Consider the following 102,046-nt stretch of genomic DNA (forward strand, 5'->3'; position numbering starts at 1 on the left):
TTCACGGGGAAGAACGGCACGTTCCATTCGACGCAGGCGCTGGCCTACGGCACCAAGGTCGTGGGCGGCGTGGCACCGGGCAAGGGCGGGCAGACGCATCTGGACCTGCCGGTGTTCGACACGGTGGCCGAGGCGCGCGAGGCGACGGGCGCGGACGCGTCGGTGGTCTACGTGCCGCCGGCGGGGGCTGCGGACGCGATCCTCGAGGCGATCGCGGCGGAGATCCCGCTTGTGGTGTGCATCACCGAGGGCGTGCCGGTGCTGGACATGGTGCGGGTGAAGCGGGCGCTTGAGGGGTCGAAGACCCGTCTGATCGGGCCGAACTGCCCGGGCGTGGTGACGGCGGGGGAGTCGAAGATCGGCATCATGCCGGGCAACATCTTCACCCGCGGGACGGTGGGCGTGGTGTCGCGGTCGGGGACGCTGACCTATGAGGCGGTGTTCCAGACGACGCAGGAGGGCCTCGGCCAGACCACGGCGGTGGGGATCGGCGGCGACCCGGTGAAGGGCACGGAGTTCATCGACGTGCTTGAGATGTTCCTGGCCGACGACCGCACGGAGCAGATCGTGATGATCGGCGAGATCGGCGGATCGGCGGAGGAGGACGCGGCGCAGTTCCTGAAGGACGAGGCGAAGCGGGGCCGGAAGAAGCCGACGGTGGGCTTCATCGCCGGCCGCACGGCGCCCCCCGGCCGCCGCATGGGCCACGCCGGCGCGATCATCTCCGGCGGCAAGGGCGGAGCCGAAGACAAGATCGCCGCCATGGAGGACGCCGGCGTCCGCGTCTCCCCATCCCCCGCACGACTCGGAAAAACCCTCGTCGAACTCATCAGGGGCGAGGGCGGCGCGCCGAAGAAGGTGGCCGGCGCTTCGCTCTGAGCCTTCGGGACAGGCGATGATGGAAACTGGGGACGGCCGATCAGGGCCGTCCCTTTTCGCATTCTGATTGAGTAGAATGCCAGCTCGCCGCCGGACGCGACGCGAAATTGTCGCACAGGCGCTAAAACCGCATGCGGGACAGGCTGTTCCCGCAGCGCCGTCCGAAAGGCGCGTATGATGGCCGCGCTGGCGTCTGGTATTGCGCGGACCACGCACCGACCGTTGTGAGGAGACTTCGCCCGTGAAAGCACCGCTGCGCTGGCCTGCGCCGGACGAGCCGGCGTCCGATCTGGTGCTGGAGCGCTTCGCGCCGGAGCAGACCTTCAAGGCCAAGGTCTACGCCGCGCTGAAGCAGGCGATCCTCAACATGGACATCTACTCCACGCCGGAGCCGACCTGGATCGACGAGCGCCAGCTCTCCGAGCGCCTGGGCGTCAGCCGCACGCCGGTGCGCGAGGCGGTGGCGATGCTGGAGCAGGAGGGCTTCGTCAAGTCCATGCCGCGCCGCGGCATCATGGTGCTGAAGAAGACCAAGCGCGAAGTGGTGGAGATGATCCAGGCCTGGGCGGCGCTGGAGGCCATGGCCGCCCGCCTCGTGGTCGAGAACGCCTCCGACGCCGACATCAAGAAGCTGCGCACGCTGTTCGAGAAGTTCGACGAGGGCCACAAGCCGTCCGACTTCGTGCACGAGTATTCCGACGCCAACATCCGCTTCCACCAGACCATCATCCGCCTCAGCGGCTCCCGCACGCTGGCGGAGATGACGGCCAACCTTCTGGTCCACGTGCGCGGCCTGCGCCAGCTCACCATCGGCCGCGACGACCGCGCCAGCCGCTCGATCGTGGAGCACCTCGCCATCATCGAGGCGCTGGAGAAGCGCGACCGCGACCTCGCCGAACGCCACGCGCTGGACCACACGCTCGGCCTCGCCGTCTACGTGGAAGAGCACGGCGACATCTTCGACTGACGGAAGGACGCTGGGCCTGCCGCGCGTCGGAAGCCGCGTCAAATCTAAACCCGTCATGCCCGCCTTCGCGGGCATCCACGACTTCATCTTTGACGGACGCCCGAACACCCAAGTCGTGGATGCCCGAGGCAAGCTCGGGCATGACGGTAGAGTCGGACTTCGGACGCCGCGGCGCTCAGTCGTCGCCGCGCACCCGGCCGCGCAGCGATTTCGCGGTGGACTGCTTGCCCTTGGAGGTCAGGCGCCGCTCCACCGAAGCCCGCGTCGGGCGGGTGGCGCGCCGCCGCTCGGGGCGGACGCTCGCCTCGCGGATCATCTCCACCAGACGCGCCACCGCCTCCTCCCGGTTGCGGGCCTGGCTGCGGTGGCTCTGGGCGGTGAGCACGATCACGCCGTCGAGCGTCAGCCGCGCGCCCGCGAGCTTCATCAGCCTTATCGCCACGTCGTTCGGCAGCGAGCGCGACCGGCGGGCGTCGAAGCGGATCTGCACCGCGGACGAGGTCTTGTTGACGTGCTGGCCGCCGGGACCGGAGGCGCGCACGAAGCTTTCCTCGATCTCGTCCTCGTGGATCGCCAGCGTGGGCGTGATCTCGATCATCGACGGCGGGTCCGGGACCAGGGGAGCGCGAGGGTTATCGGGCGGCGCGCCGCAAAATGACGTCGGGGCGCCGCCGGGTCAAATCCCGGCGACGCCCCGCGCCTTCTGGAGGTCCTGACGCTCAGAGGATGAAGTCGCTCTGGGTCAGGGTGTGGACGCCCGCCAGTTCGATCACGAAGTCCGCCGCGCCGTCCGCATCCACGAAGCCCTGCACGAAGGTCTTGCCCTGGGCCTGATCGGCGAAGACGCGGATCTGGCCGGTGGGATCGGCGTCGGGGAGCTGCACCAGCCGGAAGGCCTGATCGCCGGAAAGCCCCGTGTCGGCGTCGATCCCCGACAGGTCGATTGTGTCGAAGCCGCGGAAAAAGTCGGTGATGCGGTCGCTGGCGCCGATCTCCACGCCGCTGTCGGAGGCGGACGTGAACACGAAGGTGTCCGAACCGCGGCCGCCGGTCAGCGTGTCGGCGCCCTGGCCGCCGATCAGCCGGTCGTTCCCGGTCCCGCCGTTCAGCGCGTCGGCGCCGAGCCCGCCGTCAAGCAGGTCGTCGCCGCTGTCGCCGAACAGGGCGTCGGCGCCGCCGAAGGCGAACAGCTGGTCGTTTCCAGAGCCGCCATGCATCTCGTCGGCGCTGGCGAAGGCGGTGGGACGGCTCGCCACCTGGAAGTCCATCAGCACGTCGTCGCCCGCGCCGCCGTAATAGACGTCCGCGCCGGTCCCGCCTTCCAGCCGGTCGCGGCCGTCGCCGCCCAGCAGGCGATCATCGCCGGACCCGCCGATCAGGTGGTCGTCGTTGTCGCCGCCGTCGAGCACGTCGTCGCCGCCGCCGCCGTTCAGCGTGTCCTCGTTGCGGCCGCCCAGCAGCCGGTTCGCGTTGCGGTCGCCGATGAGGTGGTCCGCGCCGGACCCGCCGGTGACGTTCTCGATGTTGGCGTAGGTGTCGCCCTGGGCGTTGTTGAAGGCGCCGCGGCCGGTGGCGAGGTTCACCTCCACGCCGAGCGCGGTGTTGAACGCCAGCGTGTCCACGCCCGTCCCGCCGTCGATGCGGTCCGCGCCCGCGCCGCCGTCGAGCACGTCGTTCCCTGCGCCGCCGGTGAGGATGTCGACGCCGATCCCGCCGTCCAGCGTGTCGAGGCCCGCGCCGCCCTCGAGCGTGTCGTCGCCCGCTTCGCCGATCAGGGTGTCGTCGCCGTCGCCGCCGAGCAGGCGGTCGTCGTCGCCCTGACCGTTGAGCGTGTCGTCGCCGGCGTCGCCCTGCAGGATGTCGTCCTGGGCGCCGCCGAGCAGCGTGTCGTTCCCGGCGCCGCCGGAGAGGAAGTCCTCGCCCAGGCCGCCATAGAGCGTGTCGCGCCCGTTTTCGCCGTAGAGCCGGTCGTCGCCGTTCTCGCCGCGGATCGTGTCGTTGCCGTCGCGACCGTAAAGCCGGTTGGCGCCGGCGTTTCCGCGGATCGTGTCGGCGTAGCCGGAGCCGACCACGTTCTCGATGCTGACGTAGCGGTCGCCGAAGGAGTGGCTGTTGGAGGCGCCGCCGCCGCGGCCGGTGGTGAGGTCCACGCTCACCGCCGTCGGGCTGGCGGAGTAGCCGACGAAATCGTCGCCCGAACCGCCGTTGATGTAATCCTTGCCCTCGCCGCCGCCGATGGTGTCGTTCCCGCCCTCGCCGTAGAAGCGGTCGTCGCCGGAGCCGATCACGGCGGTGGCGCGGTCGTAGATGACGTCGTCGCCTTCGCCCGCGAACACGGTGTCGTTTCCGCCGCGCACGGTGATGACGTCGTCGCCGCCGAGCGCGGACAGGGTGTCGCCGAGCAGGCTGTGGGCGCCGAAGGGGCCGTTGTCGTTGAACGCGCGGTTGGACAGGTTGCCCTTGGGGTCGATGATGTCGGCCATGGTCGTTGCTCCCGTTCAGCGGCGAGGGGGACCATCCCGCCCCGTCCGCGGAGCGTTCGCCGTCGCGGCGTCCGCTCTCGATGCAGCGACTTTCCGGGGTTTGGCCCGCGGCCGCCGTTCCCTGGGGAACACCGGCGGCGAGGCGGAGGATTTTTTCGCGCGGCCCGATGGCGGACACGAAAAGGCCGCGCCCCCGGAGGGACGCGGCCGTGATCGTCAGGTCTGCGGCCGACGCCGCTCAGCGCCTGTTCGGGACCTGTCGCAGAGCGCGCGTCAGGAGCCCGTCATGCCCGAGACCGCTCGCGGTCCTTGCTGCGCTCATCGCTCCCCCTCACCTAGATGACGCAGTCATCCCACCTCTCCCCGCCGGGGAGAGGTGCGCAAGCGGCGCCGTTCTCCACCTCTCCCCAGCGGGGAGAGGTGGCCCGAAGAGCCGGGTGAAGGGGAGGCTGACGTCACGATCAGCCTGTTCCGCCGAAAGCCGCCGGGCCGGACGGGCGTGAGCCCGCCTCAAGCATGACGCCAGGCGCGAAGGTCCAGACGGGCGTTCAGCGCACCAGGAAGTTGCGGAACTGCCAGGGGTCGCTCTCGTCCAGATCCTCGGGGAACAGGCCGGGGCGGTTATGAAGCGGGGTCCAGTCGGTGTAGTAGCCCTTCACCGGCCCGAGATAGGGGCCCTGGATCTCGAGGCAGCGCTTGAAGTCCATCTCGTCGGTCTCGACGATGCCTTCGTTCGGGTTCTCCAGCGCCCAGACCATGCCGGCGAGCACGGCGGACGTGACCTGAAGGCCGGTGGCGCTCTGGTAGGGCGCGAGGCTGCGCGCCTCCTCCAGCGAGAGCTGCGAGCCGAACCAGTAGGCGCCCTTGGCGTGGCCGTAGAGCAGCACGCCCAGCTCGTCGACGCCCTCCTCGAGCTCGTCCTCGTCGAGAACGTGCAGGGTCTTCTGCACCTCGCCCTCGGCGCCGAACAGCTCGTGCCAGGACAGCACCGCCACGTCCGCCGGGTGGTAGGCGTAGTGGCAGGTCGGGCGGTAGACCGCCCTGCCGTCCTCGTGGACGGTGAAGTAGTCGGCGATCGAGATCGATTCGTTGTGGGTGACGAGGTAGCCGTACTGCGGCCCCGGCGTCGGGCACCAGGTGCGCACCTGGGTGGCGGCGCCCGGCTGCATCAGATAGATCGCCGCCGCGTTCGGGTCGTCGTGCTCCCGGGCGGTGTCCGGCTTCCAGGTCTCGTGGGTGCCCCAGCCGAGCTCCGCCGGCTGCAGGCCCTCGGAGATGAAGCCCTCCACCGACCAGGTGTTCAGGAACACGCCGCGGGGCTTGGGCTGCTTGGTGAGCTGGGTGTCGCGCTCGGCGATGTGGACGCCCTTGACGCCGATCTGGCGCAGCAGGGCGGCCCACTCCTCGCGGGTGGTCGGCTCGGGGGTGTTCAGGTTCAGGTCGGCGGCCACGTTCAGCGCGGCCTGCTTGACGAAGAACGACACCATGCCGGGATTGGCGCCGCAGGTGGAGACGGCGGTGGTGAGGCCCTTGGGCGAGCGCCGGCGCAGATCGAGCGTCATGTTGCGCAGCGCGTAGTTGGAGCGCTCCGACGGGCCTTTGGTCTTGTCGAAATAGAAGCCGAGCCACGGCTCGTTGACCGTGTCGATGTAGAGCGCGCCCAGCTCCTGGCACAGCGCGATCAGGTCCGCCGAGCCGGTGTCGACCGACAGGTTGACGCAGAAGGCCTGGCCGCCGCCCTTGGTCAACAGCGGCGTCAGCAGCTCGCGATAGTTTTCCTTGGTGACGTGCTTCTGGATCAGCTCGTAGCCGTGCGCGTCCAGGATGTGCTTGTTGTGATCGCTCGGGTCGATGAAGAAGAACCGTTCGCGGTCGAACTCGAAATGGCGTTCGATCAGGGGCAGCGTTCCGCGACCGATCGAGCCGAATCCGATCATCACGATCGGGCCGTCAATCTTCGCGTACACCGGATGATCCGTCATTTCGTCTCCGCTCCTCTCGCAACGGCGCCGCACGTTGCGGCGCACACGACCGATTAAGCCGATCGGAGCCGGAGAATCAACAGAACGGACGACGCGCCGATGACGGCGTGAGAATCAGGCCAGTTCGGCCTCGATCTCGCTGCGGCTCGGCACCATCACCTGGGCCTCGCCGTCGAGCACCACCTTGTCGCCCACCGAGCAGGTGCAGAAGAACGTGGCGCGCTGGCGGCCGGGATCGAGCGCGGTGATCTCCACCTGGGTCACCACCACGTCGCCGAGGCGCACAGGCGCGCGGAACTTCATGGTCTGGGACAGGTAGACGGCGCCCGGCCCGGGCAGCTTGGTGCCGAGCACGGCCGAGATCAGGCTCGCGGTGTAGAGGCCGTGGGCGATGCGGCCGCCGAAGCGGGTGTTCGCGGCGTAAGCCTCGGACAGATGGATCGGGTTCGTGTCGCCGGTCAGATGAGCGAAAGTCCTGACGCCCTCCTCCGACACCTCGTGCCGGATTTCGGCGGTCTGGCCGATGACGAGATCTTCGAACGCGATCTGGTCGACGTGGTCGACCGAAGGATCCGTCGGCTGGAAGGCGGCGTTCATGGGAGCCCGTGAGGCTGATTGCGAAAGCCGCGGCACTCTGCGGCGGCCTTCGCTGCGGTGCAACGCGCCTTTCGGATGACGACGGGCGGCGAAGAGAGCGCTCCGGCGCGCCGTCCTCTCCGTGGCGCTAAACCGAAAATCAACCCTGCAACGGTAGACAGGAAAGGATCGGCCGTCCGCCTTCGGGCGCGGAGCCGACATCGGGAAGGACGGGGAGCCCGCTGACGCGCAACCCCAGACAACGAGGAAGCGTTCGCCATGGCGATCGACCCCACCATGCCGGTGCTTATCGTCGACGATTACAAGACGATGCTGCGCATCATCCGGAACCTGCTGAAGCAGATCGGCTTCGAGGACGTGGACGAGGCGGCGGACGGCTCCGAGGCGCTCGGCAAGATGCGCGACAAGCGCTACGGCCTCGTCATCTCCGACTGGAACATGGAGCCCATGACCGGCATCGAGCTTCTGCGCGAGGTGCGCGCGGACGAAAAGCTCAACCGCACGCCCTTCATCATGGTCACGGCGGAATCGAAGACCGAGAACGTGATCGCGGCCAAGAAGGCGGGCGTGAACAACTACATCGTCAAGCCGTTCAACGCCGAGACGCTGAAGGCCAAGATCGACGCGGTGTTCGGAGAATGAGCCCGGCCTCGCGAACGTCCGAGACGGAAGCGGAACGGCAGTTCGCGCGCATGCGCGCCTATCTGGACGCCACCCGCGCCGCCGACGGCGCGACCTCGTTCCGGGACGTGGTGGCGCTGGCGGAGATCACCGCCGCCTCCATGCAGGCGTTCTTCGCCTCAATCGACGCCGCCATCTACCGTGAACTGCGCGACATCGCGGACTACATCGGCAAGATGCGGGCCGAGATCACGGCGCTCGAGCCGAGCGACCTGAAGGCCAACCGGCTGCCGAAAGCCGGCGAGGACCTCTGGGCCATCGTGGGCGCGACCGAGGACGCCACCAACCAGATCATGGAATGCGCCGAAGACATCCTCTCGGCCGTGAACCGCGACGACGACACCCTGCGCGAGGTCGCCAACGCCAAGGTGATGGCGATCTTCGAGGCCTGCTCGTTCCAGGACATCACCGGCCAGCGCATCGCGCGCGTGATCGAGACGCTGCAGCACATCGAGCAGCGGGTCGGGCGCTTCGCCGCCGCGGTCGAGCCCAACGCCGATACGCCGGGCGGCGGCGATTCGGTCGACCAGCGCGAGGCCCGGGCGCGCGAACTGCTGCTGCACGGCCCCCAATCGGCGGGCGAGGCCATCCGTCAGGACGAGGTGGACGCGCTGCTGCGCTCCTGACCGGCGCGCGTGGCGCGTTCACATGAAAGGGCCGGCCCGGATGACGACCGGGCCGGCCCTTTCCATTTCAGCCGTCGCTCGCCTTAGCGGACGTTGATGGTCAGGCCCGGCTGCTGGTGGCGCGGACGGTCATAGGCGCGGTAATGACGCCGGTCGTCGCGGTAGACGCGGCGATCGTCACGGTACACGCGGCGCTCCACCACGCGGGGTCGGGTGCATTCGCGGGTGCGGGTGATGCGCGTCACGCCGTTGCTGCGCACGCGGCGCTCCACGGTGCGGCAGGCGGCCGGCGCGGCGGCGTCGGTTACGGTCAGCACGCTGCGGGTCACGGGCGCCGCGCTCGCGGGGGCGGCGGCGAAAGCGGCCATGGCGACGCCAAAGGCCAGACCGAGAGGGGCGATGAAACGGCGCATGATTGGTTTCCTCGTTGTCGTTGGTCTTGTTCCGGACCGGACAGTGCGGCCCGTTCTTGAAGGTCAGTGTGCCCCGTCCTGCATGACGTGGTCCTGAAGCGTCGGTTCACGCCGTGTTCATCGCGCGAGCGGGGCTTCCGGTTCCATGAGGCCGCCTCCGCCATTGGACGCTGCGCCTGCGCAGGGACCCGGCGCGGGCCTTTTCTCCGGCCCGCGAACATGATCCGCTGCGCCCATGACGCGCCCTGACCCCGTCTCCGTTTCGCCCGCCGCTTCGAAGCCGCGCATCCACGCCGACGACGCGCTGGGGGGCGCCGCCCGCGCCACCATCGGCGACGGCCACGGCGACGCGCCGGACGACCGGGTGGCGCTGTGGGCCCGGCGGACCGGGCGGGGGCTGGCGCTGGCGGCGACCGCGGGCCTCGCGCTCTGGGCGCTGATCGATCTGACGACGGGGGGAGCGGGGCGATGACCATCGACTGGGGACGCGCCGCGGCGCCGGATCTCGCCGAACTGGAGCGGCTGGCCGACGAGGCCTTCGCCCGGCTGCCGGAGGAGTTCCGCGCGCTCGCCAGCGGCGTGGTGGTGCGGGTGGACGACTTTCCGACCGAAGACGTGCTGAAGGAGCTGGAGGCGGAGAGCGAGTTCGACCTGCTCGGCCTGTTCACCGGGATCGGCCTCGCGCAGGGCGAGGCCGCGCCGCGCACCGGGCAGTTCCCGAACGTGATCCATCTCTACCGCCGGCCGATCCTCGACTACTGGGCGGAGCATGACGAGACGCTGGGCGCCATCGTCACCCATGTGCTGGTGCATGAGATCGGCCATCATTTCGGCCTGTCCGACGACGACATGGAGGCGATCGAGGCGCTGGCGGACGCGGAGGCCGCGCCGGCTTGACCGTCGCCGCCGCCGTTCCCATCTCGCATGCCGAGGGAGCCCGACCGCATGAACGATCTCAGGTCCCAGCTCCGCCGGGTGCGGAGCGAGTTCTGGCCCAAGGCGAAGCGGCTGCTGCGTTCGCTGCCGTTCGCGGAGGATCTGCTTGCAGCCTACTACTGCGCTCTGGACGAGGAGACGCCGTCGACCGTGCGGCTGACGCTTCTGGGCGCGCTGATCTATTTCATCACGCCCATCGACCTGATCCCCGACTTCATCCCCTTCGCGGGCTTCACCGACGACGCCAGCGTGATCGCCGCGGCGATCGCGGCGGTCAGCCTCAACATCCGCGACCGGCACCGGGAGGCCGCGCGACAGGCCATGCAGGACCCGGACGCCGCGGCCGACGGCGCCTGACGGCTCGTTCGTAGCAGAGCGCGGCCGCGCGGCTCACTCCGCCGCGTCGCGCCGCAGCGGGTTGGGCAGGGTCTCGGCGGCGGGCGCGGGCCCCAGCTCCATCTGCTCCAGCCGCGCGCCGCGCCGCGCGATCTTCTCCGCCGAGATCGCGATCTGGTCGAGGTCGCCGGACGCCTGCCCGAAGTGCTGCTTCAGCTTGTCCACCCGCTCCGCCAGACGGCGCATGTCGTCCAGCAGGCGGCCCACCTCCGCCTGCAGCAGATGGGCCTGATCGCGCAGCGCCGCGTCACGGGTCAGCCCCTGCACCACCTGCACCGCGAGCGTCAGCAGCGAGGGCGACACGATCAGCACCCGCGCCCGGTGCGCCCGTTGCACCACGTCGTCGAAGCTCTCGGCGAGCTGGGCGTGGATCTGCTCGGAGGGCACGAACAGCAGCGCCACGTCCTGGGTCTCGCCGGCGATCAGATACTTCTCCGCCACGTCCGCGATGTGGCGGCCCACGTCCTGCCGCACCCGCGTCTCCGCGGCCTTGGTCGCCTCGGGATTTTCGGCCAGTCGCAGCCGCTCGAAGCCCTCCAGCGGGAACTTGGCGTCCACGGCCAGCCCGCGCCGGTCGCCGGGCAGGCGAATCAGCGCGTCCGGCCGCACGCCGGTGGAGAGGCGGGCCTGGAAGGCGTAGGCCTGCGGCGGCAGCGCGTCGCGCAGGATCGCCTCCATCCGCCCCTGACCGAAGGCGCCCCGCGCCGGCTTGTTGGCGAGAATGGCGCGCAGGTCCGTCACCTGGCCCGCCAGCGCGCCGATCTGGGCGCCGGCGGCGTCGATCACCGCGAGCCGGGCCTCCAGCCGCTGCAGCTGCTCCGCGGTGGCCTGTCCGCTGGCGTTGAGGCCTTCGCCCACCCGCGCGCCCACCGCGTCCAGCCGCTCCGCCACGCCGCGGGCGAGATTGGCCTGCCGCGCCCCGAGCGCCGAGGCGAAGGCTTGCAGCCGGCCGGTGGCCTCCGCCTGCAGCCTCTCGAGATTCTCAAGCCGCATCTCGGCGTCCTCCGCCTCGCGCCGTCGGGCGGCGCCGGAGCGGGCCACCGCGACCAGCAGCAGCAGGAGCGCCGCCACCGCCGCGGCGCCGAGCCCGGCCAGAGCCTCGCCGAGCGTGACCATATGTTCGCCGATGCGCAGAAGCGGTTCGTTCATGGGACAGAGCCGGACCAGAAAACGCCACACGCGCCCAAGCGGACGCAAGACCGATCATGTTCAAGAACAAATAAAGAACATGTTGACGCTTGCACCGCAAGGGCCTATTCGCCCCCGATCTTCCGTCGTTTTCCAGCGCCTGTGGTCCCCATGTCCGTCGCGCCGCTCGTCTATCTGCCCGATCCCAAGCTCCGTCTCGTGAGCGCGCCGGTGGAGCGCGTGGACGACGAGACGCGCGCGCTGATCGAGACCATGTTCGAGACCATGTACGACAGCGCCGGCATCGGCCTCGCCGCGATCCAGATCGGGGTCGCGAAGCGGGTGGTGACCATCGACCTCGCGGGCAAGGACGAGGAGCCGGCCCCGCTGGCCTTCGTCAATCCCGAGATCGTGGCGTCGTCCGAGGAGACGCAGGTCTATGACGAGGGCTGCCTCTCGATCCCGGACTACTATGAGGAGGTGGAGCGCCCGGCCAAGGTGACCGTGCGCTATCTCGACCGGGACGGCGCGGCGCAGGAGATGGCCTGCGAAGGCCTGCTCGCCATCTGCATCCAGCACGAGATCGATCATCTGAACGGCGTGCTGTTCATCGACCACATCTCGAAGCTGAAGCGCGACCGGGTGGTCAAGAAGTTCGAGAAGGCGCGCGCCATCGGCCAGCTGCCGTCCTTCCCGCGGCGCGACCGGCGGGGCGGCGACGAGGCGGTCGAGGCCTGATCCGGCCGCCCGCAGGACGGCGAGGACGCCCATGCGCCTGATCTTCATGGGAACGCCCGACTTCGCGGTCCCCACCCTTTCCGAACTTGTGGGTCAGGGCCACGACGTGGCCGCGGTCTACACCCGCGCGCCGCAGCCGGCCGGGCGCGGCATGGAGCTGCGCAAGAGCCCGGTCCACGCTCTGGCCGAAGGCTTCGGTCTGCCGGTGCGCACGCCCGCCTCGCTGAAGACGGCGGACGCGCTGGCCGAACTCGCCGCCTTCGAGGCGGAGGCCGCGGTGGTGGTGGCCTATGGGCTGATCCTGCCGCAGGCGGCGCTCGACCTGTTTCCGCTGGGCGCGCTCAACCTGCATCCCTCGCTGCTGCCGCGCTGGCGCGGCGCGGCCCCGCTGCAGCGCACGGTGATGGCCGGCGACGCCGAGACCGGGGTCATGGCCATGCGCATGGAGGCGGGGCTCGACACCGGCCCGGTCGGCATGGCCGAGCGGGTGACGCTCGGGCCGGACGAGACCGCGGGCGAGCTGCACGACCGGCTGAGCCGTCTCGGCGCCGACCTCATGGGCCGCGCGGTGGCCGCGCTCGGCCGCGGCGGCCTCGCCTTCCGGCCGCAAGGCGAGGAGGGCGTGACCTACGCCGCCAAGATCGACAAGGCGGAGGCGCGGATCGACTGGTCGCGGCCCGCGCGTCAGGTCCACGACCACATCCGCGGCCTGTCGCCGTTTCCGGGCGCGTGGTTCGAATTCGAGGGGCCGCGCGGCCCGGAGCGGGTCAAGGTCCTGCGCTCCACGCTCGGCGAAGGACGCGGCGCGCCGGGCGAGGCGCTGGACGACCGGCTGACCGTCGCCTGCGGCGACGGCGCGGTGCGGCTGGTGACGCTGCAGCGCGCCGGCAAGGGCGCGACCGACGCCGCGGCCTTCCTCAACGGCGCCCGGCTGGGGCCCGGAACGCGGCTCGGCTGATGCCGCGCTACCGCCTGCTGGTCGAATATGACGGCGCGCCCTTCGCCGGCTGGCAGCGGCAGGCCAACGGCCCCTCGGTGCAGGGCGCGCTGGAGGCGGCGGCCTTCGCCTTCTCCGGCGAGACCGTGGCGGTGAAGGGCGCCGGGCGCACCGACGCCGGCGTGCATGCGAGCGGGCAGGTGGCCCATCTCGATCTCGCCCGCGACTGGCGCGCCGACACGGTGCGCGACGCCATCAACGCCCACCTGAGGCCGCAGCCGGTGGCGGTGCTGGAGGCGGCCTGCGCGCCGCACGACTTCGACGCCCGCTTCTCCGCGCTCCGGCGGCATTACGTCTACCGGCTGGTGGACCGCCGGGCGCCGCTGGCGCTGGAGCTCGGCCGGGCGTGGCGCATTCCCCGGCCGCTCGACGTGGCGGCCATGGACGCGGCCGCCAAGCGCCTGCTCGGCCGGCACGACTTCTCCACCTTCCGCGCCTCGGAGTGCCAGGCGGCGAGCCCGGTGCGCACGCTCGACCGGCTGGACGTGACGCGGGAGGAGGGCGGCGTCGTCGCGGTGCGCACCAACGCCCGCTCGTTCCTGCACAATCAGGTGCGGTCGATGGTGGGGTCGCTGGTTCAGGTCGGGATCGGCCGCTGGAGCGCCGACGATCTGGCCGCGGCGCTCGCCAAGGCCGACCGCCGGGCCTGCGGGCCCATGGCCCCGCCCGACGGCCTGTTCCTGACGCAGGTGGACTACCCGGCCTGACGCCCCTGGGCCGCTCCGCTCACTTGCACTCGCGGTCGATGCGGTCAAGCGCGGCGGAGATGCCGGACAGGGAGTAGGTGTCGGTGGTGACGTTGCCGCGGACGGAGGTGGACTTCAGGGTCATGGCGCCCGAGGCGCCCCGCATGGCGCGCACGAGCTTCGCCTCCTCTTCCACGGACTGGGCGAAGGCGCCGTCGTCCTTGGCGTAGAGCGCGAATTGCCCGGCCCGGGGAACGGTCACGTCCACGGCGCTGCCCGCCTTCGCCGGGAAGCCGATGATGACGCTGACCTCGTTGCGCACGTTCTCGCGGGGCCGGTTGGAGATGAACAGATACGCCGGATCGCGGTTGAGGCCGGACGGCTTGCGCGCCGACGGCTGGGACAGCGCATAGCAGACCTTGCCGCTCTTGGCGGGCGCCGAATAGGCGGTCCAGGCGTTGTACTTGCCGAGCTCCACCGGCTGCGCGGCCGGAGCGCCCTGCGCCAGCGCGCCCGACGAGGCGCCGCCGAGAGCAAGGGCGATCGTGGCGAACAGGGCGGAGCGCAGGGGCAGGGTCATCGGGCGTCGCTTTCAGTCTGTCCGCCGAGGGGCGCGGCGGTTGAATGTCGAACGTGCGGGCGCGGGAGCGCGCCGCGGCGGTCAAAGCGGAACCTACGGCAAAAGTTTATAAAATTTGATCATTTCCGGGAGCTTAAGATCACGCCATGGTCAGGGATTGGTGAGCCGCGCCGAAAGCGCGTATGAAGGGGGCGCGACGTTGCGCCTGATGACGCGCGGAGAGGCATGAGCCATGGGCGGGTGCGGGTGGACCTGACGGGGCCTGAACGGATGGCGGAGCTCGTTCGCCAGGTCGCCTGCGCGCAGGACCGCGCCGCCTTTGAGGAACTGTTCGACCATTACGCGCCGCGCCTCGCCTCCTATCTGCAGCGCCTCGGCGCCGACGAGGCCGTGGCCGAAGAGGTGACGCAGGACGCCATGCTGGCGCTGTGGCGCAAGGCGGCGCTGTTCGATCCCGCGAAGTCCTCGGTCGGCACCTGGCTGTTCCGCATCGCCCGCAACCGCCGCATCGACCTGCTGCGCCGCGGCGGCGGCGTGGCGGCGCCTGTGGACGAGGCGGTGCAGCTCGCCTGCGACGCGCCGGGACCGGACGCCGAGATCGTCCGCCGGGAGCGCGACCTGCTCGTGCGGCGCGCCATGACCGATCTGCCGGCCGACCAGCAGAGCCTTGTCCAGCTCGCCTTTTTCGAGGGCCTGTCGCACAGCGAGATCGCCGCCGCGCAGGGCCTGCCGCTCGGCACCGTCAAGTCCCGCATCCGGCTCGCCTTCGGCCGCCTGCGACGTCGGCTCGGGACCGACGGCATCGCCGACGCCAACTGACGGGAAACCCCATGAAAGCCGTCCTGTGCTCCGAGCTGTCGGGGCCCGCAGCGCTGACCTTCGCCGACCTGCCCGCGCCGGAGCCCGGCCCCGGCGAGGTGGTGGTGGACGTGGCTTACGCGGCGCTGAACTTTTTCGACACGCTGATCACCGCCGGCCGCTACCAGACGAAGCCCGCGCTGCCGTTCTCCCCCGGCGGCGAGATGTCGGGCGTGGTGGCGAAGGTCGGTCCCGGCGTCGCGGACGTCCGGCCGGGCGACCGGGTCGCGGCCTATCTCGGCTACGGCGCCTGCCGGGAGCAGGTCGTGGTCCGCGCCGAGGCGCTGACGCCCGTGCCGGACGGCCTGCCGCTCCACAAGGCGGCGGGGATCATCATCACCTACGGCACCACGCTGCACGCGCTCGCCGACCGGGGCGACCTGAAGCCCGGCGAGACGCTGGCGGTGCTGGGCGCGAGCGGCGGCGTCGGGCTCGCCGCCGTCGAGATCGGCGCTCTGCTGGGCGCCCGGGTCATCGCCTGCGCCTCCTCCGCCGACAAGCTGGCCTTCGCCCGCGAGCGCGGCGCGCACGACGGGATCGACTACGCGCGCGAGGACCTGAAGACCCGGCTGAAGGAGCTGACCGACGGCCGGGGCGTGGACGTGGTCTACGACCCCGTCGGCGGCGAGGCCACGGAGGCGGCGGTGCGGGCGCTGGCCTGGCGCGGGCGGCTGCTGGTGATCGGCTTCGCGGCGGGCGACATCCCGAAGTTGCCGCTCAACCTGCCGATGCTGAAGGGCGCGGACGTTCGAGGCGTGTTCTGGGGCGCCCACACCGAGAAGGAGCCCGAGGCCCACCGGGCCGAGCTCGCCCGCATCTTCGCCTGGGCGGCGGAGGGCGCGATCTCCGCCCATGTGGACGCGGTGCTGCCGCTCAGCGAAACCGCGGACGCCATCGGCCGCATCGCCCGCCGCGAGGTCCGGGGGAAGATCCTGGTCCGGACCTGAGAGCCGCGCGCAGGCTCGAACCCGCCGTCGTCCCGAGCGTGTCCGGGCGCTCCGATCCAAAGGTCGCCGGTCGCCCTGGCGCCGCGGAGCCGGGAGCGGGGGCTTCGGACGCGGACGGACGTTCGCGCCGTCAGCCCCGGCGGGCGCCCCAGAGCGAAAGCCCGGCCAGCGCCGCGGCGATCAGGGCGTTGTAGCCTGCGAGCGACAGGCCGAGGAACCGCCAGGCGGCGCTGTCGCAGGGCACGATCCGTGTGCCGCGCATGCTCTCCATCAGGCCGCCCACGGAGGACGGCGCGGCGTTCGCCCCGGCGCAGCTCGCCGGGCCCGGCCAGAAGCTCCACTCCACGCCGGCGTGGTAGAGGCCCAGTCCTGCGCCCACGGCGAACAGCAGCGCGGTCAGGCCGAGCGCCGCGCGCGCCGCGCCGGGGTGGCCCGCCTTCGCCAGCAGCGCCGCGGCCAGCGCCAGCGGCAGGCCGAGGTAATAGGGCCAGCGCTGCCACAGGCAGAGCATGCAGGGCACGTAGCCGAACCCGTGTTCGAACGCCAAAGCTCCGCCGATGGCGGCGGCGCCGGTGACGGCGACGGCGAGCGCGAGGACGGCGAGGCGGGGACGGGCGGGGGAGAAAGCGGCGGTCATGGCCTCTGTCATGACGTATCCGCGCGGTCCTGTCTTCCCCAACCGCGCCCCGCGCGGCGAGCCGGCCTGCGAGGACGCGATGCTCCCGGTTGCGCCCTGCGTTTATGCAACGGCGTCGTGCAACGAAACATTGACCGAACCGTTCAGTCAGCGTTGCCGGCCGCGTGGCGAATGTGGTAATGAGAGGGTGTGACCGAACCGTTCGGTCATTTGCGCGTTGTGTCTCCGATCCGAACTCATCCGTTGAGGAGAGGCGAAGCCGTCATGGCTCAGTCTCCGCTGTCCAGCCGAGAGCCGTCGGGCTCCGTGGCGCGTCTCGCGCCGCGGCGGGCCGCGGACGATCGCGCCCCGGGGACGGTCGCGCCAGCCGAGGAGGCGCGGGAGACGCAGGCGCCCGCGGCCGAGGCCCCGGCCCGCAAGGGCGGCGCGTCGGGCGGGTCGCGCAAGAGGCTCATTCTGACGGCGGTCGCGGCCCTCGCGCTCGGGCTCGGCGTCTGGCAGGGCGCGTCCTACTGGATGACGGGCCGCTTCATGGTCGAGACCGACGACGCCTATGTGGGCGCGGACATGGCGCTCATGTCGCCGAAGATTTCCGGCTATGTGGCCGAGGTCGCGGTCGAGGCCAACGCCCGGGTGGCGGCGGGGCAGCCGCTGGTGCGGCTCGACGACGGCGACGCCCGGCTCGCGGTGGAGGCCGCCGACGCCCGCATCGCCACCCAGGCCGCCTCGCTCGCCCGCTTCGACAGGCAGATCGCGGCGTCCGACGCGCAGATCCTGCAGGCGAGGGCGCAGCAGGCCTCCGCCGGCGCCGACCGCGCCCGCGCGGCCTCCGACTACGACCGCGCCCAGCAGCTCGCGAAATCGAGCTATGGCAGCCGGCAGACGCTGGATCAGGCCAAGGCCGACCGCGACCGCACCGTGGCGGCGGTGGATGCGGCCGACGCCGGCGTCGTGGCGGCGGAGGCCAACCGCGCGGTGCTCGAGGCCCAGAAGGGCGAAGCGGAGCGTCAGCTCGGCGAACTGCGCGTCGCCCGCGCCCAGGCCCAGCGCGATCTGGACGCCGCCGTGATCCGCGCGCCGTTCGAGGGCGTGGTGGGCAACCGCTCGGTCCAGGCGGGCGATTACGTCACGCCGGGCAAGCGCCTGCTCGCCGTCATTCCGCTCGACCGCGTCTATGTGGACGCGAACTTCAAGGAGACCCAGCTTGGAGACATCGCCGTCGGCCAGCGGGTGACGCTCGCCGTCGACGCCTATCCCGAACACGACGCCCATGGCGTGGTGGACAGTCTGGCGCCCGCCTCCGGCGCGGTGTTCAGCCTGCTCCCGCCCGAGAACGCCACGGGCAACTTCACCAAGATCGTCCAGCGCGTGCCCGTGCGCGTCCGCATCGATCCCGACGACGTGCGCAAGGGCCGGCTCCGGCCGGGCCTGTCCGTCGTGGCGACGGTGGACATCCGCACCACGCCCTCGACCCCCGAGCTCAGCGCTTCTTCCCCCGCGAAGCGCTGACAGGCCCCCGCGTCCGGAACCGGGCCCATGAGCGACGACGCCGTCCCCCCCGGCGACGACAGGCGAGCCGACACGCACCGCGTCCCCCGCGCGTCGGCTTCCTCTGCGCTTCCGGCTCCGGACGCGGGACTGGCCTCCTCCGAACCCGAGGTCACGCCGCGCCGCCTGATCGGCTTCTTCGCGCTGATCTTCGGCATGTTCATGGCGATCCTCGACATCCAGATCGTGTCGTCGTCGCTGGCCGAGATTCAGGCCGGCCTGTCCGCCAGCCCGGACGAGATCTCCTGGGTCCAGACCAGCTACCTGATCGCCGAAGTGATCATGATCCCGCTGTCCGGCTATCTCGGCCGGGCGCTGTCCACGCGGGTGCTGTTCTCGCTGTCGGCGGCGGGCTTCACGCTGGCGAGCGCGCTCTGCGCCACCGCCACCACCCTGCCGGAGATGATCGTCTACCGCGCGCTGCAGGGCTTCATCGGCGGCGGCATGATCCCGACCGCCTTCGCCGCGGCCTACGCCATCTTCCCGAAGCGCATGCAGCCCATGATCATGGCGCTGGTGGGCCTGACCGTGACGCTCGCGCCCACCATCGGCCCGACGGTGGGCGGCTACATCACCCAGCTGATGTCGTGGCACTGGCTGTTTCTGGTCAACGTCGTGCCAGGGATCATCGCCACCGTCATCGCCTGGACCATGGTGGACTTCGACCGGCCGGACCACAGCCTGCTGCGCCGCCTCGACTATGTGGCGCTGATCGCGCTGGCCGCCTTCCTCGGCGGGCTCGAGTACGTGCTGGAGGAGGGCGCAAAGGACGACTGGTTCCAGGACGAGGCCATCCGCTGGCTGAGCGCGGTGTCGCTGGTCGGCGGCGTCGCCTTCTTCTGGCGCTGCTTCACGGTGGAGGAGCCGCTGGTCGATCTCGGCGCCTACCGCGACCGCAACTTCGCGGTCGGCTCCGCGCTCACCTTCGTGCTCGGCGTCGGGCTCTACGGCCTGACCTATCTCTACCCCGTGTTCCTCGGCCGGGTGCGCGGCTACGACTCGCTGCAGATCGGCGAGACGGTGTTCGTCACCGGCCTGTTCATGTTCGCGGCCGCGCCGCCGGTCGGCATCCTGTCCCGCAGGATCGATCCGCGCTGGCTGATCGGGCTCGGCTTCTGCGGTTTCGCGCTGTCCTGCCTCGAGCTGACGTGGCTCACCAAGGACTGGGCCTTCGGCGAGCTGTTCTGGCCCCAGGCGCTGCGGGGCGTGTCGCTGATGATGTGCATGGCGCCCATCAACCTGCTGGCGCTCGGCACCCTGCCGCCGGACAAGCTGAAGAACGCCAGCGGCCTGTTCAACCTGATGCGGAACCTCGGCGGCGCCTTCGGCCTCGCCTTCATCAACACCTTCCTGAACGACCGGCAGGACCTGCACATGGCGCGGCTCAGGGAGAGCGTGGTCTGGGGCCGGCAGGCGGCGGAGGAGACGATAACCTCCATGACGCAGGCCTTCTCCGCCCGGCTCGGCTCCGACGCGGAGCTCGCGGCGGTGAAGCAGATCGCGCTGAGCGTGCGCCGGGAGGGGCTGGTGCTCGCCTTCTCGGACCTGTTCCTGGCGCTCGGCCTGCTGTTCGCGGCGCTGGTGATCCTGACGCCGCTGCTGAGGCGCCCCGCCGCGGACGGCGGGGCCGCGCCGGGGCACTGACGGCGCCGTTCAGCTCCAGGCGTGCAGCGGCGGGTTGACGCCGTTCAGCGCGTGGTTGCCCACGATGGCGTATTTCCAGCGCACCGGATCGTGCAGCGTGTGGGTGCGGGCGTTGCGCCACAGCCGGTCCAGATTGTGCTCGGCGAGCGTGGAGCGGGTTCCGGCCAGCTCGAATAGCCGGTTGGCGGCGAGCAGCGCGATCTCGGTGGAGAGCACCTTGGCCTCCGCCGTGGCGATCTGGGCTTCGGCCACCGTCTCGGCCGTCGGGTCCGCGACCGCCCGGTCGATGGCGCGCCCGGCCGCCTCCTGCAGCGCCTGCGCCGCGCGCAGCCGGATCTTGAGGTCGCCGACGGCGTGGATCACGTAAGGGTCGTCCGAGGCCCGCTCCTGCCCGCTGTCCACCCAGGCGCGGGATCTGGAGCGGATGAAGCGGATGGTCTCGTCCAGCGTGTTGCGGGCGATGCCAACGTCCACCGCCACCTGGATGATCTGGAAGATGGCGCCGTCCGCGGTCGGGCGGTCGTAGCCCCTGTAGCCGGGCGCGAGATGGGTCTTGGGCACGCGGACCTTGTCGAGGATCACCGTCCCCGACAGCGTGCCGCGCTGGCCGAAGGCGGACCAGTCGTCGATCACGGTCAGGCCCGGCGCGTCCCGCTCCGCGATGGCGTACCAGGCCCGGCCCTCGCCATCGAGCGCCACGATCGGCACGTAATGGGCGAGCAGCGCGCCGGAGGCGTAGAACTTGCGGCCGGTGACGAGAACGTGGTCGCCCTCGTCGGTGAAGGTGGTTTCGAAATCCGCCGCGCGCTTGGAATTGAACTCCGAGAAGGCGTTGCCGAAGCGGGCGCCCCTCAGGATCTCGCCGAACAGCAGCGCCTGCTGCGCCTCGTCCGAGACCGTGCGGATCGCCGCCACCACGCCGAGATGGTTCTGGGCGATCTGGCCCACCGAGCTGTCCGCCGCCGAGATGATCTCGATCGCCTTGGCGAGGGTGGCGTAGGACACCTCCGGGCCGCCGAAGGCTTTCGGCACGTTGATGGACCACAGCCCGCTCTGGGAGAACAGGTCAAGCTCGGCCAGCGGCCAGACCCGGTTGCGGTCGCGCTCGCTGGCGCCCGGCGCGATCTCGGCGGCGACGCGTTCGGCGACCGCAAGGGCCTCGGCGTCGTCGCGGATCACATGGGCCGGCGCCGCGGGGCGCTTGGGGCCGGGAACGCCCTGGGGCTCGGCGCCCACGAGGGACAGTTTGGCGGTGCTCATGGAAAACCTCCTCAGGCGGCGGCGGAGACGGGGCGGCGCGCGGCTTCAAGCTCGCGCACCAGCGGGATGACCTCGCGGCCGAAGAACTCGACCTCCTCCTGGAAGTGCAGGAAGCCCAGCAGCACGAGGTCCACGCCCGCCTGCTTCAGGTCGAGGATGCGTTCGGCGATCTGGCGCGGCGTGCCGATCAGGTTGGTCTTGAAGCCGTCGTTGTACTGCACGAGGTCCTCGAACGAGGACTTGGCCCAGTTGCCTTCGCCTTCGGGCGAGGCGGCGCCGGCGTTCTTCACCTCGTGGCCGAAGGCCTTCACGGCCTCCGGGTTGGCGTTGGCGACGATGGCGTCCACCACGCCGCGCGCCTCTTCCTCCGTGCCGCGGGCGACGGCGAAGGCGTTGACGCCGATCTTCACCCGCCGGCCCAGCTCCGCGGCTTTGGCCTGCACGTCGTCCACCTGCTTGGCGACGTTCTCCGGGGTGTTGCCGTTGGTGAAGTACCAGTCGGACACCCGTGCGGCCATGTCGCGCGCGGCGCGGGACGAACCGCCCTGGAAGATCTCCGGCTGCGGATCGAGCGGCTTGGGCTTCAGCGCGTAGTCGCGGAACCGGTAGAAGTCGCCGTTGAAGGTGAACGTGTCCTCGGTCCAGATGCCGCGAAGCGCGCGGATGAACTCCTCCGAGCGGCGGTAGCGCTCGTCATGGTCGAGCCAGGGCTCGCCGATGGCGGCGAATTCGCCCCGGAACCAGCCGGACACCACGTTGACCGCGATGCGGCCGCCGGTGAGGTGGTTGATGGTGGCGAGCTGCTTGGCGGCGAGCGTCGGGTTCCAGGGCCCAGGCAGCAGCGCGGCGATGACGGTGAGCTTTTCGGTGGCGGCGGCCAGCGCGTGCGAGAACGCCACGCTCTCGTGCTGGTTCTCCGCGCCGTAGCCGGCGGTGAAGCGGATCTGGGTCAGGGCGTAGTCGAAGCCGGCCTTCTCCGCGATCTGCGCCAGCGTGCGGTTGTAGTCGATGCTCCAGTCGGTGCGCTGCTCGATGTTGGAGATCACCAGCCCGCCGGACACGTTGGGGACCCAGTAGGCGAAGCGGATCGGTTCGTCAGGGCGCGGGGGCTGTCGGGTGTCGGCCATGGGCGGCCTCCTTGCGTTCGTTCGGACAGGAAAGGTCAGGCGTTGGGGAAGAGCTGCGCCGCCCGCGCCGGCACGGGCGAGCGCGCCAGCGCCTCCACGGCCTCGCCGATCAGAAGGTCGGCGCGGGCGCGGACCAGCGGGTCGGCGATGTGGCCGTCGCGATGCTGGCTTTCGGCGACGTAGAGGCCGGTGGGCAGGGTGCGAGCGCCGAAGAAGCCGAACAGCGGCCGGAACTGGTGCTCCACGACGAGCGCGTGCCGGTCGCCGCCGCCGGTGGCGATCAGCCCGACCGGGACGCCCGCGAGCGCCCGGTGGTCGATCAGGTCGATGAAATGCTTGAACAGGCCGCTGTAGGAGGCCTTGTAGACCGGGGAGGCCGCGAGGATGAGATCGGCCGCCTCGATCTCCCGCAGGCGCTGCTCCAGCGCCGGCGAGGCGTCGCTCCGGGCGCGCGCCAGCCCCAGATCGCCGGCCAGCTCGCCCACGTCGATCAGCGTCACCCGACCGCCGGCGCGCTGCACGATGGCCTGCACCAGCTCCTCGAGCAGCACGCGGGTGCGGGACTGCGCCGACGGGCTGCCGCTGAGGGCGACGATGCGCGGCGCGGTCATCGGAATCCCCGGGAGTTGAGAGGCGTGCGCAAGGGCGGCATAGGGGCGCTCCTCATAAAAATATATAATCTAGTGAATTACTCAAATGTGTTGTGGTCGAGCTGTCAACAGCCTTCATGGGCTCGCGACGAAAGTCGCAAATGGCGCGCCTGCCTGCCCGCAGGGACGCCTTTGGCGTTGACAGCGCGCCGCGCCGGGTCTTCACCTCCCCCTCCTATCTGCAGACGCGAGGGGCCCTTGGGCGAAGCCACGATCGAGCGGACGGTGCATGAGACGGCGCGGCGCGAGGCCGACGCGCCGCGCAGCCTCGTCGCGCGCCTCGACCGGCCGCTGACGCTCGAATCCGGGGCCGTGCTCGGCGGCGTCCGGGTCGCCTACCAGACCTATGGCGCACTGAACGCCGAGCGCTCCAACGCGGTGCTGATCTGCCACGCGCTCACCGGCGACCAGCATGTGGCGAACGTGCATCCGGTCACCGGCAAGCCGGGCTGGTGGTCCACCATGGTGGGCCCCGGCCGGCCGATCGACACCGAGCGCTTCTTCGTCATCTGCTCCAACGTGCTCGGCGGCTGCATGGGCACCACCGGCCCGGCCTCGCTCAATCCCGAGACCGGCGAGCCCTATGGGCTCGACCTGCCGCTGGTGACGATCCGCGACATGGTGGCGGCGCAGGCGGCGCTGGTCGACCATCTGGGCGTGCGCGACCTGTTCGCGGTGGTCGGCGGCTCCATGGGCGGCATGCAGGTGCTGGAATGGGCGGCGAGCCACGGCGACCGGGTGTTCGCGGCGCTGCCCATCGCCACCGCGGCCAAGCATTCGGCCCAGAACATCGCCTTCCACGAGGTGGGCCGGCAGGCGGTCACCGCCGATCCGGACTGGCGGGAGGGGCGCTACCTCGTCGAAGGCGCGATCCCGCGCAAGGGCCTCGCGGTGGCCCGCATGGCCGCGCACATCACCTATCTGTCGGAGCCGGCGCTGCAGACCAAGTTCGGCCGCAACCTGCAGGACCGGGCCGCGCGCACCTTCGGCTTCGATGCCGACTTCCAGATCGAAAGCTATCTGCGCCACCAGGGCCAGAGCTTCGTGGAGCGGTTCGACGCCAACTCCTATCTCTACGTCACCCGCGCCATGGACTATTTCGACCTCGCCGCCGACCACGGCGGCGTGCTGGCCAAGGCGTTCCAGCGTTCGAAGACGCGGTTCTGCGTGGTCTCCTTCACCTCCGACTGGCTGTTCCCCACCGAGGACTCCCGCCAGATCGTGCATGCGCTCAACGCTGCGGCGGCCAACGTCTCCTTCGTGGAGATCGAGACCGACAAGGGCCACGACGCCTTCCTGCTCGACGTGCCGGAGCTGATCGCCACCACGAAGGGCTTCATCGACAGCGCGGCGCGGGCGCGCGGGCTGCCGCCCGCGTGACGCTTCGCCATCATGGCGCCGCGTCCCGCGGCCTAAGGTTCAGGGCATGACATCCAAAGACGCGCCTAAGCCCCACGCCCACCCGCTGCTGAAGCTCGCGCTCGAGCTCGGGCCGCTGGTGGTGTTCTTCCTCGCCAACAGCCGCACCGACCTGTTCACCGCCACCGCGGCGTTCATGGCGGCGACGGTGGCGGCGCTCGGCGTGTCCTGGGTCCTGCTCCGGCGCGTGCCGGTGATGCCGCTGGTCTCGGGCGCGGTGGTGCTGGTGTTCGGCGGGCTGACGCTGGCGCTGCAGGACGAGCTGTTCATCAAGCTCAAGCCCACCATCGTGAACCTGCTGTTCGCGGCCGCGCTGTTCGGCGGGCTCGCCTTCGGCCGGCCGCTGCTGGCGGTCGCCTTCGACCAGGCGTTCCAGCTCACCCATGAGGGCTGGATGAAGCTGACCTGGCGCTGGGCCGTGTTCTTCGTGTTCCTCGCCGTGCTGAACGAGGTGGTGTGGCGCACCCAGACCACCGATTTCTGGGTGGCGTTCAAGGTCTGGGGCGTGATGCCCATCACCATGATCTTCGCCATGGCCCAGGCCCCGATCCTGCAGCGCTACGCCCTGCCGCAGCGGGACGCCGCCGCCAAGTAAGACCCCCCTCCACGCGCGGCGCCCCCCCCCCCCCGCCGAGGCCCCCTGCCGGCGGTGGGAAACCGCCGGGCGCGCCGTCACGCCGCTGTCGCGCGGCTGGCGCGACGCCGATTCGGGTGGCACCATGGTGTGCATTGCACCGTGGCGTCGGCGTCGAAAGGCGGGGTCTATGGGAGTGATCGGTCCGCTTCGCAGCATATTCCGCCGCGCGCGCCGCCGACCTTCGCCCCGAACTCCCGCTCTCGCGCCGATCGTCATGCGCCGCCTAGCGGCCGCCGTGATGGCGCTCGCCTGCGTTGCGCCCGCCGCCCGGGCCGCGCAGGGCGATGCGCCGGTGGACCTTGAGCTCGTGCTGGCGGTGGACGTCTCCTACTCCATGGACGTGGAGGAGCAGCAGATCCAGCGCGACGGCTACGCCGCCGCCATCGTCTCCCGGCCGGTGCTCGACGCCATCGGGCAGGGTCTGATCGGCCGCATCGCCGTCGCCTATGTGGAATGGGCCGGCGCGGACGACCAGCGCGCCATCGTGCCCTGGCGGCTGATCGACGGTCCCGACAGCGCCCGGGCCTTCGCCGCCGAACTCGCCGCCCAGCCGCTCAGGCGCTCGTTCCGCACCTCGCTGTCCGGCGCGCTCAGCCATGGGGTCCGCCTGTTCGAGAACAACGGCTACGACGGCCTGCGCAAGGTGATCGACATCTCCGGCGACGGCCCCAACAACCAGGGCGCGCCGGTGGAGGCGGCCCGGGACGAGGCGGTGGAGCGGGGCGTGGTGGTCAACGGCCTGCCGCTGATGCTGAAGCGCCAGACGTTCGGCTTCGTCGACCCGACCGAACTCGACGTCTACTACCGCGACTGCGTGGTGGGCGGCCCCGGATCGTTCGTGCTGCCGGTGCGCGCGGTGGAGCAGTTTCCCGAGGCGGTGCGCACCAAGCTGGTGATGGAGATCGCCGGGCGCGCGCCAGATCCCGACCCGGGCCCGGCGCCGGAGCGTCCGGTGACGCGGCCCGCCTCCGCCGACGCGCCGCACGGCGTCTGCTCCGACGGCGAGCGGCTGTGGCGCGAACGCTTCGGCGAATGATGCGGCGAAAAATCCACACAAAACCACATTAGTTGTGGTTCAACGTTGACATGAATGTCGGGCTTGGGCCTGATGCGGGCGTTCAATCCGCGCCACGCCCCAAGGACCGCCCGATGGCCGATTTCCCCACCCAGGCCCAGATCGTCATCGTCGGCGGCGGCATCATCGGCTGCTCCACCGCCTACCACCTCGCCAGGCTCGGCTTCAAAGACACGGTTCTGCTCGAGAAGCACAAGCTGACCTCGGGCTCCACCTTCCACGCCGCCGGCCTCGTGGGGCAGCTGCGCTCCAACGCCAACATCACCCAGCTGCTGGGCGAGAGCGTGAAGCTCTACCGCACGCTGGAGGAGGAGACCGGGCTCGCCACCGGCTGGAAGATGAACGGCGGCCTGCGCCTCGCCTGCACCGAGGAGCGCTGGACCGAGGTGAAGCGGCAGGCCACCACCGCGCGCTCCTTCGGGCTGGAGATGCACCTGCTGTCGCCGAAGGAGGCGCAGGAGCTGTGGCCGCTGATGGACGTCTCCGACGTCATCGGCGCGGCCTTCCTGCCCACTGACGGCCAGGCCAACCCCTCCGACATCACCGGATCGCTCGCCAAGGGCGCGCGCATGAACGGCGCCCGCATCCTTGAGGACACCACGGTCACGGGCTTCCGCATCGAGAACGGCCGGGTCGTCGCGGTGGAGACCGACCGCGGCCCGATCGCCTGCGAGATCGTGGTCAATTGCGCCGGTCAGTGGGCCCGCGAGGTGGGCGCCATGGCGGGCGTGAACGTGCCGCTGGTGTCGGTGGAGCACCAGTACATGGTGACCGAGCGCATCGAGGGCGTGACCTCGACCCTGCCGACGCTGCGCGATCCTGACCGCCTCACCTACTACAAGGAGGAGGTGGGCGGCCTCGTCATGGGCGGCTACGAGCCGAATCCCATCGGCTGGGCGCGGGACGGCATCCCCGCCGGGTTCAACTTCCAGCTGCTGCCGTCGAACTTCGACCATTTCGAGCCGCTGATGGAGCTGGCGCTCGGCCGCGTGCCGGCGCTGCAGACCGCGGGCGTGAAAGAGCTGATCAACGGCCCCGAGAGCTTCACCCCGGACGGCAACTTCATCCTTGGCCAGGCGCCGGAGCTGACCGGCTTCTACGTGGGCGCGGGCTTCAACGCCTTCGGCATCGCCTCCGGCGGCGGCGCGGGCAAGGCGCTGGCGGAATGGATCGCGGGCGGGCGGCCGCCTTACGACCTGTCGCCGGTGGACATCCTGCGCTTCGGGAAGAACGCCTCCGACGTGGAATGGGTGCGCGCCCGCACGCTGGAGGCCTATGGCAAGCACTACACCATCGCCTGGCCGCACGAGGAGCACGACAGCGGCCGGCCGCTGCGGCGTTCGCCGCTCTACGACCGGCTGGCGGCGAAGCGCGCCGTGTTCGGCGAGAAGCTGGGCTGGGAGCGGCCCAACTGGTTCGCGGGCGAAGACGAGGAGCCGCGCGACCGCTACACCTTCGGCCGGCCGAACTGGACCGGCGCGGTGGCGCGGGAGCACGCGGCCGCGCGCGAGGCCGTGGCGCTGTTCGACCAGAGCTCCTTCGCCAAGTTCCTGCTGACGGGCAGGGACGCGGAGGACGCCATCTCCTGGCTCAGCGCCGCCGATATGCGCCGCCCCGTGGGCTCCGTGCTCTACGCCCCGATGCTGAACCCCAGGGGCGGCGTCGAATGCGACCTCACCGTGGCGCGGCTTTCCCCCACCGACTACTACCTGATCGCCGGCACGGGCGCGGCCACCCGCGACTTCGACTGGATCCGCCGCAACCTGCCCAAGGGGCTCGACGCCAGCCTGGTGGACGTGACCTCGGCCTATGCGGTGCTGGCGCTGATGGGCCCCAACGCCCGCAGGCTGCTGGAGCGCGTGACCCGGGACGACGTCTCCGACGCCGCCTTCCCCTTCGCCGCATGGCGCAGGCTGAACCTCGCCGGCGCGCCTGTGACGGCGCTGCGCATGACCTTCGTGGGCGAACTCGGCTACGAGCTGCACGTCCCGGTGGAGTTCGGCGCCGCGCTCTACGACGCCCTGACCGCGGCCGGCGCCGATCTCGGCCTGACCGATGCCGGCTACCGCGCCATCGAGACGCTGCGGCTGGAGAAGGGCTACTGGGCGACCGGCGCCGAGGTCGGCCCCGACCACTCCCCGTTCGAGGCCGGGATCGGCTGGGCGCTGAAGCTCGACGGACCCGAGCCGTTCCTGGGCCGCGAAGCGGCGGAGGCGCAGGCCGCCGCGCCGTTGAAGAAGCGGCTCGCGGGCTTCACCGTGGACGATCCCGACGTGGTGCTGCTCGGCCGCGAGACCATCTACCGCAACGGCGAGCGGGTGGGGTGGCTGTCCTCCGGCGGCTTCGGCCACACCCTCGGCAAGCCCATCGGCTACGGCTACGTGCGCCGGGAGGGCGTGGACGAGGCGTTCGTGCTTTCGGGCGACTACGAGCTGGACGTAGCGACCGTGCGGGTTCCGGCCAGGGTCCATCTCGGCGCGCTGTACGATCCGGAGATGGCGCGTATCCTCGCCTGAGACGGCGGACAGCGAAGCGGGTGGGACGGGGGACGCGGCGATGGGGGGCTTGCGCGCATGACGGAGGGGGCGGCGCTCGACCGCGTCCGCGGGCTCGCCTTCTGGCGGGGCCCCGTGGACCCGCAGCCGCTCGGCGGCGGCATCACCAACGCCAATTTCGTGGTGGAGGACGCAGGCCGCAAATATGTGGTGCGGCTCGGCGACGACATTCCGCTCCACAACGTCATGCGCTTCAACGAGCTCGCCGCCTCGAAGGCCGCGGAGGAGGCCGGCGTTTCGCCTGCGGTGCGCCACGCGGAGCCCGGCCTGATCGTCATCGACCACATCGACGGCCGAACGTTTGGCGAAGCGGACGTGCGCGCCGAACTGCCGCGGGTGGCGGCGCTGATCCGCACCGCCCATCGCGAGGTGACGCGGCGCATCCACGGGCCGGCGCTCGGCTTCTGGACCTTCCACATCCTGCGAAGCTACCTGCAGGCGCTGCGGGACGGCGGCTGCCGGCTCACGGCCGACCTGCCGGCTTACGCCGCCCTGGCCGAGCGCCTGGAGACCGCGCTGGGTCCGACCGAAATCGTCTACGGCCACAACGATCTTCTGCCCGGCAATTTTCTCGACGACGGCGCGCGGCTGTGGCTGATCGACTGGGACTACGGCGGCTTCAACACGCCGCTGTTCGACCTCGGCAACCTCGCCTCCAACAACGGCTTCGACGCCGGCCAGCGCGACGCGCTGCTGGAGATCTATTACGGTCGCGCGCCCGACGACGCCCTGCGGCTGCGGCTTCAGGCCATGGAGGCGGCCTCGCTGCTGCGCGAGGCGCTGTGGAGCCTGGTGTCGGAGATCCACTCCAGAATCGACTTCGACTACCGCGCCTACACCGCGGAGAACCTCGCCCGGCTCGCCCGCGCCGTCGCCCGCTTCGACGAGATGGCGGGCTGAGGGGCGGGGCATGACGTCACGCCGCCCGGGCTTCGCGCGCGGGCGAAGACCGATAGGCCAGCGCCTCCGCCAGATGGGCGCGGCCCACGGATTCGGCGCCGTCGAGATCGGCGATGGTGCGGGCCACCCGCAGCACCCGGTGGTAGCCGCGGGCGGAGAGCTTGAGCGCGTCGGCGGCGTCCTGCAGCAGGCGACGGCCGGCGGCGTCGGTCCGCGCGATCTCCTCCAGCGCCGCGACGCCCACGTGGGCGTTGAGCGCCGACCCCGCGAGACCGAGCCCCGCGGCCCGACGGTCCTGCACCGCGCGGGCGGCCGCCACACGGGCCGCCACCGCCGCGCTGTCCTCGCTCGCCGGCGGCGCCATCAGGTCGGCGGCGGTGACCGCCGGCACGTCGAGCCGGAGATCGATGCGGTCCAGCAGCGGGCCGGAGATGCGGGACTGGTACTCCTCGGCGCAGCGGGGGCCGCGCCGGCAGGCGTGCCCGCCCTCGCCCCCGCCGCAGCGGCAGGGGTTCATGGCGGCGACGAGCTGGAACCGGGCGGGATAGGCGATGCGGTGGTTGGCGCGGGCGATCACCGCCTCGCCGGTCTCCAGCGGCTGGCGCAGCGCGTCGAGCGCCTGGGCGGAGAACTCCGGCAGCTCGTCCAGAAACAGCACGCCGTTGTGCGCCAGCGCGATCTCGCCGGGGCGGGGCCTTGCGCCGCCGCCCACCAGCGCCGCCATGGAGGCGGAATGGTGCGGCGCCCGGAACGGCCGCCGGTTGGTGAGCCGCCCGCCCGCGAGCTCCCCCGCCACCGAGCGGATCATCGCCACCTCCAGCAGCTCCCGCGGCGCGAGCGGCGGCAGCAGCGAGGGCAGCCGGCTCGCCAGCATGGACTTGCCCGCGCCCGGAGGCCCGGCGAGCAGCATGTTGTAGCCGGTATCATTTTGGCCATACAATCCTCCAAAGGCTTACCGACTTCGGGGATTCGCGGCCCATGCGTCCGGCTACTCGCGTTGAAAATCTTCCTACCGGCAGGCCGGTGCATCTAGCTTATCTAAGGGTATCGTCCGAGGAGCAGGCCGCCGGCCACGGTCCCGCTCGACAGCGCGATCTTAACCAGAGCTGGTTCGCTCGAGCCGGTCTGGCGATCGACGGAGTCTTCGAGGACATCGGCTACTCGGCCTTCTCCGGCGAGCACCTCCGATCGGGCCAGCTAGGTCGTATCGTCGCTGCGATCGAGGATGGCCGCATCGGCTTAGGCAGCACGATCGCGATGGAAAATCTGGATCGCCTGAGCCGCCAGAGCGCGCTTGAAGCCATCGAGCTCTATAGCCGGATCGTGCGCCGCGGCGTCGCGATCGTCACGAGCGCCGACGGGTTCCGCTACGCCGATAACGGGACCGCGGAAGAAAAAATGGTTAGCGTTATCATGAGCCTGATCCATTTTACGCGCGGCCACTCTGAGAGCTCGGTCAAAAGCGTCCGCGTCTCGAAAGCCTGGGCGTCTAAGGCCGAAAAATCCCGTGATAGCCTCACACCGCACGGGCAGCGCTGCCCCGCTTGGCTGCGTCTCTCGGCCGACCGGAAAAGCTACGAGTTAGTTCCCGGCCGGAAGGCGGTGATCGCTGACATATTTCAGTGGACGATCGACGGACTGGGCAGGCGCGCGATCACCAAGCGCCTGATCTCGACAGGGGTGGCGCCGTGGTCGCAAACCTCGGCGAAGCGGCAAAGGCCGGTCTGGAATGACAGCTACATCTCCAAGATTTTGACCGGCCGCGAGGTGCTTGGGGAGTATATCCCGACGAGCGGCGGCGCTGACTTGGAGCCCATCAGGGGCTACTACCCCGCCGCGATCGATCAGGCGACCCATCGGCGCGCCCAGAATGCGATGGCGTCGCGGCGCGGGAGCGGCGGCCGCAAAGGCGCAATGACTAACCTTTTGCAGGGCTTCTGCAAGTGCGCCACCTGCGGCCAGGGCATGACGATTATCGACAAGGGCGCCCGGTCGTCCGGCTTGAAGCTCGTCTGCCGCCGCGCCATCCTCGGCGACTGCAATAACGCCTTGCGCTACGACTATCTCCGCGCCGAAGCGGCAGTGATTTTCGGGCTTTCGACCGCATCCGACGACCTAATCGCCAAGGCCGCCAAGCGCTCCGACGAGGCGCATCGTGAGCGTGCGGATCGCGAGGCCGAGCTCGAGACCGTGACGTCAGCGATCCAGCGGCTTGTTCGCCGGATGGCCGAAATCGACGACCCCGCCTTGACGGGGATGCTCGCCGAATATCGCAAGAGCGCCACTTCCCTCGAAGCGACGATCGAGGGGCTGAGCGAGCGGATACGGGCCACCGACATCCACTCGGATTCGGATGGCGCCCCAGCAGCCACGATCGCTTTCTACAACCGTCTCGACGAGATCCCGGAAGATCAGCTGCCGGCCGCGCGGCAGAAGGTCAACCAGCAGCTGCGGGAACACATCTCCAAGGTCTCCTTCGACGAAGCCGGCCACGGGGTTATCCGCTTCAGAGAGGGTGACGGCGTCTCGGAATTTTGGCAAAGCGCTTGGAAACTTAGGGGCAATCGCGGGTCGTTCACGAGCCGGCTTGGCCCCGATGGCATCCAGCTGCGGGCCTTTCAGGCCCAGGTGACAATCAAAGACCACCCAGAATCTCGCGAAGTTCACCCAGAGAAATCGCGATGACTGGGTGAACTTCGGTGTGAACTTCGTCACGGCGAGGGTGATCTTCGGGCATTTTGGGCGCAATCGACGCAATCTCCGCCGCTCCGTGCGTCATATCTGATACATCTCTGGCGATTTCGGGCCGTTTTGCGTCATATCTGACACATCGGGGGGCACGAAAAAGGGGCCAAACGGCCCCTAAATCGGTTTCCCCCACATGCCCAGCGAGTTCATTCCATGAGTTGCGGATAACTCATGGGCGCGTAGTCGGCGGCTCGCCAGACGAAGCGGCGGCCTTCTCCGCCTTGCGACGAGCTTGTGAAATCGCGGTGGTCGAGACCCCATAGCGCGCCGCAACAACGCCCTGCGTCGCGCCATTGAGCTCGATGGCGAGCTCCGGCCACTCGGGCAGCTTGCGCTTGCCGGTCCTCTTCGGCGTCGCCGGGATGGAGTGCGCGACGCAGATCGCTGCGACCTTCCACTCCGCCATGCTCAGCAGCCCGGCGATCTCGGCGCGCGTGCTGCCGACTTCAGCGAGCGCGCGGATCCGACGGACGGTGTCGTCGGTCACGTCGCCCTCCAGCTAATGCTTTGCGAGACAGTTCCAGGATGGTCGCGCTTGTATTGATCGCTGATGACTTCGAAGAGCTCCCGGACGCCGGGGGCGAGATGGCTGACAACCCAGTTTCTCGCGCTCCAGCGAGGGTCATTTGACGGTCGCAGCTGCGCCTCCAAGGCTTCCACCCGAGCTTTGAGGTCGTCGAGTTCTGCCATCACGCACCCACCAAGAAGTCTGAGATCACATCCGCATCGTCATCGCGGTCGCGGCTGAGCTCAGCAAGCGTCGGCGTCGCAATCGCCGGCTAGTGCACGTCCCCGGTCCACCCCATGCCCGTCAGCCGGCGATAGACCGGCCGCAGGCGATCAGCGACGTCCGCCCGGCAGTATGTCGCCACGTCATCGAGCCGGCCCTCGCGGACGGGCGTTCGCAGCAGAGGCAGCGCCGGCCACCGAGCTCGTAGTAGGCGACGACCTCGATGACGCGAGCGACATCCGGCTTCACCGCGACCGGCGCGGCCACGGGCGACGGGCGTTCTGCGACGCGCAGCCACGCGGCGATCGCGGCCACGAAAGCGGCGAAGCCGATGCCAAGCCATGCGGCGGCGGGGATCATGCGGCCCTCGCTTGCTTGAGGGCACCGGCCAGGCGGAGCCGGTAGCCCCACGCCTCCTGGAGCGCTTCCGACGGCCAGCGGAGATCGATCTCGCCCAGCTCATCCGCGACCGAGCGAATGATCGCGCCTTCGGCGATCTCAGAGGCGGCGTTGACGTGCCCGGCGATGGCCTCCTCGACGAGCTCGAGCCAGCCGATGTGGGCGCTGATCCGGACCGCCGCGCCGATGCCCTCGGGGCGCTCGACGTCGGCCGGGATCAGCATGCGCTGCATCTCGGGATTGCGGTGGTCGCGAATGACGCGCATCGGCGTGACGCCGGCGGTCGCGCTCCAGAGATCGATGATGACGAGGTCGACCCTATTCACGACGCGGACCCCTCACCGGGCGCCTGGATCAGCGCGCCGACGGTCATCAGGCGGCGCGCGAGATCAGCCTTGCCAGTTATCTGCATCACGCGGACCAGCCGGCCGACCTCGATGAGCGCGAGGCCCATGTCGCCGTCGGTCGCGGGCGCTGCCAACACGTTGCGGAGGCTCTCGAGCTTCGCCAGCTCCTCTTCGTGGCGGCGGCGTGAAAGCGTCATGACGTCGTCGATCACCCGCTCCGCGCCCTGCAGCTGCGCGGCGGCCGCCTTGCGCGCGGCATCGGCGGCGGCGCGGTCCTCGTCCTCGATCGAGGCCATGAGGAGGCGCATGTATTCCGCCTCGTCGCTGTAATCCTGGCTGTAGTTCACTTGCCGCCCCGCTTGGCCTTGAGGGCGGAAACGCGCGCCTCGAGCTCGCGCTGATTGGCTGCGCCGTCGCGTTTGACGGATGGCGTCGCCATGCCGGCCTCGATCGCGGCCGCGAGGTAGGGGTCATCGCCGGCCCGCTTGAGAAGCTCTGCGTTGGCGGCCATCTCGGCGGCGGTAGTGGTGGGAACGGCCGGCTTGACCATAATGACAGGCGGGGGCTCGGCGCGCGCGCGGCTGCGGAGATCGAGACCGCGGATCGGCTCGTCGCCATATCCGGCGTCAGGGGCCGCACCCTTGAAAGGGTCAGTCCACCCGTCATCGACCACAGCTTCCGCGCCCGTGGCGAGATCGTAGGGGTCGCTCTCGGTCGTGTCGATGGACCGGATCAGCGCGACTTCGCCGTCGCTGTCGTCGGCGTCGAAAGCGTCACCGGCCTCGTCGGCGCCGGCGACACGCATCAGACGGCGCATGAGCAGCGACACGTCGGCTTCGAGAGCCCGCAGACGCTTGATGGGGGCGTCTCCGTTCGCGATCAGGCTCATGCCGGCGGCCTCGAGATCGGCCAGCGCCTGCTCCAGCGAGGGGACAGTCACCTGCGTAGCCCGCTCCTCCGCCGCGACCGGAAGCATAGCCGCGACCACCGGGGCCGAGGGCTGGGCATTGGGGACGCCGGGGCGGCGGGGAGCGGGCATCTGGGAATCCCTGGGACGATCGTTGACGCTCAACGATGAGTCCGGCTCGTCTTGGTGTCAACGGCTCGAAGCCTGTCAACATTGTAATGGCGATCCGGTTGCATCGATCTCAGCCCGATAGAATCGGCACGAGAGGCCCGAAAATTTATTTTCGGCGACATCGTTTCAGGGCTGCAACCAAAGTTTATTGTCGTCCTGTCAACATTGACATGGACCGCGTGCGATCCCTTATCGGAATACGCTGATCCTCAAATACAAGGATTGCTAGTTGCTTTCGCCGCTCGCGAGTAAGATGAAGGCCTCGATCCGGCGCACATGGCGCCAGGGGGCTTGGAGACGGACGAAATGGGAAAGTTGGTATCTCTCCTCGCGGCGGCATTTCGGGCCGTCACGAGCGCTCTAATCGGCTCGTGGGTGCTCGTCCGCGAGGCCGGAAAGCGTATTTTGCGGTGGGTGCCGGGCGCGGCTCAGCCGCCGATGCCTGTCGCGCCCACACCGGTCGCGGAGCCGGAGGCGGAGGAGGTCGCGGACGGGCTGAAGAGATGGTGCCGCGAGCGCCTCGCCGGCGCGGAACCCCGCCTGCCGCGCGGCGTCACGCCGGAGGTCGCCCGCTGGGCGGCGCGGCTGATCGCGGACGAGCTGGCGCTGGTGAGCCGGGCATCGCCGTCGGCGATCTCCGCTCACCTCGGTGGTGGCCGGCAGCTCGGCATGGTGCGGCCGCTGCTGACCGTCGTCGAGAGCTCGGAGGCCGAGAGGCTGGCGGCGCGTGAGGCTCGGAAGCGCGAAATGCGGGCGGCGATCGATCGCTCGGCGGCCGCAGATCTTCGGCGCCGGGCGCGGTGGGCGGAGCTCGACGGCGAGGCGGCCGAGGCCCCGCGACTGGCGATTTAGGCCCGGCCTTCGGCGACCAGCTCGCGCAAGAGCTCGATCTCCTCGCCCATCGCGGCCATGTCCGCCTCATAGGCCGCCCGGTCACCACGCCGGGCGGCCCTTTCATTTTCGAGGGCTCGCTGCAACTGCGCGATCACGCTGTTAGCCTCACGCGTGACCTCGGCGATCCGGTCATTCGCGGTGCGCAGCGTGATCGCTTCGGTCAGGCTCAGCATGTCAGTCTCCATGGGGCCGCGGAATCTCGGCCGACTCCCCACCTTAGCCCGCCACTCCCTGCGTCGGGATTGCGGAAATCGTTCAATTTCTAACGACCCGTTGCTTTTCTCGCGCCTGGATAGGGCATGACCGGCGCCGCGGTCGTGGCCCTCTGCGCTGCCTGCGCCAGACCGGCGGCGCGCGCCTGCGCATCGGCGATGATCCTAGCTGCCTCGGCCTTTGCCTCTTCCCGGATCGCCTGCGCCTCCAGCAGCGCTTTCGCCGCCTTCAGCCTGTCGTCGACGGCGTCATCGCGGTCTCGCTTACGCGCTGTTTCGAAACCCGCCGCCCGACGCACCGGATGGACCGGCTTGGCCGACGCTCCCGACCCGAGAGTGCGCTTCACCCGCACCCGCTTGTCCCCGACGGCCTTGAAGTCGACGAGCGTCGCCTCCTCGACGGCGTGGGTCACGACCCCGCCCGGGATCTGCCGGTATTGAAAGCGGAAATCGCTATCGAGCTCCGGGTCGGTGAGGTCCTTGATGGACCGGTCGAGGTAGTCCCGCTTGAACAGGTTGAAATCCATCTCCGCGATGGTCTCCCCCCAAGCCTTGAGTTTGCCGTCCTCGAACTTGAAGCGAGACCGGGGCATGTCGGTCTTCTTCACGCCGACGGCCCTCCGCTTCTTTAGGTCGGCCAGGTGCGCGACCAGCAGCGCGACCGCCACCTGTCGCCGCTGCGCTAGGAAGACGTTGGCGGGGATCTCGAGCTCCAGGCCAGGCACGCAGGCGGCGATTGGCCTCAGCAGCGAGGTCACATTGGCGACGACCTTTCCGCCTTTCCTCCTGATGGACCCGGGCTCATAGAAAGCGAAGTCGAACAGCCGCCCGCCGTTCAGCTCTTTTATCTCCGACCAGATCACCGCGCGCTCGACGATATCCCGCAGCGCCTTCGCACAGTCATCGAGCCTGACCCCGGACCGGGCCTCCAGCAGGTCCTTCTCGAACCGGGCGACCACCCGCCGCCGGCCATCAATGATCTCGCTCGCCGGCTCCACCGACCCGATGCACGACACCAGCGCCCATGCGAGCCGCTGGTCGCGGCCGCTAAGGGACGGCAGCATAACCCGGTCCGCGACCTCCAGCGGCAGCGGGACGGACTTCGAGACAAGCTGCTTGAGACGACCCAAAACGCCCTCCTGAGGGCCTCCACCAGCGTCCCAAAATACGCTCAAACGGCGAAAACGGCAAATCCCCTCAATTTGCAGCGCCCAAAGCCCACTTTTTGCCAAACCGCAGAGCTAAACCCGGCCCATATATAATATATAGATAACTCTTAGGGATCGTCCCGGCTTCCTGCGCTGCGGGGTTTCGCGCGCTGAACGCCTTCGTTATCGCTCCGCCGCTGGGCGGGCCTTCGGTGGGGTTTCGCGAAGGGAAATCATCGGTGGCGCCACAGAGCTCCGTCAAGGGTTTCGAGCAGTACGGCCTCCGCTGCCGCTCCCGGCCTTTTCATCGTCTGGGTGACGCTCAGAAATTGCCCGCTGACAGCTGATTTTCTTTTGGATGCTGAAGGCGTCGTCTCCGGCCTGACGGCCGGAGAGAAGTGCCCCCGCTGTCTTCCCTTAAGGGATTGCAGGGCCACCGATGAAGGCTTGAAGGGCTTTCCCTTCCGCCGACGGGTTAGCATCTCTCCGCGCGGCCGATGCCCCGCCAGACCCTTCGGAATTGAGCGTCTCACCGCGCGCCGGCGGCTGTGGCGCGCCCCGTGACGCGTCACGATTTGTGGCTTGCTACGCCGGCCTGCAGACTGCCTGGATGAGCAAGGAAGCTATCCAGCGCTGGAAGGACCACCAGGAGCGCGACCGCGTCCGCTCGCTAGCCTACCGGCGGAACGCTCTGCAGATCGGACGACCTCTTCCCGCCGCCGTCGACCGCGCCATCGCCGAGGCCGTCGCAAAGGTCTGGGGCGACCGCATCGCCACCATCGCCGGCAACGATCGAAGTGAAGGCGTCCGCCGCAAGGCCTCCATGGAGCCGATCAGCGCCCACAAGATCGCAGAGGCGGCGGTCGAGATCCTCGCCGAGAAGCAGCGCCGAAAGCTCGGTTCGGTCGTCGACCTAACCGTCATCGGCCGCGCCGTAATGGCCCGCCTCAGGCCCCCGCTGCCGCGTGCGCCGCGCGTCGTGTAACACCTTTCCGGAGGATGTCGTCACACGATGCGACACGTGGCGACATCCGAAGAAGTAACGGGGGCGCGGGTCGAACGAACCCCTAAAGAAACGGCGTCCAATCCCGGTTTTCCGCGCCCTGACTCTTGTCAGTTACAGGCGGCGCACGTAAGATTCAGATGCTCGCCTTGGATGGCCAGCAAAGAGCCCCGCGCGCTCGGCCACAAAGCGCGGACTACTGCAGTCCCGCCGCCCGAAAGGGCGCGCGGGGCTCTGCATTTTAGGGCCATGCATTTCACTCTAGACGCTCGCTGCAATGGCTGAGCTTCTGGATGCATGCCCGGTAAAAGCCTCATCCAGGTCGATAAGCGCGCAGCGGACAAGCTCCACGCCGACATCACGAAATTTGCGGACAATCGCATCCGCCGCGCCCACGCGTTCGCCCTGAACAAGGCCGCGATCGAGCTCCAGAAGGAGCAGCGCGCGGCGGTCAAGCAGCACCTGGATCGCCCGACGCCCTTTTTCCTGAAGGGCGCATCGCTCATGACCAATATCGACCTCGACGGCAACGCGCCCCTTGAGATCGAGATCGAGCCGTCCGAGGCCGTCAACCCGCGCCTCAAGTACCAGATCCTCGGCGGCGATCGTGAGGCTGGCGACGTCGGACCGGCCAACACCCACGTGCCGATCCCGAACTGGAACGCCTTGCAGTCGTCGGTTGCTCGTGGAGCCGGCGTACGCATCACCAAGAACGCCTACGGCAACATGCCGAAGACGGCCTACGGGCGCGTCATGGCGGCGATCACCCGCGACAAGAAGAAGTCCCCGAAGAAGCGCTCAGCCCGCCTGTTCATGGGCGTCATCGAGGGTGTGTACGGCATATGGGCGCTGCCGAAGTACCAGCGCAACGACGCCGAGCATGACCGCGGGCGATCTCGACGAGATGGTCAACACGCGCTTCAACGCACTCAACGCCTCGCTCGCCCAGCTGAATCAGAAGGTTTTGCTGGTCAAAGCGATGGTCGACACGCACGAGACCAAGATCGCGGAGCTCGACGGCAAATCGGCCGACCTGCAGACGAGCGTCGACGGCGTCAGCGTGCAGATCGATGCGGTCCGCGAGGACCTTGAGACGCTGACCGACCGGGTCGACGGCATCGGGATCCCGACGTCGTCGCAGATCCAGGTCAATGTCCACGGCGTGGCTCAGTCGCTGCAAGCCTTCGTCGACACGACTGTCGACGCGGTGGAGGAGGTCGACCAGACCCCTCCGCTTGCTTCGGAGATCGAGTACACGCCCACAGACACGGTCGCGGACGCGCTGGATTCGCTCGGGTCGCGGGTGACAGCCCTCGAGAACGCCGGCGGGAGCGGTGGCGGAGGGACCGGTGGTGGCGGCGCCGACGAGCGGAACGCGGACGCGATCCCGATGTTCGAGGGCGCGGCGGAGACGGTGTCTGACGCCATCACCGACCTCCTCAACCGAGACGGCGAGCAGACCGTCGCTCGGACCGCCTTGGCCGACCGCGTCACGACGCTGGAGCAGGCGCCGCCCCCGCAGGTTTCGGCCGACGACGTGCTGATGCCGGTCAGCAACTCACCCGTCTCCAGCGAGATCACCGCGATCGGCGCGCCCCTCGATGCCCTGGCTCCGCAGATCGCCCAGATCGGCAGCGACGTCAGCTCGAACACCACGGCGATCACGGACATCTACGCCCAGATCGGCATCATCGCCAATCAGATGTCCAATGTCATGGATAGGCTCAATACGCTGGAAGCATCCTGATCGCGGCCAAGTCCAAGAGAAAGTTACTAGTGGGAAGTCATCGCACTAGTACCTTAAAATATATTTTGACGCTCGCTGTATCGCCTTCGACCGTCAATCCAACGCACTTCGATGCTGGATTGATATGGCCCAGGCGTATCCTGACTACGAGAAAGACAGAGCGGAACTTATGATGTCGGTCGCCAATGTCATTGCGGCGCGCCGCATGTCACTCGACGACGTCAAGGAGGCATTTAAGGTCAACGGTGCTCAGGCCTGCGACCTAAAATGCGCCAACGCGAATACGACGATGGCCGTCAAGAAGCTCCAGTGGATCGCCTACCGGCTGCACATCGATTCCAGCCAGCATCTCAAAATGCCCTCAGCGCGCCAGATGAAAGAGCGCCTGCGGGCCGCCTAACCCGTCCACTCGGCGGCGATCTCCTGCAACTGGTCGTCGTCGAGCGGGATCTCGCAAGGCGCGATGCTCGGACCGTCAATCCAAGTCGCGATCACAGTCGGCTTCGCAACCTCGGCCTCGGACGTGCCGCCGGTCTCACACTGAGCGCCCATCTCGAGGACCAAGGGCTCCACCGCATCGTCGGCGGCCGCCTGCGAAGCCTCGATCGCGATCCGATCAAGCTCTTCAGCCGGATAGCCTGTGATCCGCTTGATCGCGGCGTCGTCCGCGAGGTGCGAGAAGACGGTCGGGTCGAGGTCCGGGACATGGCGGTAGGCCTGTAGGCGCCACTCAGCGAAAAGCTCCTTCTTGGCCTTCTCAATGATCGCTTTGGTCGGAATGGCGACCTTCTTGTCGGCCTTCTCCTTCGCCCGGAGCTCGGCGACGCGCTGTTCGATCATCAGCTGTGCGGCCGGCTCAATCGCATCGTCTTCGGCATCGATAGGAGCCTGCGCGGACGTGATCTCCCCGGCGATGCGGCGCGCCTCGGCCGGTCCGGCGTGCTTGACCATATCGGCGTCATGGAAAATCTCGTCCACGATGACTGACGACGGCAGGGCGGAGCCGAGGTAGAGGACGAACGGCGGCGGCGTGTCCCCGTGTCGGTACACATTTCTCGGGCGTCCGACGCCCTGAATGATCTCCTCGTCGCGCCAGCCCTGGTCAACGAAGCGGCCGAAGCCCGCGGGCATCTCGGGCACCTGGCGGATGACATCGTGGCCATTGCGGAGATGGACGACGCGATCGGTCTTGCGCCGGAACAGCTCGACCGGCTCACCCTTGTCGTCGAATTCGAGGCCCGTTCCGAAGCGGTCGAAGGGCTGCTCTGGCTCGTCGCTGTCGTAGCTGAATGCGGCCCCGATCGCGTCGTCCGTCGAGATCGGGAACTGCGAACGACCGATGATCACGACACCGGCGTGATCCTTCGCACCGTCGCGGCCGCGGACGTCGCCGAAATACATCCAGTCCGCGTTGCTCGGCGCCAGCCAAGCCTGCCGGATGATCGGCTGTGCCTTCTTGGTCGTGATGAACAGCACGCGGCCGGGCGCGCCGAAGTCGGCCGCCATCGTAATGTTGAGGCGGAGGCGAGCGACGTTCGCCTCTTTGGCCGCAATCTGTGCCGGGGTGTCCTCGGCTCGCGGGATCAGCTGGTAGTCGCTGTAGCTGCGATCGAAGCAAGCCGCGACCACCTGATGCGGGATTGCATCCACTGTGATCGGCCGGACCTTGCGGCCGAACGCCTTCTCGACGAGCTGTATGTTGGCGCTGGCGTCGAGAAGGAGGGTCGGCACGCTTCCGAAGTTCATCTTCAGCCGCTTTGAAATCCGCAGGTGCGTGTACCGCGGCCCAGTGTATGCGCGTGGGCGGTGTCCCGGCTTGGTGGCAGCCTTCTGCGCCTCGGCGGCGTCCCAGTTGCGCTTCGCCCAAAACTGAGCGCCGTTCGGGTCGCGGAGCTGGAGGCGGGCGTCCACCGTGCCGCGTGCGCCGGCCCGGGGCTCGAAGCTGCGGACGGTCTCGACCTTCTCCTTATAGTCCATCATTTCGGCTGCGGGGATGTCCCGCGCCAGTGCGACGTGGTTTTCGGCGCGCACGAGGTCGACCTTCCAGAGCTCGCGCGCGATGCGATCCTTTGCGATCTGATCCATGCGATCGAGGATAACCGAGATCAGCTGCCGTTCTGCCGTGACGCCGGCGGTCTGCTTCGGGCGGCTGTCGAGCATGGCCCTGAGCTCCTCGATCGGCATGTTCGGACGGAGCTTGCTCTCGCCATTGTGCGCCCGCGAAACACAAGCCTTCGCTGCGAGGACGTAGGCGCGACCGCTCACACGGTCCTGGTCCCTATAGTCGACCAGCATTGCGGCCGGGTCGCGGCCGGCCTCGAGCGCATCGATCACCATACGCCAAAGCGCGCGGCGCAGTTCTGCGACGCCGACCTCGTTGATCGGAGACCGAGCTGGCTTCTCGCCTTTACGAGGCTTCCGCCAGCCGAGCTCTTTCTTGAGCTCATCGGTGACGCGGCCGTCGCGAATCTCCAGCAAATCCTCGATTTTTGCCGTGTACTCGCGCGCCAAGCCGAGAGTCGGATCCTCGTCGACGATGAGGGCCACGCAGCCCTGCTTCATCCACCGAGGGGTCGAAGGCAGCGTCAGATAAGGAGCCACGACCAGGAGGATCTGGCAGTGCGCGAAGATCGCCTCCTGGTTCTTGAACGTACACTCTCCGCGCGCCCAAACATCACAGCGACGCTTGCCGCCGGGGGCGGTCTCGTCATCCTGCTCGCACAGCGCTACGGACGACATTCCAACGTCAGCCAGACGCTGAAATTCCTTGGCGTAGTGGCAGGTCTTGCAGCGGGACTTGCCCTCCGCCAGTCCGATCCGCACCTTGTCGGAGGGCCCGGTGGGGATCGGGCTGTCAGCCGTCAGAATCTCAACGCCGGGCAGGCCTTCGATCATCGCGCGTCGGCCCGCCTTCGTCGCCTTCTCCGCGGCCTCGTGCATCAAGCGATGGGTCTTGACCGAGAAGATGAGGCGCTCGCTCGCCGGCAGCTTTCGCGCCGGGGCCTGCATGATCGAGGTGAGTTCGGAGACCACGCCAGTGGTCTTGCCGGAGCCCGGCATCAGGCAGAGCGCCTCCATGTGCTCTGCAGCCGAAGGCCCCTGTAGCTCCACGCCCTCGGACGCAAGCTCCTTCTCGCGCCGATGAGCTTCGATGGCGGCCATGAGATAGCGGGCCGCGGTGATCGAGGCTGCGGCGACGTCGGTGTGGATCTTGCGGCGGTCGACCGGCAGCGCGCGCGCCGCCATGTCCTTGAGGACGTCCACGGCCTCCTTTTTCGGATAGGTGAACTGCGCCTCGCCGGTTTTGGTGTTGTAGCGCGGCTCGAACTTGGCGGGGCCGATCAGGCCGGCGAGTCGAGAGCCCTCCATGCGGTCGAAGACACCGCCCGTCTTTTCAGGCGCCGGGGGCGGAGGCGGCAGGATTTCGACGCCGCCTGAGCGGTCGCGGCGGACGCGGCTGTTCGCCGTCATCTCGCCGCGCTCCATCATCGGGCAGACGCGCGCCAGGCGCATGCTGATCTCGCGCAGCAGGAAGCCGTCGGTCCAACGGCCGCTGCGCTCGGCTTTCGCGCAGAACGCGTCGAACACGATGCGCGCGAGCTCGGCGTAGTCGTTGTCGGAATAGCGCTGGCTGTCGTTGGCGCGAACGGTCTCCCAGACGAGCTTCGTGAGAAACTTCTCGCGCCCGTCGGTGATCAGATTCGAGCGTGGATCTTCGTACCAGTCCTTAGTCGTGGCCGGCAGATCCGGGACCACCTTCGTGCCCGTCTTCGACGAGATAGCCGTGAGGCCGAGCGTGTAGTGCTTCGCCGGCGGGTTGAAGATCAGGTTCAGCTCGGCGAGCTTGCGCTCGAACTTCCCGAGCTCCTCCTCAGTGGTGACCGGGAGCTCCATCGGCGAGATCTGGCAGGGGTGCTCAAGCCACTGGAAGCGTGAGCCGCTCGAATGGTGGCGGCCGTAAAATGTGACGGTCGACGCTTTCGCCAGGATCTCGACCATGTGCTCGGAGGCGACGGCTGGGTCGCCGTCCTTCGACAGCACGTGCGAGCGCTTGTTGAAGCTCGCTTCGCGATCAAGCCGGTAGAACAGCATGATCTTCGGCGCGTTGCCGATGCGCCGGTAGTCGGTGTGCCCGAGTGTGCGGGTGATCAAGTTCTCGATCTCGACCGAGAGGCGCTCATCGGTGACGTCGACGTCGATGGCGATCGCGTTGCCCGATGACGGCCCCATGATAGCGGCGACGTTGTGGGTGCTGGCGTGCCAGCACCACTTATTCATCAGCTCGTCGGCCGGGCGCTCGGTCTGATATTTGGACCAGGCAATGACCTCGCCCTCGATGCGCGCCGGCATGCGGCGGCCGGTCCGCTCCTGCGGGTAGACCGACCAGTCGCGCTTGTGCAGCTCCGGGGCGTAGATCTGGAAAAAGGATTCGCCGAACTGCTCGGAAGTGACGACGAATTCCTCGCCGGTCTCCTCGAAGCGCTGGGCGAAATACTCGCGGAGGTCCATCAGCGCGCCTCACCGGCGGCGGACAGAATCCGATCGTGAGCGGACGCACGAATGCGCTCCGCGAAAACCCTGATCCCCATGGGAAGGTCGCTCAAGCACTTTGGATGGCACAATCGGCAGGGGCCACCCCGCCGACCCACGTAGAGTCCCACCGAACCGCGCGCGCCACAAGAAAAATCTCATCGGCGCGGAAAGAAAGTCCGCGCGAGGATTCAGAGTCCTGGGACTTTCAAACTAATCATGGCCGCAAAAATCGGCTGGAGGCCCTGCGGCTGTTGAGGGTGAGGCAACAAATAGCAAGATACAACTTGCAACTTGTTGCCCTAAAAATCTTCAAACCGCCTGCAATCAGGTACAGCTATCCCTCAAACGGCGTGATCGTAGAAGGCGAAAAGTTGTCGAATAAATCGCTATCCCTCGTTTAACCCTAGTGCGATGTAGAGACCGGTGGGAGAATCCCTCTAGTGCGATGCAATTCGCGTTCGCGTAAGGGTTTCTACGCATGCCGATCAACGGGAAGTTCGTTTCCGACCGGTCCCGCACTGAGAAGGAAGAGCGCCTCGAGAGGATCCGCTTTATGGCGGAGAAGTTCGACCTCTCAGGCGGAGACATCATCTACTCCGGACGCCGGTATCCGGACAAAAAGTTCCAGGAGCTGATGTCCCGGCGCTGGGAGGGCCTTGGCGGCGAGAAGGCGTTTTTGATCGAGGACGCCGTCCTGATATCCATCGGCACCTACCCCGAGTTCCCTCGCCTCGAATGGCCGGAGAACATCGACCCATACCGGGCTCGAGGCCCGCGTGGGGCCACCGCCTTCGCCACGGCGGCGTGACGTGCATCCTCGCTCGCAGAAATCTCGACATCATCATCTAGGCGCAGCTGCACGGGACGCTGGTCGACGACCGTGTGAAGGAGCCCTGGTATAGGGATTTCCGCAGGCGCTTCGTCGAGGCCAAGAAGGGCTGGCAGGAGCGGAAACGGCTGAAGGATCTGGCGGAAGCCGAGCCCTACAGCGAGACGCTCGACGCGGTCTAATCACCTTTCGGGGTCGGACATCCGCTCTTGGTGTTCCCACTCCATGTCCTCGTGCCAGGCCTTGTTCTGCGCGTACTCCGCATACTCGGCTGCGCCCATGGTCTCTGGCGAAGGATCCGGTAGCTCAGGCTCGTCGTTCGGTTCGGCTCCCTCTCGGTAGAACTCCTCGAGCTTAAGCAGCGCCAGGCCGAGCTCGTTCAATTCCCCCCGGAATGTGTGCACCGTGACCTCGGCGTCCGCCTCATGCGGGAACAGGTGGTAGGCGAACTTCGCCCACGGAAAGAGATCAAGCACCGTCGAGAGGGATCGCGCCGGCATGTAAAAGTCGATGACGTTCTCGCCGTCGTCATCGGCGTCGTTGGGGTCGATGAAGGTCATCTTCGCGCCGCGGATGTTGAGGCTCTTGTTCACCCAGTCGTCGACGACGAGGAACACCTCACCGTTCTCGCTTGTGCGGCGTATGAGATCCGCGTCGACTGCGAGCCGCTGTTCTCGCCGGCTGCGCGGGTCCGAGGGGTCGAGACATCGCTCGATCGCCGTCCCTGAGGCCGCTGTCAGAACCTGTCGCCGCGGTATGTCGACCGTCCACGAGCCGTCGTCCTTCACCACCGCATGATGACGCTCGACGCGTCGCCATATCGTCAGTCCGGTGGTCGGATCGTGCAGGACCAGCAGGACCGGAAGCGAGTGGTTCGACCAATACTCCAGGTGCCTGGCCGACCCGCGGAAGACGACCCGATCTCCGTCAGGGCGAAAGAACGACGGTCCGGATTTGATCTGAAGGCCGACCAGCTTTCCCGTCGGCTGGTCGCCATCCATGATCTCGACGTGCGCATCGATGCCGAAATCGCTCGCGTGCTGCTCTCTGAACAGCCAGCCCATCTCGAGAAAGATCGCCTCAACGGCGTTTACGCCCCTGCGGCTGGTGTTGTCGGTCGTCACGCCGCCTCTTCCAGTCCGTCCTTCCGAGGCCCACGCGCGACGATCGTCAGCGCATCATCCGGCAGCGGCCGCTGCAGGGCCTTTGCCTCGAACCAGTCCGCCCGCAGCCAGACATCGATCTCCTCGGTGGTCGTGAGGATGACGGGCATGGCCTTTAAGTGGACTGGCATCACGGGGTGTCTGTCGACGCGGATCTCGGGCAGCATCATCCAGCGATTGTAGGCAACCGGCAGCTTTGCCTACAACAGGCGATGGGGTGGCGATCACAGCACAACCGCGAGCTGGCGGACGAGGGAGACCGGCTCGCCTGATGGCTTGCCAATTAGGCATATCGCACCTCCATAATTGCCAGCGCTCGGACCCTCCCTTATCGTGAACGGATGGAAGAAGCCGTTGATTCTCGCTTACTCGATGAAGGCTCGGAGAGCCCAAAAGACCTGAGTGCAAGGTCTTTGAAGAAGGCTGTCGAGAAAAAATCTAAACTAAGTGTGGTCTCTCTATTTGCCGGGATCGGTGGTTTCGACATAGCTTTTGAGTCTGCTGGAGCGGAAGTGCTCTTGCAGTGTGAGAGCGATAAGTATTGCCAGGCTGTTTTGAGGCGCCATTGGCCTGCAGCAGTTTTGGCTTCTGACATCCGATCACTCGACGCGTCATCGATCCCTGACGCCGATATTTGGACAGCTGGCTTTCCCTGTCAGGACGTGTCCCTCGCGCGCGGAAATCACGGCCGAAATGGCCTGACAGGAAATCACACCAGCTTATTTTTCGAACTTATGGCTCTCGTGGAGCTGAGAAGTCCAAAGATCATCGTTCTAGAGAATGTCGTTGGGCTACTTAATTCCCATCAGGGTCGGGACTTCGCAATCATCCTGCGCGAACTGACCAGTCGCGGTTATGCGGTCGCTTGGCGTGTATTGAACGCGAGGTATTTTGGCGCTCCGCAGTCTCGATCACGGGTTTTCCTGTGCGCTTGGCTGGGCGATCCAAGGCGTGCGGCGCTGTCTCTCTTCGAACCAGCTGCAAGTGCGAAGCTCGAACGAGAGCGTGCCGGATTTCTGGCTCCGAGCACCCATCACACGGGGGCGATCGTCCCTGAAGTTGCCTACTGTTTGGCGGCCACCTCAGGGCGCCACACAGGCAACGACTGGTCGCGATCGTATGTGTCATACAAGGACGGCGTTCGCCGACCGACACCGACCGAAAGTGAGCGCCTTCAGGGCTTTCCAACCAATTGGACTGTCCCGAATAGCGATTTCAGACCTCCAGCTCGCGGCTTGGATTCAGAACGATATCGAGCCATCGGGAATGCCGTGGCTGTTCCAGTCGTTCGTTGGATAGCCGACCGGATCAAGGCGGTCGAGCGCATGCGGACGTCGAAGTCCGTTGGGAATCGTTTCCCCAAAGAAGTCTTGGACGTATGTCCTGAGCTAAGGGTCGATGGTCGACTGGTCGACTTTGCTGAGATTCACAGCAAGATCGCCGTAGGCGGCTTCAGCTATCGTTGGAAGAATGGCGGATGTGCTTGGGGCGACGAGATCGTCGAAGGTAACGCCTCTCCCGCACCAGCTAATATTATACCGTCTAAGTTTGTTGATTTACTCGACCCAGACACGCCTGACACGAAATATTTTCTCACTGCGAATGCTGCAGTTGGAATTATTCGGCGTGCAGACGTGGTGGGCCGAACGTTGTTTCCGCCTATGCGCGCTGCTTTAGAAGCAATGGTCAAGAACCCCACTGAGGTCGTCGCGTCGGTGACGGCAGAGAATGCCTGGAGAGACAAGGGTGCCAAGTCCAGCGTTCGTCCGACTGGGGCCAACAAGCGCGGAAAAATCGAGACAACTCGCGCAAGCGCCCGCCGGGCCCTACGCCGCGCAGATTGATCTAACCTGCGCGCAGGTTCCAACCGATTTCGATGCAGGCTCAGAGCTTTGGCTTTGGCTCGGAAGCGATAACAATAAGGGATCTCCAACCGAGTGGGATCAGGGGATCCGCGCGCTCGCGACGTGCAAGTCGAAGTCTCAAATTGAAGGAACTCGGTCGTTCGAGCTTGAGTTAGATAATGTCTACTTGCTGCCGCGGAGCGTTGCGAAGACAGAGCTTCTTGGCGCGTCGCCCGAAACGTATGCTAGATCATTGGCAGAAGCTGCCATTGTTGGATTGAATAACTATTCGTCGCAGGTCGTACAGCTTCTGTCAGACGACGAATTCGCCACTATCGGCGCTTTGATCGCTCACCTTCTGCCGGAAACGAAAGAGGCGATAGCCGCACGCGTCCCGGGAGCGAGCGAAATATCCTTGTTTCCACGACCGGACGGCGAAGGAGCAAGCGCCGCTGACGCAGAAGCGGGCGGATCATTCACGGTGTCTGCGCCGCCGCCGCTTGAGTCTTTATTGGACGACGATGATCCAGTCCTGGTTGAGATCCGCCGCCTGCTTGAGGAAGACGGCGTCGGCGGCGTACTTTTAGTCGGGCCGCCTGGCACGGGTAAGTCTTGGTACGCTCGGCAGGCCGCCATCAAAATGGTCGAGGGCAACTCGTCCCGGATGCGCGAAGTGCAGTTTCATCCTTCATATCAGTATGAGGATTTTGTCGAAGGCTACGTGCCGGACGCCGACCGCGGCTTTCGCCTTGTGGACAAACACCTTCTGCAGATCGCCACGATGGCTCGATCTGTAGAAGGACCCGTCGTCATGGTCATCGACGAATTCAGCAGAACTGATCCTGCGCGCGTTCTTGGCGAGACCATGACGTACATGGAAACCTCACTTCGCGGCGTCGAGTTTAGCCTCCCATCTGGTCGAAAAGCGACGATCCCCGCCAATCTCGTTTTCCTCGCGACAATGAATCCAGAGGATAGGTCGGTTGATGAGATCGACGACGCCATGGATAGAAGATGGGCGAAAGTCCGCCTGCGCCCCGATGCAGACAAGTTACGCGGGTTTCTCGTGGCGAATGGGGTGCCTGGTCCGGTAGCAGGCCCCATCATCGCGATGTTCAACAATCTCCAAAGCCACATCGAGATCGGGCACGCGTTTTTTCGAACCGTCCACGATGCGGCGTCGATGACGAGGCTTTGGGAAAGCCAGCTCCAATATGTCGTGAGAAAGAAATTCCGCTTCGATCCAGATACTTTGCGCGAAATTGAAGCGTTGTGGGCTGAATGTCAGACCGCCATTTCGCCAGCTCTCGCTGATGGCGAAGCAGCGGCTGCGCCAAGCCCTGAGGCCTGATGCCGCCGGCTGCAGCCGTTCCCACCATGCCTGATCGAGGTGACAAGGTCGTCCTCGAGATGGCCTCTCGGCAGTCGATCAATCTCGACATCAAGGCGCTACTCGAGCGCGGCAAACTCGATATCTACCCGCATGTAGAAGAGCGCGGGCTGCTCTTCATCAACATTCGCCGCGATAAGATGGTGCTGTCAGCCGGCGCATATATTGGTCTCATTCCGCTGACACCAACGCTATCGATTGACGTCAAGCCCAAGCTTCCAGTCGGCAACCTAGCTCGGGTTTTAGATGTCGCTCAAGGTTCTCTGATCTCCATCCCAGGCGTGGATCGCCTATACCTTGCCAGTGAGCAAGCCAACAATAGCGTTCTGGAGTTCCTTTGTGCAAATCTATTGGATGCTTTGCGTCCGATCGAAGCCAATGGCCTTCTTAAAGAGTACGTTCGCTCAAGCTCGGTCACTAGTCATCCGAGAGGTCGGATCAATATCAGCGAGACTTTAAGCTCTTGCTGGAGCAGGGGTCAGATCCATCGGGTTAGCTCCCAGCATTTTGGCCAAACATCGAACATATCTGCTAACCGTATTATCAAATCTGCTCTTCAGCATGTGTTGGCTCGACTGAGAAGGGCTGCGGATCGCTCTCGAGAACTCACGCGGCTCGGCAATCTCGCAATCTATAATTTCCCGAAATCTATAGATCCGGCGACTGGTGGCGATTTCGCGCGATGTAAGAATATTATTTCAAATCGTTCGCTTCCTCCTGTTAGGGCATATTATTATAGAGCGATCGAAATAGCATTGATGATACTCTCAAATGGAGGCGTATCGCTTCAAGATCGCGGCAGTGACATCCTTCTGGAGTCGTTTATCCTAAATTTTGAGATCTTGTTTGAAGACTATCTCAGGCGCGTTTTGCAAAACAGACGCGTCAGAGACATCGTTGTTCGGGATGGTAATAACGAAGGAAAGAAGCCGCTTTTTGATGATGCGAGACAGCCTCCAGCTCAGCCTGATATCGTCCTCTACTCACCATCTGACCGGAAAAAATTGATAGCGGAAGTCAAATATAAAGATAAACCGTCGAGAGAAGACATTAATCAAGCGGTGACTTATGCCGTCTCCTATCGCACGGATCGAGCGATCTTAGTTCATCAAAGCCGTCCCGATGGACCCAAGGGTTTGCGGCACATCGGAACGACAAATGGCATCAGCATCGATGCATATGCCTTCGATCTGGCCAATGCAGACTTTCAACAGGAAGAACGGCTTTTCGCAGATCGTCTTTTCGGGCTGATGGTCTGATTTGGAACGCGGTCATCCTGATCTGGTGGCTGGCCTGACGCGGCCGCGCGCGTAGCCGGTCGAGACCCGCGCCGACAGCCGCGCGACCTCCTCCTCGAGCGCGGCGTTCGCAACGAGTAGCGCCCGCACCGCGGCCCATGCATCACCGTCACAGGCCTCGACGGCCTGATCGGTGGCGAGGTCGAGCGCAGAGCCCTCGGGGCTTAGAGTTTCAGCGGCTTCCGCCATCGCGCACGCTCCTCGTAATGCCGTTTCCGCAGGCCTAATGCGATTTCCGCAGATCCGATCATGCCGCGAGTCGGCTTGACGCGGCTAGTCCATGTTCGACATTTGTTCTCATGACTGCTGTGGAGACGATAGGCGACGCGCTGAGCGCCGGATGGCGGGTTCGGGCGCGGTGCGTTGGCGGGCTCGTGGACTACAAGACGAGCACCCGGAAGTGCGACATCTTCGAGGAACTCAGCCTGCGCGACCTTGCGTGGACGCGCGGATTATCGTGCTCTCTCAGCAACTTAGAGTCACGGCTCAAGTGCCCGCGCTGCGGCAACAGGCGGATATCGCTGGTCTTCGAGCCGCCGGCGCCCCCGCAGGCCAACGCCGTCCGGACGCCGGTCTTCGGAAGATAAGCGACCTTATTTTCCAGTTCGTGACATCGATGGGGTGGGCTGAATATGTTCTAGATCACATAATGACTGGTTATGTGATCTAGAACATATCGGCGGCTGAAATAGGAAAATATCAAAAAGTGCTATTATCTAGGGTCAGGGCAGAAATGTTGTAACAACAGGTTTGGTTGTTATCGCAGGTTATTAACGTCCGCTAACCATATGACGCACCAACACTGTTGTAACAACAAGGTTGGTTGTTATGGGGGATGTAGGATCAGCGTCCAAGCTCGACGGCGAAGCCGGGGTCATGGTCCGGGTTCTCGACTTCGACCCACTCGCGCTTGGTGCCCTTTTCCTTCGTGACCACGTAGCCCCTGGGATTCGCGACGATCCGGGTCTCACCGATCCGGTAATCCTGCTGCCGATGGACATGCCCGTGCACCCAGAGGGACGGGCGGTGGCGCTCAATAAAATCGCTTAGATCTGAGGCGTAGGAGCCATCGAGGGGCTCCGTCGACCGGCCCTCGAGCAGCGATCTCGGGTGCGGAGCGTGATGCGTCACGACCACCGTCGGGCCGTCGAAGGGCGTCTCCAGGATCTCGCCGAGGCGCTCGAGATGCCGGCGGTGGGTCGCGAGATGGTCTGACGTCCGCCACTTGGTGTAGCCGCCTGATTTGATCTTGATGACCTTGTGGTCGGTCATGTGCGCGGCTGCGGCAGCGCGCGATCGCTTCGCATCGCCGAAGACCTCGTAGTCCGACCAGAGCGTGGCGCCGACGAAGCGCACGCCGCCGATCACCACGGCCTCACCATCGATCAGCAGGTGGATGCCGAGCTGCGCCGCGAGCGCCCGGGCTTTCGGCTCGTCTCCGTCGATCGTGCAGGTGTGGTCACCCCAAGTCCTGTTGGCATACCAGTCGTGATTCCCGGGCACGTAGATCAGCTCCATGCCGCGCTGCCGGACCTGCTCCGCCATCCATGGCAAGCCATGATCAAGCCGAGAGCACGTGTCGCCGGCGACGATCACCACCCGGCAGTCGGGCGCGACCGCTGGCGTGTAGGGGTGCACGTCCATGTGCAGGTCGCTGAGGATGCCGATCTTCATGACCGAGATGGAACGCCATGATCCAGCAAGCGACAAACGGCAAGACTTTTCATTAGCCGGCGAAAGTCATTTAGATGCGTTCACGCGTTTTCGATGAAGCGCCGGCAACTCATGGTGTCACAGTCAATCGGAAAATCTGCGACACGCTGACTCACACTTCGACCACGAGAGCCGGATCGAACGACGGATTCTCGTCGCCGCTGTAGCCGCGCGCATTGCAGATCACGCGGGTCGGCCGGCCATCGAGAGGATGGAGCTCGTAGTCGAAGCTCGCGTGCGTGTGCCCGTGGATCCAGAGCGCCGGCTGTCCGCGATCGATCAGCGAGCTCAGGTCCGACACGAATGCCGGCGTCAGCGTGTCCTCGCGCCAGCGCTCCGCAACCGACATCGGATGCGGCGCGTGATGGGTGACGACGACCGTCGAACCAGCGTGCGGCGCGCGTAGCTGGGCGTCGAGCCATGAGACCGAAGCCTCGTGGAGCGCGAGCGCGTCCCGAGGCTCGAAATGGCGCACGACGAAGCCTGGGCCGTCAGGGTCCACCCAGATCTGCCGGTGATCGGAAAAACGCGCCGCCGCCGTCCGCATCGCATCGTGCTGCCGGGCGCGCTCGCCGTGAGCCTGGAGCATGTAGTCGGTCCACAGCGTGCAGCCGAGGAAGCGAACGCCGCCGATCGCCGCCGCGCTGTCGTCGAGGAGGTGGAGGCCTGGGACGAGCGCTGCCTGGGCCCGGGCGACCCGGTGCCCCTGGATGATGTACTCGCCGTAGAACTCGTGATTGCCGAGCGCGTAGACGACCGGCATCCGGGGCGCGATGGTCGCCGCGAGCCAGCCGATCGCGTCCTCGACGCCCTCGCAGAGATCGCCGGCGACGACCGCGACATCAGCATCCGGGATCGCGAACGGCAGATGCCCGGCGCGCGCTTGGAGCGTCGAGAGGTGCAGGTCGGAGAGGATCCAGAGCCTCACGCAGACCCCTCTATCATCGCGACGCACGCCTCCCAGGTCTCGCGGGCGTAATCGGCCGCCTGCGCGAGCGCCTCGTCCCAGCCGCCGACATCTCGGAGCACGGAGATCTGGTGAAACAGACCCCGTGCACGGTCATGCTCACCGGCGCACTCGAGCTCGATGACAGCCCGCGCGATCTGCCTACAGCTGCGCGTGCGGATGATGGACGCCAACAGGGCGCGATCGACGAGGCCGCGTTTCGCTAGGTCGCCCAGCGCGATCGCGAGGGAGACCACCGCGGCGGAGTGCTCGACGGCCATCACGCGCGCCCCATCAGCCGGTCGCGGCCGTCGATCATGACCTCGAGCGCGCGGCGCAGTCTCCTCAAAGAGCCGCCGGGCCAGGCCGACTTCAGGATCTCAAGCTCGTCAGCCGCGAGGTCATCGATCCAGCGCTCATCGAGACCGCGGTCGGACGCGATCTCGTCGAGGATGCGGCGCGAGAGGTCGCCGACATGAGCCCAGGTCGGGTCCGGCACCTGCACGACACGCATCCTGTCCCGGAGCGGCGCCGGCACGTCCTCAAGCCGGTTTGCTGTCGCGATCCAGCAGACGTGGGACAGATCGCACTCGACCTCGAGCGCCAGGTCGCGATAGCGCGCCGCGGTGCCGCGCTCGAGAAAACCGAGCAGGCCGTCAGCGAGGCTGCCATTGCGCCGGTCGGTGTCGATCTTGTCGAGTTCGTCGAGGACGACCAGCGGGTTTGCCTTGGCGCACGAGCGCACGAGATCGAGCGCGACCGACGGCCGGGCGCTGTGCCACTGCGCGCTGGTGCCCATGCCCGAGCTGTCCGCGATGCCGCCGGCGTTATAGATGACGGCGGGCAAACCGATGGTCTCCGCCACGGCCCAGGCGAGCGAGGTCTTTCCGCAGCCGGGCGACCCGATCAGCAGCGTCGGTCGGATCCATGCCGCGGGGCTCGCGGGCAGGTCGCGCAGGAGCTTGCTGATCGCGGCGGCGGCGTGCGGGAAGCGTAGCTGAAGGGAGATCTGATGAGCGATCGGATCGCCTCGATCGATCAGCGGCAACGCCCTGCCGGCGATGGTCTCGAATGATCGCCAGATCTCTCGGCGAGCGCCGGTCGCATTCGCGGGCGCCGCCGGGACCACCACCGCCACATGCTGAGGCCGGACGGCCGCGCGGATGACCTCGGCACGATCCTCGGCGAGCGCCATCATCGCGTCGGACAGCGCGTCATCGTCAGGGTGCGTGGGATCGAGCTCTTCCTCGATCGGTGCGTCGAGGATGTCCATCGCGCGATCGAGCTGATTGACCTGCGCCGCGAGCCGGTTGAGGGCGTTCTGACCCTCGCGGAGGACCTCGCCGGGGTGCTCGAAGCCCATGAAATACTTACGGCACATCAGCCCGTGTGCGAAGGCGCGATACTCGCCCTCGGTGTAAGAGCCGGCCGGCCTGACGATCAGATTATGGATGAGATCCTGGCGGCCGCCCTTGCCCAGCGCGCACAGGTAGAGCCGGCAGCGCCAGACGCCGTCGTCGAGCTGCCGCCCGAGATCGGGGTCGGTCGCGGACGTCTCGGCCTCGACCCGCTTGAGCTGCTCGATGGCGCTCACGAGCAAGCCGGGAGACGTCGAGATCGAGATGAGGTGGATGACGTCGCGGAGCTCCCCATCCAGCATCTCGGGCTCAGCCAGAAGCGTCTTGGCCCAGGTCGTCATGTCGATGACGAGATTGCCGCTGCGGAAGGGGGAGCCGCGCAGGAGCTCGTCGAGCCGCGGGAGGCGGCCGTCGAGGATTTCGCGCTCAGCCCGGCGGCGAGCGGCAGCGTGCTGGATGGCCTCCTGGGGAGGGGTCTTTCGGGATGACATGGAGCTCTCTCGCGATGGGCGTCGCGCTCGCCGCGATGGGCGGGAGCGCTGAGAGACATGTAACCGGAGGGGAGTCTCTGCGTCTACGATCAACCCGGCGTTGGGTTAATCGATCGTGCGATCGGTCACTGCGAGGTGGGCGTTGGCGAGCGCGGCGGAGATCAGCTCGTCATGGAGGCCGCGCTCACGCCACTCCGCGATCAGCCGTCCCAGGGCGCCGTCGGGATCGAGTTCGCGCTTCACCGCGACCGCAGCCTCGACCTTCTCGACGACACCGTCCGGAACGCGGCTCTCGCCTTTAAGCCAGTAGGCGGCCCGGCGGGTTTGTCCGCCAGCGATAACCGCGAGACGCGTGGGACCTGCGGTCGCGCCGAAGGCCTCGGTCACGGCAGCGCGCAGGCGCTCGGTCAGGTCGTCCATGCAAGTAGCCCCCGCGAGTCGATCGCGGGGGCTATCATAGCGGGCGGTGGTCGCCGCGGTCACTGGCACGCGAGGAGGTCCTCCGCCATCAGACGGCTGAGCGCGTCATCTTCGTCATCATCGGGATCGGGCTGGTTGTCGGCGTCGATCTCAGCCCAGCGGCGCGCGACCTCGGCCTCCCACTCTTCACTTGATGCAAAGAGCCAGTCGCGGGTCATTCAGCATCACCGCAACCGAAAAGGCGTGCTGTGTGATCGTCGAGCCATCCACGCTTCTCATATTCATAGGAGATCGTGCCGCTCTCAAAAATTCTGACGACTTCGAAGCCTCCTTCGAGGTCGTTGATCTCTTCAAAGATCAATGGATCCTTCTTGTTCGGCTGGTCTTTGTCGCCGTCCATCAGCGCGCCTCCGCCGCCTCGGCCAGGAACTGACTGATGACACGGTCAGCCTCGGCCTGCTCGCGGCGGTCGCGGTGCACGGCGGCGAGATACTCGATGCCAGTGAGAGCCGCCTCGGGCGACGGGCACTCGATGACGCCGTGCTCGATCGAGCCGCCGGCGGCGATGAGCGCGGCCTTGGCGGTGGCGACGTCGACCGGGCGGATCTGAGCGGCGTACGCGCACGCGGGGCGGGGCTCGCACCGACGGTGACCGGCCTCTTCGAGCCTGTAGAACAGCCCGATTTTGCCCGATCCCATCTCGTTTTTCGTCGCGGCATCGAGGGTCCGCGCGATCTTGCTGAGCCCATTCTGATCGACGTCAAGGTCGAACGCGAGCGGGTACGCCGTCGTATTGTTGGACTTCATGGTCATCGCCCTCCTTGGCGAGCGGGTCGGCCGCGATGGGCAGCCCCCGATCCATTAAGCATATGCACGCGGATTTGCATGGCGCAATGGGCGTCGCGAAATAATCGTCACCGGAAAATAACGGTGCTTATTTTCCGGTTCGAGACATCGATTGGATGTAGTCTTTGCGCCAGTGCGACTGGCGAGAAAACCGACGTCCGATTAACGGGAGTTATCGGACATGGCGCGAGAATGAGCTTGAGGTTCGGTCAGCATAAGCTTTGAGCTCGTGCTCGAGGCGGTCGTCGAGGACGGCTTGCCGATCCCGCTTCCCGCGTGGAAAGTTGCCCTCACAAGCACCGCCTGGCAGGCCCGGGCCACCCCGGAGCAAGGTTGTGACTTCACTGCGTCCGAACCTCGTCAAGCGGATCGCGCGTCTCCCTAAGCCTACCAACGTCGCTGACGCGCTGCAGCCGCTGTTCGAAGCCATCAGCAATGCGATTCATTCGACCCAGGCTCGCTTCCAGGAGGCCGTCGCCCGAGATGGACGGGTTCAGGTCACCATCAAAACCGACCGGAGAAAAGATAACGTCTCAGCCATCGTCGAAGACAACGGATTGGGCCTCGACGAAGACAACTGGGACGCGTTCATTACGACCGACACTGACAACAAAATTGCCATCGGCGGCAAAGGTGTCGGGCGACTTCTCTGGCTCGACTGCTTCCCAAACATACGCATCGACAGCGTCTACGCAGATGGAGATGGCTTCAAAAGGCGACAGTTTGAATTTGTATTGGAACTGAGCGATCAGATCAAAAATCTTAGCGTCGAAGACTTTCGAGATGCGCCGGGGCCGTACTTTTTGGCCGAGTTCAAGGGGCTGCGGAGCAATGGCTACCATGAGAAGTGGCCAGGCCGGGGCAGCTTCATTTTCCAGCATCTCACGTCCCATTTCCTACCGACGTTCATCGGTAAGCGCTGTCCTCAAATCACCGTCCACGTCGGAGACGAGAGCCGCGTATACCCTGGCGCGATCAATGAGATTGTTCATCGACGGGAAGACATTGAAAAGATCGAGTCAGAAGAATTTGGCGATCTGAAATTAACGATGATGGAATGCGATAAGGTTGCCAGCGCAGACCTTAAGGGGTCGCACTTTATACATTTTATTGCCCACGATCGCACCGTGCATTCGCATAGCATCGACTCAAAACTTGGGCTTAAGTATTTTGGAGCCGATGAAAATTTAGTGTTTCATGCGATATTGACGGGTCCGTTTCTCGATAAGAACGTGAACCAGGAAAGGACGAAGTTCCAATTCGAAGACGCTGTCCTCGAGAGGATGGTCAACGACGTCTGTTGGGCTCACGTCGAGAAGTTTCTGGAAGGCCCGCTCGCTGCGCTGAAGGGCGAGCAAAGGGTCAAGATCGAGTCGATCACGGCGACGTATCCTTCGGTAGCCTTCGGCGATGTCGAGGAGCTGCAGCAGAAGGTCCCGTCTGGCGAACTGAAAGAGGATGCGCTCTACGGCCACCTCTCGCGAGAACGGTTCAGGCGTGATGAGCGGCAGGCCGAGAAAATCCGCTCCGTTCTCACCCGGTTAAAGAACGACGATATCGACCCTGAGATGTTTGCGTCCGCCATCAAGGACGCGGGCAAAGCGATAGAGGACGCCGAGCAAAAAAGTCTCGCGGAATACATCGTCCGCAGGAAGGTCGTTCTCGACTTCATCGAGCTCCTTTTGGATAAGGTCAGGGATCAGGGCGGAGACGCCTCCTACCAGCGCGAAGACATCCTGCATTCTTTCATCTGCCCGATGAGGGTCAGCACGATCACCGGTTCGGGCAAGAAGGTCGAGCCAGCCTCCTCCCACGACCTTTGGATCGTCGACGAGCGGCTCACGTTCGCGCAGTATTTTAGCTCGGATGTTGATTTCGCCTCCCTGTCTGAAGCGGCGAGCAGCGAAGATCGGCCAGACCTGCTGATCTTCGATTACGTCCACGGGCTTCGCCAGAAGAAGGACCCCTCGAAGGTCCTGCTGGTGGAATTCAAAAGACCCGGCCGCAAGGTCTACAGCGACGACGAGAACCCGCAATTGCAGGTCGAGCGGTATGTGCGCCGCTTGCAATCTGGCGAGCTCAGCGACGTTCGAGGTCGGCCCATCAAGCTCGATCAGAACACGATCTTCTACTGCTTCATCGTCGCCGACATCGTTGGGAAGATGGCCGATTGGACCTTCACATGGCAGCGCACTGCGGACGGGCGAGGCCGGGTCATGAGGCCAAGCGACGGGTTCCGCGGCTCGATCGAGCTGATCGGGTGGGATGACCTTCTGAAAGACGCTCGCGAACGGAACCAAGCCTTCTTCGACAAGGCCGGGATCACGGGCCAGAGCTTTTTCAGCGCTGACTGACCGTCGGCCGAAGCCCGATCTGTTACAAAATTGTGCGCACGTTTGTAACAGATCGCTCGGCCAAGGCCCGTCGGCATCTGTCAGGATTTTGCAGCAGATCCCTGACAGATCGCGGCTGGCATCTGTCAGAAACTCGCCGCGACTTTCTGACAAAACGACTGAGCCGAAACCGGATACTACGGCAGATTATCTGGGCCACCCTACCGCCGCTCCTGACCCTTAACCGTCATTCTGGAAGTCTGGTTTTCGACAGTTCGTGATCCATTCACCGCTGCTGCCGCACCTCAGCACAGCACCTGCCGACTAGCGGTTCTTCGCGAGTTCGATCGTCGCGATAACGTTCATTGCAGCGACCGCCGCCAAGATGCCTAGCGTCGCCTCTGTTCCTAGTTGCGAGATTGCCAGCCCGGCTGCAAACGGCGCAGCCGCTTGGACAATGAGGTTCGGCGCCGCAAGCCGCCCCATGACGACCGCGTAACGCTCGGCGCCGAACAGCGCGAGGGGGACCGTGCCGCGGGCGATCGACCACACGCCGTTCCCGGCGGCGTAGAGCACGACCGCAACCGCGGCGGGCCCCGCGCCGACCGCGAGCAGCACCACGCCAACGGCCACCAGCGCCCCGGCCCATGCGAGCGTCGCGGTCGGGTGGAGCCGCTCGCCGACCAGCATCTCGACCACGCGGGCGCCGACCTGCGACGGCCCGATCAGCGCGCCGACCGCGACCGCCGCGGCGAGCGCCATGCCCTGGGCCTGCAGGATCGTCAGCAGGTGCACCGAGACCGTCGTCTGGACCGCCCCGTTCGCCATCAGGATCGCGGCCAGCAGCCAAAAAGTCCGTCGTTCGCGGGTCGACATCGCGCCGGCGCCGGCACGGTCGGGGGCGGTCGGGGCCTTGCGCGCCTCCCGCGGCAGCAGGAGGAACAGCGCCGGGGCCATGACGAGCACCTGGACAGAGGCGTAGGCGAAGCAGGCGCCGCGCCAGCCGATGTGCTCGACCGCGAGAGCCGACAGGGGCCAGCAGACCGTGCTGGCAAAGCCCCCGAACAGCGTCAGGTTGGTGATCGCGCGCCGCGCCGACGCCCCGAAGATCCGGCCGAGCGTCGAGAACGCCGCGTCGTAGAGCCCGGCGCCCATCCCGAAGCCAAGCACCGCCCAGCCGAGCAGGTAGGTCACGAGCCCGGTCGATGACCCGACCGCGGCGAGGCCCGCTCCCATCAGCAGCGAGCCGGCCGCCATGGTCTGCCGACCCCCGAAGCCGTCGATCATGCGGCCGACGAACGGCGCGGCGACGCCTGAGCAGAGCAGGCCGATCGAGCCCCCGCCGACCACCCAGGCGAGCGGCCATCCGGTGTCGGCCGAGATCGGCGCTGCGAGCACCGCGAGCAGGTAGAAGCTCGAGCCCCATGAGACGATCTGGGCGATCCCGAGCAACGGGACCGCGATCCTCTCGCCGGGCGGCGCCGACGCCGTCTCCACGCCTCAGACGGCCCGCTTGAGGTCGACCCTGGCCTCCAGCGCCGCTGCGCTCTCCTTCCGCTCGCTGTAACGGTCGGTGAGGTGGTCGGAGACGTCGCGGGTGAGCAGCGTGAACTTCACCAGCTCCTCCATCACGTCGACCACGCGGTCGTAGTAGGCGGACGACTTCATCCGGCCGTCCTCGCCGAACTCCTGGAAGGCCTTCGCGACCGACGACTGGTTCGGGATGGTCAGCATCCGCATCCAGCGACCTAACACGCGCATCTGGTTGACGGCGTTGAACGACTGCGAGCCGCCCGAGACCTGCATCACCGCGAGCGTGCGCCCCTGCGTCGGGCGGACAGAGCCGACGGAAAGCGGGATCCAGTCGATCAGCGACTTCATCACGCCCGTCATGGCGCCGTGGCGCTCGGGACTGGTCCAGACCTGCGCCTCGGACCAGAGCGACAGCTCGCGCAGCTCCGCGACCTTCTGGTGGTCCGCCGGGCCGTCGTCCGGCAGCGGAAGGCCTGCGGGGTCGTAGATGCGCGTCTCGCAGCCGAGCCGCTTCAGCAGGCGCTCGGCCTCCAGCGTCAGCAGGCGGCTGTAGGAGACGGGCCGGAGCGAGCCGTACAGGAGCAGGACGCGCGGCGGATGGGTCGAGCGGGGGCCGTGAAGCTGGGAGAGGTCTGTCGGCTGGAACGAGGCCTCGTCGAGGTTCGGAAGTTCTGTCACGAGCGGTCGCCTTTCTTGGGCGCTGCGCCGCAGGACGAGGCCGTGGCCGCGAAGGCCGCGGCGACCTCCGGATGCCCGGCGCAGCAGTCCTTCAGCAGGAACGAGGCGAGCCCCTGAACCGCGTCGAGGTCGGCGCGGTAGACGACGAGCCGGCTCCGGCGCTCCGACTTCACAAGGCCGGCCCGCGCCAGGATCGCCAGATGGGTCGAGAGGGTATTGTGGGGGACGTCGAGGCCGCGCGCGATCTCGCCGACGGGAAGCCCGTCGGGCTCGTGCATCACGAGCAGGCGAAAAGCGTCGAGGCGCGTCGGCTGTGCGAGCGCCCCGAAGGCGTCGATGACTTCTGACTTGTCCATATGTCGACGTACATCGAGATATAGACAAGATCAACGATTTTAGACCGAGCCTATCCTTTGATCACGCTTACAGTCGGCCCCTCGACCAAAGGCCATGCGACCGCTAGCGCCAGGCTGGACCGGGCCGGACGTCGGGAGGTCCGTCGGCTCTCGATCGCGATCCAGCCCCATGCTGCCACCACCAGCAGGGCCGCGATCGCGACCATCCAAGGCCGCGCTCCGGCGAACCACGACAGCGCGCCGCCGAACATGCCGACCGCGACCGCGGGCAATGCCAGGGGTAGGACGCAGCACGCGCCGCAGGCGACCGCGGCGGTGGCGCTGGTGGCCGCGGCGCTGACAGCGAGTTTCGTGCCCGTCGTCAGCTTCGCACCGTCGGCCCCGGACTCGAACGGCGACAGCACCGCGTCGGCCATCCCGTCGTCGGGCGCCGTGATCGCCAGGATCACGAGACCTCCGTCCAGCCGGACCTCGAAATCGAGGAAACCGCAGCACTGCCTTTCGCGCTCGACCATCACGCGGACGCGGCCCTCGGCCGCCGGGTCGTAGCCAAGTTCGAGCCGCGGCCCGATCCGGATGCGCGTCCTCAGGGCTTCGCGGTTCAGGTCGCCGATCAGGTCGACTCGCTCCCCGAAGGCGCCGGGAGCGAGCGTGCAGGCGACTGGGACGGTGGTGGCGGTCATGGACTGAAAACCTCTGGGCCGTCTTGCCGCAAGACCATCCGGCGGCGTCGGCTCGCACTGATGTGCCACTTCAAGTAACTTGAGGTTCAAGAGGGCACGAGACCATGAAGACCAACGACCTCAAGATCGGTGAGCTGGCGCATCTCACGGGCACCAACGCCCCCACGGTCCGCTACTACGAGGAGATCGGCCTGCTCCCGAGGCCGGCCCGTCGGGACGGCGGCCAGCGGTCTTACGGCGGCGGCGACGTAAGCCGCCTGACGTTCATCCGGCGGTGCCGCGAGTTCGGGTTCCCGATCGAGCGCGTGCGCGATCTCGTCGGCCTGCTCGAAAGTCCCGAGCGCCCATGCATCGAGGCGCGCGACCTAGCGGCGGCCCAGCTCGCCGAGGTGCGGAAGAAGCTGAAGGAGCTGCGGGCGCTTGAGCGGAGCATCGCGGACTTTGTCACGCGGTGCGACGAGGCCTGCGCCGGGGGGCCGGGGTCGAACTGCGTGATCCTCGGCGACCTCGCGAGGCCGGACTGCGGCTGCGGCCACTGACATGGAAGGCATTGGCATGGAACGTGTCCGGGAGACGCTGGAGGCGCGACAGGTCGCGATCTACTTCGCAGCGATCGTCGCGGGTGTGATCGCCGGGATGGCTGTCGGAGGCGCGGAGGCGCTCGAGGCCGCGATCAACCCGGCGCTCGCCCTGATGCTGTTCGTCACCTTCCTGCAGGTGCCGCTCGTCGAACTCGGAGCCGCGCTGAAGAACGGCCGTTTCCTCGCTGCGCTCCTGTCGGTGAACTTCGTCGCCGTCCCGCTGTTGTCGTTCGGCCTCGTCCAGTTTCTGCCCGACGACCCCATGCTCAGGCTCGGCGTGCTGATGGTGCTGCTGACCCCGTGCATCGACTATGTCGTCACCTTCGCCCATCTCGGGCGCGGTGACGCGCGGCTCCTGCTTGCCTCGACGCCGATCCTGCTGAACGCCCAGATGATCCTTCTTCCCGTCCAGCTCGGCGTCATGCTGGGAGACGCGGCTTCCGGCCTCATACAGCCGGGCCCCTTCGTGCACGCTTTCGTCGGGCTGATCGCGCTGCCGCTGTTGCTCGCCGCGGCTGTCCAGTTCTGGGCGGCCCGGTCCCGCGCCGGGGCGTCGGCCTCGGCTGCGCTTGGCCTGCTTCCAGTTCCGGCGACCGCGCTGGTGCTCGTCCTAGTGTTGGCGGCCGTCGCGCCAAGGATCGGCGAGGCGCTTCCGGCGGCAATGGCCGCGGCGCCGATCTACGTGGTCTTTGCCGTGCTCGCCCCGATGCTGGGGCTCGCGGCGGCCCGACTGTTCGGTCTCGAGGCTGCGGCCGGGCGCGCGGTCGCCTTCAGTGCTGCGACCCGCAACTCCCTCGTGGTCCTGCCGCTCGCCTTCGCGGTGCCCGGCGGGGCGCCGCTGCTGCCCGCCGTTATCGTCACGCAGACGATCGTCGAGCTGGTGAGCGAGCTGATCTACATCCGGCTGGTGCCGAGGTGCATCCCGATCGGCGGGTCGCGCCCGCCCGATCGTCAGATCGTGGCCTCACGCTGCGTCCGAGGCTCGCGGGAGTGCTAAGGGCCAGTCGGACTCAGCCCGCCCGGACGACCTCGCCGTCTTCCTTGGTGAAGTCCTCGGCCAACGGCGAGGGCAGGATCTCGATCACGACCTCGGACGGGCGGCAGAGCCGCACGCCGCGTGACGAGAACACGAACGGACCGTTGATCAGGATCGGGTGCGCCAGCATCGCGTCGAGGATCGCGTCGCCGGCGACTGACGGATCGCCGAGCCCGAGCTCCGCAAAGGGCGTCCCCTTCTCCCGGGCGGCCTCGCGCGGCGTCAGGCCGGCGGCTGCAATGGCCTTCGCCAGTTCTTCGCGCGTCGGCGGCGCCTTTAGGTACTCGACGACGGTCGGCTCGATGCCCGCGGCGCGGATCATCTCCAGCGTGTTGCGGGACGTGCCGCAGTCCGGGTTGTGCCAGATGGTGACGGCCTCGGTCATGACGACCTCCTCAGGTCTTCTGCTGCGAGGCGACCGCGCGGACGCCGCGGGCCTCGTACCAGGGCTTCGAGCGGTTCACGATCCAGACTACCGAGAGCATCACGGGCACCTCGATCAGGACGCCAACGACGGTGGCGAGCGCCGCCCCGGACTTGAATCCGAACAGGCTGATGGCCGCCGCGACCGCGAGCTCGAAGAAGTTCGACGCCCCGATCAGTGCCGAGGGGCCGGCCACGCAATGGGCCTCCCCGGTCGCGCGGTTCAGCAGGTAGGCGAGCCCGGAGTTGAAGTAGACCTGGATCAGGATCGGCACGGCGAGCAGCGCGATCACGGCCGGCTGCGCGATGATCTGCTCTCCCTGGAAGGCGAACAGCAGGACCAGCGTCGCGAGCAGCGCGACGAGGGACAGCGGCTGGATCGCCGACAGCAGCTTGCCGAGAGCCGCCTCGCCGCCGGAGGCGAGGATCCGCGAGCGCAGGATTTGTGCCGCGATGACAGGGACCACGATGTAGAGGCCGACCGAGAGGATCAGCGTGTTCCACGGCACGGTGATCGACGACAGCCCAAGCAGAAGCGCGACGATCGGCGCGAAGGCGACGATCATGATCGCGTCGTTGACCGCGACCTGGCTCAGCGTGAACAGCGGGTCGCCCTTGGTGAGGTTCGACCACACGAACACCATCGCTGTGCAGGGAGCCGCGGCCAGAAGGATCAGCCCGGCGATGTAGCTGTCGATCTGGTCGGCGGGCAGGTAGGGCCGGAACAGCCAGCCGATGAACAGCCAGCCCAGCAGCGCCATCGAGAACGGCTTGACCGCCCAGTTGATGAACAGCGTCACCGAGATCCCCCGCCAGTGCGAGCCGACCTCGCGGAGCGCCGCGAAATCGACCTTCACCAGCATGGGGATGATCATCAGCCAGATCAGCACCGCGACGGGCAGGTTCACGCTCGCGACCTCGAGCGCGCCGATCGCCTGGAAGAAGCCGGGCGCCGCGTAGCCGAGCGCGACGCCGACGATGATGCAGAGGAAGACCCAGACGGTCAGGTAGCGTTCGAACAGGGACATCGGCTCGTTCTTCTCGAGGGTCTCAGGCGGCGGACGGGTGGGTCTTGCCGATCTCGTCGAGGCGGCGCTGCAGCGACAGCTTGTCGATGGTCTTGAGCGGCAAGCTGACGAAGATCGAGATGCGGTTCGTCAGGCCGCGCATCGTGTCGGCGAAGGCGAGCGCCTTCTCGGTGTCCGAGCCCTGGAAGGCTGCCGGGTCCTCCATTCCCCAGTGCGCCGACATGGGCTGTCCGGGCCAGTAGGGGCACTCCTCCCCGGCGGCGTCGTCGCAGACGGTGAACACGAAATCGAGCTCCGGCGCGCCGGGCTCGGCGAACTCGTGCCAGGACTTCGAGCGGAGGCCCGAGACGTCGAAGTTGGTCCGCTTCAGCAGGTCGAGCGCGAAGGGGTTGACCTCGCCGCGCGGGTGGCTCCCGGCCGAGAACGCCTTGAAGCGGCCCTGGCCCTCCCGGTTCATCACGCACTCGGCGATGATCGAGCGCGCGGAGTTGCCCGTGCAGAGGAACAGGACGTTGTAGGGACGCTGGGCTTCAGTCGCATCCATCGTTCTTCTCCCGGTCGGATGGACGGGGGCCGCATCCGCAGCTCCCCTGGAGGGTTTCGAAGATCGGCGCGCAGACCTCGGGGCGGCCGTTGCAGCAGTCGGTCAGCAGGTAGCCGACAAGGCCGCGCATGCCCTCGAGGTCGGCGCTGTAGAGGATCGAGCGGCCGTCCCTGACGCCCTTGACCAGGCCCGCACGGGACAGGATTGCGAGGTGCGTCGAGAGCGTGTTCTGCAGGCAGCCGACGGCGTCGGCGATCACTCCCGCGGGCAGGCCCTCCGGGGCGCGCGAGACCAGCATGCGGAAGATCCGCAGCCTGGTGACCTGACCGAGCGCCGACAGGGCCTCGACCGCGGAGACGTCCTCCTCGGTCATCGGTCCGGAGTCGGCGGGGCCGGCCCCCGGCTTGGTCATGGCGTTCATGCGCAGCCTTCACCATTTGACTAGATATCGAGAAAACTCGATGTATCGTTATATGAGCATGGAAGCCGGGTCAACGGCGATGGTCGCCGGATCGCCTTCCGCACAGCAGGAGCGAGATGTCGAGGATCCCCGGACAGGCCCTGTGGAGCGTGATGGCGGCGTTCGCCCTGGCGGCGACGGCGATAGACCTCGGCCGCTGGGGCGCCGAACGCAACGCCGCCGGCCAGGACTTGTTGGCCGCCGCGCCCGTCGCGATGCTGGCGGCCGCACTGCTCGTTGCATACGCCGTCGCGTGCGTCGGCGGGTCCTCCCGCAACGCCTGCCGGATCGCGTGGCTCGGTTCCGCCGTCGTCCTCGTCGGCTACGTGCTGCTGGCGAGGAGCGCCTCGTGAGCGACGGCCGGGCGCCGGGACGTTCGCCATCCCGGCGCCCGACGCCTCAGGCCCGGTACTCCTTGGACTTGTAGCTCGCGTTCCTGACGCTCTCGGGCGCGTCGGAGATCTTTCTAATCGAGCCCCAGGTCTGCTTGTAGTTCGGGATGACGAACTCGTTCACGCCCGCCGACACTACGTTGCCCTGCACGCCCGTCGGGTAGCCGAACAGCATGAAGGCCTGGCCGCGCTTGGCCGAGGGCGTCGGGTAGGCCATGGCCTGCGTCGCGCCGTTGTCGTTGTGGATCTCGACGAGGTCGCCTTCGCCGAGCTTCAGCTCCGCCATGTCGTCGGGGTTCATCTCGACGAACGGGTACGGCCAGCGATCCTGAACGAACTCGTCTGCCTGGTCGAGATATGCGCTCTGCCAGACGAGGTTCGCGCGCCCGTTGTTGATCAGGAACGGGAACTTGTCCTTCTCGGCCTGCTTGCCCGCGGCCTGCAGCCCGCGCCAAGGGGTCTCGGCGAACGTCGCCTTGCCGTCCTTCGCCTTGAACTTGCCGTCGGCGAAGAGGCGCTTGGTGCCGACGATCTTGCCGTCCTGGAACCCGGTCGCGGGTTCTTGGAAGCCGTTGTTGCCCATCGCGCGCAGGCGCTCGTAGGTGACGTGCTCTCCGCCGCCCTCGTGGGCGTGGTAGCCGTCCATGAAGGCGTCCTCCTCGGTCTTCCAGTCGAAGCCCTTGAACTTGTCGGCGACGTCGTTCTTGCCCGCCGCCCGGAACACGCGCTCAAGGTTGTTGGCGAGCCGCGCGGCGATCAGGCAGTCCGGCATCGCCTGGCCGGGAGGATCCATGTAGCGCTCGGTGAGCCGCATGCGCCGCTCACCGTTCATGGAGGTGAGGTTCATCTCGCCAGAGGTCGCAGCGGGCAGGATCACGTGCGCGGCGGCGCCGATCTTGGTCGTCACGATGTCGACGTCGACCGAGAAGAGCCCGCCCTTGCGGATCGCGCCCATGATCGCCTCGACCATGGCGTCGCGGTCGCCGTATGGGACCGAGTTCATCGCGTCCTTCACGAGGTCGGTCCGCTGCTTGTAGATCCGCTTGAACTCCATGGCGTTCAGCGTGGTCTTGTAGTGGTCGCAGCCCCAGACGTGGTGGACGCCGCCCTTGCCCTCGATCAGCAGCTTGTCGACGTAGGGAGCCGGACGGCCGATGTGGGCGTCGGAGGGGCGCGAGTAGCCCTCCTGGTGGCCGCCCATGCGGACGCAGCCGCCGCCCGGCCGACCGACGTTCCCGGTGGCTAGCGCCAGGTTCACGAGCGCTTGGTTGGTCCGGTAGTTGTCGTTGCCCCAGATCAGGCCCTTCTCGTAGGCGAACATGGTCCGCCGCCTGTGGCTTCCGGCCTTCGGCTCCGCGATCCAGATGATCGCCTTGACGATGTCCGCCTCGGAAAGGCCCGTCGCCTTTGAGGCCTCTGAGACCGAGACCTTGTTGGCTGAGAGCGCCTTGTCGAAGTCCTTGGTCGAGGCCTCGATGAACGGCCTGTCGATCCAACCCTTCTCGGCTGCATAGGTCAGCCAGGCGTTGAACAGGATGAGATCGGTTCCCGGCTCGATCGCGAGATGGAGGACGTTGTCCTTGCCCGCGGTCTCGCAGGCGTTGACCGACACCGTCCGGCGCGGGTCGACGAACACGATGCGGCCGCGCTCGGTCGGCTCGTCCCCGAACGTCGCCTTCTTCTTGGCCGCCGACATGCCGTTCAGGTTCGGCATCCAGTGGTTCAGGAAGTAGTTGGTCTGGGTCTCGAGCGCGTTGGTGCCGACGGCGACGATCGTGTCGGCGAGTTCGGCGTCTTCGTAGCAGTTGTTGAGCTCGCCGACGCCCATGTCGCGGGAGCCGTGGACCTCGGAATTGTAGGCGGGCCTGTTGTGGATGCGGATGTTCCGCACCTTCAAGGCCTCGAAGTAGAGCTTGCCCGTGCCCCAGGTGTTCTCGTAGCCGCCGCCGGCCCCGCCGTGGTCGAAGGCCGAGACGAAGAGGCCGTCCTCGCCCTGCTCGGCGATCACCGCCGCGGTCACGCGGGCGACGAGGTCGAGCGCGTCGTCCCAGCTCGTCGGCTGGATCTGGCCGTAACGCCAGACGAGCGGGTCGGTCAGGCGCTGGAGCTGCGTCCCGCGCGTCTTCGAGTGGCTCATCTCCGCCATGCGCGCGCCGCGCACGGAGCCGAGGCCCGAATTCACGACGCAGCCCTTGTCGGGCTTGATGACGATGTGGACGTCGCGGCCATCTTGACGAACGACGTTGTACATTGAGGGGGCGTACCAGGCTTCCGTATCCTGGACCTGCTGCTTGCCGAGGTCGACGCCGAAGGCGTTGGACTTCGGGTCGGTCCCGCCCTCGTAGCGGGCGTCCCAGGTGTAGGCCTTGTAGCCGCAACCGACGATGCAGTAGTGGCAGGTGACGTTGTGCTGCTTGGCGTCCACGGGGACGATGGGCAGCCGCCCGATCTGGCGCTTGTAGACCATCGGATCCTCCTCAGAGCGTGTTCGACAAGCGGCCGTAGAGAAGCTCATCCACGCCCTCGGCGTAGATGTCGCCCTTCTCGTCGACCCGCAGCGCGTACTGGGGAAGGTTCTGGGTCGCGTGGCCCCAGACCTGCTGCCCGCCCTTCTCGCAGTCGAAGCGTGAGAAGTGTCCGGGGCAGTTCAGCGTCCGGTCCTCCGGGCGATAGTTCATGTAGAAGCCCTTGTGCGGGCAGAGCGCGGCGAAGCCGACGATGTCGCCGTCGGGGCCGACGCCGCCCTCGACGCGCTTGCCGAGCTTGAGCAGCACGCCGGGCGCGTCCTGGTCGGGATAGGCGACGTCGAACGCCGCGTCGGGCTTGAGGTCGCTGACATTGCCGAGCCTGTTTGACGGGTACTTCACCAGCGCGGCCGGCGCCGCAGCTTGCGCCTGCGTCGGCATGACCGCCGCGGCCGCTCCTCCGGCCGCCGCCAGTCCGGCGCCCGCCAAAAATCGACGTCGACCTGCGTCGACGAGTTTCTCGCAGCTCTTCATGAGCCCCTCCCGAGTTTTGGCCCGTGCCATCGAACGGGCGGGAGAGGCGTTGCAGGGCGCGGGCCAGCGTTCGGACTTGTTCTAAATCCAAGGAGGGCGGCCGCGCCATCATGGCGACCGGAGCCGCGGCGTTCGGAAACCCGAACATGGCCAGGCTCCAGAATCCGGATATTCGAACGTCAGTCGGCGGGCTTGAGGCCGAGCCGCCTCATCTTCTCCCAAAGCGTCGTACGGCCGAGGCCGAGAAGCCTCGCCGCCGCGCCGATCTCGCCTCCCGACGCCTGCAGGGCGCGGGTGATGTGGCGGCGCTCGAGCGCCAGGCGCGCCTCCTCGAGCGAAGGCATTTCGTGCGGGGCCCTCGCGTCTTGCCCATGCTCTGGAAACAGGTCCGCGGGCCTGATCCAGGGGCCGAGCGCGAGCGCGGTGGCGCGCTCCACGCGGTTCCTGAGCTCGCGGACGTTGCCGGGCCAGTCGTGCGCGAGCGCCGCTTCCTCCGCCATGGCGCTCAGTCCCCGGGGCGGATCGGGCGACCGGGCGGCGAACTCCGCGAAGGCGCGGTCCAGCAGCCAGGGTACGTCGTCGCGGCGCTCCCGAAGCGGGGGCATCCGAACCGACACGACGTTGATCCGGTAGAATAGGTCCTCGCGGAAGCGGCCTTCCTTGACCCGGGCGCCGAGGTCGGCGTTCGTCGCAGCAACCATTCGGCCCTCGAACCTCAGAGGCTGCTCGCCGCCGACGCGCGTGTAGGTCCGTTCCTCGATCAGCCTGAGCAGCTTGGCCTGCAGGTCGATCCGCATCTCGGCGATCTCGTCGAGGAACAGCGTGCCTCCGGCCGCACGTTCTACGTATCCCGCGTGCCTGCGGGTCGCGCCGCTGAAGGCTCCTCGCTCGTGGCCGAACAGCTCGCTCTCGAGGAGATCCGCCGGGATCGCCGCGCAGTTGACCCCCATGAACGAGGCGGGGTCGAACGAGGCGGCCGAGTGGAGGAAGCGGGCTGCGACCTCTTTGCCCGTCCCGGTCTCGCCGCCGATCAGCACCGTGCTGCCGACCTTCGCCACGCGACGCAGCAGGGCCTCGACCTCACGCATCGCGGGCGACACCCCCAGCGATCCGTCGGCCGTGGGCGCGTCGCTCACGATGCCGGACAAGCGGTCGAAAAAGTCCTCCATCTCGAACGGCTTGGTGACGTAGTCGCCCGCGCCCGACCTCATGAGCCTCACCGCCTGGTCGATGTCCGCGTGGCCCGTGATGAACAGGAACGGCGGCGCCAAGAACCCGCAGGCCGCCTTGAACACGTCCTCGCCGTTCAGGTCCGGCAACCGGATGTCGCAGATGACGGCGTGGCGGCGCTCCTCGCCGATGCCCGCCAGCGCCGAGGCGCCGTCCCGCCACCAGGTCACCTTCGCGCCCTCGAGCGTCAGCCGCTGAACGAGGCTCTCGCCCATGATCGGATCGTCCTCGACGATCCCGATGGAGCGACGTTCAAGCGACATCGGCGAGCGCCTCGTCTCGGGCGAGTGGCACGACCATGCGGACGAGCGTCCCGCCTCCGGGCAACGACTCGGTCTCGAGCACGCCTCCGATCTCGGCCACGAGGCCCCGGGTGGTCCAGAGCCCGAGCCCGGCTCCCGCAGTCGGGATGCGCGCCGGGTCGGTCAGCATCGCGGCGGCATCGACGGGCAGACCCTCGCCGCGGTCCCGCACCTCGAACGTGACCGCCTCAGGCATGCCGACCACGGCGAGCTCGACGACGGACACGGCCGGCGCGGCCGCGATCGCGTTCAGGAGGATGTTGAGCAGCGCCTGCCGGATGGGACCGCTCTGGATCGCGACCTCCGCGGCCAGCCTGGCGGTGACCTTGACCCGGACGGACTTCCGTCGCGCCTCCGCCGCCACGAGCACGAGCAGGTCGTCGAAGTCGTCCGGCATCAGGTTGCGTGCTCCCTCCCGGGGTCGGTGGACCGCGAGCGTCGTGCGGACGACGTCTCGTATCCCAGCCAGCCCGCGTTCGAGCAGGCAGATCGCTCCCTCCCGGGCCGCGGGAAGGTGGCCGTGCGAACGCAGGGTCGAAAGCGCGTTGAACAGCCCGCCGAGGGGATTGTTGATCTCGTGCGCGATCGAGGAGGCCAGCCGTCCGAGGCTGCCGAGCCTCTCCTCCTCGGCGAGGCGCTTGCGCAGCTCGTCGCGCTCCGCGATCGAGGTGGACAGGTCGTTGTAGGCCCGGAACATCCGCCGAAACTCGCCTCTGCTTCGCTGCACTTCCCAGTCCGCGATCGGGACGGCGACGCCGTCCGACGACGCCCCGAGATGTTCCGTCAGGACGCGGACTGGTCGCATCATCCGCGCGACCAGCAGCCAGCCGGCGGCCACGAAGAAGGCCAGCAGGATCCCGTTGGTGACCAGCAGGGTCGCGATCACGTCCCGCCGTTCGGCGGCGAGGTGGCTCGTGTCGAAGGTCGCGTAGAGGTGCCCGATGCTCCGGCCGGGATAGGACAGCTCGCGGTGAGCCCGCGCTGTGGCCGACCCGCTCTCGTAGGCGAATGGTCGGGACTCCGTCGGTACGAAGGCGGATCCGACCGCATGGGACCGCGGGTCGGAGGCGGCGATCACCGCGCCACGCGGATCGGTGACGACCGCCTCGGACGGCCGGAGGCCCTTGTACTGAACCTGCGCGCGCGCGATCGCGTCGTAGACCTCCCAGACGTCGTCCCTCAGCACGGACGGCCCGACCGCCGAAGACAGGCCGTCGAGGTAGCCCTGGGCGAGTTCGCGGAGGTGGCGTTGCTGGATGTCGCCGAGGCGGTCGAGCACCCGCTCCGACAGCACTGCCCCCGCGACCAGCATGAGGATGGCGACCGCGACCGGAACCTTGAACGTGATCGGCCAGCGCCTCGGGTCGAGCCTCATCTGGCGCTATCCCGCCGCCGCGACCATCGCCGCCTTCGCGGCGATCGTCTCATAGAGACCCAATGGCTCGGACGCGAAGCGATCGAGCTTCAGCAGCGCAAGCACCGCGCGTCCATCGGCGTCGCCGTCCATCCCGAGGAGCGCGGCCTTCAGGGCGTTCAGGCGGCCTGCGTCCGGCGGGGACGCCGGCGCGGCGACAGGTGGGAAGCCGAGCCACTCCGACGTGCGCAGGACCCTAGTTCTGGAGACGAACTTGGGCTCGAGCTCCGAGACGACGTCGTAGACGTAGCCGTCGACCGATCCCGAGGCGGCGAGGCCCGAGGACACCGCCTCGATCACGTTACGGTGCCCGTAGGTGAAGAACGAGCGCGAGAAGAAGGTCTCGGACCGCTCGCCGAGTTCCGCTAAGGCCGCTCGCGTGCAGAGGAAGCCGGAGTTCGAGTCCGGGTCGGAGAAGGCGTGGATGTCCCCGCGCAGCGCGGCGATGCCGCCGGCTTTCCGGTCCCGGTCGACGATCACGTAGGCGCGGTAGAGGGGCTGTCCCCTCCAGACGGGCGTTGCGACGAGCTGGAGCTCGGATCGGTGGGCGACGAACGGGAAGCCGCAGATCCAAGCGGCGTCGAGCTGGCCCGCCACGAGCATCGCGGTCACCTCCTGGTAGGTGCGCCGCGTGACGAGCTCGACCGGACGGGCCGTGGCCTTCTCGAGGTAGGCTGCGAGCAGGCCAGTCAGCTCGAGGTCGGACGACAGGAAGACAGGCGTCAGGCCGACGCGTATCGGAGCCGCGGCGCTCGGCGCACCCTCGGCCACGCATGGCAACAGCGTCAGCGTCCCCATCAGGATCGCGCGCCTGCTGACGATGGGTGCGACCACCTCTCGCCCTCACTACCGTTCGGAGAGCAAGGCTAACAGAGATGGCGGTAGCGTCGAATTGTATTTGCCCATTGGCCGAAGTCGCCAAGTCGATCGCCGGCCGCGCTATCGTTGGGCGTCCGACGACTAGCTCCCGTCGGCTCCATTTTACGTCCTGCTGGGTCGACGATGAAGTCTCAAGGCGCCAAGCGTCGGTCGGTCACACTTGCTTCGTGTTCAACCTCAAAGCGTTGCCGATCACGCTGACCGACGACAGCGCCATGGCCGCGGCCGCCACGACAGGAGATAGCAGCAGCCCGAAGGCCGGGTAGAGCACGCCCGCGGCGATCGGGACCCCTGCTGCGTTGTAGACGAAGGCGAGCACTAGGTTCTGCCGGATGTTCGACATCGTCGCCTGCGACAGATGACGCGCCCGCACGATGCCGTTCATGTCGCCGTGCACGAGCGTCACGCCCGCGCTCTCGATGGCGACGTCCGTCCCCGCCCCCATGGCGATGCCGACGTCGGCGGCCGCAAGGGCGGGAGCGTCGTTCACGCCGTCGCCGGCCATGGCCACGACCCGGCCCTCGCGCTTCAGCCGCTCGACAACCCCATGCTTGGCCTCGGGCAGCACGTCCGCCTCCACCTCGTCGATTCCGAGCCTGCGCGCGACGGCGTCGGCGGTGGTGCGGTTGTCGCCCGTCAGCATGACCACGCGCAGCCCCTCGGCCTTCAGCGCCTGGATCGCCTCCGCGGTCGTCGGCTTGATCGGATCGGCGATGGCGAGCACGCCAGCGAGCTTCCCGTCCACGCCGACGTGGACCGCCGTCGCGCCGTCGCGCCGCAATTCCTCGGCGCGGGCGGCCAGCGACGCCACCTCGACGCCCTGCGCCTTCATGAAGTCGGCGTTGCCGATCACGACCAGACGGCCGCCGACCTTGCCGGACACGCCCTTGCCGCTCGGGGCGTCGAAATCGTCGACCGCCGGGATGGAGAGGCTGCTGGCCTCGGCGGCCGCGACCACCGCCGCCCCGAGCGGATGCTCGGACGCGCGCTCCACCGCCGCGGCGAGCCGCAGGAGTTCGTCCTCCGCGAATCCTTCAGCCGCGACGACCGCCGTGACCGAGGGCTTGCCTTCCGTGAGCGTGCCGGTCTTGTCGATCACCAGGGTGTCGACCTTCTCGAGCCGCTCGAGCGCCTCGGCGTTCCGCACTAGGATGCCGAGGCCCGCGCCCTTGCCGACGCCGACCATGATCGACATCGGGGTCGCGAGGCCGAGCGCGCAAGGGCAGGCGATGATCAGGACCGCGACGGCGGCCACCAGCCCGTAGGCATAGGACGGTTCCGGGCCGACCGCGGCCCAGGCGAAGAACGCCACCGCGGCGATGAGGATGACGGCGGGCACGAACCAGCCCGAAACTGTGTCCGCGAGACGTTGGATCGGCGCGCGTGAGCGCTGGGCCTGCGCCACCATCTGGACGATACGCGCCAGCATCGTGTCGTGGCCGATCCGGGTCGCCCGGACCGTCAAGGTGCCCGACTGGTTCAGCGTGCCGCCGGTCACGGCGTCGCCGACGGCTTTGGCGATCGGCATCGACTCGCCCGTGACGAGCGCCTCGTCCACGACCGAGCGTCCGTCCACGACCTCGCCGTCGACCGGGACCTTCTCGCCGGGCCGGACGCGGATGCGGTCGCCGACGCCGATCTCCTCGACCGTGACCTCCTCGTCGGACCCGTCCTTCTTCAAGCGTCTCGCCGTCTTGGGCGTGAGGTTGATCAGCGCGCGGATGGCGCCCGAGGTCTGGTCGCGTGCGCGCAGCTCCAGCACCTGGCCGAGCAGCACCAGCACCGTGATGACGGCGGCCGCCTCGAAATAGACCGCGACGGCCCCGTCCGGGCCACGGAACGCCGGAGGGAAGACGCCGGGCGCGAGCGTCGCCACCACGCTGTAGGCGTAGGCGACGCCCGTGCCCATCGCGATCAGCGTGAACATGTTGAGGTTGCGCGAGACGACGGACGCCCAGCCGCGCCGGAAGAAGGGCCAGCCCGCCCAGAGCACCACGGGCGTCGCGAGCGCGAACTGGATCCAGACCGAGACCGACGGCGGCACGAGGTGATGGATCGCGGGGAAGAGGTGCGACCCCATCTCCAGAACGAAGACCGGGAGGGCGAGCGCGAGGCCGATCCAGAACCGTCGGGTCATGTCGGCGAGTTCATGGTTCGGCTGCGCCTCCGCCGTGACGAGATCGGGCTCCAGCGCCATGCCGCAGATCGGGCACGAGCCCGGACCATCCTGCCGGATCTCGGGATGCATCGGGCAGGTGTAGGCCGTGCCCTTGGGCATCGGCTCCGGCTCGGCAGTCGACGGCGACAGGTACTTCGCCGGGTCCGCCTCAAACTTCGCCTTGCAGCCGGCCGAGCAGAAGAACTCGGTGTTCGAAGCATGCTCGACGCGATGCCTGGAGGTCGCGCGATCGACGGTCATGCCGCAGACGGGGTCGATCGCCGCCGGGGCCGCGACGCCGTGCGCGTGGCCGTGCCCACCGCAGCACGAGGCCTTCGGCATCGCGCCGTGCGCGTGTCCGTGCGTGTCCATGGCCACCTCCCGTCGAGTGCGAATATACCCACTGAGGGTATCAATCTGCGCTTGCGTGATATACCCCAATAGGGTACTTGGTCAATCATGCAGTGCTGCACCAAGGCCTCTTGCGGGAAGCGGTTGAACCGGATCGAAGGTCAGGTCCGGGGCATCGCACGCATGCTCGAGGAGGACCGCTACTGCATCGACGTGGTCACCCAGATCTCCGCCGTCCGGGCCGCCCTGAAGCGGGTCGAGGAGGAGATCCTGAAGGACCATGTCGGGCATTGCGTCGAGAACGCGATCCAGTCGGGGAACAAGGACGAGCAGCGCCAGAAGGTGGCCGAGCTCGTCGACGTCCTCGGGAGGGTGCGCGGATGACCGTCCGCTCGCTCATCAGGATGGTCGCGGGACTTGCGCTCGCCATGTTCGTGGCGGCGATCTGGGCCACGCCCGGCGAGGCGCACGAGGGAGGCGGGAGCCCGTCCGCCCAGGCGCAGCAGGCGAGCCACGCTCCCGCCGCGGCCCCCGAGGACGTTGGGGCGCCTGGGCAGGTCGCAGAGGCCGCATCGGCCGACTGCGCGGGTCACATGAACCAGCCCGGCTCCACCAAGTCTTCGTGCTGCAGCAACACATGCCATGCGGTCATCTCGGCCGACATGGCGCCCCTGCAGGCCGTGACGCTCGAGGTCACCGTCCTGCCCACGGCTCCGCCCCCGGCGGCGGTTTCCGGGCCGACCGTCCACATCAAGCGCCCCCCGAGACCGTCAGCCGCGTAGGTCGGCTGACGTCCTTGCGCGCCTGACGCACGCCCGGATCCCGGGCCCGTCGACGCACTCCGAGACATCTGACCGACCGCGCGCCTCGCCGGCGCCACGGCGCCATCGCGCTTGATCGTTCAGATTCCGGGGTTTTCCATGAAGCCGCTTGTCTCGGCTGCCGTCGCACTGCTTTTGGCCGCCTGCTCCACGCAATTGCCCTCGCCCGTCTCGGGGCGTGACCCCGGCGATCCGTCGGCTCCCGTCCCGTCCGCACGTCCGGCCTCCGTCACGGCCGGCACGGCGGACTATCGCCCCGTCGAGCCGAAGCCTTGGCTCGAGCAGAACAAGGGCGTGACCTCTAAGCCGATGGGGGGCATGTGATGATCGCCATCCGTTCCCGCCTTCTGAGGACCGCGGCGGTGGTCGCGCTGTCCGGCGCCCTCGGCGCATGCGCGAGCTTCACCAACGACGGCGGCATGTCGCCCGTGGCCTCGCGGGTCTCGCTGGAGATCGGCGCCACCTCGGCCAAAATCGTCACCCCGGCCGACGCGGCCGTGGTGCGGTCGCGCGTCGACCGACTGCTCGCGAAGCCGCTGACGGCGGACGCGGCCGTACAGGTCGCGCTGCTCAACAACCGCGGCCTGCAGGCCGAGTACAATGCCCTGGGCGTGTCCGAGGCGGAATACGTCGAGGCCAGCCTTCCGCCGTCCCCGACGGTCTCGATCGAACGGGTGGTCGGTTCCGGCGAACTCGACGTCGAGCGCCGCCTGATCGCGGACCTGCTCCAGCTCCTAACCCTTCCTCGGCGAGCCAAGATCGCGGAGACCGGGTTCCGCGCGGCCCAGTTCAAGGCGATCGCGGCGACCTTCAGGACCGCCTCCGAGGCGCGGCGTGCGTACTACCGGGCGGTCGCGGCCCGGGAGACCGCCGCCTTCCTCGAGACGGCGCGTGCGTCGGCGGGCGCCGCGGCGGAGCTCACCAAGAAGCTCGGCGAGACGGGAGCCGCAACCAAGCTGAGCCAGGCCCGCTCCGGCGCGCTCTACGCCGAGGTCGCGACCGAGCTCGCGGAGGCCCGGCTCGAGACTGCGAAGGAACGCGAGGCGCTGACCCGCCAGCTCGGCCTGTGGGGCCGCGACCTCGACTACAGGCTGCCCGCGCGCCTGCCGTCGTTCCCGCGGCTGAAGACGCAGGGCGACGTGGAGGCGACCGCGATCCGGCGCCGGGTCGACATCATCGGGGATCGGCTGGAGCTCGACGAGCTCGCCCAGTCCTACGGGCTCACCGAGCAGACGCGCGCGATCTCGATGCTCGAGGTGACGGGGATCGCCAACCACGCGAGGTCGGCCGAAGGCGAGAAGGCGAACCCGAAGGGCTTCGAGGTCACGGTCCAGATCCCGATCTTCGACTTCGGCAAGGCGAGCTCGGCCAAGGCGCGCGAGACCTACATGGGCGCGGTCAACCGCCTGCTCGAGAAGGCGGTCAACGCCCGCTCCGAGGCCCGCGAGGCCTATGCCACCTACCGCGGCCGCCATGACATCGCGCGCTCTTACCAGAGCCGCGTGCTGCCGCTGCGCAAGGTCATCACCGAGGAATCGCAGCTCCAGTACAACGGCATGCTGGTCGACGCCTTCGAGCTGCTCACCAACGCCCGCGAGAACGTGGCCTCGAACGTCGCGGCGATCCGGGCCAAGCGCGATTTCTTCATCGCCGACGTCGACTTCCAGGCAGCCCTGATCGGCGGCGGCTCCGCGGCCGAGCCGGCGGCCGAGCCGAAGCTAGCCTCCGCCACGTCCGCCTCGTCGGCGTCCCCCCAATGAAACCGGAGGCACCCATGACCGTCTCTCGCAGATCGTTCCTCTCCGCCTCCGCAGCCGGGGCGACGTCGCTTGTCGCGGCGTCCGCTGTCTCCGGCCGGGTCCAGGCGGCCTCCATCCCCGAAGCCGCCACGATGAAGGAGGCGACCATGCAGCCGCCCGTCGCGCCGACCACGGGGCCCGACTACAACCCCGTGGTCACGCTGAACGGCTGGACCGCGCCCTGGCGCATGAACGGCGACTGGAAGGAGTTCCACCTCGTCGCGGAACCAGTGGTTCGTGAGCTCGCCCCGGGCATGGTCGCGCATCTCTGGGGCTACAACGGCCAGTCGCCCGGACCGACCATCGAGGCGGTCGAGGGCGACAAAGTCCGCATCTTCGTCACCAACCGCCTGCCGGAGCACACCACGGTGCACTGGCATGGGCAGCTCTTGCCCTCGGGGATGGACGGCGTCGGCGGGCTGACGCAGCCGCACATCAAGCCGGGGAAGACCTTCGTCTACGAGTTCCAGCTCCGGAAGAGCGGGACCTTCATGTACCACCCGCACGCCGACGAGATGGTCCAGATGGCGATGGGCATGATGGGCTTCTTCGTGGTGCACCCGAAGGACCCGGGGTTCCGCCGCGTCGACCGCGACTTCGTCTTCCTGATGTCGGCCTACGACATCGACCCGGGCACCTACGTGCCACGCGTCGCGGAGATGACCGACTTCAACCTCTGGACCTGGAACACCCGCGTGTTCCCGGGGATCGACCACCTGGTCGCGGCCAAGGGCGACAAGGTGCGGGTGCGGTTCGGAAACCTCACCATGACCAACCACCCGATCCACATGCACGGCTACGACTTCAAGGTGTCGTGCACGGACGGCGGCTGGGTGCCTGAGGCGGCGGCCTGGCCCGAGGTCACGATCGACTGCGCGGTCGGGCAGATGCGCGCCTTCGACTTCACCGCCGACGCTCCCGGCGACTGGGCGATCCACTGCCACAAGTCGCACCACACCATGAACGCCATGGGCCACGAGGTCCAAAACTTCATCGGCGTGAACAAGAAGGACGTCGCCAAGAAGATCAAGGCGCTGGTCCCCGGCTACATGCCGATGGGCCAGGCGGGCATGGCCGACATGGGCGAGATGGAGATGCCGCTCCCCGACAACACGCTGCCGATGATGACGGGCTTCGGCCAGTTCGGCCCGATCGAGATGGGCGGGATGTTCTCGGTCGTGAAGGTCCGCGAGGGCCTCGCCCGCGGCGACTACGCCGACCCCGGCTGGTTCAAGCACCCCGAAGGCGAGGTCGCCTTCGAGTGGAAGGGACCGGAGCGCGACGCGGCAACCGCACCGCCCGCCAAGCCCAAGCCCGGAGACGTCGAGATGAACGTCGTGAAGCCCAAGGGGCGCTCCGGCGGACACGCGAACCACTGAACCGAACACCAAGAAGGAAGAAACCGATGAAGACGTCCCTGATGCTCGCCGTCCTCGCGACCGCGCTCACGTCCTCCGCCGCATGGGCTGACCCCGGCCATTCCCATGCCGAGGCGAAAACGTTCGGCGAGCCCGGCGACTCCAAGAAGCCGTCTCGCACCGTCGAAGTGATCATGAAGGAGACCGACGACGGCAAGATGCTGTTCGAGCCGATCTCGATCGCCGCGAAGAAGGGCGAGCAGGTCCGTTTCGTCCTCAGGAACGAGGGCCAGATCGACCACGAGTTCATGCTGGCGACGCGCGCCGAGAACGACCGGCACGCCGTCGCGATGCAGAAGAACCCGGACATGGAGCACGACGAGCCGAACGGCCGCCGCGTCGCTCCCGGCAAGTCCGACGAGATCACCTGGAAGTTCTCGAAGTCGGGCGAGTTCAACTTCGCCTGCCTGATCCCTGGCCATCGCGAGGCCGGGATGGACGGCACGGTCGCCGTCAAGTGACGCCCCGAAACAGGAGACAACCATGAAGAAGACAGCAGCCGTTCTCGGCGCCTTTGCCGCCGCCCTCATCGCCACCGCGGCCGCAGCCGCCGACGGCACGGTCAAGAAGGTCGACGAAAGCGCGGGCAAGATCACGCTCGACCACGGCCCGATCAAGAGCCTCGGCATGGACGAGCCGATGTCCATGGTCTTCAAGGCCGCCGACCCTGCCCTGCTCAAGGGCGTGAAGGTCGGAGACAAGGTGACGTTCGAGGCCGACCGCGTGAACGGCCAGATCACCCTGACCAAGATCCAGAAGAAGTGACGTTCGGGTGGGCGGCCGCAGGACGTGGCCGCCCAGCTCCCCATCGATCGAGGAGACCGAGATGAACCGTATCGCACTAGCTGCCGCGCTCGCCCTGACCGTCTCGACGGGCATCGCGCAGGAGGCGAAGTCGCCGCCATCGGGGACGGAAAGCCTTCCCAAGGCCTGCCAGGACGCCTCGCCCGGACAGGGCTCGACGGGCAAGGCGATGGAGATGGGCGACATGGCCGCTCATTCGATGTCCGACATGGGCGAAGCCCAGATGGCCTCGATGAAGGCCATGCAGGACATGGGCAAGGCCATGCGCGCGACCCACGGGATCAAGGACCCCGACCTCGCCTTCGTCTGCGGGATGATCGCCCATCACCGCGGCGCGGTCGCGATGAGCAGGATCGAGCTTCAGTCCGGCAAGGACGAGCAGGCGAAGTCCTGGGCAAAGAAGATCATCGCGGACCAGGAGCGCGAGATCGCCGAGTTCGAGGCGTGGGCGGCCAAGGCCGACAAGGCGAAGTGAAGGTCCGGCGGGGGGCGGATGATCCGGCCGCCGTCGTTGCGGGGAGGACGATGCGCGTGATCCTCATCTGCCTCGCGCTCGGCGCGTCGACTGCGGTCGCCGGTCCTGGGGGCCAAAGTCCCTCGTCTCCGGACACGGACATGTTGGCGAACGTGCTGTCGACGGCCTTCCTCGCGAAGAACCTGACCCTCGTCTGCTCCCAGCAGGACAGGTGGTTCGCCGAGGACACCAGGACCGGAGACCTCGACGGCGTCGGCTTCGCCGAGCATGTCCAGCGTGAGGTGCTCGATCGGCTTCCGCAGACGGAGTCGGGGATCGTGGTGATCCGCGCCGCGAACGCGTCGCGGGCGGTCTCGATCGGCTTCATTCACGTCATGGGAGACGGGCCGGCGGACGAACAATCGGAGCGTCTGGCCGCCTGGTGCAAAACGACGGCGAAGCCCCTGGTGCAGGGCATCCTTGCCCAGCATCAAATCCGACACGACCTCTACGACCGCACGCTGGATCAGGCGAAGCAGTGACCGATGCTTGCGAAGACCGACCGATGGACGTCTTCACGAGCGCCGCGTTTGGGCGCATGGTCGCGTTCATGAACCTCGGCGCCCGCGTGCGGCATCTCTTGGTCTTCGTGCTGATGCTCGGCGTCGGCGCGATCCCGGTCGCGGCGAACGCCGCGGCGCTTGAGTCGATGACGCCTGTCGCAATGGAAACGATGGAGCCCATGGCGGACGGCATGCACTGCTGTCCGGATGACGTCCCGGTGATGCCGGACTGCCAAAAGAGCTGTCCGCTGCTCGCGACCTGCATGACGAAGTGCGCCCCCGCCGCGCCGATGGCGGCCATCATCATGTCGCACCGGACCTTGGCGCTTTCCTCTGTCCGTCCCGGTGACGACGCCGCCCGCGCCGGACCGGTCTCGGAACCCCCGGCCCGACCTCCCCGAAGCTGAAGTCCGTCGACGGCGCCCTCGAGCGCCGGATCGCGCCGTGCGGGTTCCATGAGCCCGCGCGGTCTCAAACCCGTGGCCGCGAGGGTGCGGAAGAAAAGTCCGGCCGAACGCCGGACGACGACGCACTACGGATTTCAGCAATGTCAAAGTTCCAAGGTTGGCGCCTGCGTGCCGCGATTCTGGCCGCCGTCATCTCGGCCGCCATCCTGACCCCCGCGCTCGGCGACGTCTCCGACTATGAGTTCCAGCTCGTGGAGAGCGTCGCGAAGGTTGGCGACGCCGTCGTGGCGGTGCGCCTCGTCGACAAGCGGACCTCCAAGCCCGTTCCCGACGCGGTGATCTACTCGACCCGGATCGACATGGCGCCGGACGGCATGCCCACCATGGCGTCCGCCGTCGAACCCACACCCTCCGACCAGCCAGGCGTCTATCGTTTCAAGACCAAGCTGACGATGGAGGGCGGCTGGAGGCTGTCGCTCGCGGCCAAGGTGCAGGGCGAGAGCGGCACGGTCGAGGGCAAGCTCGTGCTGCAGGCCAAGCCATGAAGGCGGCGGCTTCCGTCGGCGTGATCCTGCTGGCCGCAGCCCTCGTGGGCGGCGGTTACTGGGCCGGACAGCGAGGCGTGCCGCCGGGCGCAACGGCCGTTCCGACGAAAGGTCGACCTGCTCCGACCGCCGCGGCCAGCCCGATCCTGTACTACCGCGACCCGGACGGTCGCCCGGTCTACTCGGCCTCGCCCCGGGCGACCGGGGACGGCAAGCCGTTCGTGGCCGTCCGCGAAGGCGAGGACGTCGGCTTCGATCCCTCCACGGGCGAGCCTGTCGCGGCGAGGTCGGCCGCGGCGCCTGCCGTCTCCTCGAACCCGTCCGGAGACCGCATCCTTTACTACCGCAATCCCATGGGCCTGCCGGACACCTCGCCCGTTCCGAAGAAGGACTCGATGGGAATGGACTACATCCCCGTCCGGGAGGGCGAGGACGAGGGCGGCGCGGTCACCGTCAGCCAAGGCAAGCGGCAGCGCTCGGGCGTGCGCACGGAGAGGCTGGGGCGCCGGACGCTAAGCGCTCCGCTCCGGGCAAGCGGTTCCATACAGCTCGACGAGCGCCGAGTGTCGGTCGTGTCGGTCCGATCCCAGTCCTTCGTCCAGAAGGTTGAGGCGGTCACGACGGGCGAAGCAGTGCGCAAGGGCCAGGTGCTCATGCAGGTCTACTCGCCTGAGGTTGCGGCCGCCGCCGCGCAGTTCCTGTCCGTGGTCGGCCAGCCCTCCGGGGCCGGACGCGCGGTCGTCGACGGAGCGCGACGCAGGCTCGAGAACCTCGACGTGCCCGCCGCGGTGATCGACGCGATCGCCACCTCCGGCAAGGTGCCCGCGACCATCGGCTGGCCGGCCCCACGCGATGGGCTGATCCTGTTGCGCAACGCGATCGAAGGCATGCAGGCGATGCCCGGCGACGAGATGTTCCGTCTCGCCGACGTCTCGGTCGTCTGGGCACTGCTCGACGTCGCTGAACGCGACCTGTCGATGGTGGCGGTTGGCCAACCCGTGACCGTGCGGCCGCGCGGGGCCGACCGGGGCATCACGGGGCGCGTCGCCCTGATCTACCCCAGCGTCAACCGCGAGACCCGCACCGCCCGCGTCCGCGTGGAGCTTCCTAACCCCGACCGCTTGCTGCTGCCGGACATGTACGTTGAGGCCGAGATCGCGATCGGGGCCGGCGGCCCGGTGCTCGCCGCCCCCGATAGCGCGATCCTCGACAGCGGAGATAGGCAGGTCGCGCTCGTCGAGACGGGCGAAGGCAGGTTCGAGCCAAGACCAGTCAAACTCGGGCTCAGAAGCGAAGGCTTCGTCGAGATCAGGGCAGGCCTCACCGAGGGCGAGACCGTCGTGGTCGGCGCCAACTTCCTCATCGACGCCGAGAGCAACCTGAAGGCCGCGCTGTCCGGACTGACGCCGCCCGACCCGTCCACGTCGACGGAGACACGCAAATGATCGCCCGGCTCATCGCGTGGTCAGCGCGCAACCTGGTGCTGGTTCTGGTCGCGACCGCCTTCGCGGTCGCCGGCGGCCTCTATGCGGTGAAGACGCTGCCGCTCGACGCCATCCCGGACCTCTCCGATGTCCAGGTCATCGTCTACACTGAATATCCCGGCCAGGGGCCGCAGGTGGTCGAGGACCAGGTCACCTATCCGCTCACCACCGCCATGCTGACCGTGCCGAAATCCAGGGTCGTGCGCGGCTTTTCGTTCTTCGGCGTTTCGTTCGTCTACGTCATCTTCCAGGACGGGACCGACCCCTACTGGGCGCGCTCCCGCGTCCTGGAGTTCCTCAGCGCCGCCGCGCCGCGATTGCCCTCGAACGTCACGCCGACGCTCGGGCCGGACGCGACAGGGGTCGGCTGGGTCTACCAATACGCCGTCACGGCGAAGAACCAGACGCTGGCCGAGACCCGCTCGACCCAGGACTGGCAGGTCCGCTTCGGAGCTTCGGCCGCCGAGGGCGTCGCGGAGGTCGCGAGCGTCGGCGGCTTCGCCAAGCAGTACAACGTCGTGGTCGACCCGCAGCGGCTGCGGGCGCTCGGCATCCCGTTGTCGAAGGTCCGCGACGTCGTCCGCGGCAGCAACATGGACACGGGTGGGCGGACGCTCGAGCTGAGCGAATTCGAGTTCATGGTCCGGGGGCGCGGCTACCTGAAGGGCGTCGGCGACATCGACAACGCGGTCCTGAAAGTCGATGGCGGCACGCCCGTCCTCGTGAAGGACGTCGCCCGCGTCGAACTCGGGCCGGACGAGCGACGCGGGATTGCGGAGCTCAACGGCGAGGGCGAGGTCGCGAGCGGCATCGTGCTGCAGCGCTTCGGAGCCAACGCCCTCGACGTCATCGGCAACGTTAAGGCGAAGATCGCGGCCCTCGTGCCGAGCCTGCCCGCGGGCACCGAGATCCTTCCGGTCTACGACCGCTCACACCTGATCGAGGCCGCGATCGAGACGCTGAAATCGACGCTGGTCGAGGAGAGCATCGTCGTCGCGCTGGTGACCATCGTCTTCCTTCTCCACGTCCGCAGCGCCCTGGTCGCGATCCTGATGCTGCCCGTCGGCATCCTCATGGCGTTCGGGGCAATGAAGGCGCTCGGGATCGGCGCCAACATCATGAGCCTCGGCGGCATCGCGATCGCGGTCGGCGCCATGATCGACGCCGCCATCGTCATGATCGAGAACGCGCACAAGCACCTGGAACGGTCGCCGCCGGGCAAGCCGCGGGTGCAGGTCCTGATCGAGGCGGCGCAGGAGGTCGGCCCGTCGCTGTTCTTCAGCCTCCTCATCATCACCGTGTCGTTCCTGCCGATCTTCACGCTGGAGAGCCAGGAGGGTCGGCTGTTCGGGCCGCTCGCCTTCACCAAGACCTTTGCAATGGCGGCCGCCGCCGTGCTGTCGATCACGCTGGTCCCGGCGCTGATGGTGATTTTCGTGCGCGGCCGGATCGTGCCGGAGCACAGGAATCCGGTGAACCGCCTGCTGATATGGCTGTACCGTCCGCTCATCCGCGGCGTGCTGAAGGCCAAAACCCTGACCATCCTGCTCGCGGTCGCGGCGCTTGGCGCCTCCTGGTGGCCGGCGACGCAGCTCGGCTCCGAGTTCATGCCCCCGCTGGACGAGGGCACGCTGATGTACATGCCGACCACACTGCCGGGCATCTCGGTCACGCGGTCGACCGAACTGCTGCAAACGCAGGACAGGATCATCAAGTCGTTTCCTGAGGTCGCCTCCGTCTACGGCAAAGCGGGACGCGCAGCGACCGCGACCGACCCGGCGCCGAGCGAGATGACCGAGACCATCATCAACCTAAAGCCGAAAGCCGAGTGGCGGCCGGGCGTGACGACCGAGAGCCTCAAGGCCGAGATGGACAAGGCCCTCCAGTTCCCGGGCGTCTCCAACGCGTGGACGATGCCGATCCGCGCCCGCATTGACATGCTGGCGACAGGCATCCGCACGCCCGTCGGGATCAAGGTCTACGGATCCAACCTCGTGGAAATGGAGAAGCTCGCGCGCGAGGTCGAGCAGGCGGTCAAGACAGTGCCGGGGACATCGAGCGCCTATGCCGAGCGCGTCATCGGCGGCTACTACCTCGACATCACGCCGGACCGCGCCGCGCTCGCCCGCTACGGGTTGATGGTGAGCGACGTGCAGGACGTAGTCGCGACCGCGCTCGGCGGCGAGACGGTGACGACCACGGTCGAGGGTCGCGAGCGCTACGCCGTCAACATCCGCTACCCGCGCGACCTGCGAAGCGATCCGCAGTCCATCGGGCGCGAAGTCCTGGTCCCGATGGCGGGCGGCGGGACAGTGCCGCTGGCCGAGGTCGCCAGCATCAAGCGCACCCGTGGGCCGACCTCGATCCGCACAGAAAACGGCAGGCTGGCGATCTACATCTTCGTCGACATCGTGGGCCGCGACCTCGGCGGCTACGTCGCCGAGGCCCGCAAGGCGGTGGCCCAGAGGGTCGCGCTTCCGACCGGATCGTCTATCGAGTGGAGCGGGCAGTTCGAGTATCTCGAGCGCGCCGAGGCGCGGCTGAAGATCGTGGTGCCGCTGACGCTCGGCCTCATTTTCCTTCTGCTCTATCTCAACTTCCGGCGGCTGACCGAGACGCTGATCGTCATGCTGTCTCTGCCGTTCGCGCTAGTCGGCGGCCTGTGGCTGATGTGGTGGCTCGGCTTCAACATGTCGGTCGCTGTCGCCGTCGGTTTCATTGCGCTCGCGGGCGTCGCGGCCGAGACCGGCGTGATCATGCTGATCTACCTCGACCATGCGCTCGCGGAGCTGAAGGCGCGCCGCGCCGCGGAAGGCAAGGCATTCACGCGGGCCGACCTGACCGAAGCGATTATGGTCGGAGCGGTCGAGCGCGTGAGGCCGAAGATGATGACCGTGATCGCAATCATGGCGGGACTGCTGCCGATCCTGTGGAGCACGGGGGCCGGCTCTGAGGTCATGCAGCGCATTGCGGTTCCGATGATCGGCGGCATGGTCTCGTCGACCGTGCTGACGCTAGTGGTGATTCCCGCAGTCTATGGGTTAGTGAAGGGGTATGGGCTCGCCGGGGACGCAGGGCGCAGGACCCTTCTGCGTCAAGGATTGTACTAGGCGTCGCCGTCCGAGGTGGGGCTTCGTCCGAAGACTGCGTCGAATAGGACCAGGCACACACCAAGGGAGATGAGGACATCGGCGAAATTGAACGTGAAGAGGCTGATGTCGAAGGGGTGAAGGTGCAGGAAATCGGTCACCGCACCGTCTGCCATGCGGTCGACCAGATTTCCGATCGCCCCTCCGACGATCAGCGAGAAGCCGAGGCGCTCGGGCGTGGTGGTCGCCCGGACTAGAAGCCAGATGACGAACAGCGTTCCGGCGAACTGGACGACGATCAGCATTAGGAGGGCGCCGTTCGCCTCCGCCGGAAACAGGCTGAAGCTGATGCCGATGTTCTCCTGCAGGTGAAGACTGAGGAATGGCAGGAACGGCGTCGACCCATCGCCGATCCCGACCTTCGCCATGCCCTTAAGGAGCAGGTCCGTGGCCGCGGCGGCGAAGACAGCTCCGATGATCAGCGCGTGACGACGTCCGAACGCGTGGGCTTTCCGGCGCCCGTCAATCCGCATCGCTGTGGCTCGCCGGATAGCTAGCGAACACTTCGGCGTCTCCGCCTCTCTTGAGCAGCAGGACCTCGTAGGCCTCGGCCTTCCCGGGCATCCCGGGCGAACCTGTCGGCATGTCCGGGACTGCGAGCCCAAACGCATCAGGACGCTCGGCAAGAAGGCGGCGCACCTCCCGGGCGGGCACGTGTCCCTCCACGACATAGCCCCCGATCCTGCCCGTGTGGCACGAGGTTTGACCGACCCGCAGTCCCGCCGCTAGCTTGTCCTGCATCAAGGCGCCCATCGGCACGTCCTCGGCCTTCACCGTGAAGCCATTCTCTTCCATGTGGCGGATCCAGCCGATGCAGCACCCGCACCCCGAGGTCTTCTTGACGGCGAGTTCGTCGGCTGCCGCCGCGGTGGAACCGAGCACGGCTGCAGCCACCAAGCCTGCGATCATCCCGTTCCAGTTCATTGCGACACCCCTGTCGTTCAGTCGGCGATGAGCCGCCGCAGCTTCTGGTTTGAATTTCCTCGGCCTTGTGGGGGTCGAGCAAACCTATGATGGCCTTGTCGGCATTCACCGTCGTCGAGACGGCGCCGCAGGATCGAAGCGCAGCAGACGGAGCGCGTTCGCGGTGACCAGCACGGTCGCCCCGGTGTCGGCCAGGATCGCCATCCAGAGCGGGGTCGCGCCGATCAGGGTCGCGACCAGGAACGCCCCCTTCAGGCCAAGCGCCAGCGTGACGTTGACCCAGATGTTCGACAGCGTGGCGCGCGACAGCATCACGAGCTCCGCCACGCCGCCGACGCGGTCCTTGAGCAGCGCCGCATCCGCGGTCTCGAGCGCCACGTCGGTTCCGCCGCCCATCGCCACGCCGACCGAAGCCGCGGCGAGCGCCGGGGCGTCGTTCACGCCGTCGCCGACCATCGCGACCGGACCGCCGACCTTCAGCGAGGCGATGGCCTTGAGCTTGGCGTCGGGAAGCAGCTCGGCGCTGTAGGCGACGCCGAGATCGGCGGCGATGGCGCCTGCGGCGCGCGCGTTGTCCCCGGTGAGCATGACGGTGTGCAGGCCAAGCTCGCGCAGACGCGCCAGCCCCGTCTTCGCGTCCTCGCGCGGGCGGTCCTTCAGGGCGATCAGTCCAAGCACCCTCTTGCCCTCGCTCACGACCACGACGGTCGCGCCCTCGGTCTCAAGCACCGCGACCCGTTCGGCCGCCTCGGCGGTCAGGACGCCTTCCTCGGAGGCGTGCCGCGGCGAGCCGACGGAGACGAAGCCCGATGACAGCCGGGCCGTCACCGCCTTGCCGGGAACCGCGTTCCCGCCGCCGAACGCGCGGGGGATCTCGACCGCCCGCGCCTCGGCCTCCTCGATGATCGCCAGCCCGAGCGGATGGCTCGAGCTGCGCTCGACCGCGGCGGCCTTGGCGAGGACGGCCTCGACCGCGCCGTCCAGCGCCACGACCTCGACGACCTTCGGCCGCCCCTCGGTCAGCGTGCCCGTCTTGTCGAACGCCACCGTCTTGACGCGCCCGAGCGTCTCGAGCGCGGCCCCGCCCTTGATGAGCAATCCGCGGCGCGCGCCCGACGCGAGGCCCGAGGCGACCGCCGCGGGCGTCGAGATCACCAGCGCGCAGGGGCACGCGATCAGGAGCACCGCCAGCCCGCGGTAGATCCAGGTCTGCCAGTCGCCGTCCGCGGCCAGCGGCGGGACCACGATGACGGCGAGCGCGAACGCCATGGCGGCTGGCGTGTACCAGCGGCTAAAGCGCTCGATGAAGCGCGCGGTCGGAGCCTTCGATCCTTGCGCTTCCTCGACCATGTGGACGATGCGGGCGATCGTGTTGTCGGCGGCCGCCTTGGTGATCGTCACGTGCAGTTCGCCGTTGGCGTTGACGCTGCCCGCATAGACGCTGGCGCCGACCTCCTTGAGCACGGGCCGTGACTCGCCAGTGATCGGCGCCTCGTTCACCTCGGAGGTCCCTTCGGAGACCGTCCCGTCCGACGGGATGCGGTCTCCGGGTCGGACCAGCACGAGATCCCCGACCTCGAGGTCGGATGCCGGGACCGTCTCGATCGCGCCGCCGCGGATGCGCCGGGCGGAGCGCGGGATCAGGTCAACGAGCGCCTTCACCCCCGCCCGGGCGCGGCTCGCCGCCACGCCCTCGAGCAGTTCGCCGACGGCGAACAGGAACACCACGACGGCCGCCTCCGGAGCTTCGCCGATGGCGATAGCGCCGACGGCCGCGACCGACATCAGGGTCTCGATGCTAAAGGGCGTGCCGTTGAGCGCGCCGGCGACGGCGCGGCGGGCGATGGGGACGAGGCCGAGAGCCGCGGCGGCCACGTAAGGCCAATCCGACCATGCGGGCCCGGCGAACGACAGGCCCCAGGCCGCGGCGAGCAGCGCCCCGGTCGCGAGCACCAGCCGCCCCTTGGAGGATGCGTGCCAGGCACCGTCGTGGCCGCCATGGTCATGCGAGGGAGCGGAGCCGGGAGCCCTCGGATCGAGCGCCTTGAACCCGAGGCTGTCGACCTTGGCCCGGATTGTCTCGCGGCTCGTTCGGTCCTCGTCGACCGTGATCGACATCGAGGACGCGGAGACGCTGACCTCGACCTCCGCGACGCCCGGCAGGCGACGCATGGCGGTCTCGATCTTCGCGGCGCAGGACCCGCAGTCCATGCCCTCGATGCGGAGCTTCAGCGCGCTGGCGGCGGCCATTTCGTCACCTCGACAATTCCGACGTGACGCACGATATGGACCCTGTAGCAACTACAGGGTCAAGCGATGTCTGACACGTTCGCGATCGGCGAGCTCGGGCGGGCGACCGACACCAAGGTCGAGACCGTCCGCTACTACGAGCGCATCGGCCTGCTGGCCGCGCCGCCGCGCACCTCGGGCAACTACCGCGCCTACGACCGCGGCCACCTCAATCGCCTGAGCTTCATCCGCCGCTCGCGCGACCTCGGTTTCTCGCTCGACCAGGTCCGTGCGCTGCTCGACCTCGCGGATCAGCGCGACCGCCCCTGCGAGGCCGTGGACGAGATCGCGCGGGGCCACCTCGCCGAGGTCGAGCGCAAGATCGCCGACCTCGAGGCGCTGCGCGACGAGCTTCGCGGGATGGTGCGGCAATGCGGCCACGGGTCGGTCCGCGACTGCCGGATCATCGAGGCGCTTTCGCCCGGCGACGCCCTGGCCGCGGCGCCCGGTTAAGGAGACGTTGACGGCTTGCGGCCACCATCCGATCGTGGGGTCGTGGCGGCCACGGGACTTGACACCGCCCCCCGTTTCCCCGGATGCGTTGCAGCATGGACGTTCTGTCGAAGGCGAGATCAACCCGTGCCTGGCGCTTCTGCGTCCGGGTTGCGTTCGCCCTTTGCCTGGTCGTCTTCGGCGTCGGTGACGCCATCGAGCGCGGCTTCTCGGGCCACGTGGGTCTCGATTCGGCGCTGACCTACGCGGTCTCGGTCGAATCCATGGCCAGCGTCGCGACCGACCATTCCGGCATCCACATCGATGGCCAGTCCGGTACCGTGGACATAGACGGACAAACTGCCTGCCATGCTTGCCATGGTTCGTCCGCTTTGCCGCAGCCCATGCTGCAGGTCGCCTCGGCACCGCGCGCACTTGGCACATCCCCCGCATGGGCCTCCGTGCCGTCAGCCGCGGGACACGAACCCCTCGTCGACCTTCCTCCGCCTCGAGCCTGACCTGACGGATTTCGTGTCGGCGCGCGCCTGAGACACCGCGCTCGCCTCCGCTCGTCAGTTCATCAGGTCAGGTCATGCTTTTCAGAACCCGCGCGCTTGCGCTGGGGGTGGCGATCGCGCTGCTTCCCGCGCCGGCGACGCACGCCGCGCCGTCGTCGCGGTCGCTCACACTGTCACAGGCGCTGTCGCGCGCCGTCGCCTCCTCCCCTGGTCTCGCCGCGGCGGACCGGGAGATCGGGGCGGCGGGCGGCCGGAGCCTCCAGTCCGGCGTCTTCCCCAACCCCGAGCTCTCCGCAGAGCTCGACAACGCCTTCGGCTCCAAGCTCAAGCGCAATCTCGAGACCGCCGAGACCACGCTCCAGATCAGCCAGCTCTTCGAGCTTGGCGGCAAGCGCGAGGCTCGGATGGCGATCGCGGCCGCCGACATCGACGCTGCGCGCTGGGACCGGGCCGCGACGCGGCTGCAGGTTCTCGCCGAGACCGCCGAGGCGTTCGCAAGGACCCTTGGCGCGCAAGCCCGCGTGGCGGAGCTCGAGGAACAGGTCGACGACCTCGACCGCCTTACCCCGCTGCTCCAGCGGCGGGTCGAGGCGGGCGCGTCTTCGAGCGCGGAGATCTCCCGCGGCCGTCTCGCCACCGAGACCACGCGGGTCGAACTCGCAAAAGCTCGCGCCAGCTTCCAGGCGGCCCGGCGCGAGCTGTCGGTCATGATTGGGGAAAAGGCTCCGTCCTTCGCCTCCGTCGGCGGCGACCTCTCGCGCATCGGCGCGCCGCCCTCGTTCGACAGCCTGATGTCTCGGGCGCTGCAGACCCCTCAGCTCACGCGCTTCACGGCGGTGAGGGCCCAGCGCCGGGCGCTGCTCGCGGCCGCGCAGGCCAAGGCCGTGCCGGACATCACGGCGGGCGTGGGCTGGCGGCACTACCGCGAGGACCGGTCGAACGCCGTGATGGCCTCGCTCAGCTTGCCCCTTCCGGTGTTCGACCGGAACCAGGGCGGCGTAATCGAGGCGAACGAGACGCTCGCCAAAACCGAGGCCGAGAAGGCCGCGGCCCAGCGGACCCTGACCGTGCTCGTTGGCAACGCTTACGAGGCGATGAGGGGCTCCTACGACGAGGCCCGGCTCATCCGCGCCAACGTGCTGCCCGTCGCCCGCGAGGCCTACGACAGCATCCGCTCCGGCTACGGCGAGGGCCGCTACTCGCTGCTCGAGCTGCTCGACGCGCGCGCCGCGCTGTCGGAAGCCTCGCTCAAGGAGATCGACGCCCTCGTCTCCTTCCACTCATCGCTCGCCAGTCTCGAAGGCCTGACGGGATCCGCCCTCGTTCTGTCCCGGAGAGACAAATGACCTTCCTCAAAACCGCCTCCGCGGCGGCCGCGCTCCTGCTCGCCTCCGCCACTGTTTCGCTGGCGGCGCCCGCATCGACGCCCCGCGTCGTCCCGCTGCCCGGCTACGACGGCGCCTGGGTCTATGACGGCCGCACGCCGCCGACCTGCAACGCCCGCGACGTCCGCGTGCGCCACTTCGCGGGCGACGGTCATGCCGACACGCATGCCGACCACGCCCACCTCGGCCACGGCCACAAATGGTCGAAGCGGAACTTCAAGGGCTACCCGACGAAGCCGCCCTGCTACGTGCGCCGCGCCTCCGCCCAATCCGAAACCCCTGCCGACCTCGCGACCGCCGCGACCCGCAACGCCCTGTCCGGAGACCTGTCATGAGCCGCTCCTTCGCACGCGACGCCGCCGTCCTCGTGGTCGGGGGTCTCATCGGGGCCGGCGGCCTCTACGCCGCTCAAGTTGGACCGTCCGCGGTCGCAACCCAGGCGCTCGCGCTCTACTCCGGCCTGATGGGCGGTGACGGCCACGCACACGCCGAAGCCCCGAAGGCGCTCGCCGCCGCGGACGGTCACAAGGAAGGCGACGGCCATGCCCACGGCAAGGACGGCGCCCATTCGAAGGACGACGGCCACGGTCACGGCAAGGAGGACGACCACTCCAAGGACGACGGCCACGGCCATGGTTCCGGCAAGGACGATGGGCATGGCCACGGCAAGGACGACGGTCACGGCCACGACAAGCCGAAGCCCAAGGCCGACGCAGGCGCCCCGATCCAGGTCGCGGCCGCCGACGACCACAAGGAGGGCGACGGCCATGCCCACGGCAAGGAGGACGCGCACTCCAAGGATGATGGGCACGACCATGGGAAGGACGATGCCCATTCCAAGGACGACGGCCACGGACACGGGTCGGGCAAGGACGACGGGCACGGGCATGGCGCGGATGACGGCCACGGCCACGACAAGCCGAAGCCGAAGGCCGACGCCGGGGGCGAAGCGCCCCTGAAGGTCGCGGCCGTCGACGCCAAGGACGACGGGCACGGCCACGGCGCCGAGAAGGAGGACGACGGCCACGGCCATGGGGCCGAGCTCCCCGAGGGCGTCGTCGAGCTGGGCGAGGCCAAGGTGAAGGCCGCGGGCATCGCTCTTGGCAAGGCGGGCGCCTCGACGCTCCGCAAGGAACTCCAGCTCAACGGCATCGTGCAGGCGAACCAGGAAGCGGTCGTGCAGGTCACGCCGCGCTTCCCCGGCGTGGTCCGCACGCTGTCGAAGCGCCTCGGCGACCAGGTGAAGAAAGGCGAGCTGCTCGCGGTCGTCGAGAGCAACCAGAGCCTCACCACCTACGAGCTGAAGGCCCCGATGGCGGGCGTGGTCACCGAGCGGCAGGCCTCGCTCGGCGAATACGTCTCCGAGCAGAAGCCCGCCTTCGTCATCACCGACCTCTCGACGCTCTGGGTCGACTTCTCGGTCTACCGCCGCGACCTCGCGAAGGTCGCGGTCGGCGAGACGGTGCGGATCGACCCCGAGGACGGCGGAGAGCCGATCGAGGCGAAGATCTCCTACCTGTCGCCGATCGGGGCCGCGGACACCCAGAGCGCTGTCGCGCGCGCCGTTATTCCGAACGACGGCCGCTTCCGGCCGGGCCTGTTCGCGACGGGTGCGGTCGCGACCGCCGAGCAGTCCGTGCCGCTCGCCGTGTCGATCGACGCGGTGCAGTCGCTCGAAGGCCGCGACGTCGTGTTCGTCCGCGAGGGCGACCGCTTCGCCGCCCGCGACGTGACGCTTGGCCGCCGGGACGGACGGTCCGTCGAGGTCGTCATGGGTCTCAAGGGAGGCGAGGCCTACGCCTCGAGGAACAGCTTCGTCGTGAAGGCAGAGCTCGCAAAGGGAAGCGCGAGCCATGAGCACTGAGGCGGGCGACTACAAGCCCAATGGCCTGATCGAACGGATCCTGGCGTTCTCCATCGCGCAGCGGTGGATGGTGGTGTTCGCCTGCCTGGCCGTCGCGGGCTTCGGCGTCTTCAACTTCCTGCGCCTGCCGATCGACGCGGTGCCGGACATCACCAACGTCCAGGTCCAGATCAACACGACCGCCCCCGGCTTCTCGCCTCTCGAGGTCGAGCAGCGCATCACCTTCCCGCTCGAGACCAGCCTCGGCGGCCTGCCGGACCTCGACTACACGCGGTCGCTGTCGCGCTACGGGCTCAGCCAGGTCACGGTCGTGTTCAAGGACGGGACCGACATCTATTTCGCCCGCCAGCTCGTGAACGAGCGGCTGCAGCAGGCCAAGGACCAGTTGCCCGCAGGGATCGAGACCGCCATGGGGCCGATCTCCACGGGCCTCGGCGAGATCTACAACTACGTCGTCGACGCCAAGCCCGGCGCGAAGAAGCCCGACGGCTCGGACTACAGCCCCGCGGACCTCAGGACGATCCAGGACTGGATCATCACCCCGCAGCTCCGCACCGTGCCGGGCGTCGTCGAGGTCAACACGATCGGTGGCTATGAGCGCCAGCTCCACGTGCTGCCGAACCCGGCGCGGCTGATGGCCTACGGGCTCACGTTCCGCGACGTGATGACGGCGCTCGCGACCAACAACGCCAATGTCGGCGCCGGCTACATCGAACGGAACGGCGAGCAGTATCTCGTCCGCACCCCCGGCCAGGCGCTGACGGCGGAAGACGTCGGCGGCATCGTCGTGAACTCCCACGCCGGAACTCCCGTCCGTGTTTCGGACGTCGCCGAGGTCAAGGACGGGCGCGAACTCCGCAACGGCGCGGCGACGCTCAACGGCCACGAGGTCGTGCTCGGCACCACCATGCTGCTGATCGGCGAGAACAGCCGCACCGTCGCCGAGCGCGTCGCCAACAAGCTCGGCGAGATCCAGAAGTCGCTGCCCGAGGGGATCGAGGCTCGCTCCGTCTACGACCGCTCGACGCTGGTCGAGGCGACCATCGCGACCGTCGAGAAGAACCTCGTCGAAGGCGCGCTGTTCGTCATCGCGGTGCTGTTCCTGCTGCTCGGCAACATCCGCGCCGCCATCGTCACCGCCTTCGTGATCCCGCTCTCCATGCTCTTCACCATCACGGGCATGGTCGAGAACAAGGTCTCGGCGAACCTGATGAGCCTCGGGGCGATCGACTTCGGCATCATAATCGACGGCGCCGTGATCATCGTGGAGAACTGCCTGAGGCTGCTCGCGCATGAGCAGGAACGGCGCGGCCGGCTGCTGACGATGCAGGAGCGGTTCTCGACGATCCTGGCGGGATCGAGCGAAGTCATCCGACCGAGCCTCTTCGGCACCATGATCATCGCGGTGGTCTACCTGCCAGTGCTCACCCTCACGGGGGTCGAGGGCAAGATGTTCACGCCGATGGCGCTTACCGTGCTGATGGCGCTGCTCGGCGCGTCGATCTTCTCGATGACCTTCGTCCCCGCGGCGATCGCGATCTTCGTCTCCGGCAAGGTGTCGGAGAAGGAGAACTGGTTCATGCGCGCCGCTCGTGTGACCTACGAACCCCTGCTTGGCCTCATGATCAAGCTGCGCTGGGTCGTGGCCCCGGCCGCGGTCGCGCTGGTCGTCGTGACCGGGATTGCGGCCTCCCGCATGGGCGGCGAGTTCATCCCGAGCCTCGACGAGGGCGACGCAGCGATTCAGGCGCTGCGCGTGCCGGGCACCAGCCTCACCCAGTCGCTGGAGATGCAGGGAGCGCTCGAAAAGCGCCTCATGCAGCTTCCCGAGGTGAAGGAGGTGTTCGCCCGCACGGGCGTCGCCGAGGTCGCGACCGACGCCATGCCGCCCTCGATCTCGGACGGTTACATCATGCTGAAGCCAAGGTCGGAGTGGCCAAACCCCAAGAAGACCAAGGCCGAGCTGATGGAGGACGTGGAGAAGGCCGCGGAGGAGATTCCCGGCTCGAACTACGAGCTCTCGCAGCCGATCCAGCTCCGCTTCAACGAGCTGATCTCGGGCGTGCGTTCGGATGTCGGCGTGAAGATCTTCGGCGACGATCTCGACACGCTGCTCAAGGTGGCGGGCGAGGTCCAGACCGTCCTTACGAAGGTGCCCGGCGCCGCGGACGTGAAGACCGAGCAGGTCACCGGCCTGCCGATCCTCACGGTGAAGCTCAACCGCACCGCTCTCTCCCGTTACGGGGTGAGCGTCGGTGACGTGCAGGAGATCGTCGAGATCGCGGTCGGCGGCAAGGAGGCCGGACAGATCTTCGAGGGCGATCGACGCTTCGACATCGTGGTGCGGCTGCCCGAGCGGCTCCGCACCGACATCGAGGCGCTGAAGAACATCCCGGTCCCGCTGCCGACCCCGGACGGCAACGACGCGCAGGCCAGTCCTGCGGTCCTGGGAGGTCCGCCGTCTTCCCGCACGCGTTACGTGCCGCTTTCCTCGCTTGCCTCGCTCGAGGTGGCTCCCGGACCGAACCAGATCAGCCGCGAGAACGGCAAGCGCCGCATCGTGGTCTCGGCGAACGTCCGCGACCGCGACCTCGGCTCCTTCGTCGGCGACGCGCAGCGGGCGATCGGAGAACAGGTCAAGCTGCCTTCCGGCTACTGGATCGGCTGGGGCGGGCAGTTCGAGCAGCTCGTCTCCGCCACACAGCGGTTGACTATCGTCGTCCCGATCGCGCTCGGGCTTATCTTCGTGCTGCTGTTCATGAGCCTCGGCTCGTTCAAGGACGCGGCGCTCGTGTTCTCGGGCGTGCCGCTCGCGCTCACGGGTGGCGTTGCTGCGCTGTTGATCCGCGACATCCCGCTCTCGATCAGCGCGGGCATCGGGTTCATCGCGCTGTCCGGCGTGGCGGTGCTGAACGGCCTCGTCATCATCGCGTTCATCCAGAAACTCCGCGACCAGGGGTTGGATTTGGTCGAGGCGGTGAAGGAGGGCGCGCTGACAAGGCTTCGTCCGGTGCTCATGACCGCGATGGTGGCCTCGCTCGGCTTCGTGCCGATGGCCATCGCGACCGGGCCGGGCGCGGAGGTGCAGCGTCCTCTCGCGACCGTCGTGATCGGCGGGATCGTGTCGTCCACGATCCTGACCCTGCTCGTGCTGCCGGCCCTCTACGTGCTGTTCACGCGGCGCCGGAAGCCGGACCCGGCTCCCGAGCCGGATGCAGCCGTGGCGGCCGCGTCATGAGGGCCGCGGCCGTCGGCGCGGCTGTGCTCGCTCTCGCGCTGGGGACATCGTCCCCGGCGCGGGCGCTCAACGAGGACGTGATGCGCAACGTCCTGTCTTCGGTGTTCCTGGCCCAGAACTTCACGGCCGTCTGCGTGAAGGTCGATCCCGACTTCGCCCGGGAGACGGGAGGGAAGGACGGAGACGCCTCCAAGGTCATCGCCCACATGAAGGACGAGATCCTCGCGACAATGTCGCGAGAGGAGGCCGCGCAGATCGTCGTCAGCGCCGCCGGAGCCGCCCGCGCGGTCGGCCTCGGCATGATCCGCTCGCTTTCAGGCGGATCGGTCGAGGAACAGACGGATCGGGTCAGGACGCTCTGCGAGGGCACGGCGAAGCCGCTGGTGAAGGGACTCGTCGAGAACCATGACGAGCGACACGAGTTCTTCGAGCAGATGCTCAAGGACGCGCGCCAGGGCCGCGGCTGAGGACGGCGACGATGACCGCACACGACGATCACGCCGGGCACGACCATGGTGGCGAAGATCATTCCGGCCATTCCCATGGACCGGGCGGGCACTCCCATGCGCCCACGAGCTTCGGCAAGGCGTTCGCGATCGGCATCGGGCTCAACACCGTCTTCGTCGTCATCGAGGCGGGCTACGGCTACGCCAGCAACTCGCTCGCCCTCGTGGCGGACGCGGGCCACAACCTGTCCGACGTTCTCGGCCTCGTGGTCGCCTGGATCGCCGCGACCTTGGCGAGCCGACCGCCGTCGCCGCGCTTCTCCTACGGCCTGCGCTCGTCCTCGATCATGGCGGCGCTGTTCAACGCGATCTTTCTGCTGATCGCGGTCGGGATGATCACCTGGGAGGCGATCCAGCGCTTCTTCGACCCCCAGCCCGTCGCCGGCGTGACCGTCATGGTCGTCGCCGCCATCGGCGTGCTGATCAACGGTTTCACCGCGTTCCTGTTCATGTCCGGGCGCAAGGGCGACATCAACATCAAGGGCGCCTACCTCCACATGGTCGCCGACGCCGGGGTCTCGGTCGCCGTGATCGTCGCCGGGCTGCTGGTGATCGTGACCGGATGGGAATGGCTCGACCCCGTCGTGAGCCTGATGATAGCCGCGGTGATCACGATCGGGACGTGGGGACTGCTGCGCGACAGCGTGACGATGTCGCTCGACGCGACCCCGCCCGGCATCGACCCGGCGGCCGTCGCCGCCTTCCTTCAGGAACGTCCGGGGGTCATCGAGGTCCACGACCTCCACGTCTGGCCGATGAGCACGACCGAGACGGCGCTCACCGCGCACCTCGTCATGCCCTCGGGCCACCCGGGCGACGCGGCCATGCGCTTGATCGCCCAGGAGCTCGAGGAGCGCTTCGGCATCGCCCACCCGACGATTCAGATCGAGCTCTCGACGGGCTCTTGTCCGCTGGCCCCCGCCCATGCGGTCTGAGGCCGGGACACGCGCCGCGGGTTTCTTCCGCGCGCTTGCGGGCAAGGCGGCGGCGCTTGCGACGCTCGTCGCCCTGCTGCTGCTCGCAGTGTCCCACGTCGAGATCGATCACGCCTCCCGCCTTGCGCCGGCCTCCGGCCAGCAGGCCGTGCTCGTGAGCTCCGCGCCCTGCTCGTCCGCCGCGCTCGGCCATGCGGGCTCGGGCGCCGCCGAGTGCTCCGCCCCGTGCGTCGCGCCGCTTCCGGCCGCCCTCGGTTCATGGGCGGCGATCGCCCAGCGGTCCCCGTCGGTCCGGTCCCCGTGCCCCGGCCTCGACGGCGTACACGTCGGTCTCGCCACTCCGCCTCCCCGGATCGCCTGATCGCGCCGTCCGGCGGATGCGGCGACGCCGTTCCGCCGATCTTGCTTTCAGCGACGCGTCCCTGACGCGACGGCCGACGCCGTCAGCGGGACGTAAGGACCGACTCCGGGAACGAAGACATGATCACCCACTCATCCTGCGCGCACCCCGCGCATCAAGCGGACGACCTCGACCTGCTCGCGACCATCGAGGGCCACCAGATCGAGCTGCTCGCCCGTCGGATCCGGCTTCCCCGCGGGACGAAGCTCGACCTGCCGGGTCGGCACGGCTCCACGCTGGTCTTGGCCTCGGGAAGACTGTCGGCCGAGACGATCACGTCCGACGGGCACGAGGCCTTCGCGGCCGACGTCGAGCCGGGCGACGTGATCGGCGAGGCCTTCGCGTTCGAGCGCTGCGACACGCCGTTCGAGGTGGTGGCCGACGAGGCGTCCGAGGCCTGGTGTTTCGAGGCGCGCGACTTCGCGGCCGCGTTCGAGCGCCACCCCGCCTTCGCCAAGGCGGTGGTGCGCGCGATGTGCCGTCGGCAGTGCCGGACGCTTCAGAGGATGTCGGAGGTCATGACCCTGCCGATGGCGGGCAGGCTGGAGGCCGAGCTGCTGCGGCTGGCGGCCTGCGACCCGTCGGGCCGGACGATCGGGCGGCTACCGACGCATCGGCAGATCGCATCGCGCATCGCGACGCAGCGGGAGGCGGTGACCAAGGAGCTGAGCCGTCTCGAGCGGCAAGGCGCGATCCGCAAGGAGCGCCATGGCCTGAGGCTTGTCGGACCTAGCTGGAACCCCTGAGTTTGGGCGGGCCAGCCCCGGGAAGGGCTGGCCCTGCGGCGCCGTCAGGGTTGGAGACCAATGACGGCGCCGGTTCGGATCAGCGCGCGATCACGCGGCTGGGGTCGTGGCGGTTGGTCGCCTCACGGTCCACGCTGCCCGTCCGCTCGCCGGACAGGACGCTGAAGTCCGGCACGCTGTCGTAGAAGTCGGCGCTGTCGCGCAGGTGCTGGTTCGTCGAGTTGGCGGGCCCGGTCCCCGCAGTCGCGGCCGCGACCGAGGACATCAGGACGAGGGCGGCGGCGATCATGGTCTTCATCGTGGGTCACTCCCTTGTGGAAGCTCGTCTTGAGCTTGGGACCACGATGCGGGCAGGCCCGGATTCGCCGGGTGGAAAGTCCCACATCAGCGGACAACTGGACGTGAGCCGGGCGTGTGCGAAGGTGGCCGGGAAAGAAGGAGGGCGACGCCCATGACGATGGACCGCAGGACGTTCACGCTGGTGACGGCAGGGGTGGCGCTGCTTCTCCCGGGCGGGGTCCGCGCCGCTCCGGCGATGACCGTCCACAAGGATCCGACCTGCGGCTGCTGCGAGGCCTGGGTCGATCACGTCCGCGCGGCCGGCTACGAGGCGCGGGTCGTCGAGGTCGCGTCCATCAACGCCGTCAAGGCGAAGCTCGGCGTGCCCCCCGGCCTGCGGTCCTGCCACACGGCCGAGATCGACGGCTACGTGCTCGAGGGCCACGTTCCCGCGGCGGCGATCGCGAGGCTGCTCACCGAGCGCCCGAATGTGCGAGGTCTCGCCGTGCCCGGGATGCCGATCGGCTCGCCGGGCATGGAGGTCGAGGGCCGCGAACCGGAGGCCTACGACGTGATGGCTTTTGGCGAGGGCGAGCCTCGGGCCATGATGCGGTTCCGCGGAGGCGTCGCGCTTTAGTACTTCGTCCGGAGGCAGAAGCTAGGTCCGCTTCTCGGCGGCCATGCAGTGTCCGCTATTGGCGCCGAGCGGCAGTATGGCAGGGGTCTCGGGCTGACCCTTCTCGGCCCCTCGGAAGGTCTGCTTTCGGTAGGCTGATAGGCATAGAATGACCAAGTTCTGCTGAAGTCCGCTGCCACGCTTCAGGCCATCGCGGGCCGGGATGCAATTACCGTCGAGCTGACCGCCGACGACAAAAGAGCATGCGGTCTTGACCCCATATACGTCATAGGTCGTCGTGTCGGAGTTCAATGCCGATATCTGGCCGAACGAAAATCTCAGCCTTGTGCCCGGCGCATGAAGCTTGCGGCGCGTCTCCAAGCCGCGACCGTCTGGCCCGAGACACATCGAGCACAACCGCCCAGTCCTTGTCCGTCATCTGCTTCGGCTTAGTGTAGATGACGAAAAATTCACGCATGAGTCTCGTAAGACCCGCCGGCAACCCCGCCGACGCGGCCTTCCAAAATCCCCAACCGCCTTAGGGTCAGGACTCGTTGATCACAGCCAGAAGATGACGGTGGCAGCGAGGGCGATGGCGGAGAAGAAG

Annotated in this window: 104 protein-coding genes and 2 pseudogenes; 57 read left to right on the forward strand and 49 right to left on the reverse strand. The window is 67.8% G+C overall.

Annotated features, from left to right (window positions below; all coding sequences use genetic code 11):
* Positions 1-879, forward strand: an 879-nt coding sequence (sucD, locus tag PKE85_RS00605; RefSeq protein WP_271202855.1) for a succinate--CoA ligase subunit alpha, incomplete at its 5' end; no start/stop codon positions are given.
* Positions 880-1,120: 241 nt separating this feature from the next.
* On the forward strand, positions 1,121-1,846 hold the full coding sequence (locus tag PKE85_RS00610) for a GntR family transcriptional regulator (RefSeq protein ID WP_271202856.1): 726 nt from the start codon (positions 1,121-1,123) through the stop codon (positions 1,844-1,846).
* Between the two features lie 175 nt (positions 1,847-2,021).
* Here PKE85_RS00610 and arfB read toward each other — a convergent pair whose 3' ends face one another.
* From arfB to PKE85_RS00630, 4 genes are all read right to left on the reverse strand, one after another.
* Complete coding sequence (arfB, locus tag PKE85_RS00615) at positions 2,022-2,444, reverse strand: alternative ribosome rescue aminoacyl-tRNA hydrolase ArfB (RefSeq protein WP_271202857.1); 423 nt, start codon at positions 2,442-2,444, stop codon at positions 2,022-2,024.
* A gap of 121 nt (positions 2,445-2,565) precedes the next feature.
* Positions 2,566-4,329: a calcium-binding protein gene (locus tag PKE85_RS00620; protein ID WP_271202858.1), complete on the reverse strand. Its 1,764-nt coding sequence runs from the start codon at positions 4,327-4,329 to the stop codon at positions 2,566-2,568.
* A 548-nt stretch (positions 4,330-4,877) separates the two neighbouring features.
* A complete protein-coding gene (locus tag PKE85_RS00625) occupies positions 4,878-6,311 on the reverse strand; it encodes a homospermidine synthase (RefSeq protein ID WP_271202859.1) in 1,434 nt (477 codons plus the stop codon).
* Between the two features lie 114 nt (positions 6,312-6,425).
* Positions 6,426-6,908 carry a MaoC family dehydratase gene (locus PKE85_RS00630; RefSeq protein ID WP_271202860.1) on the reverse strand — a complete coding sequence of 161 codons (483 nt, stop codon included), beginning with the start codon at positions 6,906-6,908 and terminating at the stop codon, positions 6,426-6,428.
* 258 nt (positions 6,909-7,166) lie between these two features.
* Here PKE85_RS00630 and PKE85_RS00635 point away from each other — a divergent pair, with 258 nt between their 5' ends.
* Positions 7,167-7,550, forward strand: coding sequence for a response regulator (locus PKE85_RS00635; protein WP_271202861.1), 384 nt, complete (start codon positions 7,167-7,169; stop codon positions 7,548-7,550).
* Positions 7,547-8,215 carry a protein phosphatase CheZ gene (locus PKE85_RS00640; protein ID WP_271202862.1) on the forward strand — a complete coding sequence of 223 codons (669 nt, stop codon included), beginning with the start codon at positions 7,547-7,549 and terminating at the stop codon, positions 8,213-8,215. The genes PKE85_RS00635 and PKE85_RS00640 overlap by 4 nt, the downstream gene beginning before the upstream one ends.
* A gap of 83 nt (positions 8,216-8,298) precedes the next feature.
* Here the strand turns inward: PKE85_RS00640 and PKE85_RS00645 are convergent, their stop codons facing one another.
* The gene (locus PKE85_RS00645) at positions 8,299-8,628 is read right to left on the reverse strand and encodes a hypothetical protein (RefSeq protein WP_271202863.1); all 330 of its coding nucleotides are present in this window, start codon (positions 8,626-8,628) and stop codon (positions 8,299-8,301) included.
* 235 nt (positions 8,629-8,863) lie between these two features.
* Between PKE85_RS00645 and PKE85_RS00650 the strand changes: the two genes are divergently transcribed.
* Genes PKE85_RS00650 through PKE85_RS00660 form a run of 3 tightly spaced genes read left to right on the forward strand, consistent with a single transcriptional unit; the run spans position 8,864 to position 9,921 of the window.
* Positions 8,864-9,100, forward strand: coding sequence for a hypothetical protein (locus PKE85_RS00650; protein ID WP_271202864.1), 237 nt, complete (start codon positions 8,864-8,866; stop codon positions 9,098-9,100).
* Complete coding sequence (locus tag PKE85_RS00655) at positions 9,097-9,525, forward strand: metallopeptidase family protein (protein WP_271202865.1); 429 nt, start codon at positions 9,097-9,099, stop codon at positions 9,523-9,525. Before PKE85_RS00650 ends, PKE85_RS00655 begins: the two co-directional genes overlap by 4 nt.
* 48 nt (positions 9,526-9,573) lie before the next feature.
* Positions 9,574-9,921: a YkvA family protein gene (locus PKE85_RS00660; RefSeq protein WP_271202866.1), complete on the forward strand. Its 348-nt coding sequence runs from the start codon at positions 9,574-9,576 to the stop codon at positions 9,919-9,921.
* Between the two features lie 33 nt (positions 9,922-9,954).
* Here PKE85_RS00660 and PKE85_RS00665 read toward each other — a convergent pair whose 3' ends face one another.
* Positions 9,955-11,109, reverse strand: coding sequence for a DNA recombination protein RmuC (locus tag PKE85_RS00665; protein WP_271202867.1), 1,155 nt, complete (start codon positions 11,107-11,109; stop codon positions 9,955-9,957).
* Positions 11,110-11,259: 150 nt separating this feature from the next.
* Here PKE85_RS00665 and def point away from each other — a divergent pair, with 150 nt between their 5' ends.
* Genes def through truA form a run of 3 tightly spaced genes read left to right on the forward strand, consistent with a single transcriptional unit; the run spans position 11,260 to position 13,530 of the window.
* Positions 11,260-11,826: a peptide deformylase gene (def, locus tag PKE85_RS00670; protein WP_271202868.1), complete on the forward strand. Its 567-nt coding sequence runs from the start codon at positions 11,260-11,262 to the stop codon at positions 11,824-11,826.
* Positions 11,827-11,857: 31 nt separating this feature from the next.
* Positions 11,858-12,784 (forward strand): methionyl-tRNA formyltransferase, encoded by a 927-nt coding sequence (gene fmt / locus PKE85_RS00675; RefSeq protein WP_271202869.1) that lies wholly within the window; start codon positions 11,858-11,860, stop codon positions 12,782-12,784.
* Positions 12,784-13,530 carry a tRNA pseudouridine(38-40) synthase TruA gene (gene truA / locus PKE85_RS00680; RefSeq protein ID WP_271202870.1) on the forward strand — a complete coding sequence of 249 codons (747 nt, stop codon included), beginning with the start codon at positions 12,784-12,786 and terminating at the stop codon, positions 13,528-13,530. Before fmt ends, truA begins: the two co-directional genes overlap by 1 nt.
* 19 nt (positions 13,531-13,549) lie before the next feature.
* Here the strand turns inward: truA and PKE85_RS00685 are convergent, their stop codons facing one another.
* Positions 13,550-14,089: an invasion associated locus B family protein gene (locus PKE85_RS00685; RefSeq protein ID WP_271202871.1), complete on the reverse strand. Its 540-nt coding sequence runs from the start codon at positions 14,087-14,089 to the stop codon at positions 13,550-13,552.
* A gap of 225 nt (positions 14,090-14,314) precedes the next feature.
* Here PKE85_RS00685 and PKE85_RS00690 point away from each other — a divergent pair, with 225 nt between their 5' ends.
* On the forward strand, positions 14,315-14,908 hold the full coding sequence (locus tag PKE85_RS00690; protein WP_271202872.1) for a sigma-70 family RNA polymerase sigma factor: 594 nt from the start codon (positions 14,315-14,317) through the stop codon (positions 14,906-14,908).
* A gap of 11 nt (positions 14,909-14,919) precedes the next feature.
* On the forward strand, positions 14,920-15,894 hold the full coding sequence (locus PKE85_RS00695; RefSeq protein ID WP_271202873.1) for an NADPH:quinone oxidoreductase family protein: 975 nt from the start codon (positions 14,920-14,922) through the stop codon (positions 15,892-15,894).
* 130 nt (positions 15,895-16,024) lie between these two features.
* On the opposite strand, the gene PKE85_RS00700 is transcribed toward PKE85_RS00695, so the two are convergent.
* A complete protein-coding gene (locus PKE85_RS00700; protein WP_271202874.1) occupies positions 16,025-16,531 on the reverse strand; it encodes a disulfide bond formation protein B in 507 nt (168 codons plus the stop codon).
* Positions 16,532-16,795: 264 nt separating this feature from the next.
* Here PKE85_RS00700 and PKE85_RS00705 point away from each other — a divergent pair, with 264 nt between their 5' ends.
* Both PKE85_RS00705 and PKE85_RS00710 read left to right on the forward strand, forming a co-directional pair.
* Positions 16,796-18,040, forward strand: a complete 1,245-nt coding sequence (locus PKE85_RS00705; RefSeq protein WP_271202875.1) for an HlyD family secretion protein — start codon at positions 16,796-16,798, stop codon at positions 18,038-18,040.
* A gap of 27 nt (positions 18,041-18,067) precedes the next feature.
* Positions 18,068-19,723 carry a DHA2 family efflux MFS transporter permease subunit gene (locus PKE85_RS00710; protein WP_271202876.1) on the forward strand — a complete coding sequence of 552 codons (1,656 nt, stop codon included), beginning with the start codon at positions 18,068-18,070 and terminating at the stop codon, positions 19,721-19,723.
* A 9-nt stretch (positions 19,724-19,732) separates the two neighbouring features.
* Here PKE85_RS00710 and PKE85_RS00715 read toward each other — a convergent pair whose 3' ends face one another.
* The 3 genes from PKE85_RS00715 to PKE85_RS00725 are packed head-to-tail and all read right to left on the reverse strand — an operon-like array spanning position 19,733 to position 22,721.
* The gene (locus tag PKE85_RS00715) at positions 19,733-20,983 is read right to left on the reverse strand and encodes an SfnB family sulfur acquisition oxidoreductase (RefSeq protein ID WP_271202877.1); all 1,251 of its coding nucleotides are present in this window, start codon (positions 20,981-20,983) and stop codon (positions 19,733-19,735) included.
* Between the two features lie 11 nt (positions 20,984-20,994).
* Entirely contained in the window at positions 20,995-22,110 is a 1,116-nt protein-coding gene (gene sfnG / locus PKE85_RS00720; protein WP_271202878.1) for a dimethylsulfone monooxygenase SfnG, read from the reverse strand.
* A gap of 35 nt (positions 22,111-22,145) precedes the next feature.
* The gene (locus PKE85_RS00725; protein WP_271202879.1) at positions 22,146-22,721 is read right to left on the reverse strand and encodes an NAD(P)H-dependent oxidoreductase; all 576 of its coding nucleotides are present in this window, start codon (positions 22,719-22,721) and stop codon (positions 22,146-22,148) included.
* A gap of 237 nt (positions 22,722-22,958) precedes the next feature.
* On the opposite strand from PKE85_RS00725, the gene metX reads away from it, so the two are divergent.
* From metX to PKE85_RS00750, 5 genes are all read left to right on the forward strand, one after another.
* The gene (metX, locus tag PKE85_RS00730; RefSeq protein ID WP_271202880.1) at positions 22,959-24,140 is read left to right on the forward strand and encodes a homoserine O-acetyltransferase MetX; all 1,182 of its coding nucleotides are present in this window, start codon (positions 22,959-22,961) and stop codon (positions 24,138-24,140) included.
* A 46-nt stretch (positions 24,141-24,186) separates the two neighbouring features.
* Entirely contained in the window at positions 24,187-24,774 is a 588-nt protein-coding gene (locus PKE85_RS00735) for a septation protein A (protein WP_271202881.1), read from the forward strand.
* Between the two features lie 256 nt (positions 24,775-25,030).
* Positions 25,031-25,852, forward strand: coding sequence for a DUF1194 domain-containing protein (locus tag PKE85_RS00740; RefSeq protein ID WP_271202882.1), 822 nt, complete (start codon positions 25,031-25,033; stop codon positions 25,850-25,852).
* A 113-nt stretch (positions 25,853-25,965) separates the two neighbouring features.
* The gene (locus tag PKE85_RS00745; RefSeq protein WP_271202883.1) at positions 25,966-28,407 is read left to right on the forward strand and encodes a GcvT family protein; all 2,442 of its coding nucleotides are present in this window, start codon (positions 25,966-25,968) and stop codon (positions 28,405-28,407) included.
* Between the two features lie 57 nt (positions 28,408-28,464).
* Complete coding sequence (locus tag PKE85_RS00750; protein ID WP_271202884.1) at positions 28,465-29,346, forward strand: choline kinase family protein; 882 nt, start codon at positions 28,465-28,467, stop codon at positions 29,344-29,346.
* A gap of 16 nt (positions 29,347-29,362) precedes the next feature.
* On the opposite strand, the pseudogene PKE85_RS00755 reads toward PKE85_RS00750, so the two are convergent.
* Positions 29,363-30,265 (reverse strand): annotated as a pseudogene (locus PKE85_RS00755) (ATP-binding protein); the annotation flags it as partial.
* Between the two features lie 59 nt (positions 30,266-30,324).
* Here PKE85_RS00755 and PKE85_RS00760 point away from each other — a divergent pair.
* The gene (locus PKE85_RS00760; protein ID WP_271202885.1) at positions 30,325-32,031 is read left to right on the forward strand and encodes a recombinase family protein; all 1,707 of its coding nucleotides are present in this window, start codon (positions 30,325-30,327) and stop codon (positions 32,029-32,031) included.
* A 232-nt stretch (positions 32,032-32,263) separates the two neighbouring features.
* Here the strand turns inward: PKE85_RS00760 and PKE85_RS00765 are convergent, their stop codons facing one another.
* From PKE85_RS00765 to PKE85_RS00785, 5 genes are all read right to left on the reverse strand, one after another.
* The gene (locus PKE85_RS00765) at positions 32,264-32,581 is read right to left on the reverse strand and encodes a hypothetical protein (RefSeq protein WP_271202886.1); all 318 of its coding nucleotides are present in this window, start codon (positions 32,579-32,581) and stop codon (positions 32,264-32,266) included.
* 324 nt (positions 32,582-32,905) lie between these two features.
* Entirely contained in the window at positions 32,906-33,184 is a 279-nt protein-coding gene (locus tag PKE85_RS00770; RefSeq protein WP_271202887.1) for a hypothetical protein, read from the reverse strand.
* Entirely contained in the window at positions 33,181-33,549 is a 369-nt protein-coding gene (locus PKE85_RS00775) for a hypothetical protein (RefSeq protein ID WP_271202888.1), read from the reverse strand. Before PKE85_RS00775 ends, PKE85_RS00770 begins: the two co-directional genes overlap by 4 nt.
* Positions 33,546-33,917, reverse strand: a complete 372-nt coding sequence (locus PKE85_RS00780) for a hypothetical protein (RefSeq protein WP_271202889.1) — start codon at positions 33,915-33,917, stop codon at positions 33,546-33,548. Before PKE85_RS00780 ends, PKE85_RS00775 begins: the two co-directional genes overlap by 4 nt.
* Positions 33,914-34,609: a hypothetical protein gene (locus PKE85_RS00785; protein WP_271202890.1), complete on the reverse strand. Its 696-nt coding sequence runs from the start codon at positions 34,607-34,609 to the stop codon at positions 33,914-33,916. The genes PKE85_RS00780 and PKE85_RS00785 overlap by 4 nt, the downstream gene beginning before the upstream one ends.
* Positions 34,610-34,939: 330 nt before the next feature.
* Between PKE85_RS00785 and PKE85_RS00790 the strand changes: the two genes are divergently transcribed.
* Positions 34,940-35,500, forward strand: a complete 561-nt coding sequence (locus PKE85_RS00790; protein WP_271202891.1) for a hypothetical protein — start codon at positions 34,940-34,942, stop codon at positions 35,498-35,500.
* Here PKE85_RS00790 and PKE85_RS00795 read toward each other — a convergent pair.
* Together PKE85_RS00795 and PKE85_RS00800 are read right to left on the reverse strand one after the other, a co-directional pair.
* The gene (locus PKE85_RS00795; RefSeq protein ID WP_271202892.1) at positions 35,497-35,715 is read right to left on the reverse strand and encodes a hypothetical protein; all 219 of its coding nucleotides are present in this window, start codon (positions 35,713-35,715) and stop codon (positions 35,497-35,499) included. The genes PKE85_RS00790 and PKE85_RS00795 overlap by 4 nt on opposite strands.
* An 89-nt stretch (positions 35,716-35,804) precedes the next feature.
* Positions 35,805-36,884 carry a hypothetical protein gene (locus PKE85_RS00800; RefSeq protein ID WP_271202893.1) on the reverse strand — a complete coding sequence of 360 codons (1,080 nt, stop codon included), beginning with the start codon at positions 36,882-36,884 and terminating at the stop codon, positions 35,805-35,807.
* A gap of 628 nt (positions 36,885-37,512) precedes the next feature.
* On the opposite strand from PKE85_RS00800, the gene PKE85_RS00805 reads away from it, so the two are divergent.
* The 3 genes from PKE85_RS00805 to PKE85_RS00815 all read left to right on the forward strand — a co-directional run bounded on the left by PKE85_RS00805 (position 37,513) and on the right by PKE85_RS00815 (position 40,052).
* On the forward strand, positions 37,513-37,887 hold the full coding sequence (locus PKE85_RS00805; protein ID WP_271202894.1) for a hypothetical protein: 375 nt from the start codon (positions 37,513-37,515) through the stop codon (positions 37,885-37,887).
* An 898-nt stretch (positions 37,888-38,785) separates the two neighbouring features.
* Entirely contained in the window at positions 38,786-39,652 is an 867-nt protein-coding gene (locus PKE85_RS00810) for a hypothetical protein (protein ID WP_271202895.1), read from the forward strand.
* Positions 39,653-39,776: 124 nt separating this feature from the next.
* A complete protein-coding gene (locus tag PKE85_RS00815; RefSeq protein ID WP_271202896.1) occupies positions 39,777-40,052 on the forward strand; it encodes a hypothetical protein in 276 nt (91 codons plus the stop codon).
* Here PKE85_RS00815 and PKE85_RS00820 read toward each other — a convergent pair.
* Positions 40,049-44,161 carry a bifunctional DNA primase/polymerase gene (locus PKE85_RS00820; protein ID WP_271202897.1) on the reverse strand — a complete coding sequence of 1,371 codons (4,113 nt, stop codon included), beginning with the start codon at positions 44,159-44,161 and terminating at the stop codon, positions 40,049-40,051. The genes PKE85_RS00815 and PKE85_RS00820 overlap by 4 nt on opposite strands.
* 502 nt (positions 44,162-44,663) lie before the next feature.
* Between PKE85_RS00820 and PKE85_RS00825 the strand changes: the two genes are divergently transcribed.
* A complete protein-coding gene (locus PKE85_RS00825; RefSeq protein WP_271202898.1) occupies positions 44,664-44,993 on the forward strand; it encodes a hypothetical protein in 330 nt (109 codons plus the stop codon).
* A 74-nt stretch (positions 44,994-45,067) separates the two neighbouring features.
* Entirely contained in the window at positions 45,068-45,196 is a 129-nt protein-coding gene (locus PKE85_RS00830; RefSeq protein WP_271202899.1) for a hypothetical protein, read from the forward strand.
* Here the strand turns inward: PKE85_RS00830 and PKE85_RS00835 are convergent, their stop codons facing one another.
* Positions 45,197-46,138, reverse strand: coding sequence for a DUF4365 domain-containing protein (locus PKE85_RS00835; RefSeq protein ID WP_271202900.1), 942 nt, complete (start codon positions 46,136-46,138; stop codon positions 45,197-45,199).
* Positions 46,135-46,311 (reverse strand): annotated as a pseudogene (locus tag PKE85_RS00840) (SOS response-associated peptidase); the annotation flags it as partial. The pseudogene PKE85_RS00840 and the gene PKE85_RS00835, both read right to left, overlap by 4 nt.
* Positions 46,312-46,518: 207 nt before the next feature.
* Here PKE85_RS00840 and PKE85_RS00845 point away from each other — a divergent pair.
* The 3 genes from PKE85_RS00845 to PKE85_RS00855 all read left to right on the forward strand — a co-directional run bounded on the left by PKE85_RS00845 (position 46,519) and on the right by PKE85_RS00855 (position 50,670).
* The gene (locus PKE85_RS00845; RefSeq protein ID WP_271202901.1) at positions 46,519-48,021 is read left to right on the forward strand and encodes a DNA cytosine methyltransferase; all 1,503 of its coding nucleotides are present in this window, start codon (positions 46,519-46,521) and stop codon (positions 48,019-48,021) included.
* Positions 48,022-48,208: 187 nt separating this feature from the next.
* On the forward strand, positions 48,209-49,372 hold the full coding sequence (locus tag PKE85_RS00850) for an McrB family protein (RefSeq protein WP_271202902.1): 1,164 nt from the start codon (positions 48,209-48,211) through the stop codon (positions 49,370-49,372).
* Positions 49,372-50,670, forward strand: coding sequence for an McrC family protein (locus PKE85_RS00855; protein WP_271202903.1), 1,299 nt, complete (start codon positions 49,372-49,374; stop codon positions 50,668-50,670). Before PKE85_RS00850 ends, PKE85_RS00855 begins: the two co-directional genes overlap by 1 nt.
* Positions 50,671-50,682: 12 nt before the next feature.
* Here PKE85_RS00855 and PKE85_RS00860 read toward each other — a convergent pair whose 3' ends face one another.
* The 9 genes from PKE85_RS00860 to PKE85_RS00900 all read right to left on the reverse strand — a co-directional run bounded on the left by PKE85_RS00860 (position 50,683) and on the right by PKE85_RS00900 (position 56,450).
* The gene (locus tag PKE85_RS00860) at positions 50,683-50,898 is read right to left on the reverse strand and encodes a hypothetical protein (protein ID WP_271202904.1); all 216 of its coding nucleotides are present in this window, start codon (positions 50,896-50,898) and stop codon (positions 50,683-50,685) included.
* Between the two features lie 654 nt (positions 50,899-51,552).
* Positions 51,553-52,383, reverse strand: coding sequence for a metallophosphoesterase family protein (locus PKE85_RS00865; RefSeq protein WP_271202905.1), 831 nt, complete (start codon positions 52,381-52,383; stop codon positions 51,553-51,555).
* Between the two features lie 151 nt (positions 52,384-52,534).
* Complete coding sequence (locus PKE85_RS00870) at positions 52,535-53,350, reverse strand: metallophosphoesterase (RefSeq protein ID WP_271202906.1); 816 nt, start codon at positions 53,348-53,350, stop codon at positions 52,535-52,537.
* Positions 53,347-53,649: a hypothetical protein gene (locus PKE85_RS00875; protein WP_271202907.1), complete on the reverse strand. Its 303-nt coding sequence runs from the start codon at positions 53,647-53,649 to the stop codon at positions 53,347-53,349. Before PKE85_RS00875 ends, PKE85_RS00870 begins: the two co-directional genes overlap by 4 nt.
* Complete coding sequence (locus tag PKE85_RS00880) at positions 53,649-55,217, reverse strand: AAA family ATPase (RefSeq protein WP_271202908.1); 1,569 nt, start codon at positions 55,215-55,217, stop codon at positions 53,649-53,651. Before PKE85_RS00880 ends, PKE85_RS00875 begins: the two co-directional genes overlap by 1 nt.
* A 105-nt stretch (positions 55,218-55,322) precedes the next feature.
* Complete coding sequence (locus PKE85_RS00885) at positions 55,323-55,637, reverse strand: hypothetical protein (RefSeq protein ID WP_271202909.1); 315 nt, start codon at positions 55,635-55,637, stop codon at positions 55,323-55,325.
* Positions 55,638-55,696: 59 nt separating this feature from the next.
* On the reverse strand, positions 55,697-55,855 hold the full coding sequence (locus PKE85_RS00890; protein WP_271202910.1) for a hypothetical protein: 159 nt from the start codon (positions 55,853-55,855) through the stop codon (positions 55,697-55,699).
* Positions 55,852-56,037 carry a hypothetical protein gene (locus tag PKE85_RS00895; RefSeq protein ID WP_271202911.1) on the reverse strand — a complete coding sequence of 62 codons (186 nt, stop codon included), beginning with the start codon at positions 56,035-56,037 and terminating at the stop codon, positions 55,852-55,854. The genes PKE85_RS00890 and PKE85_RS00895 overlap by 4 nt, the downstream gene beginning before the upstream one ends.
* Positions 56,037-56,450, reverse strand: coding sequence for a hypothetical protein (locus PKE85_RS00900; protein WP_271202912.1), 414 nt, complete (start codon positions 56,448-56,450; stop codon positions 56,037-56,039). The genes PKE85_RS00895 and PKE85_RS00900 overlap by 1 nt, the downstream gene beginning before the upstream one ends.
* A gap of 368 nt (positions 56,451-56,818) precedes the next feature.
* Between PKE85_RS00900 and PKE85_RS00905 the strand changes: the two genes are divergently transcribed.
* On the forward strand, positions 56,819-58,837 hold the full coding sequence (locus tag PKE85_RS00905; RefSeq protein ID WP_271202913.1) for an ATP-binding protein: 2,019 nt from the start codon (positions 56,819-56,821) through the stop codon (positions 58,835-58,837).
* Positions 58,838-59,140: 303 nt separating this feature from the next.
* Here PKE85_RS00905 and PKE85_RS00910 read toward each other — a convergent pair whose 3' ends face one another.
* Genes PKE85_RS00910 through PKE85_RS00925 form a run of 4 tightly spaced genes read right to left on the reverse strand, consistent with a single transcriptional unit; the run spans position 59,141 to position 62,066 of the window.
* Positions 59,141-60,268 carry an MFS transporter gene (locus tag PKE85_RS00910; RefSeq protein WP_271202914.1) on the reverse strand — a complete coding sequence of 376 codons (1,128 nt, stop codon included), beginning with the start codon at positions 60,266-60,268 and terminating at the stop codon, positions 59,141-59,143.
* A gap of 48 nt (positions 60,269-60,316) precedes the next feature.
* Positions 60,317-61,027 (reverse strand): arsenical resistance protein ArsH, encoded by a 711-nt coding sequence (gene arsH / locus PKE85_RS00915; RefSeq protein WP_271202915.1) that lies wholly within the window; start codon positions 61,025-61,027, stop codon positions 60,317-60,319.
* A complete protein-coding gene (locus tag PKE85_RS00920; protein ID WP_271202283.1) occupies positions 61,024-61,383 on the reverse strand; it encodes an ArsR/SmtB family transcription factor in 360 nt (119 codons plus the stop codon). The genes arsH and PKE85_RS00920 overlap by 4 nt, the downstream gene beginning before the upstream one ends.
* A 50-nt stretch (positions 61,384-61,433) precedes the next feature.
* Positions 61,434-62,066: a hypothetical protein gene (locus PKE85_RS00925; RefSeq protein WP_271202916.1), complete on the reverse strand. Its 633-nt coding sequence runs from the start codon at positions 62,064-62,066 to the stop codon at positions 61,434-61,436.
* Positions 62,067-62,170: 104 nt separating this feature from the next.
* On the opposite strand from PKE85_RS00925, the gene PKE85_RS00930 reads away from it, so the two are divergent.
* Together PKE85_RS00930 and PKE85_RS00935 are read left to right on the forward strand one after the other, a co-directional pair.
* A complete protein-coding gene (locus tag PKE85_RS00930; RefSeq protein WP_271202917.1) occupies positions 62,171-62,605 on the forward strand; it encodes a MerR family transcriptional regulator in 435 nt (144 codons plus the stop codon).
* A gap of 1 nt (position 62,606) precedes the next feature.
* Entirely contained in the window at positions 62,607-63,644 is a 1,038-nt protein-coding gene (locus PKE85_RS00935; protein ID WP_271202918.1) for an arsenic resistance protein, read from the forward strand.
* Between the two features lie 13 nt (positions 63,645-63,657).
* On the opposite strand, the gene arsC is transcribed toward PKE85_RS00935, so the two are convergent.
* From arsC to PKE85_RS00955, 4 genes are read right to left on the reverse strand one after another with little or no spacing between them, the layout of a single operon-like run.
* Positions 63,658-64,068, reverse strand: coding sequence for an arsenate reductase (glutaredoxin) (gene arsC / locus PKE85_RS00940; protein WP_271202919.1), 411 nt, complete (start codon positions 64,066-64,068; stop codon positions 63,658-63,660).
* 10 nt (positions 64,069-64,078) lie between these two features.
* Positions 64,079-65,134 carry an ACR3 family arsenite efflux transporter gene (arsB, locus tag PKE85_RS00945; protein WP_271202920.1) on the reverse strand — a complete coding sequence of 352 codons (1,056 nt, stop codon included), beginning with the start codon at positions 65,132-65,134 and terminating at the stop codon, positions 64,079-64,081.
* 22 nt (positions 65,135-65,156) lie between these two features.
* Complete coding sequence (locus PKE85_RS00950; protein ID WP_271202921.1) at positions 65,157-65,678, reverse strand: arsenate reductase ArsC; 522 nt, start codon at positions 65,676-65,678, stop codon at positions 65,157-65,159.
* The gene (locus PKE85_RS00955; RefSeq protein WP_428981299.1) at positions 65,665-66,099 is read right to left on the reverse strand and encodes an ArsR/SmtB family transcription factor; all 435 of its coding nucleotides are present in this window, start codon (positions 66,097-66,099) and stop codon (positions 65,665-65,667) included. The genes PKE85_RS00950 and PKE85_RS00955 overlap by 14 nt, the downstream gene beginning before the upstream one ends.
* Before the next feature lie 152 nt (positions 66,100-66,251).
* Here PKE85_RS00955 and PKE85_RS00960 point away from each other — a divergent pair, with 152 nt between their 5' ends.
* Positions 66,252-66,491: a hypothetical protein gene (locus PKE85_RS00960; protein ID WP_271202922.1), complete on the forward strand. Its 240-nt coding sequence runs from the start codon at positions 66,252-66,254 to the stop codon at positions 66,489-66,491.
* Between the two features lie 46 nt (positions 66,492-66,537).
* Here the strand turns inward: PKE85_RS00960 and PKE85_RS00965 are convergent, their stop codons facing one another.
* The 6 genes from PKE85_RS00965 to PKE85_RS00990 all read right to left on the reverse strand — a co-directional run bounded on the left by PKE85_RS00965 (position 66,538) and on the right by PKE85_RS00990 (position 75,884).
* The gene (locus tag PKE85_RS00965; protein ID WP_271202923.1) at positions 66,538-68,997 is read right to left on the reverse strand and encodes an arsenate reductase (azurin) large subunit; all 2,460 of its coding nucleotides are present in this window, start codon (positions 68,995-68,997) and stop codon (positions 66,538-66,540) included.
* A 10-nt stretch (positions 68,998-69,007) separates the two neighbouring features.
* Positions 69,008-69,529 (reverse strand): arsenate reductase (azurin) small subunit, encoded by a 522-nt coding sequence (locus tag PKE85_RS00970; protein WP_271202924.1) that lies wholly within the window; start codon positions 69,527-69,529, stop codon positions 69,008-69,010.
* A gap of 179 nt (positions 69,530-69,708) precedes the next feature.
* Complete coding sequence (locus tag PKE85_RS00975) at positions 69,709-71,022, reverse strand: sigma-54-dependent transcriptional regulator (RefSeq protein ID WP_271202925.1); 1,314 nt, start codon at positions 71,020-71,022, stop codon at positions 69,709-69,711.
* Positions 71,012-72,436, reverse strand: coding sequence for a sensor histidine kinase (locus PKE85_RS00980; RefSeq protein WP_271202926.1), 1,425 nt, complete (start codon positions 72,434-72,436; stop codon positions 71,012-71,014). The genes PKE85_RS00975 and PKE85_RS00980 overlap by 11 nt, the downstream gene beginning before the upstream one ends.
* A 6-nt stretch (positions 72,437-72,442) precedes the next feature.
* The gene (locus PKE85_RS00985; RefSeq protein WP_309299062.1) at positions 72,443-73,309 is read right to left on the reverse strand and encodes a substrate-binding domain-containing protein; all 867 of its coding nucleotides are present in this window, start codon (positions 73,307-73,309) and stop codon (positions 72,443-72,445) included.
* A 199-nt stretch (positions 73,310-73,508) separates the two neighbouring features.
* Positions 73,509-75,884 (reverse strand): heavy metal translocating P-type ATPase, encoded by a 2,376-nt coding sequence (locus tag PKE85_RS00990; protein WP_271202927.1) that lies wholly within the window; start codon positions 75,882-75,884, stop codon positions 73,509-73,511.
* 87 nt (positions 75,885-75,971) lie between these two features.
* Between PKE85_RS00990 and PKE85_RS00995 the strand changes: the two genes are divergently transcribed.
* The 13 genes from PKE85_RS00995 (at position 75,972) to PKE85_RS01055 (ending at position 87,268) form a co-directional block, all read left to right on the forward strand.
* On the forward strand, positions 75,972-76,247 hold the full coding sequence (locus PKE85_RS00995; protein WP_271202928.1) for a metal-sensitive transcriptional regulator: 276 nt from the start codon (positions 75,972-75,974) through the stop codon (positions 76,245-76,247).
* Positions 76,244-76,645: a hypothetical protein gene (locus tag PKE85_RS01000; RefSeq protein WP_271202929.1), complete on the forward strand. Its 402-nt coding sequence runs from the start codon at positions 76,244-76,246 to the stop codon at positions 76,643-76,645. The genes PKE85_RS00995 and PKE85_RS01000 overlap by 4 nt, the downstream gene beginning before the upstream one ends.
* Before the next feature lie 111 nt (positions 76,646-76,756).
* Positions 76,757-77,008 (forward strand): hypothetical protein, encoded by a 252-nt coding sequence (locus PKE85_RS01005; protein ID WP_271202930.1) that lies wholly within the window; start codon positions 76,757-76,759, stop codon positions 77,006-77,008.
* On the forward strand, positions 77,008-78,444 hold the full coding sequence (locus PKE85_RS01010; RefSeq protein ID WP_271202931.1) for a TolC family protein: 1,437 nt from the start codon (positions 77,008-77,010) through the stop codon (positions 78,442-78,444). Before PKE85_RS01005 ends, PKE85_RS01010 begins: the two co-directional genes overlap by 1 nt.
* A 14-nt stretch (positions 78,445-78,458) precedes the next feature.
* A complete protein-coding gene (locus tag PKE85_RS01015) occupies positions 78,459-79,862 on the forward strand; it encodes a multicopper oxidase family protein (RefSeq protein ID WP_271202932.1) in 1,404 nt (467 codons plus the stop codon).
* A 26-nt stretch (positions 79,863-79,888) separates the two neighbouring features.
* On the forward strand, positions 79,889-80,362 hold the full coding sequence (locus tag PKE85_RS01020; protein ID WP_271202933.1) for a cupredoxin domain-containing protein: 474 nt from the start codon (positions 79,889-79,891) through the stop codon (positions 80,360-80,362).
* 22 nt (positions 80,363-80,384) lie between these two features.
* Positions 80,385-80,666 (forward strand): copper-binding protein, encoded by a 282-nt coding sequence (locus PKE85_RS01025; RefSeq protein WP_271202934.1) that lies wholly within the window; start codon positions 80,385-80,387, stop codon positions 80,664-80,666.
* A gap of 7 nt (positions 80,667-80,673) precedes the next feature.
* A complete protein-coding gene (locus tag PKE85_RS01030) occupies positions 80,674-81,180 on the forward strand; it encodes a DUF305 domain-containing protein (protein WP_271202935.1) in 507 nt (168 codons plus the stop codon).
* Positions 81,181-81,230: 50 nt separating this feature from the next.
* Positions 81,231-81,701: a hypothetical protein gene (locus PKE85_RS01035; protein WP_271202936.1), complete on the forward strand. Its 471-nt coding sequence runs from the start codon at positions 81,231-81,233 to the stop codon at positions 81,699-81,701.
* A gap of 23 nt (positions 81,702-81,724) precedes the next feature.
* Positions 81,725-82,129, forward strand: a complete 405-nt coding sequence (locus PKE85_RS01040; RefSeq protein WP_271202937.1) for a hypothetical protein — start codon at positions 81,725-81,727, stop codon at positions 82,127-82,129.
* A 140-nt stretch (positions 82,130-82,269) separates the two neighbouring features.
* The gene (locus PKE85_RS01045) at positions 82,270-82,674 is read left to right on the forward strand and encodes a FixH family protein (RefSeq protein WP_271202938.1); all 405 of its coding nucleotides are present in this window, start codon (positions 82,270-82,272) and stop codon (positions 82,672-82,674) included.
* On the forward strand, positions 82,671-84,119 hold the full coding sequence (locus PKE85_RS01050; protein ID WP_271202939.1) for an efflux RND transporter periplasmic adaptor subunit: 1,449 nt from the start codon (positions 82,671-82,673) through the stop codon (positions 84,117-84,119). Before PKE85_RS01045 ends, PKE85_RS01050 begins: the two co-directional genes overlap by 4 nt.
* Entirely contained in the window at positions 84,116-87,268 is a 3,153-nt protein-coding gene (locus PKE85_RS01055) for an efflux RND transporter permease subunit (RefSeq protein WP_271202940.1), read from the forward strand. Before PKE85_RS01050 ends, PKE85_RS01055 begins: the two co-directional genes overlap by 4 nt.
* Here the strand turns inward: PKE85_RS01055 and lspA are convergent.
* From lspA to PKE85_RS01070, 3 genes are all read right to left on the reverse strand, one after another.
* Positions 87,265-87,780, reverse strand: coding sequence for a signal peptidase II (lspA, locus tag PKE85_RS01060; protein ID WP_271202941.1), 516 nt, complete (start codon positions 87,778-87,780; stop codon positions 87,265-87,267). The two genes, PKE85_RS01055 and lspA, sit on opposite strands and share 4 nt — an antisense overlap.
* Positions 87,770-88,231, reverse strand: a complete 462-nt coding sequence (locus tag PKE85_RS01065; RefSeq protein ID WP_271202942.1) for a DUF411 domain-containing protein — start codon at positions 88,229-88,231, stop codon at positions 87,770-87,772. The genes lspA and PKE85_RS01065 overlap by 11 nt, the downstream gene beginning before the upstream one ends.
* A 105-nt stretch (positions 88,232-88,336) precedes the next feature.
* Positions 88,337-90,481, reverse strand: a complete 2,145-nt coding sequence (locus PKE85_RS01070) for a heavy metal translocating P-type ATPase (RefSeq protein WP_271202943.1) — start codon at positions 90,479-90,481, stop codon at positions 88,337-88,339.
* Positions 90,482-90,547: 66 nt separating this feature from the next.
* On the opposite strand from PKE85_RS01070, the gene PKE85_RS01075 reads away from it, so the two are divergent.
* From PKE85_RS01075 to PKE85_RS01120, 10 genes are all read left to right on the forward strand, one after another.
* Positions 90,548-90,973: a MerR family transcriptional regulator gene (locus PKE85_RS01075; RefSeq protein ID WP_271202944.1), complete on the forward strand. Its 426-nt coding sequence runs from the start codon at positions 90,548-90,550 to the stop codon at positions 90,971-90,973.
* Between the two features lie 95 nt (positions 90,974-91,068).
* Positions 91,069-91,470 (forward strand): hypothetical protein, encoded by a 402-nt coding sequence (locus PKE85_RS01080; RefSeq protein WP_271202945.1) that lies wholly within the window; start codon positions 91,069-91,071, stop codon positions 91,468-91,470.
* Positions 91,471-91,544: 74 nt separating this feature from the next.
* On the forward strand, positions 91,545-92,816 hold the full coding sequence (locus PKE85_RS01085; RefSeq protein WP_271202946.1) for a TolC family protein: 1,272 nt from the start codon (positions 91,545-91,547) through the stop codon (positions 92,814-92,816).
* On the forward strand, positions 92,813-93,190 hold the full coding sequence (locus PKE85_RS01090; RefSeq protein ID WP_271202947.1) for a hypothetical protein: 378 nt from the start codon (positions 92,813-92,815) through the stop codon (positions 93,188-93,190). Before PKE85_RS01085 ends, PKE85_RS01090 begins: the two co-directional genes overlap by 4 nt.
* Entirely contained in the window at positions 93,187-94,719 is a 1,533-nt protein-coding gene (ihpB, locus tag PKE85_RS17645) for a divalent metal ion exporter adaptor subunit IhpB (protein ID WP_309299063.1), read from the forward strand. Before PKE85_RS01090 ends, ihpB begins: the two co-directional genes overlap by 4 nt.
* Before the next feature lie 25 nt (positions 94,720-94,744).
* The gene (locus tag PKE85_RS01100) at positions 94,745-97,957 is read left to right on the forward strand and encodes an efflux RND transporter permease subunit (RefSeq protein ID WP_271202954.1); all 3,213 of its coding nucleotides are present in this window, start codon (positions 94,745-94,747) and stop codon (positions 97,955-97,957) included.
* Entirely contained in the window at positions 97,954-98,424 is a 471-nt protein-coding gene (locus PKE85_RS01105; protein ID WP_271202948.1) for a hypothetical protein, read from the forward strand. Before PKE85_RS01100 ends, PKE85_RS01105 begins: the two co-directional genes overlap by 4 nt.
* An 11-nt stretch (positions 98,425-98,435) precedes the next feature.
* A complete protein-coding gene (locus PKE85_RS01110; RefSeq protein ID WP_271202949.1) occupies positions 98,436-99,398 on the forward strand; it encodes a cation diffusion facilitator family transporter in 963 nt (320 codons plus the stop codon).
* Entirely contained in the window at positions 99,388-99,759 is a 372-nt protein-coding gene (locus tag PKE85_RS01115; protein WP_271202950.1) for a hypothetical protein, read from the forward strand. The genes PKE85_RS01110 and PKE85_RS01115 overlap by 11 nt, the downstream gene beginning before the upstream one ends.
* A 119-nt stretch (positions 99,760-99,878) precedes the next feature.
* On the forward strand, positions 99,879-100,544 hold the full coding sequence (locus PKE85_RS01120; protein ID WP_271202951.1) for a Crp/Fnr family transcriptional regulator: 666 nt from the start codon (positions 99,879-99,881) through the stop codon (positions 100,542-100,544).
* Between the two features lie 79 nt (positions 100,545-100,623).
* On the opposite strand, the gene PKE85_RS01125 is transcribed toward PKE85_RS01120, so the two are convergent.
* Positions 100,624-100,842: a hypothetical protein gene (locus PKE85_RS01125; RefSeq protein ID WP_261405535.1), complete on the reverse strand. Its 219-nt coding sequence runs from the start codon at positions 100,840-100,842 to the stop codon at positions 100,624-100,626.
* Positions 100,843-100,995: 153 nt separating this feature from the next.
* Between PKE85_RS01125 and PKE85_RS01130 the strand changes: the two genes are divergently transcribed.
* Positions 100,996-101,460 (forward strand): DUF411 domain-containing protein, encoded by a 465-nt coding sequence (locus tag PKE85_RS01130; protein WP_271202952.1) that lies wholly within the window; start codon positions 100,996-100,998, stop codon positions 101,458-101,460.
* Positions 101,461-102,046 lie beyond the last annotated feature (586 nt).

Origin of the sequence: Methylopila jiangsuensis, assembly GCF_027922305.1 — a bacterium.
In the GTDB taxonomy this organism is placed as follows: domain Bacteria; phylum Pseudomonadota; class Alphaproteobacteria; order Rhizobiales; family Methylopilaceae; genus Methylopila; species Methylopila jiangsuensis.

Excerpts from the sequence above, each read along its gene's own strand:
- PKE85_RS00685 (WP_271202871.1), bottom strand. The coding sequence starts at position 14,089 with ATGACCCTGCCCCTGCGCTCCGCCCTGTTCGCCACGATCGCCCTTGCT.
- PKE85_RS00925 (WP_271202916.1), bottom strand. The coding sequence starts at position 62,066 with ATGACCGCCACCACCGTCCCAGTCGCCTGCACGCTCGCTCCCGGCGCC.
- PKE85_RS00855 (WP_271202903.1), top strand. The coding sequence starts at position 49,372 with ATGCCGCCGGCTGCAGCCGTTCCCACCATGCCTGATCGAGGTGACAAG.
- def (WP_271202868.1), top strand. The coding sequence starts at position 11,260 with ATGTCCGTCGCGCCGCTCGTCTATCTGCCCGATCCCAAGCTCCGTCTC.
- PKE85_RS00960 (WP_271202922.1), top strand. The coding sequence starts at position 66,252 with ATGGCGGCGTTCGCCCTGGCGGCGACGGCGATAGACCTCGGCCGCTGG.
- PKE85_RS01125 (WP_261405535.1), bottom strand. The coding sequence starts at position 100,842 with ATGAAGACCATGATCGCCGCCGCCCTCGTCCTGATGTCCTCGGTCGCG.
- PKE85_RS00825 (WP_271202898.1), top strand. The coding sequence starts at position 44,664 with ATGCCGATCAACGGGAAGTTCGTTTCCGACCGGTCCCGCACTGAGAAG.
- PKE85_RS01075 (WP_271202944.1), top strand. The coding sequence starts at position 90,548 with ATGTCTGACACGTTCGCGATCGGCGAGCTCGGGCGGGCGACCGACACC.
- PKE85_RS00990 (WP_271202927.1), bottom strand. The coding sequence starts at position 75,884 with ATGGACACGCACGGACACGCGCACGGCGCGATGCCGAAGGCCTCGTGC.
- PKE85_RS00975 (WP_271202925.1), bottom strand. The coding sequence starts at position 71,022 with ATGTCGCTTGAACGTCGCTCCATCGGGATCGTCGAGGACGATCCGATC.
- PKE85_RS01035 (WP_271202936.1), top strand. The coding sequence starts at position 81,231 with ATGCGCGTGATCCTCATCTGCCTCGCGCTCGGCGCGTCGACTGCGGTC.
- PKE85_RS00635 (WP_271202861.1), top strand. The coding sequence starts at position 7,167 with ATGGCGATCGACCCCACCATGCCGGTGCTTATCGTCGACGATTACAAG.
- PKE85_RS00785 (WP_271202890.1), bottom strand. The coding sequence starts at position 34,609 with ATGCCCGCTCCCCGCCGCCCCGGCGTCCCCAATGCCCAGCCCTCGGCC.
- PKE85_RS00965 (WP_271202923.1), bottom strand. The coding sequence starts at position 68,997 with ATGGTCTACAAGCGCCAGATCGGGCGGCTGCCCATCGTCCCCGTGGAC.
- PKE85_RS00845 (WP_271202901.1), top strand. The coding sequence starts at position 46,519 with ATGGAAGAAGCCGTTGATTCTCGCTTACTCGATGAAGGCTCGGAGAGC.
- PKE85_RS01080 (WP_271202945.1), top strand. The coding sequence starts at position 91,069 with ATGGACGTTCTGTCGAAGGCGAGATCAACCCGTGCCTGGCGCTTCTGC.
- PKE85_RS00740 (WP_271202882.1), top strand. The coding sequence starts at position 25,031 with ATGCGCCGCCTAGCGGCCGCCGTGATGGCGCTCGCCTGCGTTGCGCCC.
- PKE85_RS01000 (WP_271202929.1), top strand. The coding sequence starts at position 76,244 with ATGACCGTCCGCTCGCTCATCAGGATGGTCGCGGGACTTGCGCTCGCC.
- PKE85_RS00930 (WP_271202917.1), top strand. The coding sequence starts at position 62,171 with ATGAAGACCAACGACCTCAAGATCGGTGAGCTGGCGCATCTCACGGGC.
- PKE85_RS00700 (WP_271202874.1), bottom strand. The coding sequence starts at position 16,531 with ATGACCGCCGCTTTCTCCCCCGCCCGTCCCCGCCTCGCCGTCCTCGCG.
- PKE85_RS00735 (WP_271202881.1), top strand. The coding sequence starts at position 24,187 with ATGACATCCAAAGACGCGCCTAAGCCCCACGCCCACCCGCTGCTGAAG.
- PKE85_RS00880 (WP_271202908.1), bottom strand. The coding sequence starts at position 55,217 with ATGTCATCCCGAAAGACCCCTCCCCAGGAGGCCATCCAGCACGCTGCC.
- PKE85_RS00625 (WP_271202859.1), bottom strand. The coding sequence starts at position 6,311 with ATGACGGATCATCCGGTGTACGCGAAGATTGACGGCCCGATCGTGATG.
- PKE85_RS00705 (WP_271202875.1), top strand. The coding sequence starts at position 16,796 with ATGGCTCAGTCTCCGCTGTCCAGCCGAGAGCCGTCGGGCTCCGTGGCG.
- PKE85_RS00760 (WP_271202885.1), top strand. The coding sequence starts at position 30,325 with ATGCGTCCGGCTACTCGCGTTGAAAATCTTCCTACCGGCAGGCCGGTG.
- PKE85_RS00745 (WP_271202883.1), top strand. The coding sequence starts at position 25,966 with ATGGCCGATTTCCCCACCCAGGCCCAGATCGTCATCGTCGGCGGCGGC.
- lspA (WP_271202941.1), bottom strand. The coding sequence starts at position 87,780 with ATGCGGATTGACGGGCGCCGGAAAGCCCACGCGTTCGGACGTCGTCAC.
- PKE85_RS01045 (WP_271202938.1), top strand. The coding sequence starts at position 82,270 with ATGTCAAAGTTCCAAGGTTGGCGCCTGCGTGCCGCGATTCTGGCCGCC.
- PKE85_RS00655 (WP_271202865.1), top strand. The coding sequence starts at position 9,097 with ATGACCATCGACTGGGGACGCGCCGCGGCGCCGGATCTCGCCGAACTG.
- PKE85_RS00860 (WP_271202904.1), bottom strand. The coding sequence starts at position 50,898 with ATGGCGGAAGCCGCTGAAACTCTAAGCCCCGAGGGCTCTGCGCTCGAC.
- PKE85_RS00810 (WP_271202895.1), top strand. The coding sequence starts at position 38,786 with ATGACCGCGGGCGATCTCGACGAGATGGTCAACACGCGCTTCAACGCA.
- PKE85_RS00690 (WP_271202872.1), top strand. The coding sequence starts at position 14,315 with ATGAGCCATGGGCGGGTGCGGGTGGACCTGACGGGGCCTGAACGGATG.
- PKE85_RS01085 (WP_271202946.1), top strand. The coding sequence starts at position 91,545 with ATGCTTTTCAGAACCCGCGCGCTTGCGCTGGGGGTGGCGATCGCGCTG.
- PKE85_RS00895 (WP_271202911.1), bottom strand. The coding sequence starts at position 56,037 with ATGGACGGCGACAAAGACCAGCCGAACAAGAAGGATCCATTGATCTTT.
- PKE85_RS00640 (WP_271202862.1), top strand. The coding sequence starts at position 7,547 with ATGAGCCCGGCCTCGCGAACGTCCGAGACGGAAGCGGAACGGCAGTTC.
- PKE85_RS01115 (WP_271202950.1), top strand. The coding sequence starts at position 99,388 with ATGCGGTCTGAGGCCGGGACACGCGCCGCGGGTTTCTTCCGCGCGCTT.
- PKE85_RS01050 (WP_271202939.1), top strand. The coding sequence starts at position 82,671 with ATGAAGGCGGCGGCTTCCGTCGGCGTGATCCTGCTGGCCGCAGCCCTC.
- PKE85_RS00715 (WP_271202877.1), bottom strand. The coding sequence starts at position 20,983 with ATGAGCACCGCCAAACTGTCCCTCGTGGGCGCCGAGCCCCAGGGCGTT.
- PKE85_RS00995 (WP_271202928.1), top strand. The coding sequence starts at position 75,972 with ATGCAGTGCTGCACCAAGGCCTCTTGCGGGAAGCGGTTGAACCGGATC.
- PKE85_RS00660 (WP_271202866.1), top strand. The coding sequence starts at position 9,574 with ATGAACGATCTCAGGTCCCAGCTCCGCCGGGTGCGGAGCGAGTTCTGG.
- PKE85_RS00890 (WP_271202910.1), bottom strand. The coding sequence starts at position 55,855 with ATGACCCGCGACTGGCTCTTTGCATCAAGTGAAGAGTGGGAGGCCGAG.
- PKE85_RS01055 (WP_271202940.1), top strand. The coding sequence starts at position 84,116 with ATGATCGCCCGGCTCATCGCGTGGTCAGCGCGCAACCTGGTGCTGGTT.
- PKE85_RS00955 (WP_428981299.1), bottom strand. The coding sequence starts at position 66,099 with ATGAACGCCATGACCAAGCCGGGGGCCGGCCCCGCCGACTCCGGACCG.
- PKE85_RS01040 (WP_271202937.1), top strand. The coding sequence starts at position 81,725 with ATGGACGTCTTCACGAGCGCCGCGTTTGGGCGCATGGTCGCGTTCATG.
- PKE85_RS00795 (WP_271202892.1), bottom strand. The coding sequence starts at position 35,715 with ATGCTGAGCCTGACCGAAGCGATCACGCTGCGCACCGCGAATGACCGG.
- PKE85_RS00980 (WP_271202926.1), bottom strand. The coding sequence starts at position 72,436 with ATGAGGCTCGACCCGAGGCGCTGGCCGATCACGTTCAAGGTTCCGGTC.
- PKE85_RS00865 (WP_271202905.1), bottom strand. The coding sequence starts at position 52,383 with ATGAAGATCGGCATCCTCAGCGACCTGCACATGGACGTGCACCCCTAC.
- PKE85_RS00820 (WP_271202897.1), bottom strand. The coding sequence starts at position 44,161 with ATGGACCTCCGCGAGTATTTCGCCCAGCGCTTCGAGGAGACCGGCGAG.
- PKE85_RS00620 (WP_271202858.1), bottom strand. The coding sequence starts at position 4,329 with ATGGCCGACATCATCGACCCCAAGGGCAACCTGTCCAACCGCGCGTTC.
- PKE85_RS01105 (WP_271202948.1), top strand. The coding sequence starts at position 97,954 with ATGAGGGCCGCGGCCGTCGGCGCGGCTGTGCTCGCTCTCGCGCTGGGG.
- PKE85_RS01120 (WP_271202951.1), top strand. The coding sequence starts at position 99,879 with ATGATCACCCACTCATCCTGCGCGCACCCCGCGCATCAAGCGGACGAC.
- PKE85_RS00665 (WP_271202867.1), bottom strand. The coding sequence starts at position 11,109 with ATGAACGAACCGCTTCTGCGCATCGGCGAACATATGGTCACGCTCGGC.
- PKE85_RS00875 (WP_271202907.1), bottom strand. The coding sequence starts at position 53,649 with ATGGCCGTCGAGCACTCCGCCGCGGTGGTCTCCCTCGCGATCGCGCTG.
- PKE85_RS01130 (WP_271202952.1), top strand. The coding sequence starts at position 100,996 with ATGACGATGGACCGCAGGACGTTCACGCTGGTGACGGCAGGGGTGGCG.
- PKE85_RS00805 (WP_271202894.1), top strand. The coding sequence starts at position 37,513 with ATGAGCAAGGAAGCTATCCAGCGCTGGAAGGACCACCAGGAGCGCGAC.
- arfB (WP_271202857.1), bottom strand. The coding sequence starts at position 2,444 with ATGATCGAGATCACGCCCACGCTGGCGATCCACGAGGACGAGATCGAG.
- PKE85_RS01020 (WP_271202933.1), top strand. The coding sequence starts at position 79,889 with ATGAAGACGTCCCTGATGCTCGCCGTCCTCGCGACCGCGCTCACGTCC.
- PKE85_RS00935 (WP_271202918.1), top strand. The coding sequence starts at position 62,607 with ATGGAAGGCATTGGCATGGAACGTGTCCGGGAGACGCTGGAGGCGCGA.
- truA (WP_271202870.1), top strand. The coding sequence starts at position 12,784 with ATGCCGCGCTACCGCCTGCTGGTCGAATATGACGGCGCGCCCTTCGCC.
- PKE85_RS01015 (WP_271202932.1), top strand. The coding sequence starts at position 78,459 with ATGACCGTCTCTCGCAGATCGTTCCTCTCCGCCTCCGCAGCCGGGGCG.
- PKE85_RS00725 (WP_271202879.1), bottom strand. The coding sequence starts at position 22,721 with ATGACCGCGCCGCGCATCGTCGCCCTCAGCGGCAGCCCGTCGGCGCAG.
- PKE85_RS00650 (WP_271202864.1), top strand. The coding sequence starts at position 8,864 with ATGACGCGCCCTGACCCCGTCTCCGTTTCGCCCGCCGCTTCGAAGCCG.
- PKE85_RS01025 (WP_271202934.1), top strand. The coding sequence starts at position 80,385 with ATGAAGAAGACAGCAGCCGTTCTCGGCGCCTTTGCCGCCGCCCTCATC.
- PKE85_RS00815 (WP_271202896.1), top strand. The coding sequence starts at position 39,777 with ATGGCCCAGGCGTATCCTGACTACGAGAAAGACAGAGCGGAACTTATG.
- PKE85_RS00920 (WP_271202283.1), bottom strand. The coding sequence starts at position 61,383 with ATGGACAAGTCAGAAGTCATCGACGCCTTCGGGGCGCTCGCACAGCCG.
- ihpB (WP_309299063.1), top strand. The coding sequence starts at position 93,187 with ATGAGCCGCTCCTTCGCACGCGACGCCGCCGTCCTCGTGGTCGGGGGT.
- fmt (WP_271202869.1), top strand. The coding sequence starts at position 11,858 with ATGCGCCTGATCTTCATGGGAACGCCCGACTTCGCGGTCCCCACCCTT.
- PKE85_RS00695 (WP_271202873.1), top strand. The coding sequence starts at position 14,920 with ATGAAAGCCGTCCTGTGCTCCGAGCTGTCGGGGCCCGCAGCGCTGACC.
- PKE85_RS00710 (WP_271202876.1), top strand. The coding sequence starts at position 18,068 with ATGAGCGACGACGCCGTCCCCCCCGGCGACGACAGGCGAGCCGACACG.
- PKE85_RS00645 (WP_271202863.1), bottom strand. The coding sequence starts at position 8,628 with ATGCGCCGTTTCATCGCCCCTCTCGGTCTGGCCTTTGGCGTCGCCATG.
- PKE85_RS01110 (WP_271202949.1), top strand. The coding sequence starts at position 98,436 with ATGACCGCACACGACGATCACGCCGGGCACGACCATGGTGGCGAAGAT.
- PKE85_RS00750 (WP_271202884.1), top strand. The coding sequence starts at position 28,465 with ATGACGGAGGGGGCGGCGCTCGACCGCGTCCGCGGGCTCGCCTTCTGG.
- PKE85_RS00630 (WP_271202860.1), bottom strand. The coding sequence starts at position 6,908 with ATGAACGCCGCCTTCCAGCCGACGGATCCTTCGGTCGACCACGTCGAC.
- arsB (WP_271202920.1), bottom strand. The coding sequence starts at position 65,134 with ATGTCCCTGTTCGAACGCTACCTGACCGTCTGGGTCTTCCTCTGCATC.
- PKE85_RS00950 (WP_271202921.1), bottom strand. The coding sequence starts at position 65,678 with ATGGATGCGACTGAAGCCCAGCGTCCCTACAACGTCCTGTTCCTCTGC.
- PKE85_RS01010 (WP_271202931.1), top strand. The coding sequence starts at position 77,008 with ATGATCGCCATCCGTTCCCGCCTTCTGAGGACCGCGGCGGTGGTCGCG.
- PKE85_RS00885 (WP_271202909.1), bottom strand. The coding sequence starts at position 55,637 with ATGGACGACCTGACCGAGCGCCTGCGCGCTGCCGTGACCGAGGCCTTC.
- arsC (WP_271202919.1), bottom strand. The coding sequence starts at position 64,068 with ATGACCGAGGCCGTCACCATCTGGCACAACCCGGACTGCGGCACGTCC.
- PKE85_RS01070 (WP_271202943.1), bottom strand. The coding sequence starts at position 90,481 with ATGGCCGCCGCCAGCGCGCTGAAGCTCCGCATCGAGGGCATGGACTGC.
- PKE85_RS01065 (WP_271202942.1), bottom strand. The coding sequence starts at position 88,231 with ATGAACTGGAACGGGATGATCGCAGGCTTGGTGGCTGCAGCCGTGCTC.
- PKE85_RS00770 (WP_271202887.1), bottom strand. The coding sequence starts at position 33,184 with ATGATCCCCGCCGCCGCATGGCTTGGCATCGGCTTCGCCGCTTTCGTG.
- sfnG (WP_271202878.1), bottom strand. The coding sequence starts at position 22,110 with ATGGCCGACACCCGACAGCCCCCGCGCCCTGACGAACCGATCCGCTTC.
- PKE85_RS00900 (WP_271202912.1), bottom strand. The coding sequence starts at position 56,450 with ATGACCATGAAGTCCAACAATACGACGGCGTACCCGCTCGCGTTCGAC.
- PKE85_RS01090 (WP_271202947.1), top strand. The coding sequence starts at position 92,813 with ATGACCTTCCTCAAAACCGCCTCCGCGGCGGCCGCGCTCCTGCTCGCC.
- PKE85_RS00970 (WP_271202924.1), bottom strand. The coding sequence starts at position 69,529 with ATGAAGAGCTGCGAGAAACTCGTCGACGCAGGTCGACGTCGATTTTTG.